Annotated in this window: 113 protein-coding genes and 2 tRNA genes (2 of these 115 only partly in view); 82 read left to right on the top strand and 33 right to left on the bottom strand. The window is 68.5% G+C overall.

Going from position 1 to position 113,655, the window contains the following annotated elements; translation table 11 throughout:
* Positions 1-696, top strand: partial view of a UPF0182 family protein gene (locus tag LKO27_RS06700; RefSeq protein WP_227736378.1) — the 3' portion only. Its footprint begins 2,187 nt before the window's first position; only the last 696 of its 2,883 coding nucleotides appear in the window; the start codon falls outside the window, past its left edge; the stop codon is at positions 694-696.
* Positions 697-699: 3 nt separating this feature from the next.
* Here the strand turns inward: LKO27_RS06700 and LKO27_RS06695 are convergent, their stop codons facing one another.
* The 4 genes from LKO27_RS06695 to LKO27_RS06680 form a co-directional block, all read right to left on the bottom strand.
* Positions 700-2,028 (bottom strand): pitrilysin family protein, encoded by a 1,329-nt coding sequence (locus tag LKO27_RS06695; RefSeq protein WP_227736376.1) that lies wholly within the window; start codon positions 2,026-2,028, stop codon positions 700-702.
* Positions 2,025-3,299 carry a pitrilysin family protein gene (locus LKO27_RS06690; protein ID WP_227736374.1) on the bottom strand — a complete coding sequence of 425 codons (1,275 nt, stop codon included), beginning with the start codon at positions 3,297-3,299 and terminating at the stop codon, positions 2,025-2,027. The genes LKO27_RS06695 and LKO27_RS06690 overlap by 4 nt, the downstream gene beginning before the upstream one ends.
* Before the next feature lie 66 nt (positions 3,300-3,365).
* Positions 3,366-4,046 carry a trimeric intracellular cation channel family protein gene (locus LKO27_RS06685; RefSeq protein ID WP_227736372.1) on the bottom strand — a complete coding sequence of 227 codons (681 nt, stop codon included), beginning with the start codon at positions 4,044-4,046 and terminating at the stop codon, positions 3,366-3,368.
* An 88-nt stretch (positions 4,047-4,134) separates the two neighbouring features.
* Positions 4,135-5,127: a CAP domain-containing protein gene (locus LKO27_RS06680; protein ID WP_227736370.1), complete on the bottom strand. Its 993-nt coding sequence runs from the start codon at positions 5,125-5,127 to the stop codon at positions 4,135-4,137.
* Positions 5,128-5,217: 90 nt separating this feature from the next.
* Between LKO27_RS06680 and LKO27_RS06675 the strand changes: the two genes are divergently transcribed.
* From LKO27_RS06675 to LKO27_RS06665, 3 genes are read left to right on the top strand one after another with little or no spacing between them, the layout of a single operon-like run.
* Positions 5,218-5,688 (top strand): DUF2975 domain-containing protein, encoded by a 471-nt coding sequence (locus LKO27_RS06675; RefSeq protein ID WP_227736368.1) that lies wholly within the window; start codon positions 5,218-5,220, stop codon positions 5,686-5,688.
* Positions 5,688-5,912 (top strand): helix-turn-helix transcriptional regulator, encoded by a 225-nt coding sequence (locus LKO27_RS06670; RefSeq protein ID WP_227736366.1) that lies wholly within the window; start codon positions 5,688-5,690, stop codon positions 5,910-5,912. The genes LKO27_RS06675 and LKO27_RS06670 overlap by 1 nt, the downstream gene beginning before the upstream one ends.
* Before the next feature lie 37 nt (positions 5,913-5,949).
* Positions 5,950-6,363: a CoA-binding protein gene (locus tag LKO27_RS06665; protein WP_227736364.1), complete on the top strand. Its 414-nt coding sequence runs from the start codon at positions 5,950-5,952 to the stop codon at positions 6,361-6,363.
* A 46-nt stretch (positions 6,364-6,409) separates the two neighbouring features.
* Here LKO27_RS06665 and LKO27_RS06660 read toward each other — a convergent pair.
* Both LKO27_RS06660 and LKO27_RS06655 read right to left on the bottom strand, forming a co-directional pair.
* Positions 6,410-6,486: transfer RNA gene (locus tag LKO27_RS06660), tRNA-Met, on the bottom strand.
* A gap of 49 nt (positions 6,487-6,535) precedes the next feature.
* Entirely contained in the window at positions 6,536-7,708 is a 1,173-nt protein-coding gene (locus LKO27_RS06655; RefSeq protein WP_227736363.1) for an FUSC family protein, read from the bottom strand.
* A 159-nt stretch (positions 7,709-7,867) separates the two neighbouring features.
* Between LKO27_RS06655 and LKO27_RS06650 the strand changes: the two genes are divergently transcribed.
* From LKO27_RS06650 to serA, 6 genes are read left to right on the top strand one after another with little or no spacing between them, the layout of a single operon-like run.
* A complete protein-coding gene (locus tag LKO27_RS06650; RefSeq protein WP_227736362.1) occupies positions 7,868-9,388 on the top strand; it encodes an ABC transporter substrate-binding protein in 1,521 nt (506 codons plus the stop codon).
* A 10-nt stretch (positions 9,389-9,398) separates the two neighbouring features.
* Complete coding sequence (locus tag LKO27_RS06645) at positions 9,399-10,361, top strand: ABC transporter permease (protein ID WP_227736360.1); 963 nt, start codon at positions 9,399-9,401, stop codon at positions 10,359-10,361.
* Entirely contained in the window at positions 10,358-11,167 is an 810-nt protein-coding gene (locus LKO27_RS06640) for an ABC transporter permease (protein WP_370629954.1), read from the top strand. The genes LKO27_RS06645 and LKO27_RS06640 overlap by 4 nt, the downstream gene beginning before the upstream one ends.
* On the top strand, positions 11,164-11,991 hold the full coding sequence (locus LKO27_RS06635) for an ABC transporter ATP-binding protein (RefSeq protein WP_227736358.1): 828 nt from the start codon (positions 11,164-11,166) through the stop codon (positions 11,989-11,991). Before LKO27_RS06640 ends, LKO27_RS06635 begins: the two co-directional genes overlap by 4 nt.
* Complete coding sequence (locus tag LKO27_RS06630) at positions 11,988-12,767, top strand: ABC transporter ATP-binding protein (protein WP_227736356.1); 780 nt, start codon at positions 11,988-11,990, stop codon at positions 12,765-12,767. The genes LKO27_RS06635 and LKO27_RS06630 overlap by 4 nt, the downstream gene beginning before the upstream one ends.
* Positions 12,768-12,826: 59 nt before the next feature.
* Positions 12,827-14,017: a phosphoglycerate dehydrogenase gene (gene serA, locus LKO27_RS06625; RefSeq protein WP_227736354.1), complete on the top strand. Its 1,191-nt coding sequence runs from the start codon at positions 12,827-12,829 to the stop codon at positions 14,015-14,017.
* 23 nt (positions 14,018-14,040) lie between these two features.
* Here the strand turns inward: serA and hisN are convergent, their stop codons facing one another.
* From hisN to LKO27_RS06605, 4 genes are read right to left on the bottom strand one after another with little or no spacing between them, the layout of a single operon-like run.
* Complete coding sequence (hisN, locus tag LKO27_RS06620) at positions 14,041-14,841, bottom strand: histidinol-phosphatase (protein WP_227736352.1); 801 nt, start codon at positions 14,839-14,841, stop codon at positions 14,041-14,043.
* A gap of 30 nt (positions 14,842-14,871) precedes the next feature.
* A complete protein-coding gene (rsgA, locus tag LKO27_RS06615) occupies positions 14,872-15,852 on the bottom strand; it encodes a ribosome small subunit-dependent GTPase A (RefSeq protein WP_227736350.1) in 981 nt (326 codons plus the stop codon).
* A complete protein-coding gene (aroA, locus tag LKO27_RS06610) occupies positions 15,852-17,114 on the bottom strand; it encodes a 3-phosphoshikimate 1-carboxyvinyltransferase (RefSeq protein WP_227736349.1) in 1,263 nt (420 codons plus the stop codon). Before aroA ends, rsgA begins: the two co-directional genes overlap by 1 nt.
* On the bottom strand, positions 17,114-17,728 hold the full coding sequence (locus LKO27_RS06605) for a DoxX family protein (RefSeq protein WP_227736346.1): 615 nt from the start codon (positions 17,726-17,728) through the stop codon (positions 17,114-17,116). The genes aroA and LKO27_RS06605 overlap by 1 nt, the downstream gene beginning before the upstream one ends.
* A gap of 58 nt (positions 17,729-17,786) precedes the next feature.
* Between LKO27_RS06605 and LKO27_RS06600 the strand changes: the two genes are divergently transcribed.
* From LKO27_RS06600 to LKO27_RS06590, 3 genes are all read left to right on the top strand, one after another.
* Entirely contained in the window at positions 17,787-18,476 is a 690-nt protein-coding gene (locus LKO27_RS06600; RefSeq protein WP_227736344.1) for an SOS response-associated peptidase, read from the top strand.
* A 117-nt stretch (positions 18,477-18,593) separates the two neighbouring features.
* Positions 18,594-19,223: a sigma-70 family RNA polymerase sigma factor gene (locus LKO27_RS06595; protein WP_227736342.1), complete on the top strand. Its 630-nt coding sequence runs from the start codon at positions 18,594-18,596 to the stop codon at positions 19,221-19,223.
* Positions 19,223-19,495 carry a zf-HC2 domain-containing protein gene (locus LKO27_RS06590; RefSeq protein ID WP_227736340.1) on the top strand — a complete coding sequence of 91 codons (273 nt, stop codon included), beginning with the start codon at positions 19,223-19,225 and terminating at the stop codon, positions 19,493-19,495. The genes LKO27_RS06595 and LKO27_RS06590 overlap by 1 nt, the downstream gene beginning before the upstream one ends.
* A gap of 54 nt (positions 19,496-19,549) precedes the next feature.
* Here the strand turns inward: LKO27_RS06590 and LKO27_RS15540 are convergent, their stop codons facing one another.
* On the bottom strand, positions 19,550-19,624 hold the full coding sequence (locus LKO27_RS15540) for a 50S ribosomal protein bL37 (RefSeq protein ID WP_370629986.1): 75 nt from the start codon (positions 19,622-19,624) through the stop codon (positions 19,550-19,552).
* A gap of 115 nt (positions 19,625-19,739) precedes the next feature.
* Here LKO27_RS15540 and LKO27_RS06585 point away from each other — a divergent pair, with 115 nt between their 5' ends.
* Entirely contained in the window at positions 19,740-21,170 is a 1,431-nt protein-coding gene (locus LKO27_RS06585) for a sensor histidine kinase (protein WP_227736338.1), read from the top strand.
* A 10-nt stretch (positions 21,171-21,180) separates the two neighbouring features.
* Here LKO27_RS06585 and LKO27_RS06580 read toward each other — a convergent pair whose 3' ends face one another.
* Positions 21,181-21,432, bottom strand: a complete 252-nt coding sequence (locus LKO27_RS06580; protein WP_227736337.1) for a WhiB family transcriptional regulator — start codon at positions 21,430-21,432, stop codon at positions 21,181-21,183.
* A 208-nt stretch (positions 21,433-21,640) separates the two neighbouring features.
* Here LKO27_RS06580 and LKO27_RS06575 point away from each other — a divergent pair, with 208 nt between their 5' ends.
* Positions 21,641-22,012, top strand: a complete 372-nt coding sequence (locus LKO27_RS06575; protein ID WP_227736335.1) for a hypothetical protein — start codon at positions 21,641-21,643, stop codon at positions 22,010-22,012.
* 9 nt (positions 22,013-22,021) lie between these two features.
* On the opposite strand, the gene galK is transcribed toward LKO27_RS06575, so the two are convergent.
* From galK to LKO27_RS06550, 5 genes are all read right to left on the bottom strand, one after another.
* A complete protein-coding gene (gene galK, locus LKO27_RS06570; RefSeq protein ID WP_227736333.1) occupies positions 22,022-23,179 on the bottom strand; it encodes a galactokinase in 1,158 nt (385 codons plus the stop codon).
* A gap of 32 nt (positions 23,180-23,211) precedes the next feature.
* Positions 23,212-23,388: a DUF6104 family protein gene (locus LKO27_RS06565; protein ID WP_227736331.1), complete on the bottom strand. Its 177-nt coding sequence runs from the start codon at positions 23,386-23,388 to the stop codon at positions 23,212-23,214.
* Positions 23,389-23,391: 3 nt separating this feature from the next.
* Positions 23,392-27,222 (bottom strand): multifunctional oxoglutarate decarboxylase/oxoglutarate dehydrogenase thiamine pyrophosphate-binding subunit/dihydrolipoyllysine-residue succinyltransferase subunit, encoded by a 3,831-nt coding sequence (locus tag LKO27_RS06560; protein ID WP_370629953.1) that lies wholly within the window; start codon positions 27,220-27,222, stop codon positions 23,392-23,394.
* Between the two features lie 64 nt (positions 27,223-27,286).
* Positions 27,287-28,597: a glycosyltransferase family 87 protein gene (locus LKO27_RS06555; protein WP_227736327.1), complete on the bottom strand. Its 1,311-nt coding sequence runs from the start codon at positions 28,595-28,597 to the stop codon at positions 27,287-27,289.
* A 39-nt stretch (positions 28,598-28,636) separates the two neighbouring features.
* A tRNA-Arg gene (locus LKO27_RS06550) sits at positions 28,637-28,708 on the bottom strand.
* 100 nt (positions 28,709-28,808) lie between these two features.
* On the opposite strand from LKO27_RS06550, the gene LKO27_RS06545 reads away from it, so the two are divergent.
* The 21 genes from LKO27_RS06545 to LKO27_RS06445 all read left to right on the top strand — a co-directional run bounded on the left by LKO27_RS06545 (position 28,809) and on the right by LKO27_RS06445 (position 47,399).
* Positions 28,809-29,312 carry a hypothetical protein gene (locus tag LKO27_RS06545; protein WP_227736324.1) on the top strand — a complete coding sequence of 168 codons (504 nt, stop codon included), beginning with the start codon at positions 28,809-28,811 and terminating at the stop codon, positions 29,310-29,312.
* A 46-nt stretch (positions 29,313-29,358) separates the two neighbouring features.
* A complete protein-coding gene (gene lysA, locus LKO27_RS06540; protein ID WP_227736323.1) occupies positions 29,359-30,762 on the top strand; it encodes a diaminopimelate decarboxylase in 1,404 nt (467 codons plus the stop codon).
* Positions 30,763-30,764: 2 nt separating this feature from the next.
* Positions 30,765-32,081 (top strand): homoserine dehydrogenase, encoded by a 1,317-nt coding sequence (locus LKO27_RS06535; protein WP_227736320.1) that lies wholly within the window; start codon positions 30,765-30,767, stop codon positions 32,079-32,081.
* Positions 32,082-32,978 carry a homoserine kinase gene (thrB, locus tag LKO27_RS06530; protein ID WP_227736319.1) on the top strand — a complete coding sequence of 299 codons (897 nt, stop codon included), beginning with the start codon at positions 32,082-32,084 and terminating at the stop codon, positions 32,976-32,978.
* A gap of 198 nt (positions 32,979-33,176) precedes the next feature.
* Positions 33,177-34,973, top strand: coding sequence for a transcription termination factor Rho (gene rho / locus LKO27_RS06525; protein ID WP_227736317.1), 1,797 nt, complete (start codon positions 33,177-33,179; stop codon positions 34,971-34,973).
* Between the two features lie 114 nt (positions 34,974-35,087).
* Positions 35,088-35,294, top strand: a complete 207-nt coding sequence (gene rpmE / locus LKO27_RS06520) for a 50S ribosomal protein L31 (protein ID WP_227736315.1) — start codon at positions 35,088-35,090, stop codon at positions 35,292-35,294.
* A gap of 72 nt (positions 35,295-35,366) precedes the next feature.
* Positions 35,367-36,434: a peptide chain release factor 1 gene (gene prfA / locus LKO27_RS06515; protein WP_227736313.1), complete on the top strand. Its 1,068-nt coding sequence runs from the start codon at positions 35,367-35,369 to the stop codon at positions 36,432-36,434.
* Complete coding sequence (prmC, locus tag LKO27_RS06510) at positions 36,431-37,309, top strand: peptide chain release factor N(5)-glutamine methyltransferase (protein ID WP_227736311.1); 879 nt, start codon at positions 36,431-36,433, stop codon at positions 37,307-37,309. The genes prfA and prmC overlap by 4 nt, the downstream gene beginning before the upstream one ends.
* Positions 37,306-38,067: an L-threonylcarbamoyladenylate synthase gene (locus tag LKO27_RS06505; protein ID WP_227736309.1), complete on the top strand. Its 762-nt coding sequence runs from the start codon at positions 37,306-37,308 to the stop codon at positions 38,065-38,067. The genes prmC and LKO27_RS06505 overlap by 4 nt, the downstream gene beginning before the upstream one ends.
* Before the next feature lies 1 nt (position 38,068).
* Positions 38,069-39,262: an MraY family glycosyltransferase gene (locus LKO27_RS06500; protein ID WP_227736308.1), complete on the top strand. Its 1,194-nt coding sequence runs from the start codon at positions 38,069-38,071 to the stop codon at positions 39,260-39,262.
* On the top strand, positions 39,252-39,719 hold the full coding sequence (locus LKO27_RS06495) for a hypothetical protein (protein ID WP_227736306.1): 468 nt from the start codon (positions 39,252-39,254) through the stop codon (positions 39,717-39,719). The genes LKO27_RS06500 and LKO27_RS06495 overlap by 11 nt, the downstream gene beginning before the upstream one ends.
* Positions 39,720-39,750: 31 nt before the next feature.
* On the top strand, positions 39,751-39,981 hold the full coding sequence (locus LKO27_RS06490) for a hypothetical protein (RefSeq protein ID WP_227736305.1): 231 nt from the start codon (positions 39,751-39,753) through the stop codon (positions 39,979-39,981).
* Entirely contained in the window at positions 39,978-40,772 is a 795-nt protein-coding gene (gene atpB / locus LKO27_RS06485; protein ID WP_227736303.1) for a F0F1 ATP synthase subunit A, read from the top strand. Before LKO27_RS06490 ends, atpB begins: the two co-directional genes overlap by 4 nt.
* 51 nt (positions 40,773-40,823) lie before the next feature.
* Entirely contained in the window at positions 40,824-41,048 is a 225-nt protein-coding gene (atpE, locus tag LKO27_RS06480) for an ATP synthase F0 subunit C (protein ID WP_227736301.1), read from the top strand.
* Positions 41,049-41,056: 8 nt separating this feature from the next.
* On the top strand, positions 41,057-41,602 hold the full coding sequence (locus LKO27_RS06475; protein ID WP_227736299.1) for a F0F1 ATP synthase subunit B: 546 nt from the start codon (positions 41,057-41,059) through the stop codon (positions 41,600-41,602).
* The gene (locus LKO27_RS06470; protein ID WP_227736297.1) at positions 41,599-42,396 is read left to right on the top strand and encodes a F0F1 ATP synthase subunit delta; all 798 of its coding nucleotides are present in this window, start codon (positions 41,599-41,601) and stop codon (positions 42,394-42,396) included. Before LKO27_RS06475 ends, LKO27_RS06470 begins: the two co-directional genes overlap by 4 nt.
* A gap of 19 nt (positions 42,397-42,415) precedes the next feature.
* Positions 42,416-44,053 carry a F0F1 ATP synthase subunit alpha gene (gene atpA / locus LKO27_RS06465; protein ID WP_227736296.1) on the top strand — a complete coding sequence of 546 codons (1,638 nt, stop codon included), beginning with the start codon at positions 42,416-42,418 and terminating at the stop codon, positions 44,051-44,053.
* Positions 44,054-44,059: 6 nt separating this feature from the next.
* A complete protein-coding gene (locus LKO27_RS06460; protein ID WP_227736294.1) occupies positions 44,060-44,971 on the top strand; it encodes a F0F1 ATP synthase subunit gamma in 912 nt (303 codons plus the stop codon).
* Positions 44,972-44,978: 7 nt separating this feature from the next.
* A complete protein-coding gene (gene atpD / locus LKO27_RS06455; protein WP_227736292.1) occupies positions 44,979-46,430 on the top strand; it encodes a F0F1 ATP synthase subunit beta in 1,452 nt (483 codons plus the stop codon).
* Positions 46,431-46,432: 2 nt separating this feature from the next.
* Complete coding sequence (locus LKO27_RS06450) at positions 46,433-46,843, top strand: F0F1 ATP synthase subunit epsilon (protein ID WP_227736289.1); 411 nt, start codon at positions 46,433-46,435, stop codon at positions 46,841-46,843.
* 94 nt (positions 46,844-46,937) lie between these two features.
* On the top strand, positions 46,938-47,399 hold the full coding sequence (locus LKO27_RS06445; protein WP_227736287.1) for a DUF2550 domain-containing protein: 462 nt from the start codon (positions 46,938-46,940) through the stop codon (positions 47,397-47,399).
* A 27-nt stretch (positions 47,400-47,426) separates the two neighbouring features.
* Here the strand turns inward: LKO27_RS06445 and LKO27_RS06440 are convergent, their stop codons facing one another.
* The gene (locus tag LKO27_RS06440; protein ID WP_227736285.1) at positions 47,427-48,056 is read right to left on the bottom strand and encodes a cob(I)yrinic acid a,c-diamide adenosyltransferase; all 630 of its coding nucleotides are present in this window, start codon (positions 48,054-48,056) and stop codon (positions 47,427-47,429) included.
* Positions 48,057-48,119: 63 nt separating this feature from the next.
* Between LKO27_RS06440 and LKO27_RS06435 the strand changes: the two genes are divergently transcribed.
* Positions 48,120-48,776: a peptidylprolyl isomerase gene (locus LKO27_RS06435; RefSeq protein ID WP_227736283.1), complete on the top strand. Its 657-nt coding sequence runs from the start codon at positions 48,120-48,122 to the stop codon at positions 48,774-48,776.
* 13 nt (positions 48,777-48,789) lie between these two features.
* Here LKO27_RS06435 and LKO27_RS06430 read toward each other — a convergent pair whose 3' ends face one another.
* From LKO27_RS06430 to mce, 6 genes are all read right to left on the bottom strand, one after another.
* A complete protein-coding gene (locus LKO27_RS06430; RefSeq protein ID WP_227736281.1) occupies positions 48,790-49,560 on the bottom strand; it encodes an alpha/beta fold hydrolase in 771 nt (256 codons plus the stop codon).
* Positions 49,557-49,838: a hypothetical protein gene (locus LKO27_RS06425; protein ID WP_227736279.1), complete on the bottom strand. Its 282-nt coding sequence runs from the start codon at positions 49,836-49,838 to the stop codon at positions 49,557-49,559. The genes LKO27_RS06430 and LKO27_RS06425 overlap by 4 nt, the downstream gene beginning before the upstream one ends.
* On the bottom strand, positions 49,838-50,533 hold the full coding sequence (gene nucS, locus LKO27_RS06420; RefSeq protein ID WP_227736277.1) for an endonuclease NucS: 696 nt from the start codon (positions 50,531-50,533) through the stop codon (positions 49,838-49,840). The genes LKO27_RS06425 and nucS overlap by 1 nt, the downstream gene beginning before the upstream one ends.
* A 40-nt stretch (positions 50,534-50,573) precedes the next feature.
* Positions 50,574-51,914 carry an AI-2E family transporter gene (locus LKO27_RS06415; protein ID WP_227736276.1) on the bottom strand — a complete coding sequence of 447 codons (1,341 nt, stop codon included), beginning with the start codon at positions 51,912-51,914 and terminating at the stop codon, positions 50,574-50,576.
* On the bottom strand, positions 51,915-52,985 hold the full coding sequence (locus LKO27_RS06410; RefSeq protein WP_227736274.1) for a DivIVA domain-containing protein: 1,071 nt from the start codon (positions 52,983-52,985) through the stop codon (positions 51,915-51,917).
* Between the two features lie 78 nt (positions 52,986-53,063).
* Positions 53,064-53,510 (bottom strand): methylmalonyl-CoA epimerase, encoded by a 447-nt coding sequence (mce, locus tag LKO27_RS06405; RefSeq protein WP_227736272.1) that lies wholly within the window; start codon positions 53,508-53,510, stop codon positions 53,064-53,066.
* A gap of 148 nt (positions 53,511-53,658) precedes the next feature.
* Between mce and LKO27_RS06400 the strand changes: the two genes are divergently transcribed.
* A complete protein-coding gene (locus tag LKO27_RS06400; protein ID WP_227736270.1) occupies positions 53,659-53,811 on the top strand; it encodes a hypothetical protein in 153 nt (50 codons plus the stop codon).
* Positions 53,812-53,821: 10 nt separating this feature from the next.
* Entirely contained in the window at positions 53,822-54,355 is a 534-nt protein-coding gene (locus LKO27_RS06395; RefSeq protein WP_370629952.1) for a PH domain-containing protein, read from the top strand.
* Positions 54,356-54,372: 17 nt separating this feature from the next.
* Here the strand turns inward: LKO27_RS06395 and pgm are convergent, their stop codons facing one another.
* The gene (pgm, locus tag LKO27_RS06390; RefSeq protein ID WP_227736268.1) at positions 54,373-56,004 is read right to left on the bottom strand and encodes a phosphoglucomutase (alpha-D-glucose-1,6-bisphosphate-dependent); all 1,632 of its coding nucleotides are present in this window, start codon (positions 56,002-56,004) and stop codon (positions 54,373-54,375) included.
* 103 nt (positions 56,005-56,107) lie between these two features.
* On the opposite strand from pgm, the gene LKO27_RS06385 reads away from it, so the two are divergent.
* The gene (locus LKO27_RS06385) at positions 56,108-57,013 is read left to right on the top strand and encodes a tetratricopeptide repeat protein (RefSeq protein WP_227736266.1); all 906 of its coding nucleotides are present in this window, start codon (positions 56,108-56,110) and stop codon (positions 57,011-57,013) included.
* Positions 57,014-57,017: 4 nt separating this feature from the next.
* Here the strand turns inward: LKO27_RS06385 and LKO27_RS06380 are convergent, their stop codons facing one another.
* From LKO27_RS06380 to glgX, 5 genes are read right to left on the bottom strand one after another with little or no spacing between them, the layout of a single operon-like run.
* Positions 57,018-57,794, bottom strand: a complete 777-nt coding sequence (locus LKO27_RS06380) for an NUDIX hydrolase (RefSeq protein WP_227736264.1) — start codon at positions 57,792-57,794, stop codon at positions 57,018-57,020.
* Positions 57,791-59,707 carry a 1,4-alpha-glucan branching protein GlgB gene (glgB, locus tag LKO27_RS06375; RefSeq protein WP_227736262.1) on the bottom strand — a complete coding sequence of 639 codons (1,917 nt, stop codon included), beginning with the start codon at positions 59,705-59,707 and terminating at the stop codon, positions 57,791-57,793. Before glgB ends, LKO27_RS06380 begins: the two co-directional genes overlap by 4 nt.
* Before the next feature lies 1 nt (position 59,708).
* The gene (locus LKO27_RS06370) at positions 59,709-60,956 is read right to left on the bottom strand and encodes a phosphotransferase (protein ID WP_227736260.1); all 1,248 of its coding nucleotides are present in this window, start codon (positions 60,954-60,956) and stop codon (positions 59,709-59,711) included.
* Positions 60,957-60,962: 6 nt separating this feature from the next.
* On the bottom strand, positions 60,963-62,966 hold the full coding sequence (locus LKO27_RS06365) for a maltotransferase domain-containing protein (protein ID WP_227736259.1): 2,004 nt from the start codon (positions 62,964-62,966) through the stop codon (positions 60,963-60,965).
* 38 nt (positions 62,967-63,004) lie between these two features.
* Complete coding sequence (gene glgX, locus LKO27_RS06360; RefSeq protein WP_227736257.1) at positions 63,005-65,161, bottom strand: glycogen debranching protein GlgX; 2,157 nt, start codon at positions 65,159-65,161, stop codon at positions 63,005-63,007.
* A gap of 118 nt (positions 65,162-65,279) precedes the next feature.
* Here glgX and LKO27_RS06355 point away from each other — a divergent pair, with 118 nt between their 5' ends.
* Genes LKO27_RS06355 through gatB form a run of 8 tightly spaced genes read left to right on the top strand, consistent with a single transcriptional unit; the run spans position 65,280 to position 73,197 of the window.
* A complete protein-coding gene (locus tag LKO27_RS06355; protein WP_227736255.1) occupies positions 65,280-66,407 on the top strand; it encodes a cysteine desulfurase family protein in 1,128 nt (375 codons plus the stop codon).
* 59 nt (positions 66,408-66,466) lie between these two features.
* Positions 66,467-67,537: a tRNA 2-thiouridine(34) synthase MnmA gene (gene mnmA / locus LKO27_RS06350; RefSeq protein ID WP_370629951.1), complete on the top strand. Its 1,071-nt coding sequence runs from the start codon at positions 66,467-66,469 to the stop codon at positions 67,535-67,537.
* Complete coding sequence (locus tag LKO27_RS06345; protein WP_227736252.1) at positions 67,537-68,508, top strand: hypothetical protein; 972 nt, start codon at positions 67,537-67,539, stop codon at positions 68,506-68,508. Before mnmA ends, LKO27_RS06345 begins: the two co-directional genes overlap by 1 nt.
* 42 nt (positions 68,509-68,550) lie before the next feature.
* On the top strand, positions 68,551-68,778 hold the full coding sequence (locus tag LKO27_RS06340; RefSeq protein WP_227736250.1) for a hypothetical protein: 228 nt from the start codon (positions 68,551-68,553) through the stop codon (positions 68,776-68,778).
* Positions 68,779-68,788: 10 nt separating this feature from the next.
* Positions 68,789-69,862, top strand: coding sequence for a hypothetical protein (locus LKO27_RS06335; RefSeq protein WP_227736247.1), 1,074 nt, complete (start codon positions 68,789-68,791; stop codon positions 69,860-69,862).
* A gap of 1 nt (position 69,863) precedes the next feature.
* Positions 69,864-70,193, top strand: a complete 330-nt coding sequence (gene gatC, locus LKO27_RS06330) for an Asp-tRNA(Asn)/Glu-tRNA(Gln) amidotransferase subunit GatC (RefSeq protein ID WP_227736245.1) — start codon at positions 69,864-69,866, stop codon at positions 70,191-70,193.
* A complete protein-coding gene (gene gatA, locus LKO27_RS06325) occupies positions 70,193-71,710 on the top strand; it encodes an Asp-tRNA(Asn)/Glu-tRNA(Gln) amidotransferase subunit GatA (RefSeq protein WP_227736243.1) in 1,518 nt (505 codons plus the stop codon). The genes gatC and gatA overlap by 1 nt, the downstream gene beginning before the upstream one ends.
* Positions 71,710-73,197, top strand: coding sequence for an Asp-tRNA(Asn)/Glu-tRNA(Gln) amidotransferase subunit GatB (gene gatB / locus LKO27_RS06320; RefSeq protein ID WP_227736242.1), 1,488 nt, complete (start codon positions 71,710-71,712; stop codon positions 73,195-73,197). The genes gatA and gatB overlap by 1 nt, the downstream gene beginning before the upstream one ends.
* A 3-nt stretch (positions 73,198-73,200) precedes the next feature.
* Here the strand turns inward: gatB and LKO27_RS06315 are convergent, their stop codons facing one another.
* Complete coding sequence (locus LKO27_RS06315) at positions 73,201-73,812, bottom strand: maleylpyruvate isomerase family mycothiol-dependent enzyme (protein ID WP_227736240.1); 612 nt, start codon at positions 73,810-73,812, stop codon at positions 73,201-73,203.
* Between the two features lie 32 nt (positions 73,813-73,844).
* On the opposite strand from LKO27_RS06315, the gene hisI reads away from it, so the two are divergent.
* The 12 genes from hisI to LKO27_RS06255 all read left to right on the top strand — a co-directional run bounded on the left by hisI (position 73,845) and on the right by LKO27_RS06255 (position 87,382).
* Positions 73,845-74,195, top strand: coding sequence for a phosphoribosyl-AMP cyclohydrolase (hisI, locus tag LKO27_RS06310; protein ID WP_227736238.1), 351 nt, complete (start codon positions 73,845-73,847; stop codon positions 74,193-74,195).
* Complete coding sequence (locus tag LKO27_RS06305; protein WP_227736235.1) at positions 74,192-75,679, top strand: anthranilate synthase component I; 1,488 nt, start codon at positions 74,192-74,194, stop codon at positions 75,677-75,679. The genes hisI and LKO27_RS06305 overlap by 4 nt, the downstream gene beginning before the upstream one ends.
* Positions 75,676-76,089, top strand: a complete 414-nt coding sequence (locus LKO27_RS06300) for a Trp biosynthesis-associated membrane protein (RefSeq protein ID WP_227736233.1) — start codon at positions 75,676-75,678, stop codon at positions 76,087-76,089. Before LKO27_RS06305 ends, LKO27_RS06300 begins: the two co-directional genes overlap by 4 nt.
* Before the next feature lie 39 nt (positions 76,090-76,128).
* Positions 76,129-76,335: an HGxxPAAW family protein gene (locus tag LKO27_RS06295; RefSeq protein WP_227736231.1), complete on the top strand. Its 207-nt coding sequence runs from the start codon at positions 76,129-76,131 to the stop codon at positions 76,333-76,335.
* Positions 76,335-77,114, top strand: a complete 780-nt coding sequence (trpC, locus tag LKO27_RS06290; protein WP_227736229.1) for an indole-3-glycerol phosphate synthase TrpC — start codon at positions 76,335-76,337, stop codon at positions 77,112-77,114. Before LKO27_RS06295 ends, trpC begins: the two co-directional genes overlap by 1 nt.
* A 3-nt stretch (positions 77,115-77,117) precedes the next feature.
* Positions 77,118-78,161 carry a DUF808 domain-containing protein gene (locus LKO27_RS06285; protein ID WP_227736227.1) on the top strand — a complete coding sequence of 348 codons (1,044 nt, stop codon included), beginning with the start codon at positions 77,118-77,120 and terminating at the stop codon, positions 78,159-78,161.
* A gap of 10 nt (positions 78,162-78,171) precedes the next feature.
* Positions 78,172-79,410: a tryptophan synthase subunit beta gene (gene trpB, locus LKO27_RS06280; protein WP_227736225.1), complete on the top strand. Its 1,239-nt coding sequence runs from the start codon at positions 78,172-78,174 to the stop codon at positions 79,408-79,410.
* Positions 79,407-80,249: a tryptophan synthase subunit alpha gene (gene trpA, locus LKO27_RS06275; RefSeq protein WP_370629950.1), complete on the top strand. Its 843-nt coding sequence runs from the start codon at positions 79,407-79,409 to the stop codon at positions 80,247-80,249. Before trpB ends, trpA begins: the two co-directional genes overlap by 4 nt.
* Positions 80,246-80,878 carry an SCO family protein gene (locus LKO27_RS06270; RefSeq protein WP_227736223.1) on the top strand — a complete coding sequence of 211 codons (633 nt, stop codon included), beginning with the start codon at positions 80,246-80,248 and terminating at the stop codon, positions 80,876-80,878. Before trpA ends, LKO27_RS06270 begins: the two co-directional genes overlap by 4 nt.
* A 135-nt stretch (positions 80,879-81,013) precedes the next feature.
* Positions 81,014-85,531 carry a glutamate synthase large subunit gene (gene gltB, locus LKO27_RS06265; RefSeq protein WP_227736221.1) on the top strand — a complete coding sequence of 1,506 codons (4,518 nt, stop codon included), beginning with the start codon at positions 81,014-81,016 and terminating at the stop codon, positions 85,529-85,531.
* On the top strand, positions 85,524-86,987 hold the full coding sequence (locus LKO27_RS06260) for a glutamate synthase subunit beta (protein ID WP_227736219.1): 1,464 nt from the start codon (positions 85,524-85,526) through the stop codon (positions 86,985-86,987). Before gltB ends, LKO27_RS06260 begins: the two co-directional genes overlap by 8 nt.
* 41 nt (positions 86,988-87,028) lie before the next feature.
* Complete coding sequence (locus tag LKO27_RS06255; protein WP_227736217.1) at positions 87,029-87,382, top strand: iron chaperone; 354 nt, start codon at positions 87,029-87,031, stop codon at positions 87,380-87,382.
* Between the two features lie 11 nt (positions 87,383-87,393).
* On the opposite strand, the gene LKO27_RS06250 is transcribed toward LKO27_RS06255, so the two are convergent.
* Positions 87,394-88,374, bottom strand: a complete 981-nt coding sequence (locus tag LKO27_RS06250; protein ID WP_227736215.1) for a pirin family protein — start codon at positions 88,372-88,374, stop codon at positions 87,394-87,396.
* A gap of 133 nt (positions 88,375-88,507) precedes the next feature.
* Here LKO27_RS06250 and dnaE point away from each other — a divergent pair, with 133 nt between their 5' ends.
* The 7 genes from dnaE to LKO27_RS06215 all read left to right on the top strand — a co-directional run bounded on the left by dnaE (position 88,508) and on the right by LKO27_RS06215 (position 97,264).
* Positions 88,508-92,047, top strand: coding sequence for a DNA polymerase III subunit alpha (gene dnaE, locus LKO27_RS06245; RefSeq protein WP_227736212.1), 3,540 nt, complete (start codon positions 88,508-88,510; stop codon positions 92,045-92,047).
* Entirely contained in the window at positions 92,040-92,627 is a 588-nt protein-coding gene (locus LKO27_RS06240) for a hypothetical protein (RefSeq protein ID WP_227736211.1), read from the top strand. Before dnaE ends, LKO27_RS06240 begins: the two co-directional genes overlap by 8 nt.
* Positions 92,628-92,637: 10 nt before the next feature.
* Positions 92,638-93,939: a histidinol dehydrogenase gene (gene hisD, locus LKO27_RS06235; protein ID WP_227736209.1), complete on the top strand. Its 1,302-nt coding sequence runs from the start codon at positions 92,638-92,640 to the stop codon at positions 93,937-93,939.
* On the top strand, positions 93,936-95,045 hold the full coding sequence (locus tag LKO27_RS06230; RefSeq protein WP_227736206.1) for a histidinol-phosphate transaminase: 1,110 nt from the start codon (positions 93,936-93,938) through the stop codon (positions 95,043-95,045). Before hisD ends, LKO27_RS06230 begins: the two co-directional genes overlap by 4 nt.
* Positions 95,042-95,650, top strand: a complete 609-nt coding sequence (gene hisB, locus LKO27_RS06225; RefSeq protein WP_227736204.1) for an imidazoleglycerol-phosphate dehydratase HisB — start codon at positions 95,042-95,044, stop codon at positions 95,648-95,650. The genes LKO27_RS06230 and hisB overlap by 4 nt, the downstream gene beginning before the upstream one ends.
* A complete protein-coding gene (hisH, locus tag LKO27_RS06220) occupies positions 95,647-96,264 on the top strand; it encodes an imidazole glycerol phosphate synthase subunit HisH (protein WP_227737232.1) in 618 nt (205 codons plus the stop codon). The genes hisB and hisH overlap by 4 nt, the downstream gene beginning before the upstream one ends.
* A 67-nt stretch (positions 96,265-96,331) precedes the next feature.
* Entirely contained in the window at positions 96,332-97,264 is a 933-nt protein-coding gene (locus tag LKO27_RS06215; protein WP_227736202.1) for a hypothetical protein, read from the top strand.
* Between the two features lie 21 nt (positions 97,265-97,285).
* Here LKO27_RS06215 and LKO27_RS06210 read toward each other — a convergent pair whose 3' ends face one another.
* Positions 97,286-97,531 carry a hypothetical protein gene (locus tag LKO27_RS06210; RefSeq protein ID WP_227736200.1) on the bottom strand — a complete coding sequence of 82 codons (246 nt, stop codon included), beginning with the start codon at positions 97,529-97,531 and terminating at the stop codon, positions 97,286-97,288.
* Between the two features lie 361 nt (positions 97,532-97,892).
* On the opposite strand from LKO27_RS06210, the gene priA reads away from it, so the two are divergent.
* The 15 genes from priA to LKO27_RS06135 all read left to right on the top strand — a co-directional run.
* Positions 97,893-98,663 (top strand): bifunctional 1-(5-phosphoribosyl)-5-((5-phosphoribosylamino)methylideneamino)imidazole-4-carboxamide isomerase/phosphoribosylanthranilate isomerase PriA, encoded by a 771-nt coding sequence (priA, locus tag LKO27_RS06205; RefSeq protein WP_227736199.1) that lies wholly within the window; start codon positions 97,893-97,895, stop codon positions 98,661-98,663.
* Positions 98,663-101,026, top strand: a complete 2,364-nt coding sequence (locus LKO27_RS06200; RefSeq protein WP_227736197.1) for an HAD-IB family hydrolase — start codon at positions 98,663-98,665, stop codon at positions 101,024-101,026. Before priA ends, LKO27_RS06200 begins: the two co-directional genes overlap by 1 nt.
* Positions 101,027-102,547, top strand: coding sequence for a lactate racemase domain-containing protein (locus LKO27_RS06195; RefSeq protein ID WP_227736195.1), 1,521 nt, complete (start codon positions 101,027-101,029; stop codon positions 102,545-102,547). It begins immediately after the preceding gene.
* Positions 102,544-103,359 (top strand): hypothetical protein, encoded by an 816-nt coding sequence (locus LKO27_RS06190; RefSeq protein WP_227736193.1) that lies wholly within the window; start codon positions 102,544-102,546, stop codon positions 103,357-103,359. Before LKO27_RS06195 ends, LKO27_RS06190 begins: the two co-directional genes overlap by 4 nt.
* 29 nt (positions 103,360-103,388) lie before the next feature.
* Complete coding sequence (locus LKO27_RS06185; RefSeq protein ID WP_227736191.1) at positions 103,389-104,354, top strand: GNAT family N-acetyltransferase; 966 nt, start codon at positions 103,389-103,391, stop codon at positions 104,352-104,354.
* A gap of 55 nt (positions 104,355-104,409) precedes the next feature.
* Complete coding sequence (locus LKO27_RS06180) at positions 104,410-105,183, top strand: YebC/PmpR family DNA-binding transcriptional regulator (RefSeq protein ID WP_227736189.1); 774 nt, start codon at positions 104,410-104,412, stop codon at positions 105,181-105,183.
* Positions 105,184-105,266: 83 nt separating this feature from the next.
* Complete coding sequence (ruvC, locus tag LKO27_RS06175) at positions 105,267-105,788, top strand: crossover junction endodeoxyribonuclease RuvC (protein WP_227736187.1); 522 nt, start codon at positions 105,267-105,269, stop codon at positions 105,786-105,788.
* A complete protein-coding gene (gene ruvA / locus LKO27_RS06170) occupies positions 105,785-106,402 on the top strand; it encodes a Holliday junction branch migration protein RuvA (RefSeq protein WP_227736185.1) in 618 nt (205 codons plus the stop codon). Before ruvC ends, ruvA begins: the two co-directional genes overlap by 4 nt.
* A gap of 8 nt (positions 106,403-106,410) precedes the next feature.
* The gene (ruvB, locus tag LKO27_RS06165; protein WP_227737231.1) at positions 106,411-107,442 is read left to right on the top strand and encodes a Holliday junction branch migration DNA helicase RuvB; all 1,032 of its coding nucleotides are present in this window, start codon (positions 106,411-106,413) and stop codon (positions 107,440-107,442) included.
* A 74-nt stretch (positions 107,443-107,516) separates the two neighbouring features.
* On the top strand, positions 107,517-107,966 hold the full coding sequence (yajC, locus tag LKO27_RS06160; RefSeq protein ID WP_227736183.1) for a preprotein translocase subunit YajC: 450 nt from the start codon (positions 107,517-107,519) through the stop codon (positions 107,964-107,966).
* A 115-nt stretch (positions 107,967-108,081) separates the two neighbouring features.
* Entirely contained in the window at positions 108,082-109,581 is a 1,500-nt protein-coding gene (gene secD / locus LKO27_RS06155; protein ID WP_227736181.1) for a protein translocase subunit SecD, read from the top strand.
* Positions 109,581-110,723 carry a protein translocase subunit SecF gene (secF, locus tag LKO27_RS06150; RefSeq protein ID WP_227736179.1) on the top strand — a complete coding sequence of 381 codons (1,143 nt, stop codon included), beginning with the start codon at positions 109,581-109,583 and terminating at the stop codon, positions 110,721-110,723. The genes secD and secF overlap by 1 nt, the downstream gene beginning before the upstream one ends.
* Entirely contained in the window at positions 110,720-111,268 is a 549-nt protein-coding gene (locus LKO27_RS06145) for an adenine phosphoribosyltransferase (RefSeq protein ID WP_227736177.1), read from the top strand. Before secF ends, LKO27_RS06145 begins: the two co-directional genes overlap by 4 nt.
* A gap of 4 nt (positions 111,269-111,272) precedes the next feature.
* Complete coding sequence (locus LKO27_RS06140) at positions 111,273-112,343, top strand: TrkA family potassium uptake protein (protein ID WP_370629949.1); 1,071 nt, start codon at positions 111,273-111,275, stop codon at positions 112,341-112,343.
* A 127-nt stretch (positions 112,344-112,470) separates the two neighbouring features.
* Positions 112,471-113,655 carry the 5' portion of a bifunctional (p)ppGpp synthetase/guanosine-3',5'-bis(diphosphate) 3'-pyrophosphohydrolase gene (locus LKO27_RS06135; protein ID WP_227737229.1) on the top strand. Its footprint extends 1,023 nt past the window's final position, so the window shows 1,185 of its 2,208 coding nt (coding positions 1-1,185); it begins with the start codon at positions 112,471-112,473; the stop codon falls past the right edge of the window.

Raw genomic sequence — 113,655 nt, 5'->3', positions numbered from 1 at the left:
ACCCAGGAGCCCCCGTACTTCCTGACCATCAGGTGGCCCGGGGACATCGAGCCGCACTACGCGAACACCACCGTGTTCGTGCCGCGCGGCCGTGAGAACCTGTCGGTCTACATGGCGGTGAACGCCGATGCCACCAGCGAGCAGTACGGGCAGAAGCGGGCGCTGAAGCTCTCCGACACCGAGCAGATCGCCGGTCCGGGCCAGACCTACAACGCGATCACCACCAACGAGGCGGTCGCTGACCGGTTGCTCCCGTTCAACCGGACCGGGAACGCCACCGCGATCTACGGGAACCTGCTGACCCTCCCGCTGGGTGGCGGCTTGATCTACGTCCAGCCCATCTACACGCAGACCAGTTCCACCTCGGGTGCCTACCCGGCCCTGCGATTCGTCGTGGTGCGCTTCGGCGAGCACGTGGGAATTGGCGAGACCCTGCAGTCGGCCCTCGACCAGGTGTTCCAGGGCGACGCTGGCGCGGACACGGGTGAGCAGGTCACGGAGGAGCCCGTGGATCCGAATGATCCGGGGTCGGTGCTGGTGGGGGCCGAGCGTGCCCGCGAACTGCTTGCCGAGGGCATGCAGCTGTTCATCGAGGCCGACGAGGCCCTGGCCGCTGGCGATCTCGGTACCTACCAGACCAAGAACGAGGAGGCCAAGACCGTGATGGAGGAGGCTCTCGCAGCGTTGGAGGAGTGAGTCTCAGCGGGGCGCAGGGACCACGACCGGTTCGAGGCCCACTGCCCGCAGCGCCGGCTCCAGTTCGCTGGCCCGCCCACTGATGGCGACGGTGAGTGCGTCGGAGGCGACGTGCTCCCGGAACGCTGCGGTCACGTCCTGCGCTGACGGCAGTTCGAGTTCGGCGAAGTGATCGTTTACGAACCCGGGGTCCTCATGGGCTCCGGCCAGGGCTGCTGCCTGCTTGGCGATGTCCCAGGCCGTCTCGTTCGCGAGGGGCGCAACACCGAGCAGGAACTCGCGGGCGTCGGCGATCTCCGCGTCGGTGAAGGGCGAGCCCAGCGACACGCCGTCCAGCATGCGGACGACGGCGTCGGCCGCCACCTCCGTCCGGAAGCTGCCGCCGACCGTGAACTGTCCGTCGCCGCGGCGGGCAGAGAACCCGCCCTGGATGCCGTAGGTGTAGCCCAGGCGTTCGCGCAGTTCCAGGTTCAGCCGGCTGGCGAAGGCGCCGGTGATGGCGTGTCCGGCGAGCTTCAGTGCCGCCCACTGGGGGTGGCGTCGACCTGGCGTCAGCAGGCCCATCTGCACCGTTGCCTGAACAGCCTCTGGCATGTCGGCCAGCACCACCTGCGGCGGCAGGGGGTCAGCCTCGGTCGGCTCCGGCTGCGACCCGTGGCCGGTCCACGCACCGAGCGGCGCCAGCGCCTCGTCGACGTCGAGACCGGTGAGGTCGCCGGCCAGCACGAATGTGGAGCCAGAGGGTAGCCACCGCTGTTGGTGCCACGCCACCACGTCTTCGGGGGTGATGGCTCCAAGGGTCGACGGTGTACCGGCGACGGGGCGACCCTCGCGGGCATCGTCGCCGTGCAGGGCCGCCCGGAAGGTGCGTCTGGCCACCGCATCGGGGGAGGCTGCCCGGGAGTCGTGGGAGGCGATCTGCAGGGCGACGTGGTGTGCGACGTCGTCGGGGGCGTACTCGGGCTCCGTGATCACCTCCGCCAGCAGGCGGGACACCTCGACCAGTCGGCGTGCGGGCGCATCCCCGCTCAGCCGCGTGGCGTTGTGGTTCGCCATGCCCGAAAGGGAGGCACCCTGCAGTTCCAGCAACTCCGCGATCCGGCCATCCGGATTGGAGACTGTGCCCTCGTCCACGGCGTTCAGTGCCACCGTGGCCACGCCCTCCACGGCTCGCGGCTCCAGCGCCAGCGAGGACGGCATCACCACCTCGAAGGCGGCGACGTGCTGCCCGGGGAGGTCATAGATCCACGCGCTGGCGCCGTTGGCGAGCGGGCGGATCTCCGGCGAGGGGAAAGTCCAGCGGTTGGCCAGCCTGACCTGAGGTCGCATCATCGGTCTCCCTTGTCGGCGAGGTAGTGGAGCTCGGCTGGTTGGCCCGAAAGCCTGGTGGCGACGACGCGCCGGACGTCGTCGGGGGTGATGGCGGTGAGTTCGGCCAGCCGTGAGTTCAGCCGCTCGGGCTCTCCGAAAGTGAGCCACGAGTCGTTGATCATGTCGGCCCGGCCCTCCACCGTCGCCAGGTCCTGCAGCCAGGACCTCTCGTACTGGGCCACCGCCCGCTCGAGCTCCTCCGGGGTGGGTCCGTCAGCGGCGAAGTCCTGCAGTGCTTCGTGCAGTGCGGCAGCTGTGCTGGCCGTGCTGACGCCGTCCGCGGGCCGGGCGAGGATGGTGCTCACCGATGAGTCGCGCAGGTGCAGGAGGGCTGAACCGTGGACCTCCTGCGCCAGTCCCAGCTGCCGTACGAGTCGCTTGTGCAACCGGGAGGTGTGCCCGTCGGTGAGGATCGCCAGTGCGACGTCGAGGACGAGGTTGTCATCGTGGTCGGCCGGCGGTGTGGGCCAGGAGGCGTAGAGCAGTGAGTGGGGGACCTTGCGGGTGACGGTGGTGGTTCCACCACCCGCGGCGCCTGCAAGGGGCGACTGGTGGGACGGCCTCGGCTGGGCGGGGACCTGGGCGAAGTAACGCTCGACCAGCTCGATGGCAGTTTCCGCGGCGACGTTGCCCGCGAGCACCAGTCGTGCGTTGGACGGCCGGTACCAGGAGTCGAAGAACTGCTGGACGTCAGCCAGGGAGGCGGCATCCAGATCTGTCATCGAGCCTATGGGAAGGTGACCGTACGGATGGGACGGTTCGTAGTGCTGTGCGATCAGCAACTCGTACAGGTCCCCGTAGGGCTGATTGTCGTAGCGCTGCCGCTTCTCCTCCTTGACCACCTCCACCTGCGCCTCGAAGTTCTCCTGGGTGATGGCCAGGGAGCTCATCCGGTTGGCCTCCAGCCACAGCGCGAGCTCGAGGGCTCCAGTGGGGACGGTTTCGAAGTAGTTGGTCCGGTCGGTGGAGGTGGTCGCGTTGACCGATCCGCCCACGGATTCGATCGTCGCCATGTGCTCTCCGCTGGCCACGTCCGCCGAGCCCTGGAACATCAGGTGCTCGAACAGGTGGGCGAAACCCGACTTACCGGGCAATTCGTCGTAGGAACCCACCTCGTACCACAGGTTGACTGCGACCGCCGGCGCCAGGGGGTCCGGCTGCACGCACACTCGCAGACCGTTCTCGAGAGTGTGGGTGGCCATTTCGTAGCGCAGTTCGACGCCTTGGTGCATGTGTTCGTGTCCTTCGTCCCGGGCCCATGGCCTCTGGGTCGGAGTCTAGCCATCGGCGAAAATGACTCAGTCGTCGTTCTTCCGGCCATGTCTGCCGCGTGCTGTCCCGCTGCCGCCGATGTTGACAGACGGCGCGTCCGGCAGCTTCCAGTTGCGCCAACGCGCGATTCCTCCCAGGACCGCAGCGCTGGCGATGGCCACGGCCATGCCGATCTCGTAGTGTCCGGCATCCTGCAGGACCACCATCTCGGCCGCCGCGAGGATCGCGAAGGTCGCGTAGAGGGGGTTGCCGCCGAAGATCTGGGGCACCCGGTTCACGAGCACGTCGCGCAGCATGCCGCCGCCGACCGCCGTGATCACACCCAGCAGGATCGCCGGGATCCAGCCGAGGCCGACGGACAGCGCCTTGGAAGCCCCGGTCGCGGCCCAGCAGCCGAGCGCAAGCAGGTCGATCAGTGAGAGCGTGCGCCTGGAGATGGGCCCGTCCAGGGTGACGACGTAGGCGACCAGGGCAGCGAGGATGGCGCCCCCGAGGTAGAACGGGTCGGTCAGGGCCACCGGGAACCGCGTCCCGAGGAGCAGGTCCCGGATGATTCCGCCACCGAGCCCCGAGGTGACGGCCAGGAAGAGGAATCCGATGAGGTCATAACGCTGCGACCTGGCAAGGGCGCCGCCCAGGAGCCCGTTGCCGACGACCCCGGCCACGTCCACGACCCGGAACAGCACGTCCGGCGTCCACGGCTCCATTGGCGGCGCCTTCCCTCCTGCGTTCCTGCGATGTTTCCCGCTGGGGGCAGCGTAGCAATCACAGCTGGGCGGGAGGGTGCCTGAACCCTCAGCTGAACTGGACGATGTTGTTGAACACCCTGGTGTTCGGGACGCTTCGGAACCGCCGGTTGCCGGCGGCGTCGAGGTAGGACTCGACGATGGTGGCGTGGACGAAGCTGCGGCAGCCTGCCGGTCCCGTCCAGGCGTCGCCGCACGACGTCTCCCACCTTCGGCCCGACTGGTACCAGGTCCCGGTGTTGGCGAGGGGATTGCTCCCCCAGTAGCTGCGGGGGGCGGGCAGGTAGGTCAGGTTGTTGAAGGCCCAGCCGTTGTGCTGGGTGTAGATCCCGTTGGCGTAGGTGACCTTTGTTGCCCAGATCTCGGCCCGGCAGCGGCGAACCACGCTGGAGTAGGCCTCGCAGGTCGTATGCCACCTGCGTCCGTTGACGGTGTGGTAGCCCTGGGTGGTGTACACGTTGACCGTCGCTGAGGTGCCTCCGGTCAGGGCGGTGCGCAGGGCGGCGCCGTCGGCGTAGGTGGATCCGAGGCCGGTGAGATGCCCGCTCCAGAAGTTGACGGTGGAGTAGGCCCGCCCGCTGGGGGACACGGACCAGCCGATGGCGATGTAGTCCCAGTTCGGCTTGAGGATGTTCTCGCGGTGGCCGGGGGAGGCCATCCAACCGTCCATGGCGGCCTGCGGCGTGCCGTAGCGACCGCTGCCGGAATAGAGGTTCTCACCAGCGCCAGTGGCGCCCGGCCAGGACGCGAGGGGTTGGAGGTCCTGGTGCCGCAAGGAGGCGTCGGCGTCGGCCAGGTGGTCGTTCCAGGGCTGGGTGAACCGGGTCGCCAGGGCTGGTGAGTACCGCAGCGGGCCGAGACCGTGATCTGCACGGATCGCGTTGTGCCGGTCGAACACCTCCGAGACCTGCGCGGCGTAGGTGCGCAGTTGTTGTTCCGGTGGGGGAGCGGCGGCGGCGCGGAGGGGCGACGATGACGTGCCCGCAAGCAGCAGTGCAGCGACGCCAGTGAGGGACAGCAGGAGGCGCACGGCGATTCTCATGGGAATCAGTATGCGCGACTCGGGGTCACCCCATTGAAAATGGCATCGTAAATCGATAGGTTTATCTCGTTGCTCGACAAGGAGAATGTGATGAACCGATGGTTGATAGGGGCGCTTCGCGTCATTCTGGCCTGTGGGCTCGCAGGTTCGGTCTTCGTCCAGGTGGTGATGGTGCCCCTTTTTGCCCAGGATCTGGCTGAGGCTGGGGCCCCAGAAATGCTGCGCGTCTGGATCCCCGTGATCCTCGTTCTCGGGATAGTCACCATCCAGGTAGCGATGGTCTGCGTCTGGCGGCTGCTGACCATGGTGTTCAAGGGCACCGTGTTCTCCCTCGCGGCGTTCCGGTGGGTCGACGTCATCGTCGTGTCAGCGCTGTGCGCCGCGCTGCTCTGCTTCGCGCTCGGCCTCGTCCTGGCTCCCACCGAGGTCCCACCCGGGGTGGTGCTGCTGATCGGGGGAGCCGGCGGACTGGCGGTCGGGGTCGCCCTCGTGGTCCTGGTGATGCGGGCGCTCCTGGCGCAGGCGACCGGCCTCCATGACGAACTGGAGGAGGTGATCTGATGCCGATCATCGTCGACATCGACGTCATGCTGGCCAAGCGGAAGATGGCGGTAGGGGTCCTCGCGGAGAGGATCGGGATCACGCCGGCGAACCTTGCGGTGCTGAAGAACGGTCGCGCCAAGGCAGTGCGGTTCACCACCTTGGCGGCCCTGTGCGAGGCCCTCGATTGCCAGCCCGGAGACCTGTTGCGCTGGGAGCCGGAGCCCCAGCAAACCCAGCTTTGACCCTCGGCGCCCCGAGGCTTGTGGTTTCGTTGCGTCCATGGTGCACAGGAATGATCCAGCCACGGTCCGTCGGCTCCTCACGACACCGGGGAGGTGGGCTGTCGTGGGGCTGTCGCAGAACCGCCGCCGCACGGCCTACTCGATAGCCAGCTTCGTCCAAGGACTGGGGATGGAGATAGTGGCCGTCCATCCCAAGGCCGAGGAGGTGCACGGCGCTCCCGGATACCGCAACCTGGCCGAGGTGCCCGGCCAGATCGACGTGGTGGACGTGTTCGTCCGGTCGGACCTCGCTGGCGCCGTGGTCGACGAGGCGATCGCCGTCGGAGCGAAGGCGGTCTGGCTACAGCTGGGGGTGGTCGACGAGGAGGCCGCTGCCCGCGCTGCTGAAGCGGGACTCGACGTCGTCATGGACACGTGTCCTGCCATCGAGGCGCCCAGGATGGGCCTCTGAAAAGGGAAATCCGGACCGGCCAGTTGGCCGATCCGGACTTCTCAATTGGTAGCGGGGACAGGATTTGAACCTGTGACCTCTGGGTTATGAGCCCAGCGAGCTACCGAGCTGCTCCACCCCGCGTCGCTCGCTCAACAATACCCGAAGCCTCGCCGGAGCCCAAATCGCGTGCTCAGTCCTTCATCTGGGGCACGAGTTCACGGGCGTCGGTGTAGTCGAGCCCGCACAGTTCCAGCAGGTCTACGAGCATCGAGCGCACCTGGGCCACGATCACGGTGGAGGAGAGCTTGGCCTCGAGCGGCACCAGCGAGCTTTCGACGCCCACGGCGGCGATGTCGTCGATCTTCGAGTCCGGCCGGCGACGCGCGAAGAGCTCCACTGCGCACGCGTCGGTCACCTCTGCCAGCCGACCCAGGAGCCTGAGGTGGGTGGCCGGGATCTTCTCGCCACGGTAGACGCCCATGGCTGAGCGGCGGGCGAGGACCCGGAGGTTGCGGGTGAAGCGGTCCAGTGGGACGGCGATGTCGGCGATTTCGAGGACCTTCTGTCGTCGGTGCCGGAGGAAGGGCGACGTCCGGACCACGGCCACGCCCTCGTTCAGGGCGGCGGTCAACTCCGACAGCTGGCTCTCGGTGGCCCGTGCCCGGGCAAGCACCTCCTCGGCGGCCTCCTCGTCGCCGTCGGTGAGCGCGGTGACCATGGACCTGATGGAGGAGGCGGTCTCGTGCAGCACCTTCGCGGCCTGCAGCCTCGGCCTCTCGACCGGTCCGACCGGGGCCACCGTCGCGAAGGCCAGGGCGACGGCGCAGCCGATGAGCGCGTCGGTCCAGCGGGAGAACCCTGCCCCGAGGCTGGGCGGGATGGTGAGGACGATGGAGGCCTGGACCGCAGCCTGCGTCACCATCAACGTGCGCGCGCCCAACCAGGTGGTGATGGACATGGCGACCGCGATCACCAGCATGATCTGCCAGACCCCGTGCCCGAACCAGTGCCAGAACAGGTCGCCGAGCGCGACGCCGACCGTGACCCCGATCGCGATCTCCGCGGCACGCCAGAGCCGCTGGCCGAACGAGAACCCCAGGCAGACGATGGAGGCCACGACGGCCAGGAAGGGCGTCTCGTGCCCGAGGAGGCGCTGCGCGATCCACCAGGACAGCCCGGCGGCGAGCGAGATCTGGATGATGATGAACAGCCTGGACCGCCAGCGGCTGACCCGTCGCTTCTGGGAGCGCCAGCCGCGGCGCGCCGCGCGTTCGCTCAGGTCGAACGCCCGCACGGAGGCATTCTGGATGCCCCGGCCCGTCGCGTGCCAGGAGAAGCCCCGGTGGTCCGGTTTGTCATTCACGCGCGCGCTCCCCGAGGTGGATGGGTTCGGCAGCCCAGCTGCGCCAGGAACCCCTTGCTGCGCCAGATCCTAGACCACCGGCCACCTTGCGAATCAGGGCTGGAGCGGCCCGCAGGATAGGATTGGCGGCGATCCGCACACCTGCTGCATAGGAACCACATGAACCCTCGTCGTCGCATCGCTGCACTGTCAGGCCTCCTGGTGGTCCTCGCCATGGTGCTCGCCGGTTGCACCAGGCCGGATCAGCTCCCGGGCGAGCCGGAGCCTGTGACGCTGAACATCGGCGCCACGCTGGAGCCCACCGGGTTGGATCCCTCGACGGTCAGCGGCGCCGGGACGTCGTACGTGCTGCTGTACAACGTGTATGAGACGCTGGTGCGCCTGGACTCCGACAACAAGCTGCGGCCGCTGCTGGCGCTCGGGTGGAGCGTGTCTGAGGACAACCTCGTCTACACCTTCCAGCTCGACCCGAACGCCAGATTCGCCAGCGGCACGCAGGTGACCGCCGACGCCGTGGTCCAGTCCTTCGAACGGGCCATGGAGGGCGATGACATCGTCAGCCTCGTGCGAAACGGATTCGAGCCCGTGGCATCGGTCGAGGCGGAGGACGACGACACCCTCGTGGTGACGCTGGACCGGGTGAGCCACGGCTGGCTCTACCAGATGAGCGGCCCCGCCGGCATCGTCTACGATCCGGCCGGGTTCGAGACCCTGAACACCGAGCCAGCCGGCTCCGGGCCCTATGTGTTCGAGTCCTGGGACACCGGCGCGAGCATCACTCTCGCGGCCAACCCGGAGTACTGGGGCACCGGTCCCAGAGTGGACGGGGTGGTCTTCAGGTACTACGCCGACGCCAACGCCATGAACACCGCGATGGTCTCGGGCCAGCTCGACGCCATCTCCAACCTCACCATTCCAGAGTCCCTCGACCTGTTCGAGGACGAGGAGCGCTTCACCGTCACGGAGGGCCTGACACACGGCGAGGTCGTGCTCGGCTTCAACCACACCAACGAGGCCCTCTCGGTGCTGGAGGTGCGGCAGGCGATCAACCACGCCATCGACCGGCGCGCGCTGCTCGACACGGTGTGGGGTGGCAAGGGGGCACTGATCGGCTCGATGGTTCCTCCGTTCGACCCGTGGTTCGAGGAGGACCTGGTTGACTACTACGACTATGACCCGGAGCAGGCCCGCGAACTTCTCGCCGAGGCGGGTTACGCCTCGGGCCTCACCCTTCGGCTCCGGGTGCCCACCGTTCCCTACGGGCCCAACTCGGCGCGCGTGATCGCGTCGCAACTGGGCGCCGTCGGCATCACGGTGCAGGTCGAGGAACTCGAGTTCGGAGCCTGGCTCCAGGAGGTCTTCACCAACAAGGACTACGACATGACGATCGTCGCGCACGTCGAGCCCCGCGACATCGGCCAGTTCGCCAATCCCGACTACTACTGGGCCTACGACAACCCGGCTTTCGCCGAGGCTCTCGAGGAAGCAGACTCGGCCCCGACGGAGGAGGCCTACGTCGACGGGATGCGGGAGGCCGCGCGCCTGCTGACCGAGGACGCCGCGGCCGACTGGCTGTTCCTGCTGCCCAACATCGTCGTGACCACGAAGGAGGTCTCGGGCATCCCCGTCAACGCCGCCAGTCTGTCGATCGACCTGACAGCGGTTGCCACGAGCCGGTAGAACAACGAGTGTGAACCTGCTGCGCTCCCTGGGGCTTCGAGTGGCCGGGCTGGTGGCCAGCCTCCTCGCGGCGTCGGTCCTGATCTTCCTCGCCACCAACGCGTTGCCCGGAGACATCGCCCAGGTCATCCTCGGTACCAACGCGGCCCCCGGCGACGTCGATGCGCTGCGGGAACGTCTGGGCCTGAACCGGCCGCTGGCCGTGCGGTACCTGGAGTGGATCAGCGGCGTGGTGCGGGGGGACCTGGGAACGTCGATGATCTCGGGCCGCGACGTGATGGGCCTGATCGCGCCCAGGCTGGAGGTCTCGGTCTCGCTGACCGTCTCTGGAATGCTGCTCGCGATCGCGCTGGCGGTGCCGATGGGGACGATCGCCGCCCTGCGACGTCGGCACGCCAGCGGCCTGGCCGTCTCCGCGCTGTCCCAGGTGGGGCTTGCGGTTCCGGCGTTCTGGGCAGGGATCTGGCTGGTCATCATCTTCGCGGTGCAGCTGCGGTGGTTCCCAGCCGGTGGTTACGTGAGCTTCTGGGATGATCCCGCGCTCTGGGCCTGGCACCTGGTCCTGCCGGTGACCTCCCTGGCAATAGTGCAGGCCAGCCTGCTGTCCCGCTACGTCCGCAGCGCCGTCGTCGAGGTGCTCGGGGAGGACTGGTTCCGCACCGCGAGATCGGTCGGCTGGTCCCGCACCGGCGCCCTGTGGCGGCACGGCACCCGCAACGTCGCCATGTCCCTGCTGACGGTGGTGGGTCTGCAGCTGGCCACGGTCCTCGTCGGTGCCATCATCATCGAGCAGGTCTTCGCCATGCAGGGGCTGGGCTCGCGCCTGTTGCTGGCGGTGTCGCAGCGTGACCTCGTCGTGGTGCAGGGAGTGGTTCTACTCCTGGTGGCCGCGGTGCTGACGATCAACTTCGTGGTGGACATGACCTACCAGGTGCTCGATCCCCGCATACGGCGAGCGGGGGACGTGGCGTGAAGCACTCCAACCTGCTGGTGGGCGGGACCCTCATCATCGCCCTGGTGGTGGTCTCCGTCGTCGGACTTTTCTGGACACCGTACGACCCGAACGCTCTGGTGGGTCCCCGGCTGGAGCCGCCCGGCTGGCCGTTCGTGATGGGAACCGACGGGTTCGGCGCCGACATCGCGTCGCGGATCATCGCGGGCGCCAAGCGCTGTCTCCTGGTGGGTGTGGTCTCCGTGCTGGGTGCCGCCGCCGTCGGGATCCCCGTGGGCATCGTGTCCGGAATGTCCCGGGGCTGGTTCGGTGAACTGCTAGCCAGGGCAACCGACGTCCTGTACGGCTTCCCGGCGCTGCTTCTGGCCATCCTCTTCGCCGCGGCCGTGGGTGGTTCGACCTGGACCGCGATGGCGGCGATCGCGATCGCGACGGTGCCCGCCTTCGTGCGGATCGCGCGTGCGGCCACCATGCAGGTGATGAGCCAGGGCTACGTCGAGGCCGCCAGGTTGTCCGGCACCCCCAGGTTCCAGGTGGCCCTGCGTCACGTGCTGCCCAACATCGCGCCGGTGCTGGGGGTGCAGGCCTCGGTCAGTGTCGGCCTCGCGATCCTCGCCGAGGCAGGCCTGTCCTACCTCGGCCTCGGGTCCGGTCCCGACGAGCCGACCTGGGGACGGATGCTGCGGGAGGCGCAGGACCAACTGTTCAACGCGCCGATCATCGCACTGTGGCCCGGCCTTGCCATCGCGCTGGCGACCGCCGGGTTCAACCTGCTCGGCGACGGTCTGCGCGACTTCCTGGACCCCCGGCTCCGGGAGCTCGCATGACGTACCTGGAGGTCGAGGACCTCACCGTCAGCTTCGGACGCCGACGCCGGGTGGCGGTGGACCACGTGTCGTTCCAGTTGGAGCCCGACGAGCGGCTCGGCATCATCGGCCAGTCGGGTTCGGGCAAGTCCGTCACGAGTCTGGCGGTGATCGGGCTGCTGCCCGAGACCGCCCAGGTCTCGGGATCGATCCGGCTCGAGGGCCGGGAACTGGTGGGCATGCCCGAGCGGAGGCTCCGGGAACTCCGGGGCGAGGAGATCTCAATGATCTTTCAAGAGCCGATGACGGCGCTGGACCCGACGATGAAGGTGGGTCGCCAGGTGGGAGAAGTCGTTGCACTCCACCATGGCGAGCGCCACGGCGGCATCCGTTCCGAGGTCCTGGCGTGGCTGGACCGCGTCGGCATCCTGGACCCAGAGCGCATCGCGGACTCCTACCCCCACGAGCTCTCAGGGGGGCAGAGACAGCGCGCCCTGGTGGCCATGGCACTCGCGAACCGTCCGGGGCTGGTCATCTGCGACGAACCCACCACGGCGCTCGACGTCCTCGTCCAGCGCCAGATCCTCGATCTCCTCGACGCCGAGCTCAAGGGCCGCGCCTGCCTGTTCGTCTCCCACGACCTGGGTGTGGTGCGCCGGGTGTGCCAGCGGGTGGCGGTGATGCTGGAGGGACGAATCGTCGAGACCGGGCCGATCGAGGAGGTCATCGCGAACCCCTCGCATCCGTACACGCGTGGGCTCATTGCCTCGGCCAGGATCGCCGATGTCCCGCCGGGCGAGCGGCTCCCCACCGTCGCCGACTACTACCGGGGGCTCGAGACATGACCGGGCCATTGCTCGAACTGCGTGGCGTCGAGGTCACCTACCGTCGTCGGGGGAGGCCGTTCAGCGCCATCCGCGACGTGGACCTCACCGTCAGCGCGGGGGAGCGCGTGGGGGTGGTCGGGGGCTCGGGGTCCGGAAAGACCACGATCGCCCGCGCTCTGCTCGGCCTGGTCCGGCCCAGCCGGGGTGAGGTGCTGTTCGCCGGGACCCGCATCGACGGCCTGCCCGAGCGTGAACTCGCGCCGCTGCGCAGCGCGGTGTCGATGGTGTTCCAGGACCCGAACTCGTCGCTCAACCCCAGGATGGACCTGCGCGGCATCGTCTCCGAACCGCTGCGGTCCCCGCTGCTCCGGGCCCGGGGCAGCCTGCCGCCGGACTCCGACGACACCGTCGCTGCGGCGCTGGAAGCAGTGGGTCTGGACGCGTCCCTGATGTCGCGGTACCCCCACCAGCTCTCCGGAGGGCAACGCCAGCGGGTGGCCATGGCGCGGGCCTTGGTGAGCGAACCGCAGGTCCTGATCGCCGACGAGCCGGTCTCGGCGCTGGACGTCTCCGTGCGGGCCCAGGTCCTCAACCTGCTCTCTGACGCTGTCAGCGAACGGGGACTCGGGCTGGTGCTGGTCTCCCACGACCTCGCGATCGTGAAGCACCTCTGCGACAGGGTGGTGGTGGTGGAACGCGGCACCGTGGTGGAAACGGGTTTCACTTCGGACCTCTTCCGTAATCCCACGCACCCGTACACGCGGGAGCTGCTCGCGGCCACCCTGCCGGTCTAGTGTCCGTCACCGCGTCCGTCCGGGAGGACGGCCACTGGCGCGGAGTAGACTCCGCGCCTGTGAAGATCCTGTTGCTTGAGAACATCCACTCCGAAGCCGTCCGCCTGCTGGGAAACCGCGGCTACGAGATCGAGACCGCGCACGGTGCGCTGAGCGAGGACGAGCTGATCGAGGCCCTCGACGGTGTCGACATGCTGGGCATCCGGTCCCGCACGAACGTGACCCGCCGGGTGCTGGAAGCCTCCCCGCAGCTGAGCGCCATCGGTGCCTTCTGCATCGGCACCAACCAGATCGACCTGGCGGCCGCGTCGGAGCAATCAGTGGCTGTCTTCAACGCCCCGTACTCCAACACCCGCTCCGTCGTGGAGCTGGTGATCGGTGAGATCATCGCGCTGGCGCGCCACCTCACCGACCGCAACCGCGACATGCACGCCGGCATCTGGGACAAGTCTGCAATCGGGTCCCACGAGGTGCGCGGCCGCACGCTGGGCATCGTCGGCTACGGCAACATCGGGGCGCAGCTCTCGATCGTGGCCGAGGCGCTCGGCATGCACGTCTACTTCTACGACGTCGCGGACAAGCTTGCGCTGGGCAACGCCAAGCGAGTCGGATCCCTGGAGGAACTCCTGGAGGTCTGCGAGACGATCTCGCTGCACGTGGACGGACGCTCCAGCAACAACGGCCTCTTCGGTGCCGAGCAGTTCGCCATGATGCGCCCGCGTTCGCTGTTCCTGAACCTCTGCCGCGGCAAGGTCGTCGACCTGGACGCGCTGCACGAGGCGCTGGAGAGCGGACACCTCGCGGGTGCGGCCCTCGACGTCTACCCCAACGAACCGAAGGCCAAGGGCGAGGAGTTCGTCTCCAAGCTCCGGGGGATGCCAAACGTGATCCTGACCCCGCACATCGGTGGGTCGACGCTCGAGGCGCAGGAGGACATCGGCCGGTTCGTGGCGAACAAGCTGGCCGACTACGACAACCTCGGTGTGACCTCGATGTCGGTGAACCTGCCCGAGGTGGCCGCTGGCGAGCCGACCGCACAACGGGTGGTCCACCTGCACCAGAACGTCCCCGGTGTGATGGCCCGCCTGAACTCCGCCCTGGCCAACCACAACATGAACATCGGATCGCAGACCCTGGCGACGCGCGGCGAACTGGGCTACGCGATCACCGACATCTCCGGGGAGCACTACGACGGCCTGCTGGCCGAACTGCAGGCACTGGGGGAGACCAAGCGGGTCCGCATCCTCTGAGCCGCGGGCGTCCGGCGGCCCTCCTAGTCCGTGGGGGCCGCCAGGATCTCCATGGCGACGTCGTGGAGCTGGCCGTTGGTGGCCAGTGCCCCGGGGCCGGCGGGGCCGGGGACGCCGTCGAGGTTGGTGAAGCGTCCACCCGCCTCCCGGACGATGATGTCGAGCGCCGCCATGTCGTAGAGCTCGAGGTCCGGCTCGCACGCGATGTCGACGGCGCCCTCGGCCACGAGCATGTAGCTCCAGAAGTCGCCGTAGGCCCGGGTGCGCCAGGTCTGCCGCATCAGGTCGACGAAGCCCTGCCCGCGGCCGGAGTCGACCCACTCCGACATCTCCGAGTAGGACATCGAGGCGTCCCCCAGTTGCGCCACGCGGCTGACGCGGATCTCCTTGGGCTTCATGATGGACTTCCCGGTGAACGCGCCTCCGCCGGCGCTGGCCCACCAGCGGCGTGCCAGGGCGGGGGCGGATACGATCCCGGCCACGATCTGGCCGTCCTCCTCGAGCGCGATCAGCGTCGCCCACACGGGAACCCCGCGCAGGTAGTTCTTCGTCCCGTCGATCGGGTCGATGATCCAGCGCCGGTTGGAGTCGCCTGTGTCGGCGAATTCCTCACCGTGCACAGCGTCCCTGGGGCGGGTCCGTGACAGGGTGCGACGGATGGCCTCCTCGACGGCGGTGTCGGCTTCGGTGACCGGGGTGTTGTCCGGTTTGCTGGAGAAGCGCAGGTCGAGCGCCTGGAACCTGCTCATCGAGAGGGAGTCGGCATCGTCGGCCATGACGTGCATCAACCTGACGTCGTCGGTGAGGGATCGCGTTTGGGCCATGGACCCAACCTAGCGAACCTGCACCCCGAGCTAGGAGAAGGCGCGCTCCATGCGGCGGAACGACGCGAGTCTGGTCGCGTCCAGCCTGCCCTCGGCCACGGCCTGGTCCAGGCCGCACTGCACCGAGTCGGTGGTGTGCTTGCAGCCACGCGGGCAGTCGGCCGTGAACTCCGCCAGGTCCGGGAACGCCCCCACGAAGGACTCGGGCCTGACATGGCTGATCCCGAAGGAGCGCACGCCGGGGGTGTCGATGATCCAGCCGCCCTGTGGCAGTTCGATGGCCATCGCTGAGGTCGACGTGTGCCGGCCCTTCCCGGTGAGATCGCTGACCTCCCCGGTTGCGCGGTGCGCCTCGGGAACCAGCGCGTTCACCAGAGTGGACTTCCCGACCCCGGAGTGGCCGACGAAGACCGTGGCGTGGTCGCTCAGGATGTCGTGAACGGGGTCGAGGTCCATCCCCGGTCGGGTGACGACGATTGGGACACCGAGCGGCTCGTAGGCAGCGATGAGTTCATCGGGGCTGGCCAGGTCGGCCTTCGTCAGGCAGAGGATGGGAGCCACCCCGGCATCGAAGGCGGCGACGAGGATCCTGTCGATCATGCCCATCCGCGGCGGCGGGTCCGCCAGGGCCGTGACGATCATGAGCTGGTCCGCGTTGGCGACGATGGGGCGCTCGAAGGTGTCTGCGTCGTCGGCGCTACGGCGCAGCATGGTCCTGCGCGGCGCCACCTCCACGATCCGGGCCAGCGTGCCCTCGTCGCCGGAGGTGTCGCCGTCGAGTGTCACGACGTCGCCGACGATGATCCCCTTGCGCGAGATGACCCGGGCCCTGGTGGCGCTCACCAGAGCACCGCCAGGGATGCGGCAGCGGTAGCGGCCGCGGTCCACGGTCACGACGTGGGCGGTGGGTGCGTCGTCGTAGCTCGGGCGCTCCTTGGTCCGGGGACGGCTGCGCTTGCGTGGACGCTCGAAGGCCGCGTGTTCGTCGTCGTGGATCCCGCCGTGTGCCATCACCGAGTGACCAGTGCTGCCCAGTCGGTTGCGAAGTCGGGCATGGTCTTGCCCACGCACTCCAGGTCAGTCACTGTGATCCCGGGGACCTTCAGCGCAAGCAGCGCCGCGGTGTGCACCAGTCGGTGGTCCGCATAGGTTTCGAAGGCGCCGCTGGCCTCACCCGCCCCACCGGTCACCAGCAGCCCGTCCTCGGTCTCTAAAGCTTCGATTCCCAGCCGGCCCAGCTCAGTCGAGAGCGCGCGAAGCCGGTCGGTCTCGTGGCCGCGGATGTGGGCCACCCCCGAGATCCGGGACTGGCCCTCGGCCAGGGCCGCCAAGGCGGCCACGACGGGGGTGAGCTCGGCGGCGGCGTGGAGGTCCACGTCGACGGCCCGGAGCCGGTCCGGGCCGGTGAGCGTGACCGAGTCCTCGTCGCGCTCCACGGTGGCCCCCATTCGTTCGGCCACTTCGAGGAACTGCGCGCCCGGCTGGAGGCTCTGGCCAGGCCAGCCCGGGATGGTGACGCTGCCGCCAGTTACAGCAGCCGCCGCGAGGAACACCGACGCGTTGGTCAGGTCGGGTTCGATGTGGGTGTCGCGGGCCGCGATCGGGCCTTGGGCGACGCGCCAGGTGGAGTCGTCGACTTCGGCAACCTCGACGCCCCGGTCGCGGAGCATCTGGACCGTCATCGCGATGTGGGGACGCGACGGCAGGCCCCGCCCGTCATGGCGGAGGGTGAGTCCGCCCTCGAGGTGGGCACCCACCAGGAGGAGGCCCGAGACGTACTGGCTGGTGGGCGACGCGTCAACGGTCACCTCGATGCCGCCCGCCGCAGGGCCGGTGACGGTGAAGGGCAGCCGGTCCGAGTCCACGCGGGCTCCGAGCTGACGCAGGCCCTCCAGCAGCCCCGCCATGGGTCGTTCGCTCGCATGGGGGTCTCCGACGAATCGGGAGGTTCCGTCAGCGAGGGCCGCGATGGGCGGGACGAAGCGCATGACGGTGCCCGCGAGCCCACAGTCGATCTCGCCTTCAGCCGCGTGGAAAGCAGCGGGTGGGATGACGTTGAGGGCCCCGGAGGTGTCGGGGGTGACGACCGTGCCCAGTTCCCGGAGCGCGGCCACCATGAGCTCGCTGTCGCGCGACTTCAGGGCGCCGACGATGCGGCTGGGGCCGTCGGCCAGTGCGGCGAGCACCAACGCCCGGTTGGTCTCGGACTTGGAGCCCGGCACGACGACCCGCCCCGTCACCGGCTGCTGGGCGTGGGGGAGCGGGTGCGCCATCAGGAGATCACGGACTCCAGCGACTTGCGGGCCTTCTTGGTCTCCTTGCGCGCCCGCTTCGCGATCTGGTCTGCTTCCTTGCGTGCCCGCTTGGCGGCCTTCCTGGCGCGTCCGGTGAGTTCTTCGGAGGCATGCGAGGCCTTCTTCTCCACCTTCTCGATGGTGTGGCCGGCCCGCCAGGACAGGCCCGGCTTTCCCTGGGTGTCCCGGGCAGCCAACAGCGCGCTGCCGAGCAGCGCGGCCTTGGTCAGCACTTCCGGGCGCGCGGCCTGGCGCTCCGCCTTGCTGGCGTCCTTCGACGGCAGGGCGATGGCGATGTCGAGAATGCTGGCCTTGGCCAGGAGCAGCGCTCCCAGTCTGCGACCGATCCCCGTGGCGAACATCACTCCTCCGGCCACCTGCAGGGCACCGGTGGCCTTGACCCAGCTCTCGGCGTTGTCAGGCACCCAGGACGAGTAGCCGGCGGGTGCGACGCGCTGGACGAGCGGGGTGAGGCGGTTGGTGAAGTCCTCGGCGTCGGCTGCGGACTCACCGGGGTTCCTCACCTTGTTGATGCCGTCGGCGATGAACGTGCTGGCGACCAGGCTGCGGGCAATGAAGCGCAAGAAACTCATGCGCCAAAGATACCCACACCGGGGGCCGTCGGCTCGGTGCCGACATAGATTGGTGGGCATGTGCGGACGATATGCGGCCACGGCCAACCCGGACGAGCTCATCGAGACCTACGACATCTCCTTGGTGACCGACGACGGCCTCGAGGCCTGCGCACCGCGCTACAACATCGCCCCCACGGACGTGGTGCCGGCGGTCGTGGAGCGTGTCGATGGCGGCGAACCCGTCCGGAAGCTCGTCGGGCTGCGTTGGGGCCTGGTCCCGAGCTGGTCCAAGGACGCCTCGGGCGCCGCCCGGATGATCAACGCCCGCTCCGAGACAGTGGCCAGCAAGCCGGCGTTCCGGAAGGCGTTCGCGGCCCGTCGCTGCATCCTGCCCGCCATCGGCTACTACGAATGGCGCGCCGAGGAGGAGGGCGGCCGGGCCGTGAAGCAGCCATACTTCCTCCACCCCGAGAAGTCCCCGACCCTGTCCATGGCGGGCATCTACGAGTTCTGGAAGGGCCCCGACGGCTGGCTCCCCACCGTGTCCATCATCACGACGTCGGCCACCGACGAGACCGGATGGGTGCACGACCGCATGCCGATGACCGTCGGTGACGTCGACGCCTGGCTGGACCCGACGCTTGAGGACGTCGAGCGGGTCCACGGCCTGCTCAGCCCGATCACGGACCTGGTACCGCGCAAGGTCTCCCGCGCCGTCAACACCGTCGGCAACGACGGACCGGGGCTGGTCGAGCCCGTCGGTTGAGTGCTTGGGGCGCGGGAATATGCAACCGCCCGCCCGCGTTGTGCTGGCATGGTCACGACAGCTCAAAGCCCGGGCCGGTTGGGAACGTTCGGTTGGTCGGAGGTATCCTCCTACCTGATGAACATCGAGGCAACCGGCAAGACAGTCTCGGTCGAGGATGCGCAGGCATCCGAGGCCGACGCTGTCGCCGCGTTCGAGACCGAGGCCCTGAGCCATCTTGACCGCCTGTACTCGGCCGCCCTCAGGATGACCAGGAACCCGGCCGACGCTGAGGACGTCGTCCAGGAGGCCTACGCCAAGGCATTCCAGGCCTATCGGACCTTCACGCCCGGAACGAACCTGAAGGCCTGGCTGTACCGGATCCTCACCAACACCTACATCAACCAGTACCGCAAGGCCAAGCGCTCACCACAGACCAGCGCCGACGCAGAGGTGGAGGACTGGCAGCTGGCGCGGGCGGCCTCGCACCACTCCACCGGGCTCCGCTCCGCCGAGATGGAGGCGCTCGACCAGACGCCGGACCAGGCAGTCACCGAGGCGATGGCCCAGCTGCCCGACAACTTCCGCCTGGCGGTGTACCTGTCGGACGTGGAGGGGTTCTCCTACAAGGAGATCGCCGAGATCATGGGCACCCCCATCGGCACCGTGATGAGCCGCCTGAACCGCGGGCGCTCACAACTGCGCCACCTGCTGGCCGACTACGCGGCGGAGCGTGGCATCGCTCGCAGTGCGGAAGGAGGGCGGTGATGGCAGACCCCGCCATGTCGAACCATGACCACGATGAGCTCGACGAATGTGTCCGAGCCCTGCAGTCGGTTCACGCCTTCCTCCACAACGAACTCGGCGAGGCCGACGCGGACCTCATCCGGCACCACCTGCACGCCTGTGAGCGATGTATGGAGAACTTCGAGATCGAGACGACGATCACGGAGATGATCCAGCGCAGCCAGAGGCCCTCCCAAGCCCCCGCCAACCTCTCGGCCCGGATCTCCAGCATCAGCCTGCGCCGCAGGAGCTGACCCAGCAGGACGAAAAAAAGCCCCCGCAGGACTGCGGGGGCTTCAGTGTTCTCGTCAGGCGTTGGGACGCTTGCCGTGGTTTGCCTTGCTTCTGCGACGGTCGCGACGCTTGCGGCCTCTCTTGCCCATGGCTGTCTCCTAGAGTTCTGTGGAAATTCGTCCCCATTCTGCCAGAACGACGTCCCGGGGCGAAACCGGAGACCCGGGCAGGCGGCACCCGGGCCTGTCGTGGCAGAGTTGCGCCATGGCCAATGAAGACGTTGCGAAGCTGTCCGACACCGAGTGGCTGGACGCTTTCGTGGCACAGTGGCACCTCTTGGCCGACCTCAGCTTCTCGGACCTGCTGCTGTGGCTGCCCGATGAGGAGTTCGACACCTTCACCTGCGTCGCGCAGATCCGGCCGGTGACCGGACCGACCGCCCTCGAGGACGACGTCACGGGGGAGGTGCTGGAGTTCGAGCCGGACCACCCCGTCATCGTCGCTTACCTCACCCGGGAGATCGCCGAGACCAGCGACAACGAGTTGAGCGTCGGCATCCCCGTCGACGTCTGTGCCGTCCCCGTGGTCCGGGGCGATCGCTGCATCGCGATCCTCGAGAAACACACCAACCAGATGGGCATGCGCGCCACCGGTGCGCTGGAGGAGAACTACCTGGAGGCCGCCGATGTGCTGATCAGCATGATCATGGTCGGCGAGTTCCCGCTCTCCCCACCGAGCGACAAGGCACTGGCGCCCAAGGTCGGCGATGGTGTCGTGCGGGTCCAGCCGAACGGCGCCATCACCTACGCCTCCCCGAATGCCGTCACCGCGTTCCGGCGCATGGGGATGGACCACGACATCGAGGGTGAGAACTTCGGGGACCTCATCAAGACGATGTGGGAGGGCGTCGAGACGGTCGGACAGACCGTCATGTCGGATCTACGGGCGCAGCGCAGCGTGGTCTTCGACATCGAACGGGCCCGCTCGGCCATGAGGTTCGTGCTACTTCCGCTGCACGTGCATGGCGAATCGCTGGGGATGCTCGTGCTGTGCCGGGACACCACGGACCTGCGCCGTCGCGACCGCATGCTGGTCACCAAGGACGCGACGATCCGCGAGATCCACCATCGCGTGAAGAACAATCTGCAGACGGTGGCGGCGCTGCTGCGCATGCAGTCGCGGCGGCTCACCTCGCCCGAGGGCAAGGAGGCCCTGCGCGACGCAAACCGGAGGGTGTCGTCCATCGCCCTCGTGCACGACACCCTGAGCCACAGCTTCGACGACGACGTCGCCTTCGACCAGATCTGCGACAAGATCCTGCGCATGGTCGGTGACCTAGCTGCCTCGTCGGGGGTGGTGGACGCACGCCGGGTCGCCAGCTTCGGGGTGGTGCCGTCGGAGGCCGCGACGTCGCTGGCCATGGTGTTGACCGAACTGTGCCAGAACGCCATCGAGCACGGGCTGGGGAGCGGGTCCGGGAGGGTCGAGGTCCGGCCGCAGCGCGTCGGTCCGAACCTGACGGTCGACGTGCTCGACGACGGCGCCGGGCTCCCGGAGGGCTTTGAGCTGGGGCAGCAGACCAGCCTGGGGCTGGCGATCATCTCCACCCTGATCAACGATCTGGGCGGCACGCTCGAACTGGGCCCAAGGGAGGACGGACCGGGGACGAGGGCCCGTCTGAAGCTGACCTTCTGAGGCTACGGGGTCAGTTGTTGCGGAGCCGGGACCGTGCGGCCCGGCGCTTGATGGCGCGACGCTCGTCCTCGCTCATGCCACCCCAGACGCCGTGGTCCTGGCCGGCCTCGAGAGCCCAGGCGAGGCACTGCTCCCGGACTTCACACCTCTGGCAGATCTTCTTCGCGTCCTCGATCTGCTGGAGTGCTGGGCCGGTGTTGCCTACGGGGAAGAACAGTTCAGGGTCTTCCGTCAGGCAGGCAGCCTTGTGGCGCCAATCCATCGTGTGTGGCACTCCTTCAGCATCGTGGGGTCCGGAGCGGCTGCTCGGACGCAAGCGAACAGAACTTACCCCCGGTAACCAAGATAAACAAGTGCGTGCCCGGCACGGGAGAAGTTGTGAACATTGGGTGGCGCGAGTCCCGTTTGCCTCGGGATAGCACTTGGGGCACATTACCAGCATGCGAACCGAAGCGGGCCCGTCTCACCCCATGTCGTTGTGGACCGCAGTGGTCGGTGCTGCCCTGGCGGGGCTGGTGATCGTAGGATTCGGGGTGGCTTCGCTCGCCTCGGACCACGCGGTTTTCAGCGCGGGGATCGGAGGGTTCCTCATCGCATACGGACTGTTCGTTTGTTTCGGGGCCTGGCTGGGATGGCGCAGGCATCCGCTGGCGCGCGGACTGATCGTCGCGCCGGGTCTGCTCCACATCGCGATCGCCGTGAACCTCATCCAGGGGGGTGACCTGCCCCAGAAGGTGGGCGCGGGGGTGGGCGTCGCCGTGTTTGCGATCACGGTGGTCGCCGCGGTCCTGCCCGCCACCCGGGCCGCCCTCCAGCCCGGTGGGCAGGGGAGCGCCCGGTAGTCTCCGGAGCTAGGCCAGACGCCCCGCCCCGGGCGACGGTGTGGCGATGAACCACTCCGGGGCACCGTGACCGGCCGTGGCGAACGCCTTGGCGATCTCCTGGCCAATCCCGTCACCGGCCCCGAGGTGGCACAGCGCGATGATGCACCCGCCGAACCCGCCGCCGGTCATGCGCGCGCCGAGGGCGCCCGCGGAGCGGGCCGTCTCGACCGCCAGGTCAACGGTGGGGACGGTGATCTCGTAGTCGAGGCGCATGGACTCGTGTGAGGCGTCCAGCAGGCCGGCCAGGTCGGCCAGCCGCCCCCCGGTGGCCACCCGGAACGCCTCCTCGGTCCTCGCGTTCTCCGTGACGACGTGGCGCACCCGCTTGCGCATCACCTCGTCGTCGAGTTCGGCGAGTGCGGCATCGAGGTCCGTGATGTCGCGCAGCGCCGGGAGCCCGAGCTTCGCCGCGGCAGCCTCGCAGGTGGCGCGCCGTGCCCCGTACTCGCCGTCGACGTGACTGTGTGGGGTCTTCGTGTCCAGCACCAGTACCTCCAGTCCCTGCTCCGTCATCGGCAGCGGCACCAGAGAGCCCTCCAGTGAACGGCAGTCGAGGAACAGCCCGGCGTCGGCACGGCACAGCGTGCTGGCTGCCTGGTCGAGCAGCCCCGTCGGCGCTCCGACGTAGGCGTTCTCGGCCAGCCGGGCCAGTTTCGCCCGGTCGATCGGTTCGATCTCCAGCCCGAACAGGTCCACCATCGCGGCCACGACGGCGCACTCGATGGCGGCCGAACTGGATAGTCCGGCGCCGAGCGGGACGTCGGAGGTGAGGGCCAGGGTGACGCCGCCCACCTCGTGTCCCGACTCCCGCAGTGCCCACACGACGCCGGCCAGGTAGGCCGACCAGCCGTCGGCGCCGGGGGAGAGGTCATCGATCCCGACGGTGACGGTGTCGTCGAGCTCGACCGAGTGCATCACCACGAGGCCGTCGTCCCGGCGTCCTGCGGCGACGACCGCCCGCTGTGCCAGGGCGAAGGGCAGCACGAAGCCGTCGTTGTAGTCGGTGTGTTCCCCGATCAGGTTGACCCGGCCAGGGGCGAACCACAGGCCTTCCGGATCCGCCCCGGCAAGCGTGCGGTAGTGCGCCGTGAGCGCATCGAAGCTCCCCTCAGGGTCGGTGCCCATCGGGCTTCCTGAGGTTGTCAACGGCTGGTCCATCAGTCCTCCGGGTCATCCAACCGGGCGAGCCAGGAGCCCAGCCGGTCGATTGCGGTTTCGAATTCGGGGTTGAGGTCGACGAAGGTGCGCAGCTGCTCCGACAGCCAGCCCAGCGTCACGGTCTCGTCGCCCCGACGGTCCTCGAGCTCCTCGAGTCCGCGGTCGGTGAAGTACATCGGCTACTCCCCGAACGCGCGGCTGTAGAGCTCCTCGGACTGCTGCAGGTGCACCTTGTGGGAACCGACCGACGGTGCCGAGGCCCAGCCACGCGCGATCCGCGTCATCTGCAGGTCGAAGTCGATGTGCTTGCGCACGGCGTTCGGAAGATGGGACGAAAGGAACGGCCAAGGTCCCTGGTTCGCGGGCTCGTCCTGGACGAAGCGGATGTCGCTGACGTGCGAGTAGCGCTGCAGGATCTCGGCCAGTTCCTCTCCCGGGAGCGGGTACAACCGCTCCAGTGGGATGATGGCGACCTTCCCCTCGAAGCCGTGCTTCTCGCGGTAGTTGACCAGCTCCCAGCGGATCTTGCCCGAACACAGCAGGATCTTGTCCACCTGCGACGGGTCGTTGATCGTCGGGTCGTCCAGGGCCGGGCGCCAGCTGCCCGAGGTGAACTCCTCGGGCATCGAGGCGGCCTGCTTGCTGCGCAGCATGGACTTGGGCGTCGCGATCACCACGGGGCGGTGGAAGTTGACGTAAGCATGCTGGCGCAGGAGGTGGAAGTAGCTCGCCGCCGTCGACGGCTGGCACACGGCCAGGGCGTTCTCGGCGCACAGCTGCAGGAAACGCTCGATGCGGGCGGAGCTGTGGTCCGGGCCCTGCCCCTCGTAGCCGTGCGGCAGGAGGAGGACGACGCCGGACTTCTGGGTCCATTTCGCCTGACCGGAGGCGACGAACTCGTCGATGATGATCTGGGCGCCGTTGACGAAGTCGCCGAACTGGGCCTCCCACAGGACCAGCGCATCCGGCCGGGCCACCGAGTAGCCGTACTCGAAGCCCAGCGCGGCGTACTCGCTGAGGAGCGAGTCGTAGACGTCGAAGGTGGCCTGGTTCTCGGACAGGTGCTTCAGGGGCACCCAGGCTTCGTTGGTCACGCGGTCGACGATTGCGGCGAAGCGCTGCGAGAACGTGCCGCGCCTGGAGTCCTGACCAGCCAGGCGCACGGGACGCTCCTCCAGGAGGAGGGAGCCGATGGCCAGGATCTCCGCAGTGGCCCAGTCGATGGGACCGTTGAGGATCTGGTCCGCGCGTCGCTCCAGCTGCGGCATCACCTTCGGGTGCGGGGTGAAGCCCTCCGGCAGGTCCGTGTGCACCTGGGAGATGAGCCTCATCGCCTCCGGGGTGATCTCCGTGAGGCGCTGCTCCGGCTTCTTCGGGTAGTAGGGAACCCGCGAGTAGTCGTCGTCCGGGACGTCCTTGTTGCGGGCGTCACGCACCTCCTTGAACACGTTCTCGAGCCGGCTGCGGAACCGGTTCATGACGTCCTCGGCGTCGGCCATGGAGATGTCACCGCGCCCGATCAGCGACTCGGTGTAGAGGCGGCGCACGGAGCGCTTCTGCTCGATCAGGTCATACATCTTGGGCTGGGTGAAGCTCGGGTCGTCGCCCTCGTTGTGGCCACGGCGCCGGTAGCAGACCAGGTCGATCACGACGTCCCTGTGGAACTTCTGACGGTAGTCGAAGGCGATTCGGGCGGCGCGGATGCACGAGTCGGGATCGTCACCGTTGATGTGCAGGATCGGCGCGGAGATGGACTTCGCGACGTCGGTTGCGTAGGTGGAACTCCGGCTCTCGGATGGCGCCGTGGTGAAACCGACCTGGTTGTTGACCACCACGTGGATGGTGCCGCCGGTCTTGTAGCCGCGCAGCTGGCTCATCTGGAGCGTCTCGAACACCACCCCCTGACCGGCGAACGAGGCGTCGCCGTGGAGCAGCAGCGGCAGCACCGGGTAGTCATCGGCACCCAGGACGTCCTGCTTGGCGCGCGCGATGCCCATCACGACGGGATTCACGGCCTCCAGGTGGGAGGGGTTGGCAGCCACCGACGTCTTGATCGTGCGCCCGTTGGTGGCCACGAACGAGCCCTCGGACCCGAGGTGGTACTTGACGTCTCCGGTGCCGCTGCGCGGGTCCAGAGAGCCGTCGAACTCCCGGAAGATCTGGGCGTACTTCTTCCCGACGATGTTGGCCAGCACGTTGAGGCGGCCGCGGTGGGGCATGCCGATGCAGACCTCGTCGACCGAGTCGTTGGCCGCCTGCTGGCAGATCTCGTCCAGCAGGACGATGAGGGACTCGCCGCCCTCGAGTGAGAACCGCTTCTGGCCGACGAACTTGGTCTGCAGGAACGTCTCGAACACCTCCGCCTCGTTCAGCTTGTCGAGGGCGTGCATGTGCTCTTCATGCGTGAGCGCCTTGCGGGGCACCTCCATGCGCTCCTGGAACCAGTGGCGCTGTTCGGGGTCGGTGATGTGCATGTACTCGACGGCGACGGTGCGGGTGTAGGAGTCCTGGAGGATGCTCAGGATCTCGCGGAGCGTGAGGTAGGCGCGCTCCTGGTTGCCGAACGTGCCGACGGCGAACTCGCGGTCCAGGTCCCAGATGGACAACCCGTGGGTCTCCAGGCGCAGGTCCTCGTGGGAGCGCTGCCGGTACTCCAGCGGATCAGTGTCGGCCGCGAGGTGTCCCAGCGAGCGGTAGGCCGCGATGAGTTCCAGGACCCGGCCGTGCTTGGTGACCTGGCTGGCGCGGTGCGCCGAGACGTCGCTGGACCACCGGAACGGCTCGTAGGGGATCCGCAGGGCCTCGAAGACCTCGTCGTAGAAGTTGTCCTTGCCGAGGAGCAGCTCGTGCAGTTCCTTGAGGAACTCGCCGGACTGGGCTCCCTGGATGACCCGGTGGTCGTAGGTGGACGTCAGGGTCGTGATCTTGGAGACACCCAGTTCGGTGATGCGCGACAGGGAGGTGCCCTGGAACTCGGCGGGGTAGTCGATGGCCCCGACGCCGAGGATCATGCCCTGCCCGGTCATCAGGCGGGGAACCGAGTGGTTGGTGCCGATCCCGCCGGGGTTCGTGATGGAGGCGGTGGTGCCGGCGAAGTCGTCGACGGTCAGCTCACCGTCCCTGGTGCGCTTCACCAGGGCCTCGTAGGCGGCCCAGAACTGCGCGAAGTTCAGGGATTCGCATCCCTTCACGTTGGGAACCAGGAGCTGGCGGGTGCCGTCCTTCTTCTTCACGTCGATCGCGATGCCGAGGTTGATGCTCGGGTTCTGGACGTGGGTGGGTTTGCCGTCGACGAGGTCGTAGGCGTCATTCATGCTGGGCACTGCCCGGATCGCCTTGACCATCGCGTAGGCGATCAGGTGCGTGAAGGAGACCTTGCCGCCCTTGGAGGTGCGCAGGAAGTTGTTGATGATGGTGCGCTGGTCGATGACGAGCTTCATCGGAACGCTGCGCACGGAGGTCGCCGTCGGGACCGAGAGGGAGGCGTCCATGTTCTTGGCCGTACGCATGGGCGCGCCACGCATGGTGGTGAACTTCGGCGCGGCGGCGCTCGGCTCCGGTCTGAGACTCGGGTTCGGGGCGTTGGCCGACAGGCCGGGGCCGGAGCTGGGAGTGTCCTGCGCCTCCACGGTGGGCTTGGCAGTCTCGACGCGGTTGGCGGAGGCCTGCGGCTTCGGCTGGGCGGCGGGCTTCGCGGCCTCCACCGGCTGTTGGGGTGCCGCTGGCTCAGGCTTCGCAGCGGCAGGGTCTGACTTCTTCTGGGGTGCGGGGCGCTCGGGGGCAGGGGCGGCGACCTCGGCGGTCCTCGCGGCGGATTTCGGTGCGGTGGTGGTGGTCGACGCGGTGGTCGTCGGCGCGGTGGTGTCCGTGGCGAAGAACTCCCGCCACTGCTCGTCGACCGACTGCGGATCCTCCTCGTACGCCTCCCGCATCTCGTCGATCAACCAGGAGTTGGCTCCGAATGCGTCGTTTGAATCCGTTGATGACATGTGTGCCAGTGGCTGGGCCACGATTCCCCTCTGTGAGTTGTCACTGCGAGCTGCTTTGCCCCCGATAGGGAAGCTTACCCAATCGTCAACCCCGTTGTGCCGCCGCAAGCGGCGCGGCGGCAGTCGCGTCGTCGACGCACGCGGTGGCCCGCCAGGCGAGCCGGATCGCGTGGACGAGCAACGCCACGAGCACGAGGTTCCGCAGGATCAGCATCGACGTCTCCAGGCCCCCGCCGGGCTGGGACATGATGCCGTAGGTGCCCCACGGGTAGGTGTACTGCGTCAGACCGGCCACCACCAGCATGCCCGCCGAAACCACCACCAGCGGTCTCCCCAGCCAATGCGATCGTCGGGCCAGCAGCAGGGCCGCAACCGGTCCGCCCAGCCAGGTCACGTACTGGGGGGAAAGGGTCTTGTTGGCGACGATCATGGCGAGCACGATCGCCAGGATGACCAGGAGCATTGCCTCGTGCAGGTGCCGCGAGTCCTCCCGGAAGCGTCTCAGGAGCCGCCAGGACAGCAGCGCGGTGAGCACCAGCGCTCCAGCAGTCAGGGCGGTTGAGAAGGCCAGCAACGGTTCCACCCCGGGCCCGAAGAGCTCTATCGCGTTGTACTCCGAGAGCTTCACCGGCCATTGCTGGCTTTGGGTGAAGGTCCTGAGGAACATCAGTGGGGTCGCCGGGACGGACTCCATCTGGAGCCCGCGCTCGCTCTGCCATCTGATGGGGGACGCGGACCGCTCCCAGCCAACGGCCACCAGCGACGAGATGCCCAGGGCCGCGCCGACCACGAGGAAGGACGCGACGCGGTCCCGGCCCTTGGTGGCGCGCAGCGGGTTGGGAGCGGCCATCGGCAGCGCCAGCAGCGCCGGCCACAGTTTCACGGCGGCCCCCATCGCGACCAGGGCCCCGGCCACCCGGGGGCGTGAGGTGATCCAGAGGCATGCCCAAGCAACGAGTGCGGCTGGAATCAGGTCGAACCGGAACCAGACAATGGGTCCACACGCTCCCAGGAACAGCACCCAGAAAACGGCACCCCAGGGGTTGTGGCGGCGGAACAAGGTGGCGGTCACGAGCACGCTCAGCAGGAGCATGAGGCCGGAGAACCAAGGGGCCCAGGTCCGCCAGCCCCCACCGATGTTGTAGACGAGGTCCAGGATCCACACGGCGGGGAGGGGGTACTCGGCCATGATCGAGACGTCGCCCGTGGTGTCGAGTTCGTTCAGCCAGAACGAGTAGTAGCTGACGTCGTTCTCGACGAACCGGATGCTCTCCAGCTGCCAGAACTGGATGTTGACCCACGTGACGGCGATGAACAGCAGGCAGATCGCAAGGACAGTGAGGAGGTCGGATCTGGACCACGGCCGTCGCTGCCGTTGGGTGGCGTCGCCGGTCACGGGTTCCCCTTCACTGGTCCAACCGATGCACTGGTGCAGCGCCCCCGCGAGGATTCGAACCTCGGCTCCCGCCTCCGGAGGGCGGTGCTCTATCCCCTGAGCTACGGGGGCCCTCGGGCCTCGTCGCCACGGCGACCAGCACAGGTTAGCAAACAATCACCCCGCCTCCCGACCACCCTTGCTCCCGCGTGCATCCACTACCGTGAGGAGCGTGCGAAGGTTCAGGTCTGTGGTGTTGCTCCTGACGGTGCTCCTGACCGGTTGCGTGGCGAGGCCGGAGCCGGCGCCGGCGGTGCTCAGCACCGGTGCCGTGCCGTCGGAAGCGCCCCGGGACGCCGTGTCCCACATCCGTGCGGCAGGCCTGGCTGAACAGCCGCTCGACACCGACAGCGACCCCTTCATCGTCGCGCTGCGGGTGGTGGTCGACGGCGAAGAGGTTGCGGTTCCGGCCCACATCGGGGTGGACCGCCTGCGGGCGGTGCAGGCTCCCGTGCACACCCACGACGACTCCGGGGACGTCTGGCTGGAGGGCGACGGCAACCGTATCGTCACCCTTGGGCAGTTCTTCACCCTCTGGGGCGTCGCCTTCGACGACGACTGCCTGGCCTCCCACTGCACCGGGCTGAGCGTGCTGGCCGACGGGGAACCGGTCAGTTCGCCTGCGGACCTCGTCCTGCGGGGCCACGAGGCGATCGTCGTGACGGCGCGTTCATGAGAGCGGCTTCGCGGGCGGGCCGCGTGATCTGGCAGGCTTGGAGACCATGACCCACACCCACATCGCCGGATCCATCCATGCGGACGTCGCCCAGGCGGGTCCGCAGTGGCTGGACGTGCCCGCGGACCTGAACGCGCTGGACCCGAAGCTCTGGCCGACAGGTGCCAGCCGGGACGGCTCCGGCGCCGTGGTGGTCGGTGGCGTCTCGCTCGTCGACGTGGCCCGCGACCACTCGACGCCCACCTACCTCATCGACGAGGCGGACTTCCGGGCGCGAGCCGCGGCCTTCAGGGAGAGCTTCCCGGGATGGGACGTGTTCTACGCGGGCAAGGCGCTCCTGACCCGCACCGTCGCCCGCTGGGTCTTCGAGGAGGGCCTGGGGCTGGACGTGACGACGATGGGCGAGATGCGCATCGCCCTGGCCGGCGGAATGCCCGCTGCGCGGCTGGGCTTCCACGGCAACAACAAGTCGGTCCCCGAACTGCGATTCGCCCTCGAACAGGGGGTGGGGCGCATCATCGTCGACTCCTTCGACGAGATCGACCGGATCGAGTCGCTCTGCAGTGAGCTGGACGTCCGTGCCAGGGTCATGGTGCGGGTGACCACCGGTGTCGAGGCGCACACCCACGAGTACATCGCCACCGCGCACGAAGACCAGAAGTTCGGCCTGTCCATCACGAGTGGACAGGCGCTCACCGGTCTGGTCCGGTGCCACACGTCCGCCGTCATCGACCTTCTCGGCATCCACAGCCACATCGGTTCCCAGATCTTCGAGACCGCCGGATTCGAGGTCGCCATCCGGCGCACCCTCAAACTGGCCCACCAGTTCCGCACCGCGACGGGCGCCGAACTGCCTGAACTCGACCTCGGAGGCGGCTTCGGGATCGCCTACACGCCGGCCGACACTCCCATGGCCACCCCGGAACTGGGCGCTGCCTTCGATGAACTGGTCGACCACGAGTGCCGCGCTCTGGGGATGGGGCGCCCGAGGTTGTCGATCGAGCCGGGCCGAGCCATCTGCGGCCCCGCCGGCGTGGCCCTCTACGAGGTGGGGACCGTGAAGGTCGTCGACATCGAGAGCAACAAGGCAAGGGTCTACGTCTCCGTCGACGGCGGCATGAGCGACAACATCCGCCCGGCGCTCTACGCCGCCGAGTACTCCTGCGTGCTGGCCAACCGGACCTCGGAGGCGGACCCGGTCCTCTGCCGCGTGGTGGGCAAGCACTGCGAGGGAGGCGACATCCTGATCCGCTACGTGTTCCTGCCCCGCGACATCGCGCCCGGAGACCTGATCGCGGTGCCCGCCTCCGGGGCCTACGCGCGCTCGATGGCCAGCAACTACAACCAGGTGCCGAAGCCGCCACTGCTTGGTGTGCGCGACGGCGAGGTCGCGACCATGCTGCGCCGGGAGACCCTGGACGACCTGATGCGACTCGACGTAGGGGAGTGAACATGGCCAAGAACCGACCACTGAAGGTGGCGCTGCTGGGGGCGGGCGTCGTCGGATCCCAGGTGGCGAGGGTCCTGCTGGCGGAGGGGGACACGCTCGAGTCCAGGATCGGCCGACGGCTGGAGCTCGTGGGCATCGGGGTGCGGCGAGAGGGGCTGGAACGCCCCGGTATCCGTCCCGAACTGTTCACCACCGACTCGATGGCGCTGGTGACCCGCGGGGACATCGACCTCGTGATCGAGGTCATCGGCGGGATCGAGCCCGCCCGCAGTCTGGTGCTGGCGGCCATGGAGCACGGCGCCTCGGTGATCACGGCCAACAAGGCCCTGCTGGCTGTCGACATGGCCAGGCTCTCCCGCGCCGCGAACGACAACGAGGTGGACCTCTACTACGAGGCCGCCGTCGCCGGCGCGATCCCGATCATCCGCCCCCTGCGGGAGTCGCTCGTCGGGGACGAGATCCGCGCCGTGATGGGCATCGTCAACGGAACGACGAACTACATCCTGGACAAGATGACCACTGCGGGGCTCTCGTTCGACGAGGCGCTCCGGCAGGCCCAGGAACTCGGCTTCGCGGAGGCTGACCCGACCGCCGACGTGGAGGGCCATGACGCGGCTGCCAAGGCCGCCATCCTTGCCGGGCTGGCCTTCCACACCGACGTGCGCATGAGTGACGTTTTCTGCGAGGGAATCACCTCGGTCACACCGGAGGACATCGCCGCCGCCGACGCGATGGGGTGCGTGGTCAAACTCCTCGCGATCACCAAGCTGACCAGCGACGAGCATCCGCGCGTGATCGTGAAGGTGCACCCGACGATGGTCCCCAAGACCCATCCGCTCGCCTCCGTCTCAGGCGCGTTCAACGCGATCTTCGTGGACTCCCGCGACGCCGGCCAGCTGATGTTCCTCGGCCAGGGGGCAGGTGGCGCCCCCACCGCGAGTGCCGTGATGGGCGACGTCGTGACCGCGGCCCGGAACCGGCTGCGCGGCAGTGCGGCACATGTCCAGACCGGCTACATGAAGCGCGACATCGCGCCCATCGGGGACGCCACCGCCCGCTACTACATCGCCTTCGACGTCGAGGACCGCCCAGGGGTGCTGGCGGCGTGCGCCACGGTCTTCGCGCGCCACGCCGTGTCGCTGCAGACGGTGCAGCAGTCCTACCTTGAGGGCCTAGCCCGGCAGGACGGTTTCGCCGCCCGACTCGGGGTGATGACGCACGAGGCCAGCGAGACCAACCTGGCAGCGGTCCTCGCGGAGCTGGCCCAGGCGTCCTTCGTCGGGGCCGGTGTGGACTACATGCGCGTCGAGGGCAGCTGAGTGGCCCGACTGCGCGTCCGGGTCCCGGCCACCACGGCGAACCTGGGTTCCGGCTTCGACTGCGTCGGAATCGCACTGGACCTCCACGACGAACTGGAACTCGAATTGCTGGACGAATCCGATTCGCTGCGGGTCGAGGTCGAGGGTGAGGGCGCCGGGGGAGTCCCCCTGGACGAGTCCCACCTGGTGGTCCGCTCCTTGCTGGCGGGCCTGGCCGAGTGGGGTGGCACGCGCCGGGGCATGGTGCTGCGCTGCCGCAACCGGATCCCGCACTCCCGCGGCCTCGGGTCGTCGGCCTCCGCCATCGTCGCCGGGCTGGCGCTGGCCTGGGGCCTCGCCCACCCCGACGAGGAACTGGACAGGGAGGAGCTGACCCGCCTGTCCGGCCGCGCCGAGGGCCACCCCGACAATGCCGGTGCCGCCGTCTGGGGCGGTGCCATCCTCGGTTGGTTCACCGATTCCGACGACGTGGAACTGATCCGCCTGCGGGTTCCGCCGAGCATCGGGACCCGGATCTGGATTCCCAGCTTCGAGGTACCGACGGCGGGTGCCCGCTCCGTCCTGCCGGAACTGGTGCCGCGCTCGGATGCCGTCGCCCAGGCCATCGCGGCTGCGGCCCTGCCGCTGGCCCTCGAGCGTCGGCCGGACCTGCTGCTCGCAGCCACCTCCGACAGGCTGCACCAGTACTACCGCTCGGAGCTGATGCGACCGTCCTACGACCTGGTGCTGGAACTGAGGGCGCTGGGCGTGCCGGCCGCGATCTCGGGTGCGGGCCCGACGGTGTTCGCGATCGGGACCCAGGAGCAGCTCAGCCGAGGCGACCAGCTGGAGGCGACGGGCTTCGAACGCAGCGCCCCGGCACTTGGTTCGGGCGTCGAACTCACGGCGCTCGCCTGACGCGGAGCCCCCTCGCCCCGTCACGCTTGGATATGCCGACGCCTCGGTGCTAGCCTTGTGAAGTCAATCCACACAGTTGGCGCCCAGTGGCTTTCAATGCTGCCTGCGTAGCGCCGAGTGGAAACTGATTCTGACTTTCCGGTTGACCCCCCTTTCTTCTTCTGGGCCTGTCTCCGGTGAATCCTTGGAAGGAAATCCGTGACCGAATCCGGCACCACGTTGGCTGGCAAGAAGCTGGCCGAACTCAAGTCCATCGCCGCAGGCATGGGACTGCGCGGCACCTCCGGCATGCGGAAGGGTGACCTCGTGGCCGCCATCACCGCTGCCGGCTCCACTCCGGCCGCCGCTGCGGCAGATCCCGCTCCTCGCACTCGGAACACGCGCCGCGGTGCCCAGCGGCAGGCGACCGATCCGGCCGTGGCCGAGGCGCAGCCCGCGCTCGCCGTCGCCGCGCCGCAGCAGTCCGAACCGAGCGTCCAGAGGGCGCAACGCGAACCGGCCGAGCAGCCCGCCACCAAGGTGGAGACCGACGGTGCAGCCGCCGGCGCCGGCGAGAGCCGCGGCAGCCGTCGTCGCCGTGGCCGTGACCGGGATCCGGTAGTCCAGGAACGCGTCAACGACGAGGTGGGGGAGCGGCTCGCCGCCGCCCTCGGCCAGGCCCCGCAACCCAAGGTGGCAATGCCCGAGCCGCAGCCCAACGGCGGCGGCGGGGGCAACCAGAACCGCTACGACGACGACGACAACCAGGGCGGCCGCAGAGGCCGTCGGCGTCGCACGCGTGACCGCCAGAACCGGCGCCCCGCCGGACGCGGCAACCAGGGCATGGACCGCTACGAGAGCGAGCCCACGGTCAGCGAGGACGACGTCCTCGCCAACACCTCGGGCATCGTCGACATTCTCGACAACTACGCCTTCGTCCGCACCACCGGCTACCTCCCCGGCCCGAACGACGCCTACCTGCCCATGTCCACCGTCCGCAGGTACGGCCTGCGCCGCGGCGACGTCATCGCGGGCGCCATCAAGACCACAAAGGAGGGCGAGCGCAAGGAGAAGTACAACCCGCTCGTCCGGATCGACTCCATCAACGGCGACGATCCCGAGAAGGCCAGGAACCGGCCCGAGTTCTCCAAGCTCACGCCCCTGTACCCGCAGACCCGGCTGAAGCTGGAGACCGCCAGCACGAACCTGACCGGTCGGGTGATCGACCTGGTCTCACCCATCGGCAAGGGCCAGCGCGGCCTGATCGTGTCCCCGCCGAAGGCCGGCAAGACGATGGTCATGCAGGCCATCGCCAACGCGATCGCTGCCAACAACCCCGAGGTCCACCTGATGGTGGTCCTGGTCGACGAGCGGCCCGAGGAGGTCACCGACTTCCAGCGCAGCGTCTCCGGCGAGGTCATCGCCTCCACCTTCGACCGTCCCGCCGAGGACCACACGGTGGTGGCGGAACTGGCCATCGAGCGCGCCAAGCGACTGGTCGAGCTCGGGCACGACGTCGTCGTCCTCCTCGACGGCATCACCCGTCTGGGCCGTGCCTACAACCTCGCCGCCCCGGCCTCCGGCCGCATCCTCTCCGGCGGTGTCGATTCCGCGGCCCTCTACCCGCCGAAGAAGTTCTTCGGAGCCGCCCGCAACATCGAGGACGGTGGCTCGCTCACCATCCTCGCCACCGCTCTGATCGAGACCGGCTCGAAGATGGACGAGGTCATCTTCGAGGAGTTCAAGGGCACCGGCAACATGGAACTGCGCCTGCGTCGCGAACTCGCGAACAAGCGCATCTTCCCGGCGATCGACGTCGACGGCTCCGGCACGCGCCGCGAGGAACTGCTCATGGGCCGCGACGAGCTCAACATCATCTGGAAGCTGCGTCGCGCCCTCTCCGGACTCGACGACCAGGCTGCCCTGGAGATGCTGCTCACGCGGATGCGCAAGACCACCGACAACCACGAGTTCCTCGTGAGCGTCCTGAAGACGACGCCCGCACAGGACGGCTGAGCCGGCGGTTTTGAGGATTCGGCACGGGGTGGCAGAATAGGTCCCTGTGCCGGTTCACGCAATCCTGCGCAATCCAAGCGCTGCGACCCGGGGAAACACATCCAAGGAGAAGCCATGAAGCAGGGAATCCACCCCGATTACATCGAAACCCAGGTGACATGCACCTGCGGGAACACCTTCACCACCCGCAGCACGTCCCCGAAGGGCAAGCTGAGCGCCGACGTCTGCGCCGAGTGCCACCCCTTCTACACGGGCAAGCAGAAGATCCTCGACACCGGTGGCCGCGTGGCCCGGTTCGAGAAGCGCTACGCCAAGAAGTAACCAACCAGAACCGGACGCAGGACGGGCCGCCAGGCTCGCCCCGCGTCCGGTTTTCTCATCCCCGGGAGGGTCATGTTCGAATCAGCACAGCCGTTGGTCGCGGAGTACCACCGGCTCGAGCAGGACCTCGCGGACCCGGAACTGCACTCGGACCCGGCACGCTCCCGCCGGGTGGGGCGGCGCTATGCCGCCCTGCGGCCCGTCGTTGAGGCGCTCGACGAGTACCGTCGCCTGTCGGGGGATCGTGCAGCAGCGGCCGAACTCGCCGAGATCGATTCGGCCTTCGCCGCAGAGGTGACCGAACTCGACGCCGCCCTTGAGAACACCACCGCCCGCCTCACGAAGCTGCTGGCGCCCAGGGATCCGAACGACGACGCCGACGCCCTGCTGGAGATCAAGTCCGGCGAGGGTGGGGACGAGTCGGCCCTGTTCGCGGGGGACCTGTTGAAGATGTACTCGCGCTACGCGGAGCAGGTCGGCTGGAAGGTGGAACTGCTCGACGAACAGACGACTGACCTGGGTGGCTACAAGTCGGTGACCGTGGCGGTGAAGGGCCCGGCAACCGACGGCGTCGGCCCCTACGGCATGCTCAAGTTCGAGGGTGGTGTCCACCGGGTGCAGCGGGTGCCGGTCACCGAGAGCCAGGGCCGCATCCACACGTCCGCGGCGGGGGTGCTGGTGATGCCGGACGTCGAAGCCGACGAAGTCGAGCTCAACGAGGACGACCTGCGCATCGACGTCTACCGTGCCTCCGGGCCCGGAGGCCAGGGCGTCAACACCACCGATTCCGCCGTCCGCATCACGCACCTGCCCACGGGAACCGTCGTCAGCTGCCAGAACGAACGCTCACAGTTGCAGAACAAGGACTCCGCGATGCGAATGCTGCGGGCCCGGCTCACGGCGCTCGCGGAGGAGAAGGCCGCCGCGGAGGCGTCCCAGGCCCGCAAGTCGCAGGTGCGCACCGTCGACCGCTCGGAGCGGATCCGCACCTACAACTTCCCCGAGAACCGGATCGCCGACCATCGGATCGGGTTCAAGGCGCACAACCTCGACGCTGTCCTGTCGGGTGCGCTCGGCCCCTTGCTGGACGCGCTGCAGGAGCGTGACCTCGCCGAACGACTGGAGGCCACGCCGCAGTGACCGCATCGGAACCCGCCTACGACGTCGCACTCGCGGCCGCGGCCAAGCTCGCGCAGGCAGGCCTGCCCTCCCCGGGCGCGGATGCCCGGATCCTGCTGGCCCACGTCATGGGGCTGGGTGTCTCGGCGATGCTGCTGGCCCCCGGGGTGTCGCCGGTGCAGCGGGCGACCCTGGACGCGCTTCTGGCCAGGCGCATCGGGGGCGAGCCGGTGCAGCACCTGACCGGTGAGGCGCACTTCCGCTACGAGACCCTCGTTGTTGGTCCCGGGGTGTTCATCCCGAGACCCGAGACGGAACTGCTGGTTGACCTGGCACTGAAGGCACTCTCGCAGCGGAGGCCCGGTTGCCGCCGGGTGGTGGAGTTCGGTGCCGGCTCGGGCGCCATCTCGTTGTCGCTGGCCAAGGAGCTCGGCGGGCTGGACCTCCACGCAGTGGAACTCTCCGATGAGGCGTGGCCGTACCTGGAGCGCAACCTGGCCGGCGTCGACATTGAACTCGTTCACGGTGACATGGGGAGTGCACTGGCGGAACTTGCCGGCGAGGTGGACCTGGTGATCTCGAACCCGCCCTACGTGCCCGAGGCGCACCGCCGGATGCTGCCGGCCGACGTCGTGGGTCGTGACCCGGACCTCGCGCTGTTCAGCGGTGCCGACGGGCTCGACGCGATTCGGGTGGTCCGGGACCGGGCAGCCGAACTCCTTCGCCCCGGCGGCTGGGTGATGGTGGAGCACGACGAGTCCCACGCCGACGACGTCATCGCGCTGTTTCGTGGACCGGAGTTCCGCGACGCCACCGGTCACCACGACCTGACGGGACGGCCACGGCACGCGACCGCCCGGCGCCAAGGCCCCGACATGGCAGGATTGGACGCGTGAACCAGACCCCCGACGCCCCAGAGGTCCATCGACTCGCCGACGACGCCGAAGCTGGCATCGTCGCCGCGATGGACGCCGTCGCTGCGGGCAAGTGCGTCGTCGTCCCCACTGACACCGTCTACGGCATTGCCGCCGACGCGTTCTCCGCGGAGGCGGTCGCCGGCCTCCTGGCGGCCAAGCAGCGGGGCAAGGACATGCCCCCACCGGTGCTGATCGCCGAGCGCTCAATGCTGCGGGCGCTGGCCTCCGATGTTCCCCGGGACGCGATGGCACTGGCCAAGAACCACTGGCCTGGCGCGCTCACCCTCATCCTGAAGGCCCAACGCACGCTCAACCTGGAACTCGGGGAGACCAACGGCTCCGTCGCGGTCCGCGTCCCGGACCACGACGAACTGCGCCAGTTGCTGCGTCGCACCGGCCCCCTCGCGGTCAGCTCCGCGAACATCTCAGGGCAGCCGGCCGCCAACACCGTCGAGGAGGCGGTTGCGATGCTGGGGGACGCCGTGGCGGTCTACCTCGACGGTGGCGAGGCGGCCGGCCAGGTGGCCTCCACCATCGTGGACTTCACCAGATCGATCCGTGGCCAGGTCGTCCGCGACGGCGCGATCCCGTTCGAGGAGTTGAAGCTGACGGCCCCCCGGCTCAAGCCGGTCGCCGCGCCCGAGCCCGAGCCCGAGCCCGAGCCGGAGCCCCAGCCCGAGTCCGCCGAGGAGTCCGCTGGGACCGCCCCCGACGAGACCGCCCCGGCCGAGCAGTAACTTGCGCGAGTACCTGTTGGTGCTGCTGGTCGCGGCAGCCTCCACCTATCTGCTGGCGGGCGTGTGCCGCACGATCGCCGTGCGCACAGGAACCCTGGCACGCGTCCGGACCCGGGACGTGCACACCCAGCCCATCCCTTACCTGGGTGGGGTCGCGATGCTTGGTGGACTCGCCGTCGCGTTCCTGCTCGCCCGGCAACTTCCGTTCCTGGGCAAGCACGCCATCGTGGGCCACGACGCGCAAGCCGTGCTGTGGGCCGCCCTGATCATCACCATCGTCGGGGTTCTCGACGACAAGTTCGACATGCCCGCGCTGGTCAAGCTGGGTGGCCAGGTGCTCGCCGCAGGCGTTGCGGTGCTTCAGGGCGTGCGGATCTACTGGATCCCGCTTCCCAATTCCATCTTCGCCCTGGACGACGCCACCAGCATCCTGGTCACGGTGTTCTTCATCGCCCTGTGCGTCAACGCCGTCAACTTCGTCGACGGCCTCGATGGCCTGGCGGCGGGCATCGTCGCCATCGGGTCGGGTGCCTTCTTCAGCTACTCCTACCTGCTGGCCTACGAGCAGGAACTCGTCCGGGCCACCACGGCCAGCCTCATCACGGTGGCGACGTGCGGCATCTGCATCGGTTTCCTCGCTCACAACTTCCACCCCGCCAAGATGTTCATGGGGGACTCCGGAGCCATGCTGCTCGGCCTGCTCATGGCCCTGAGCGCCATCTCCTTCACCGGCCAGAACGATGCCAGCGCCCTCACCGCCAGCGGCGACATCCTGCCGGCGCTGCTGCCGATCCTCCTGCCGTTCGCCGCCCTCGCGCTGCCCTTCCTCGACCTGGTGCTGGCCTACGTCCGCCGGACGCGCCGGGGCCAGTTCTGGTTCGTGGCCGACAAGCAGCACATCCACCACATGCTGGTCGCCCGCGGTCACTCCCACCGCGGAGCCGTCCTCCTGATGTACGGCTGGACCGCCGTGTTCGCGGGAGGGCTGGTCTTCATCACCGTGACCAATCGGTCCACGGCGTTGTGGGGTGTGGGGATCGCGCTCGTGCTGGTGCTGCTGCTGACCGTCTACCCCTTGAAGGCCAACCAGGGCGCGCTCGTCGCCCCGGTCGCCGCCGGGGAACTGCCCGAGGTGATGGCCGACGACACACCGAGCGAGCCGACGTCTGCCAAGGAGTCCGGCGATGGCCGTTGAGAGCAAGGTCAGCGGGGCCACCCGGAGGGCCCGGCAGATGATGATGGGCGGACTGGTGCTCGGGCACGTCGTCGGAGTCACCATCATCGGTCTGGCCCTGGCGACGGGGGGCCCCGACGCCGCCATCACGGCAGCCCTCGGATTCGCCTCCGTGGTGATCTTCTTCTCCATCGGTCAGGCCATCGAGGTCATCGCGTGCGAACTGGAGCCTGTCCAGGGAATGGGGCTAGCGCTGGCCTCCTATCTCGTGCGCGTGGTCGGGATCGGTGCGGGTCTCTGGTTCATCCTGGGGCACCCCGCCGTCGCACCCCACGTGGTGCGGGGCTGGTTGTTGCTCGCGGTGGTGGGCACTGTGATCGCCTGGATCACCGGTGTGGTGGTGGTGGCCAGCAGGCAGCGCGTCCCCATCTACGACGCCGAGTACGAGGCGCCGGTGGTCAGGGGCGAAAGTGATTAAGGGAGACTTTTCCGCTAGGCTCCATGACGACATGGGCACGAAGAGTTCTTCGGACGAGTCGCCGGAGCCCCGCCGGGGTGGCAGCACTGACGACGGAATGGTAGTGCTCAGCTACATCCTGGCCGGTCTCATCCTCTACGGGGGTCTGGGCTGGCTGGGGGACTACTTCTTGCAAACCTCGTGGTTGCTGCCGCTTGGCCTGATAGTGGGCCTGGTCACCAGCATCTACCTGATCATCAAGAGATACGGGAGACTTGAGTGAGGCCTGGACTTCTTCCGCTCGAGGAGGGTGGTGAATACACCCCTCCCGGTGTTGACGACTTCAAGTGGGGCGCCCTCTTCGAAGGGGCCCCGGACTGGGTCAACAAGCCCTTCCTGCAGGCCGTCATCGGTGCCGTGCTCGTCATCGGGCTGTGGCTGTGGGCCTCCCGCAACCTGAAGGTCCGCCCCACCAAGTGTCAGTTCTTCGCCGAGTACCTCTACGAGTTCGTGCGCAACGGCATCGCCCGCGACATCCTCCACCATGACTTCCGCAAGTTCCTGCCCTACCTGCTCGGGCTGTTCTCCTTCATCCTGGTGAACAACTGGTTCGGGGAGTTCTTCTACTTCATGTACCCGACGTTCTCCAACGTCGGCTACGCCTACGGTCTGGCCTTCCTGTCCTGGTGCGTGTATGTCGGCGCGGGCTTCAAGAAGTTCGGGATCTCCTTCCTCAAGCGTTCGCTGATTCCCGAGGGCGTGCCCTGGTACCTCCTGCCGCTGATCATCCCGCTGGAGTTCCTCGCCACCTTCATCACCCGGCCCATCACGCTGGCCCTGCGTCTGTTCGCCAACCTGTTCGCCGGCCACCTCGTCGTGCTGGTGTTCGTGGTCGGCGGCGGCTTCCTGATCACGATGGAGAACAACCTGTTCTACAACTTCGCAGGCGGCGTCTCCATCCTGTTCAGCTTCGCCATCTTGTTCCTGGAGTTGTTCATCGGCGCCCTGCAGGCCTACATCTTCACGGTCCTCACGGCCCAGTACGTCTCCACCTCAATCTCCGAGGCCCACTAACCAAGACCGACTTCCGGACACCCGGCCGGAAGCCACCCCGAAAGGAAAACCATGCTGTCCCTCCTTGAGATCAACGGCTCCATCAACATGATCGGCTACGCCATCGCGACCATCGCTCCGGCTCTGGGCGTGGCTTGGATCTTCGCCTCCGTGATCAACGGAACGGCCCGTCAGCCCGAGGCACGTGGCGCCATGATGAGCACCGCGTTCATCGGCTTCGCCGTGGTCGAGGCACTGGCCATCATCGCCATCGCCCTCGCCTTCGTCCTCAACTGAGCCGCAGCATGGTCCCCGCATTCGGGGTGTTGCAAGAGATCAACCTAGGGCCTCTTGCGCCCCATCATCTGTCCGAGGTCATCGTCGGCATCATCCTGATGCTGCTCATCTTCCTCGTCATGTGGAAGGCGATCGTGCCTGCCTTCGAGAAGATGTACGCGGAGCGGTCGAACCAGATCGAGGGTGGCATCCAGCGCGCTGCCGCTGCGGAGGCGAAGGCCGCCGCGGCGCTGGCGGAGTACAACGACCAGCTGGCCTCCGCTCGGGAGGAGGCTGCCCGCATCCGCGAGGACGCCAAGAACTCCAGCGCCCAGATCCTGGCCGAGGCCCGCGACAAGGCACTCAAGGAGTCCAGCCGGATCATCGAGTCCGGCCGCACCCAGCTCGAGGCCGAGCGCGCGCAGCTCATCCGTGAACTCCGCGACGACGTCGGCGGACTCGCCACGACCCTGGCCGGCAAGATCGTCGGCGAGGCCCTCACCGACGACGAACGCGCCAACCGCACCGTCGACGCCTTCCTGGCCGAGCTCGAGTCAGCGGGATCGACGCGATGAGCAAGCGCGACGCAGCCATCAGTTCCCTCGACGCCAAGGCTGATGCGATCGCACTCGACGCCGCGGCCGCCAGCGAGCTGTTCGGAGTCGTCGACCTCCTCGACGGCCAACCGCCACTGCGTCGCTCATTGTCGGACCCGTCGGCCGCGCCGGAGGCTCGCGTCCAACTGGCCGAGAAGCTGTTCGCCGGCAGGCTCAGCGCCCCGGCGCTGAGTGTCCTGTCGGCGGTGGTGGGCAGCAGCGGCCTCAGCGCGCGTCGGCTGGTCGGCGCGGTGGAGCGTCAGGGTGTGCGCGGCCTGCTGCGGGAGGCGCTTCGCTCCGGCGAACTCGCCCGCGTCCAGGCCGAGCTGCACTCCTTCGCCACCACGGTGCGTGAGGACGCGGCACTGGCCGACGCCCTGCGCAACCGTTCGATCCCGATCGCGGCCCGCCGTGAACTGATCGACCGGCTGGCCGCGGCCAAGGTCCACCCGATCACCGCCGAACTGCTGTCGCGGGCTGCCGCGGCGAGGGTGCGCAACCTGCCGGTGACCGTGTCCACCTACCTGGACATGGCTGCCGTGCTGGGCAACCAGCAGATCGCCAAGGTCACCGTCGCGCGACCGATGGATGAACAGCGGCTGGAGCGTCTCCGCAAGGCACTGGTCAACCAGGAGGGCGGGGAAATCGTCCTCCAGGTCGAGGTCGACCCCGAAGTGCTGGGCGGCATGCGCGTCCAGGTCGGCGACCACATCATCGAATCCACTGTGGCCGGGCGGCTTGAAGATGCCCGCCGGCTGCTGAACACCCAATAAATGCGAAAGTAGGACGGCAATGGCTGAACTCACCATCAGTCCGGACGAGATCCGTAGCGCACTGGACGACTTCGTCCAGTCGTACCAGCCGCAGGCTGCCAACCGGACCGAGGTTGGCATCGTCGTGACCTCGGGCGACGGCATCGCCCGCGTCGAGGGTCTGCCCTCCGCGATGGCCAACGAGCTGTTGCGCTTCGAGAACGGCACGATGGGCATCGCGCTGAACCTCGACGAGCGGGAGATCGGCGTCGTCGTGCTCGGCGACTCGGAGGGCATCGACGAGGGCTCAGTGGTCCACGGCACCGGCGAGGTCCTCTCCGTGCCGGTGGGCGACGGCTACCTGGGTCGCGTCGTCGACGCCATGGGCAACCCCATCGACGGACTGGGTGAGATCACCCCGCTCGAAGGCCGTCGCGCCCTCGAGCTCCAGGCCGCCGGCGTGATGGACCGCCAGGAGGTCCGCGAACCGCTGCAGACCGGCATCAAGGCCATCGACGCCATGACGCCGATCGGCCGTGGCCAGCGCCAGTTGATCATCGGTGACCGCAAGACCGGCAAGACCGCAATCGCGGTGGACACGATCATCAACCAGAAGGCCAACTGGGAGTCCGGCGACCCGAAGCAGCAGGTCCGCTGCATCTACGTCGCCATCGGCCAGAAGGGCTCCACGATCGCCGAGGTCCGCGGGATCCTGGAGGCCGCCGGTGCGCTCGACTACACCACGATCGTCCACTCGCCGGCCTCCGACCCGGCCGGCTTCAAGTACATCGCCCCCTACGCCGGATCCGCGATCGGGCAGCACTGGATGTACCAGGGCAAGCACGTCCTGATCGTCTTCGACGACCTCACCAAGCAGGCCGAGGCGTACCGTGCGATGTCGTTGCTGCTGCGCCGCCCCCCGGGCCGCGAGGCCTACCCGGGCGACGTGTTCTACCTCCACTCCCGTCTGCTGGAGCGTTGCGCCAAGCTCTCCGACAGGCTTGGCGGTGGCTCGATGACCGGCCTGCCGATCATCGAGACGAAGGCCAACGACGTCTCGGCCTACATCCCCACCAACGTCATCTCCATCACCGACGGACAGATCTTCCTGCAGTCCGACCTGTTCAACGCCAACCAGCGTCCCGCCGTGGACGTCGGCATCTCGGTGTCCCGCGTCGGTGGTGCGGCCCAGATCAAGGCGATGAAGGGGGTCTCCGGTTCGCTGAAGATCAACCTCGCCCAGTACCGCGACATGCAGGCGTTCGCAATGTTCGCCTCGGACCTCGACGCGACGTCGCGGCGCCAGCTGGAGCGCGGCTCCCGCCTGGTGGAACTGCTGCGCCAGGGTCAGTACGCCCCGTACCCGGTCGAGGACCAGGTCATCAGCGTGTGGAGCGGTGTCGAGGGTCACTTCGACGACGTCCCGGTTGATGACGTGCTGCGCTTCGAGCAGGAGTTCCTGGAGCACCTGCGCCACGAGACCGACGTGCTCCCCGGTATCGCCGAGAGCAAGGTCTTCTCCGACGAGGCCAAGGAGGCCACGCTCAAGGCGCTGGCCGACTTCAAGCAGATCTTCCGCACCTCCGAGGGCAAGCTGCTGGTGGGTCGCGAGGAGCACGAACCGATGGACGAAAGCGAGATCGGCCAGGAAACGATCGTCCGCAAGAAGCGGAGCTGATCGACGATGGCGAGTAGCCTGCGAGAACTGAGGCAGCGACGCAAGTCGGTGACCGCGACCAAGAAGATCACCCGCGCGATGGAACTGATCGCCGCGTCGCGGATCATCAAGGCGCAGAACATCGCACGCAGCGCGATGCCCTACACCAAGGCACTGACCGAAGCCGTCTCCACCCTCGCCGCCTACGCGGAGGTGGCCCACCCGTTGCTGGAGGACCGCCAGCCGCCCCGTCGTTCCGCGATGCTGTTGATCACGGGGGACCAGGGACTGGCCGGTGCCTACTCCTCGAACGTCATCAAGGCCGCGGAACAGCTCCACGCCAAGCTCCTGGCCGAGGGCCAGGAGAACGTGCAGTACATCACCGGGCGCAAGGGGCTGGCGTACTTCGACTTCCGCAAGCGCGAGGTGCAGAAGAGCTGGACGGGATTCTCGGCGGCTCCGCAGTACTCCCATGCCCGGGAGATCGCCGAGGAACTCGTCGACCGGTTCCTGCTCCCCTACGAGGAGGGCGGAGTCGACCAGATCCACATCGTCGGAACCCGGTTCGTCTCCATGCTCACCCAGCAGGCCACCGCGACGCGGCTGCTTCCACTGGTGGTGGCAGACGCCGAGACCACTGGTGAGCCCGAGGGCACGAGCATCCCCTACTACACCTTCGAGCCGAGCCCCGAAGCGGTTCTGGACCAGCTCCTTCCGCTCTACGTCTCCAACCGCGTCTACACGGCGCTGCTGCAGTCGAGTGCGTCGGAGCTTGCGAGTCGTCAGCGGGCGATGAAGGCGGCAACCGACAACGCGCAGCAACTGATCGAGGCACTCACGCGCGAGGCCAACCAGGCGCGTCAGGCCGAGATCACCCAGGAAATCTCTGAAATCACCGGCGGTGCCGCGGCGCTCGCCGATTCAGCCGGAAACGAGTGAGGAAACAATGACTACCACTGCAGATTCGCCGGACGTCACCGCCACCGGCGGCATCGGCCGGGTCTCCCGGGTCATCGGTGCGGTCGTGGACGTTGAGTTCGCGGCTGACGAGATGCCCGAGATCGGCAACGCGCTGCGCGTCGAGACCGAGGTCATGGGCGAGAAGCGCTCGATGATCATGGAGACGGCGCTGCACATCGGCGACAACCAGGTCCGTGCTATCGCGCTGAAGCCTACCGACGGCATGCGGCGCGGCGCCGAGGTGGTCGACACCGGCGCGCCGATCACCGTCCCCGTCGGTGACGTCACCAAGGGACACGTCTGGAACGTCACCGGTGAGGTACTCAACGTCGATCCCTCGACCATCGAGATCACCGAGCGCTGGCCCATCCACCGGGATGCGCCGAAGTTCGACGAGCTCGAGTCGCGGACCGAGATGCTGGAGACCGGCATCAAGGTCCTCGACCTGCTGACGCCATACGTGAAGGGCGGCAAGATCGGCCTCTTCGGTGGCGCGGGCGTGGGCAAGACGGTCCTCATCCAGGAGATGATCTACCGCATCGCCCACAACTTCGGCGGCACGTCGGTCTTCGCCGGGGTGGGGGAGCGGACCCGTGAGGGCAACGACCTCATCTTCGAGATGGAGGAGGCCGGCGTCCTCAAGGACACCGCCCTCGTGTTCGGCCAGATGGACGAGCCACCGGGCACCCGTCTGCGCGTCGCCCTGAGCGCACTGACGATGGCCGAGTACTTCCGCGACGTCCAGAACCAGGACGTGCTGTTGTTCATTGACAACATCTTCCGTTTCACGCAGGCGGGTTCCGAGGTCTCTACGCTGCTGGGCCGCATGCCTTCCGCCGTGGGCTACCAGCCGAACCTGGCCGACGAGATGGGCCAGCTGCAGGAGCGGATCACCTCCGTCAAGGGGCACTCGATCACCTCGATGCAGGCCATCTACGTGCCGGCTGATGACTACACCGACCCTGCCCCTGCCACGACGTTCGCCCACCTGGACGCCACCACGGAGCTGTCCCGCGAGATCGCGTCCCGCGGCCTCTACCCGGCCGTGGACCCGCTGACCTCCTCGAGCCGCATCCTGGACCCGCAGTACGTCGGCAAGGACCACTACGACACCGCGGTGCGCGTGAAGCAGATCCTCCAGCGCAACAAGGAACTCCAGGACATCATCGCCATCCTCGGCATCGACGAACTGTCGGAGGAGGACAAGATCATGGTGAACCGCGCCCGGCGCATCCAGCAGTTCCTGTCGCAGAACACCTACACCGCGGAGAAGTTCACCAACGTTCCGGGCTCGACGGTCTCGCTGGCCGACACCATCGAGGGCTTCAGCATGATCACCCGCGGCGACGTGGACCACATCGCGGAGCAGGCGTTCTTCAACGTCGGCAGCATGGAGGACGTCATGCGCAACTGGGACAAGATGAGCAAGGAATCCTGATCGTGGACCATGAACCACTGAAGGTTGAGGTCGTCGCGGCGGACCGGCAGGTGTGGAGCGGCGAGGCCGTCAACATCATCGCCCGGACCACCGAGGGCGACATCGGCATCCTGCCGGGTCACGAGGCGCTGATGGCTGCCCTCATCCCGTGCGTGGTGGAGATCGTCACCTCCGACGGGCGTGGTGAGACCCTCGCCGTCGATGGTGGGTTCATCTCGGTGGCCCAGGGTCACGTGTGGATCCTGAGCCAGCAGGCCGTGATGGGGGAGGAAGTCACCTTGGATCGGGCCCAGCGTGAGGCAGCCGAACTGCGCGCGCTGCAGGACAAGGGCGAGGCTAGCGAGGAGCAGGTGCACCACCTGCACATCCTCAATGCCCAGATCCGGGCGGGCGAGAAGGTCCGCTCCGCCTGAGCAATTGCAACGATTCCGCATCAATCTCCTGAGGCGGTCCCCGACGGGGGCCGCCTCGGATGCTGTCTGAGACAATCTCAGGTATCTTTCCATCATGGACCTTGGCGCTGCGCTCATTGTGGTGGGCGTGGCCGTGCTCCTGTGTGTTCCGTTCGTCGCCCTCTACGTCCGCCGTCGCTGGCTCACCGGCCACGGCGGACTTTTTGATTGTGCCTACCGTGCCTCCGAAGGCGTCCCGGGCAGCGGCTGGGTCCTGGGCCTGGCGCGGTACCGGGGAGACCAGCTCGAGTGGTACCGGGCCTTCTCGCTGGCGCTGCGGCCCGCCCTCGAGTTCCAGCGCGGCGTGACAACCTTCGCGCACCAGCGGCCCTCGAGCGGGCTGGAGGCCGTCGTACTGTTCGACGAGTCCCGGATCGTGACGCTGCGGGACCGGGTCACCAGCCGCGAGCACTCGCTGGCCATGGATCCGGACGCGGCCATGGCCCTGATGTCCTGGCTGGAGTCCGCACCGCCGGGCAGCCACTACCTGCCGCACAGCGCCGACTCGCCAATCTGACCCGTTCCCCCGCCGGAGCGGGTTTCGTCAGTTAGCGGGCCGGTATCGTTCCGGCCTGGGCCGGTCGGTCCCGGGGACCCAGAGCACATCGCCCTCGGTCCCGTTGGTGGCACGGCTCATGATGAACAGCAGATCGCTGAGCCGGTTGAGGTAGGTGATCGCCAGCAGGTTCACGCCCCCTTCTCCGCGCTCGTCGGAGACCTCGCTCCCATGGGCCTCGACGCAGCGCCACGCGGCGCGCTCGGCCCGGCGACACACCGTCCGGGCCACATGCAATTGCGCGGCTGAGGCGGAACCCCCCGGGAGGATGAACGAGCGCAAGTCCGGAAGCTCTTCGGAAAGCTCGTCGCACCAGCCCTCCAGCCGCTCGATGGAGGGCTGCTCGATCCGCAGCGGCGGCCACTGCGGGCTCGAGTGCAGCGGCGTCGAAAGGTCGGCTCCGACGTCGAACAACTCGTTGCGGATGAGGTCCAGCATCTCGACGACCCGGGACGGCAGTCCACCCAGGGCAACCGCGAGGGCTACTGCGGCATTGGTCTCGTCGACTGTCCCGTAGGCCTCCACCCGCAGGTCGGTCTTGCTCGTGAGGGAGTTGTCCGCGAGCCGCGTGGAGCCGGCGTCGCCGGTGCGTGTGTAGATCCGGGTCAGGTTCACCATGCCCGCCAACCTAGCCGACGAGCCGGAATCGCGGCCGGGCAGGTTCATCAATAGAGTTGGGCCGTGCCCAAGAAACTCAGCTGTCTCGCCGCCCTGTTCGCCGTCGCCGCCCTGAGCGGGTGCGCAGACGCCAACCAGTCCACTGACCCCGGTGGGGTGCGGCAGGCCACCACCTGCGAGTACCCCGGCGACGGTGAACCCGCCCGTCCCGTCGATCCGCCGGCCACCACGGACGTCCCCAACAGCGGGGAGGTGTCGGTCACCCTCCACCTGACTGCGGGCGACGTGATGATCAGCATGGACCGGGCGAAGGCGCCCTGCACGATCAACTCGTTCCTGTCCTTGGCCGAACAGGGGTTCTTCGACGACACCGACTGTCACCGGTTGGTGGACACCGGGATCTTCATCCTGCAGTGCGGGGACCCCACCGGCACCGGCACCGGCGGACCCGGCTATGTGATGGACGAGGAACTCGAACAGACCACCGAGTACCCGGCGGGGAGCGTCGCAATGGCCAAGCGGCAGCAGCCGGGCACCTCCGGCTCGCAGTTCTTCCTGGTGTGGGCTGACACGCCCCTGCCGCCTGAGTACACCGTCTTCGGGACCATGGACCAGGCCGGGCTCGACGTCGTCGGCGGCATCGCGGCCCAGGGGGTCGCGGCCGAGGACGGTATGAGCCCCATCGCCGAGGCCCACATCGATTCGGTGACCCTGGGCTGAGTCCCGCCGGATCCTAGGCCGCCAGGAAGTGGCGGACCGTGGCCGTGAACGCCTCCGGCTGGTCGGCATGGACCCAGTGGCCGGCGTTCTTGAGCGTGGCCGAGATCACCTTGGGGAACAGCGCCCGCATGGCCTCCAGGTGCTCCGGGAGGACGTACTTGGACCGGCCACCGGCGATCCAGTAGACGGTGCGCTCGAACGTGCCCTCGATGGGCGGCCAGCCCCCGATGAGGTGCAGCGAGTCGCCGAGGAGGTCGAGGTTGCACGTCCACATCCACTCGCCATGGCGACGACGCAGGTTCTGCAGCAGGAAGCCGCGAACCGCCGGGTCCGGGATCAGGACTGACAGTTGCGCATCCGCCTCGGTGCGGCTTCCCAGGTTCTCCAGCTCAAGGTTCCGCATGGCCGACACCAGCGACGAGAAGTCCTCGGTGGCGCTGTTGCGGGCCGGTGAGATGTCGGAGACGAGCAGCCGCTCCACCAGTTCTGGGTGGCGCAGCGCCAGCCGCATGGCGATCTTCCCGCCCAGGGAGTGGCCGACGACGGCGACGGGCTCGGTGAAGGTCTTGCGCAGCCAGGCCGCTACTTCGTCTGTCTGGTTGTCCAGCGTGAACTCCACGGTCCAGGTGGACTGTCCGTGGTTTGGGAGGTCCAGCAGGTGCGAGGTGGCCACCTCCGAGAGCCCGCGCGCGATGGTGGTCCAGTTCTTGCCCTGGCCGAAGAGGCCGTGGAGGAACACGACGTCGGTGGAACCGTCGCCCACCGTGGTGCTGTGCAGGGTCATCGGGGCAGCCTCCAGCAGTGCTTGTGCCAGTGCCGGCGTTGGTCGAGGCCGGAGTCGAAGCCCAGGTCCGGAGTCTCGGGCCAGGCGACGACGTGGGCCATGCCCACCGCGATGCTGTTGGAGCACCCCGGGCAGGTGTAGGGCTTCAGGGCCCTGTCGGCCGGGATCTCCCGGACCAGGAACGGGCCTGCCGCCGTCTGTCGCCTGCTGGCGTGCCGCTGGGAGTTGAGGGGCCTTGGGGGCCTGAGGTGCTTGCTCGGGCGTCTCTTGTTGGGCATCAGAAGAGCCGGTCCTCCGCGTTGTCCATGCCGCGGAGTGCGTCATAGTCGAGCAGCTGGCAGGTGATGCCACGGTCGCTGGCCAGGACGGCAGCCTGCGGCTTGATCTGCTGGGCAGCGAACACCCCGCGCACGGGTGCGAGGTGCGGGTCCCGATTCATCAGGTCGAGGTAGCGGGTCAGCTGCTCCACACCGTCGATGTCTCCGCGGCGCTTGACCTCGACCGCGACGTGGGCGCCGTTGGCGTCGCGGAGCAGCAGGTCCACGGGACCGATGGGCGTGTAGTACTCACGCTTCACCAACTGCCAGCCCTCGCCGAACGTGGAGGGGTGTTCGGCGAGCAGGGCCTGCAGGTGCGCCTCCACGCCGTCCTTCTGGAGGCCTGGGTCCTGGCCGAACTGGTGGTCTGTGTCCAGGAAGACCTCACCGATGCTCACCACGAGCGTGTCGCCGTCGCCCGAACGCACCTGCCAGACCTCGGAGATGCCCAGTTCCTCGGCGGCCGCTGCCTCCGGCTCCACGACAGTCAGGTGGCACGGTGGACTCATCCAGTTCAGCGGCTTGTAGGCGCGGTCGTCGGCATGGATCGAGACCGATCCGTCCGCCTTCACCATGATCAGCCGTTTGGCCAAGGGCAGATGGGCGGTGAGGCGACCGGAGTAGTCCACCTGACACTGGGCAATAACCAAACGCACCCCGCCAATCTACCAAGCCCGCTGCGGAAGGGCCCACCACTCAGGTGGCGTCCAGATGGGGCAGGACCACCTCGCGGTGCAGGAGGAGCACCGCGGCCGCCGTCGGGATGGCGATCAGTGCGCCGATGACGCCCAGCAGGGTGCCGCCGATGATCGCCGAGAGCACGACCAGGGCACCCGGGACCTTGACGGCACGCTTCATCACGTTGGGGTAGAGGACGTAGGCGTCGAACTGCTGGTAGATGAGGAAGTAGATGATCGTGATGATGCCGATGGTGGGATTGACGGCGAAGCCGACCAGCGCGATCACGATCATCGCCATCGAGGACCCCACCAGCGGTATGAAGCAGAACAGGGCCGTCACGAAGGCCAGGGCAAGGGAGAACTGCCCCAATCCCACGATGTTCATGAAGATGAAGGCGCAGCCGGAGGCGACGCTCACGATCAGGAACATCCCCGTGATGTAGCCGGAGATGCCGCGGAAGATCTCGTCGGCGAGGTAGCGGACCCGGGGACGCCGGCTCGCGGGGGCGAAACGGTAGATGGTCTCCTTGATCGCCGGCAACGACGCGAGGAAGTAGATGGTCAGGACCAGGGTCATGATGAGCGAGAACACGACGTTGGCCAGGAGTCGGCCCGCCCCCCAGATCCCGCCGAAGAGGTTCTGGATCAGCTCACCGGAGACGAGGAACTGCTCCACCCGGGTGAGGATCTGGTACTGCTCGTCCCAGGCGGCGATCTGGGGGTTGGTGTTCAGGTTGTCGATCAGGCTGGGGACGCTCCTGGCGAGGTCCTGGGCCTGGGTGGAGAAGATCGGCACCACAGCGGTGATGCCCAGCACGATCACGCCGAGCAGGGTCACCGCGACGACCATGACCGCCACGCCCCGGGGAACCCGGCGCCGGGTGAAGAACTCCACGGCAGGAGAGAGCCCCAGGGCCAGGAACAGCGACATCACCACCAGGATCAGGATGTTGGACACCTGGCTCACCGCCGCGAACAGCGCGACTGCCACCAGGACGCCGATGGCACCGAAGAAACCCAGGGAGAAGGGCGAGGACTTCAACAGCTTCGACTCGCCCGTGGTCACCACCGGTGGCACCGGCTCCGGGCGCGCCTCGGGCACTGGGGTGAGCAGTTGCTTCGCGCCGCGTTGGGCGTCGCCGAAGAACCGGCCGACGAACTTCGCCACCCGGGGGCGCCCGCCGCCCCCGTCCGGATTGGGTCGGTGCTTGGCGAATCGTGCCCGTCTGCCCTTCACCCTGGGGACCGCCACCTCGTCGGGAGAGGGGGGAGGATCGGCAGACGGGGAGGAGACCGGCTCCGGTTCCTGTGGGACGAGGACGTCGTCGGACTCGTCCGGCTTGGGGGGCAGCGTCACCTACTGCTCGCTCTCGGGTCTGAGGAGGACGGTCTGCTCGTCGTCGGCCTGTGCCGCCTCGGTGGCGAGTTGCCTGAGGTCTCCGAGCGTGCTCAGGGCGGCCGCACGCTTGGCGCTGAGCGCTGCGATCTCCCTCTCCAGTTGCTCCTTGCGCCAGGCCACCTGCTCCTCGACGGCGCCTTCCAGTTCCTTGGCCCGGTTGCGCATGGTCGCCAGCGTCTCCTCGGCCTCGCGCGTGGCGTTCAGCCGGATCTCCTCGGCGTCCGCGACCGCCTGGGCACGGATGCGCGCGGCCTCCTCGCGTGCCGCCGTCACGGTCTCGGAGGCGGACTTCGACGCCTGCTCCGTCCTGGCCAGTTGCTCCGCCAGCGCCTCCTCGGCGGACTTCGCCTGGCCGCTGGCCGCTGCCAGCGTCTGCTCCGCGGATTCCTGCGCCGCGAGGCTTGCGGTGGAGGCGTCGCGCTCGGCCGCCTGCAACAGGTGGGCTGCTTCGGCCCTGGCGGTCGCCACGGTCGCCTCGGCGCGTGCCCGGGCATCATCGAGGATCGCCTTGGCCCTCGACTCGGCGTCGGTGGTCACGAGTGCGGCGTCCTTCTTTGCGGCTTCGAGCGCCTGCTTGCCGGCGTCGGCCTGCTCCGAGCGGAGCTTGCGGAGCCCGGCCAGGCCGCTGAGGCGGACGTCGTCGGCCTCCTTCTGCGCCGACTCCCGCAGAGCGGCCGCCGTGCGCCGCGCCTCGGTCTTGATCCGTTCCGCTTCGTGTTCGCCGAGGCGCACGAGTTCCGCAGCTTGTGCCTCGGCGGCGTGCAGCAGGGTCTTGGCGTGGGCGCCGAGACGAGTGAAGTCGCTGGCGCCGGTCTCCGCCCGTACGAACTCCATCTCCCGACGCAACTCGCGGACCTGCACCCGGAGCTCGGTTACCTTCTGCTCCATCTCGCGGACGTAGCCGTCGACGGCCTGCCGGTCGTAGCCGAGCATGGAGTGCGGGAAGTTGCCCGCGGCTGAGGCCCGGTCCTCGAAGAGATTGAGGCCCGTCTCCTCGGTGTCCTCATAGTCCCTGTGTGAATCGGTCACCAGTATCCTCCTCGACTTCCCCCCACCAACTGACCACGAGCCTAGCGGGTGGGGGGGTGGAAACGAGGGGAGTGCCGGTCAGTGTCCCGCGTCGGCCGCGGGCTCGACGAGTTCGAGCAGCACGCCACGCGCGTCCTTCGGGTGCACGAAGTTGATGCGGCTGTTCGCGGTCCCGCGCTTGGGCTCGGGGTAGAGCAGGCGCATGCCACGCGCACGCAGCACCTCGCTGACCTTGTCGAGGTCCTTGACCCGGTAGGCCAGTTGCTGGATGCCGGGACCGTTCTTGCCGATGAACTTGCCGATCGCGGAATCCTCCCGCAGGGGCGCCAGGAGCTGGATCTTGGCGTTCTCCTCGCCCTGCTCCCCGGTGCCCAGCATCGCCTCGGCGACTCCCTGTTCCTCGTTCACCTCACGATGCAGCTCTCGCCAGCCGAAGGTCTCAGTGTGGAACTTGACGGCCTCATCGAGGTCCGGGACCGCGAGTCCCACGTGGTCGATGCAGATGAAAAGGTCTTCGTTTGCCATGCCTCCAACTCTGGCACACGGCGTCGCGCGCGGACGGGGCGGGGTGATGATCTTCCGATGCACTCACCGGCGCGTCGCCGTGGATTCCTTGGGTCGTCGGGCAGACTGTGTGGTGAACCGTTGCGTCGAACCCCGGGAGGTAGGAGTGGTGGGCTGGATCAAGAAGATCCTCGTCTTGCTGGTTGCTGCCTTCGTGGTGTTCTACCTGTTCACGCGCCCAGAGGCGGCTGCAGAAGCGGTGAAGACGTTCTTCGGGGCCTTCGAGGCGCTGGGCACGTTCTTCACCAGCCTTGCCAGCTAGGGGTTCCGGCGTGGCCTTCCTGCGGCGGTTCCTCGAACCGGACGTGAGTCGCCACCTCCTCGAAGTGGAGGGTGAGGTCGTGGTGGACGAGGTCCGCAAGCACTGGGCGGCAACCCTGTGGTGGTACGTCCTGATCGCCCTGAGTGGCGTCCTGTTCGTCCTGATGATTCCCGCCGGCAACTACTTCTGGTTTCCGCTCTCCCTGGGGCTGGTGGCGTTCTGCCTGGGGATGTGGAAGTGCCACGTCGCCTACATGGACAGGTTCGTGATCACCAACATGCGGGTCTTCCGCATCCATGGAGTGTTCAACCAGCACCTCGCCACCATGCCCATGACGCGCATCCTGGACATCTCCCTGACCCAGACGCTTGAGGGGCAATTGCTCGGCTACGGCCACTTCGTGTTCGAGTCCGCGGCCCAGGACCAGGGTCTCAAGGAGATCCGGTTCGTCGGGCGGCCCGAGGAGCGCGACCTGACCATTCAGCGCGTGATCCAGCGGGCCGGCCTGCGCAAGACGATGCAGGCCGACCAGGCCGGCTTCTAGCCCCGGGCCCGAGCCACTCAGCCAGCCAGGGTGGCGTTGACCAGCGCCTTCGCCTCCGCCTGTACCGCGGCGAGGTGGTCTGCATCCTTCAACGACTCGGCGTAGATCTTGTACTTGTCCTCGGTGCCCGAGGGCCGGGCCGCGAACCACGCGTTTGCGGTGGTCACCTTGATGCCCCCGATCGCGGCGTTGTTGCCCGGCGCCTGCGTGAGGACACCCGTGATCGGCTCCCCGGCCAGTTCGGTGGCAGACACGTCCGACGGGCTGAGGCGCCCCAGGCGGGCCTTCTGGTCACGATCCGCGTCAGCGTCGATCCGTGCGTAGTAGGACTTGCCGAACTCGGCCTCCAGGTCCGCGTAGTGCTCGCTGGGGGACCTCCCTGTTACCGCCTTGATCTCACTGGCCAGCAGCGCGAGCAGGATTCCGTCCTTGTCGGTGGTCCACGTGCTGCCGTCCTTGGCCAGGAAGGACGCGCCCGCGGACTCCTCGCCCCCGAAGCCGATTGATCCGTCGGTGAGGCCGGGCACGAACCACTTGAACCCCACCGGCACCTCCACCAGGCGACGTCCCAGTTTGGCCGCCACCTTGTCGATCAACGACGAGGAGACCAGCGTCTTGCCGATCCCGGCGTCGGGGCTCCAGCCCGGGCGGTTGGCGAACAGGTAGCCGATGGCGACGGCGAGGTACGCGTTGGGATTCATCAACCCCGCGTCCGGGGTGACGATGCCGTGGCGGTCGGAGTCGGCGTCGTTGCCCGTGGCGATGTCATAGGAGTTCCGGCTGGCGATCAGGGAAGCCATGGCGTCGGCCGACGAGCAGTCCATGCGGATCTTGCCGTCGGTGTCGAGGGTCATGAAGCGCCAGGTCGGGTCCACCGTGGGGTTGACGACCTTGAGGTTGAGCCGGGTGGTCTCGGCAAGGTATTGCCAGTACTGCACCGAGGCGCCGCCCATCGGGTCCGCGCCGATGTGCACCCCGGCGGCGATGATGGCGTCGAGGTCGATGGCGTCGGCCAGTTCCGAGCAGTAGGTGGACCGGTAGTCGTAGCGCACGACGTCGGCGGCCGCTCGCTCGTAGGGAGTCCGCGCGATCGCCGAGGGGTTTGCCAGCAGTTCGTTGGCGCGCGCCGCGATGACGCTCGTCGCGTCGGAGTCGGCCGGACCACCGTTGGGCGGGTTGTACTTGAAGCCGCCGTCGCGTGGCGGGTTGTGGGAAGGCGTGACGACGATGCCGTCGGCCAGCGCGTCGCGGTGCTCGCGGTTGTGGCGGATGATCGCACGGGAGACCGCCGGGGTGGGGGTGTACTCGTCGTCGCGTTCAGCGTGGATGGTGACTCCCGCGGCGTGCAGCACCTCGATGGCGGTGCGCCAGGCGGGACCGGACAGGGCGTGGGTGTCCTTGCCGATGTAGAGAGGGCCGGTGGTGCCCTGCTCGCGCCGGTACTCGACGATGGCCTGCGTGGTGGCGGCGATGTGCGCCTCGTTGAACGCCGTGTCCAGGCTTGATCCGCGGTGCCCGGAGGTGCCGAAGACGACCTGCTGGTCCGGGTTGGCCGGGTCGGGCGAGAGGTCGTAGTAGGCCGCGAGAACGGCGTCGACGTCGATGAGGTCGGATTCCTGCGCCGGCTGCCCGGCTCGCTCATGTGCCATGGGTCCATACTGGCACCTGGTCCGGGCGCCCGCATGCGGTGCCGTGGGATGCGTCTCGGGGTGCCCGTTTGAACCCTTCGCCGACGGCGGCAAAGATGGGACCATGACCGACCCCAACTTTTCGCGTCCCGGAGCCGTTGACCTTTCCGGGCTCTCCACGCCCACGCCTCAGGCCGGCGGGGGAGCCAGCTACGTCGTCGAGGCCGGTGAGGCCGACTTCCAGGGCCTTGCCAACCTCTCCATGCAGCACCCGGTCATCGTGGAGTTCCACTCGCCGCGGGACAACCGCGGGGCGGACCTTTCCCGGACGCTGGCGGAACTGGTCAACGCCGCGCAGGGCAGGTTCCTGCTGGCGCGGGTCGACGTCGACGCCGCGCCGCGGCTGGCCCAGCAGTTGGGGGTGCAGGCGGTCCCGATGGTGGTGGCCATCATCGGTGGCCAGCTCGCCCCGCTCTTCCAGGGCACGCGGGGCAAGGAGGAGATCCAGCCGTTGCTGGACCAGGTTGCCCAGCTGGCCGTCGCCAACGGCATGACGGGCCGTGCCCAGCCGGTGCCCGCGTCGGGCGGCGCTGAGGAGGCCGACGCGCAGCCAGCCGCCGATCCGCGCTTCGCCGCTGCCGACGATGCGCTCCAGGCGGGCGACTACGCCCGCGCGGTCGAGGAGTTCGACAAGCTCCTGGCCGCCACCCCCGGCGACGCGGAGGTCATCGCGGGCCGGGCGCAGGCAGCGTTGCTGCAGCGCAGCGTCGGCTTCGACGCCAAGGCGATCGTCACGAAGGCGGCAGCAAAGCCGAACGACGTTGCGACGCAGTTGGATGCTGCCGATCTCGAGGTGATCCAGGGGGAGTACGCGGCGGCCTTCGACCGACTTCTGGGGCTCGCGGGCGAGTTGCCCGCCGAGGAGCGCGATCCCATCCGGGTCCGGCTGCTCGAACTGTTCGAGGTTGCCGGACGGACCGATCCGGCGGTGCTCAAGGCGCGCCGCCGACTCTCGAGCCTGTTGTTCTAGGTCCTCAGGGGACTGGGTTGCCGTCCTCGGTCATCCCGCGGTAGCCGTCCAGGACCAGTTCGATGCGGCGGGCCGACAGTTCCGTTACGTGGTCGCGGAGTCCTTCGCGCGGCACCCAGTGCAGCGCCCGGATCTCGGCGTCGGAGACCAGCAGCTCGGCGGCCACATCGTCGGCCAGGGTGCCGCCGTCGAAGATGAACTCCACGGCGTCTGACCAGCCGAGGTAGGGCGGCATCCAGTCGACAATGGCAGGCTGCCCGAAGCTGACTGCCAGCCCGATCTCCTCGAGCACCTCCCGCTCGGCGCCGACGCGCGGGGTCTCGCCGGGCTCCACCACGCCGCCAGGCAGTTCCCAGTCCTCCTTGTAGACGGTCTCGGTCAGCAGGACCCGATCGGAGGTGTCCCGGAACACGGCGTGCCCGATGATGCGTTTGGTGGGCAGGACCGAGTCCATGACACCAGAGAACCCCATCGGGCCATAGACGGGGTCGATCGCCAGCCGGGCGTAGACCAGCACGTCGACGAACTCACCGGAGCTGGTCTGCTGGGCAGCGCGCAACCTGCCCTCCAGCCTGAAACCGCAGTGGTGAACCGCGATGCGTGCCGCCCGGTCCGTGGCCAGCAGGTCCACCTGCAGGCGGCGCAGGTCATGGGCGATGATCGCGTCGTCGGCGGCGAGGCTCACGGCACGCCGGAGGGTTTCCCCGTCAACCACCTGCTCGTCCCAGCGCAGGCGCCCCACCCCCGCCGCGATGTCGACGTGAACCTTGAAGTCCGTCACGACTCCTCTTGCGCGTCCGCCCCGACGGTGTGGCGCAGCCAGATGGAGCCCAGCGGCGGCACTGTCACGCGACCCTGCGCGCTGAAGTGTCCCCAGGGCTCACCGGTGGCTTCGATCGCACCAAGGTTGCCATGCTCACCGGAGCCGTCGTAGGCCGTCGAGTCGGTGTTGAGGATCTCCTCCCACGTGCCCTCTGCGGGCAGGCCGATCGAGTAGTCACGCAGGGGCTCCGCCGAGAAGTTGGTGATGCAGGCCACGTGGTTGCCTTCGGAGTCGTGGCGCACCCAGCTGATGGTGTTGTGCCCGGCGTCGTCGGCGTTGATCCAGGTGAAGCCCTCCGGTGAGGCGTCCAGTTCATAGAGGGCGGGGTTGTCCCGGTAGATGTGGTTGAGGTCGCGGAACAGGCGCTGCAGTCCACCGTGTCCCCACAGGTCCGTGACCCACCACTCCAGGCTCACGGCCTCGTTGAACTCCGGACGCTGCCCGAACTCGGATCCCATGAAGACCAGTTGCTTGCCCGGGAAGGACCACATGAACGAGTAGTAGGCCCGCAGCGTGGCGAACTGGCGCCAGTCGTCCTGCGGCACCTTGTTGATCATCGATCCCTTGCCGTGGACCACCTCGTCATGGCTGATCGGGAGGATGAAGTTCTCCGAGTAGGCGTAGACCATGGCGAAGGTCAGCAGGTTGTGGTCGTACTGGCGGTAGACGGGATCCAGCTGCAGGTAGCGCAGCGTGTCGTTCATCCAGCCCATGTTCCACTTGAAGCCGAACCCCAGTCCGCCCTCGTGTACCGGCTTGGTGACCCCGGGGAAGCTGGTGGACTCCTCGGCGATCATCAACACGCCGGGCTGGCGCTCGTAGAGGTGGCGGTTGACGTAGCGGAGGAAGTCGATGGCCTCGAGGTTCTCCCGGCCGCCGTACTGGTTGGGCACCCACTGGCCCTCGTCGCGGGAGTAGTCCAGATAGAGCATCGAGGCGACGGCGTCCACCCGCAGGCCGTCGATGTGGAACTCCTGGACCCAGTACAGGGCGTTGGACACCAGGAAGCTCTTCACCTCGTTGCGGCCGTAGTTGAAGATGTAGGTGCCCCAGTCGGTGTGCTCTCCCTGACGGGGGTCGGCGTGCTCGTAGAGCGCGGTTCCGTCGAAACGGCCCAGCGCCCACTCGTCCTTGGGGAAGTGGCCCGGAACCCAGTCCAGGATGACGCCGATACCGGCCTGGTGCAGCCGGTCGATCAGGTGGCGCAGGTCGTCGGGCTTGCCGAAACGGCTGGTGGGGGAGAAGTAGCCGGAGACCTGGTAACCCCAGGACGGCTCGAACGGGTGCTCGGCCAGGGGCATCAGCTCGACGTGCGTGTAGCCCTGCCAGGTGACGTACTCGACCAGTTCGTCGGCCAGTTCCAGGTAGGACTTGCCCTTGCGCCAGCCCCCCAGGTGCAACTCGTAGATGCTCATGGGCTCCTGGTGGGCCTTCGCGGTGGTGCGGCGCGCCATCCACTCGTCGTCGGACCAGACGTACTTCGACTCGTACACGATGCTGGCGTTGGCCGGTGCCTGCTCGCTGAAGACCGCGACGGGGTCGACCTTCTCCCGCCAGACGCCGTCGGGACCCTGGATCCGGAACTTGTACAGCGTCCCCTCTCCAAGGCCCTCGATGAACCGGCCCCAGACCCCCGAGCCGGGGATGAGCCGCATCTCGTCACCGGTCCACCAGTTGAACGGGCCGACGACCTGCACCGCCTGGGCATTGGGGGCCCAGACCGTGAACCGGACCCCGGTGACGTGCCCGGTCTCGTCGTCGTCGAGCGTCACGACGTGTGCGCCGAACCGCTTCCAGATCTCGGTGTCCCCGCCGTTGTGGAAGCCCTCGAAGTCCCAGCCGGCCAGTCCTGCGAATTGGTCGTGCGCCATTTCAGTTCTCCCTCGCGAGTGATTCCAGAAAATCTAGCGGTACGCGCAGCCACGCGGGCCGATTGCGGGCCTCGTAGAGGACCTCGTAGACCGCCTTGTCCAGTTCCAGGGCGCGCAGCAGCCTCTCCTCGATTCCCCCCGAGGCCCCGTAGCCGGCCAGGAACGCGGTGCGTGCCTCGCGCAGCCAGTCGCCGCCATCGGCGCCGGTGCTGGCGGCGGCGTAGTCGAACGAGCGCAGCATGCCGGCGACGTCTCGCCATGCGATGTCGGGCTGCTGGCGTTCCTCGATGGTCTTGAGCGGTTCGCCCTCGAAGTCGACGTAGCGCCACTCGCCCCGGGTGAGGAGGACCTGCCCGAGGTGGCAGTCGCCGTGGATGCGTTGGGTTGGAAACGCGCCGTCGCCGAGTTCAGCCAGGGTGGACTCGACCAGGCCCCGGAACCGCGACAGGTCGGGAACCTCCCGCGCCGCGAGTTCGAAGCGCTGTGTGGCGGCTCGGGCGAAGTCGGCCACCTGGGCGGTCCCGGTGGGCAGGACCGCGGCGAGCTTGTCGTGGATCTCGGCCAAGGCGTGGCCCAGGGCGCGGGCGTGGGCGGCGAAGCTCTCGCCGTCGGCCGCGCGCCGGCAGGCCAGGACGTAGCCGTCGACCGGGTCCGGCAGCGTCTCCAGGAAGATCGCCAGGTCCGTTTCCCCCTCCCGCCAGGTCCCGTAGAGCTCGGCCACCGCGCCGGTGCCCGCGAGCGCCTCGTGGAGTTCGGCATCTGGGTTGCGACCGTCCTCCAGCCGTCGGAACACCTTGCACAGCACCTCGTTGCCGAAGAACAGCGTCGTGTTGGACTGCTCGCCGCCGTACCGGCGAGCGGTGAGACCGGTGGGAATCTCGCGAACTGGGTGGAAACCGGGCGCCGACGAGGCGAGCCAGTCCAGCAGCAGCGCGGACGCCTCGGGGTCATCGAGCAGTTCGCCGACGGCGTGCGTGACGCCCCCCAGATCCACCTCCGCCAGGATCGGTGCCACCTGCTGGCCGAGCCGACGGTAGACCAGCGGGACGAGGTAGCGTTCCGCGGTGGCGCCGGGGTACTGGACCTCGATCACCGCCGTTCGCACCCCCGGTCCGGGATCCGGCTGCTGGAGCCAGTCTCCCAGCTGGACCGATCCCAGTTGTCCATTGCGGGACCTGCCGGAGTACCAGCGGGCGTCGGAGGTCAGCTTCCAGAGGGCTGCGTGGAGTTGCTCGTTCTCGGAAGGCACGCCGCATCAGTCCTTGGTGGTCACGTGGAGGACGTGGGCCACCCGGCCCGGGTGCAGTCGGACGAATGGCCGGCCGTCCCAGAAGTACTCCTCGCCGCTCAACTCGTCCAGGACGCGGAACTCCGCCGAGCCTGCGACCCCGAGCGCCTCCAGGTCGAGGTCGAGCACGCTCTCCACCCCGTTGTCCGGGTCCAGCGAGACCACCACCAGAACCACGTCGTTGCCGTCGTGCTTGGAGTAGGCGATGAGCTGGTCATGACCGGTCTCGTGGAACGCGACGTCCCGGAGCTGCTGCAGGGCGGGATGACGCTCGCGGATCTCGTTGAGCGTGCCCAGCAGCAGGTTGAGATTGGGTTCGGCGTCGAAGTCGCGGGGCCGGTACTCGTACTTCTCCGAATCCAGGTACTCCTCGCGGCCGCGGGCGTTCGGCTCGTGCTCGAAGAGCTCGTAGCCGGAGTAGACCCCCCAGGACGGCGACATGGTGGCGGCCAGAATCGCGCGGATCGCGAAGATCGAAGGGTTCCCGGACTGGAGGTGGAAGGGGTTGATGTCGGGGGTGTTGACGAAGAAGTTGGGGCGGTAGTAGGCCGCCATGTCCTTCGACAGCTCGGTCAGGTACTCCGTCAGCTCGGCCTTGGTCTCGCGCCAGGTGAAGTAGGTGTAGGACTGCTGGAAGCCCACCTTCCCCAGCGCTGCCATCATCTGCGGTCGGGTGAAGGCCTCGGCCAGGAAGATGACCTCGGGATTGGTGCCGTGGATCTCCTCCAGCAGCCAGTCCCAGAACTCGACCGGCTTGGTGTGGGGGTTGTCCACGCGAAAGACGGTGACTCCGCGACCGATCCAGAACTTCACCAGTCGCAGCACCTCGTGGTAGATGCCATGGGGGTCGTTGTCGAAGTTGATGGGGTAGATGTCCTGGTACTTCTTGGGAGGGTTCTCCGCGTAGGCGATCGTCCCGTCCAGTCTGGTGGTGAACCACTCCGGGTGGTCCCGGACCCAGGGGTGGTCCGGGGAGGCCTGCAGCGCCAGGTCCAGCGCCACCTCAAGACCCACGGAACGGGCCTTGTCCACGAAGCGGTCGAAGGCCTCGAAGTCACCCAGGTCCGGATGGATGGCGTCATGGCCGCCGGACTCCGACCCGATCGCCCAAGGTGAGCCCGGGTCGTGCTCACCGGGGGTGAGGGTGTTGTTGCGGCCTTTGCGGAAGGCCTTGCCGATTGGGTGGATGGGGGGCACGTAGACGATGTGGAAGCCCATGGCGGCGGCAGCGTCGAGCCGCGCGTGCGAGGAGTCGAACGTGCCCGACTCCCAGGAACCGTCCGCATGCTGGCGCGCGTACTGCGAACGGGGGAAGAACTCGTACCAGGACGAGTAGAGGGCCCGCCTGCGTTCGACGCGGATGGGGTATTCCTTGGTGGGCGTCACGTGCTCGCGGGGTCCGAAGCGCGCCATGGCCCGCGCCACCGGCCGGGACTGCAGGAGTTCCACCAGTTCCTCCGCCGGTGTTTCGGGGTGCAGCACCTCGATGACGGCCTGGAGGATGGCGGCGGCGCTGTTCACGCCCAGCGCACGCGCGTTCTCGGCGGCACGCCCGACGACCTCCCGGCCCTCCATGCACACCAGTTCGAGATCCATGGCGAGGGGAAGCTTGGCCTCGGCATGGTGGAGCCAGGTGGCCCAGGGGTCCGACCACCCCTCCACGCGGAAGGTCCAGTCGCCCTCGGAAGCCATCCGAACATGGGCCTGCCAGATGTCGAGGCCCTTCGGTTCAACCTGGTGCAGGTCAACGCGGCGCTGGGTACCGTGCGGTGCCGTCAGGATGACCGAGGCGTTCACGGCGTCGTGGCCCTCCCGGAACACGTGCGCCTGGATCAGGACGCGTTCATGGACGACCGCCTTGGCCGGGTAGGCGCCGTCGGCGATGACCGGTTGGACGTCGCACACGGGGATCCGGCCGAAGCCGCCCTCGGTGCGACGGAGGTGCTTTCCTGCGGGGCTTGTATCGCTCACGCCCCCAGCCTAGCTGCGGGTTCGACCCGCCGTCGGGCTCACTCGAGGCCTTGGGTGGTTCCCCCGAACGCCGGCGACTCGTCCTTCATCAGCTCGAGCAGCTCCGCGGCGGTGGTGGGGACCTGTGCCCGCATCACGACGACGCTGCGGGCAGGCAGCGGGAAGGGGGCCCCCGCCTGGAAACTCCCGGAGGGGATCTCGTCGTCCACCAGCGAGTGCCAGATGACGGTGTAGCTGCTGGCCCAGGGGAGCCCGGGGAGCGTGATCTCCCGGTGGCCGGCGCCGGAGTGGAACCAGATGAGGAAGGCGTCCTGGGAGTCCGACAGGTACTTGCCGAGCAGGCGGCGCTCCCCGTCGTGCCAGTCGGCCTCGCCCATCTGCCCGTGGGAACCGTTCATCCACGTGAGGTCGACGCGCTGCAGGTTCTCACCGTGGACGTTAATGACCTCCTGGTGGTAGAGGAACTCGCTGGTGCGCAGCAGTTTGTGCTCGGCACGGAGGGCCAGCAGGGAAGCGGTCCGCTCCCGCACCTTGCGCCAGCGGTCGTCGACGTCCCAGTCCACCCAGGAGATGGGGTTGTCCTGGCAGTAGGCGTTGTTGTTTCCGCGCTGGGTGCGGCCGAACTCGTCGCCGGCCAGCAGCATCGGGGTGCCGGCAGCGAGGATCTGGGTGGCCTGGAGGTTCAGCACCTGCCTGGCCCGCAGCGAGTTGATGGCGTCGTCCTCGGTCTCGCCCTCCCACCCGTGGTTCCAGGAGCGGTTGTTGTCGGTGCCGTCGCGGTTTGCCTCGCCGTTGGCGAGGTTGTGCTTGACGTCGTAGCTGACCAGGTCCCGCATCGTGAAGCCGTCGTGGGCGGTGATGAAGTTGATGCTCGACTGCGGCCGCTGGCCGGGCCTGTCGTAGAGGTCCGGGGACCCAGACAGGCGGGTGGCCAGTTCCTGGACTCCCGGCACGGCGCCGCGCCAGAAGTCCCGGGCGTGGTCGCGGAAGCGGTCGTTCCACTCCGACCAGCCGGGGCCGAACTGGCCCACCTGGTAGCCGTAGGGGCCGACGTCCCAGGGCTCGGCGATCAGCTTGATGCCGTCGAAGGCGGGGTCGGTCTCGATGGCGCGCTTCAGGGGGTGGTTCTGGTCCACATGGTGGGCTCCGTCACGCAGCAGGGTGGTTGCGAGGTCGAACCGGAAACCGTCGACGCCCATCTCCTTGACCCAGTACTTCAGCGAGTCCACCACCAGCTGCGCCACCATCGGGTTGGCGGTGTTCACCGAGTTGCCGCAGCCGGTGACGTCATAGTCGTCGCGCCGGTCGTTGGTGAGGCGGTAGTACTGGTGGTGGTCGATCCCGCGCATGGACACCGTGGGGCCCTCGTGGCCGCCTTCGGCGGTGTGGTTGTAGACCACGTCCAGGATCACCTCGATGCCAGCCTCGTGCAGCGCGCTGACCATGGTCTTGAATTCCTGGACCTGTCCGCCGGTGGTCCCATAGGTGGCGTAGAAGGCGTGCGGTGCGAAGAATCCCAGGGTGTTGTAGCCCCAGTAGTTGCCCATGCCCCGGGCGGCCACGAACGGTTCGGAGACGAAGTGGTGCACCGGCAGCAGTTCGACGGCGGTGACGCCGAGTGCCAGGAGATAGTCGATCACCCCGGGGTAGGCCAGCCCCAGGTAATTGCCGCGCAGGTGTTCGGGGACCACGGGGTGGGTCTTGGTGAAGCCGCGCAGGTGCAGTTCGTAGATGACCGACTCGTCCAGACTCCGGCGGCGCTCCAGGGGAGTGGGTGGCGGGGTGTCGGCGACGACGACCGACAACGGTACCGAACCGAAGGAGTCGGTCCCGTCCAGTTCGAAGTGGTTCCCGAGTGCGTGGTCATGGATCGGCCCCAGGTAGTCGATGCCTCCAGTGATCGCCCGGGCATAGGGGTCTACGAGCAGGCGGGCGGGGTTGAACCGGCTCCCGGCACCCGGGTCCCAAGGGCCGTGCACGCGGTACCCGTAGAGCTGCTGCGCGCCGATCCCGGGGACGAGAGTCGTCCAGATCCCACCCGGTGACGGGCTCATAGCGACGCCTGTCTGCCGGCCGTCCGCGCTGACCAGCACCAGGTCCACTCGGTCGGCGCGCGGGGCCCAGAGACCGAAGCGGACACCGCCGCGGGTCACGTGCGCTCCCAGCACGCTCGTGTCGGGAACCCCTGCTGTCATAAAAATGCTTTTCTCGCTTCGTGCTCTCAAAGGCCCATCGTTCATGAGTCCCGTACATTGTGCCGCATCCGGCCCCAGTCGCCGTCCCCGAGCGGCGCGTCGCGCTAGGTTTGCCGGCGTGAGTGCGACCAGCAGTTACCTCGACCACGCCGCCAGTTCTCCGATGCGTCCGGTCGCCATCGAGACGCTCAACCGACATCTGCGGTTGGTCGGCAATCCCTCCGCTCTCCACGTGGCGGGCCAACGGGCCAGGAGGGCGTTGGAGGAGGCACGGGAGCTCCTTGCCCAGGCGCTCGGGGCGCACCCCACGGAAGTCGTGTTCACCTCCGGGGGGTCGGAGGCCGACAGCATCGCGGTGGTGGGAGGGATGGCGTCGCGGCGGGACGAGGGGCGCACCCGCTGCCTCGTGTCAGCCATCGAACATCCCGCAGTGCTGGGAATGACCGAGCGCGGTGCCCAGACCCTTCCGGTCACCCGTTCGGGCACCGTCGATGTCGACGCGGCCACGGCGCTCATCGACGAGGCCACCGGCGTCGTGTCCGTCATGGCGGTGAACAACGAGACCGGCATCCTCCAACCGCTCGAGCCGATCCGCCGCGCCGCCCGTGCCGCAGGCGCCTGGTTCCACACCGACGCGGTGCAGGCGCTCGGCCACGTCCCGCTGGACTTCCGCGATGGCGGCTACGACCTGATGTCGGTCTCGGCGCACAAGGTCGGGGGCCCCGTCGGGGTGGGGGCCCTGGTGGTTCGGCGGGCGCTCAAGCCGGCGCCCATCGGCCTGGGCGGGGGACAGGAACGCGAGATCCGTTCCGGCACGGGGATGGTGGCCCTGGCCGCCTCGTTCGCGGCGGCTGCAGTGGAGGCTGTCGCGCAACTGGAGACCGAGGGTGCACGCCTGCGGGGCCTGGCTGCCGAGATCGTGGCACTGGCGCAGCGGTGCGAGGGCAACGTCAACACCTTGGCTGCCGAGCATGCCCCGCACATCGTCAACGTCACCTTCCCGGGCCTGCGCGCCAACGACCTGTTGTTCCTGCTGGACCAGCGGGGCATCTACGCGTCGGTCGGGTCGGCCTGCCGGGCGGGTGTGCACCAGCCCAGCGAGGTGCTGCTGGCAATGGGACGCAACGCCGACGAGGCGGCCGCGACGCTGCGGTTCTCGATAGGTCACAGCACCACGAAGCAGGACCTGGAGCGGCTGGTCGACGTCCTGCCAGGCGCCGTCGCCCGCGCCCGGGAGGCCTTCTGACTCCTCGGGTTACGATGGTGGGCCGAACCACCAACAATCCAGAGAACCGGGGATCCATCGTGAGAGTGCTGGCAGCCATGTCAGGGGGAGTGGACTCAGCCGTCGCTGCCGCCCGGATGGTCGCAGCCGGCCACGAGGTCACCGGAGTGCACCTGGCGTTGTCGAAGAACCCCCAGAGTTACCGCACGGGAGCGCGGGGCTGCTGCTCGCTGGAGGACTCTCATGACGCGCGGCGCGCCGCCGACGTGCTCGACATCCCCTTCTACGTGTGGGACTTCGCCGAGGAGTTCCAGGAGCAGGTGGTCGACGACTTCGTCGCGGAGTACCAGGCCGGCCGGACCCCGAACCCCTGCCTGCGCTGCAACGAGAAGATCAAGTTCGCAGCGGTGCTGGACCGTGGCATCGCGCTCGGCTTCGACGCCGTAGCCACCGGCCACTACGCCCGCATCGTCGACAACGGGGCGGAGGTGGAGCTGCACCGCGCCGTCGATCCCGAGAAGGACCAGTCCTACGTGCTCGGAGTCCTGAACCAGACCCAGCTGAGGCATTCGTTGTTCCCGCTCGCCGACACCCCCAAGACCCAGGTCCGCGAGGAAGCGGCGAGCCTGGGGCTCTCGGTGGCGAAGAAGCCGGACTCGCACGACATCTGTTTCATTCCCGACGGTGACACCCAGGGCTTCCTGTCGCGCTACCTGGGCCAGAGCGAGGGCGAGATCGTCGACGCCGACGGCGTCAAGCTCGGCATCCACCACGGGAGCCACAACTTCACCGTCGGCCAGCGCAAGGGCCTGGACCTCAAGATTCCCGCCCCCGATGGCAGCCCCCGCTACGTCCTGCGGATCGAACCGGTCAACAACACCGTGGTGGTGGGCTCGCGGGAGCAGCTCGCGGTATCCACGCTGCGGGGCATCCGGCCCACCTGGACGCAGCACCCCGTCGAGGGGCCTTGGCGCGGCCAGGCGCAGTACCGGGCGCACGGCGCGCCGGCCGACGCGACCATCTCCCGGCGTGCCGGGGAGCTCGTGGTCGAACTCGACGAACCCGCCACGGGAATCGCGCCCGGGCAGAGCGTCGTGGTGTTCGACGGTGACCGCGTCGTCGGCTCCGCGACGCTGGCCGACGCCCGCTGATGCGCATCACCGCTGCCGGCTCGTTGCCGGGTGACGACTTCCGCGGCGCCCTCACGGCCATGGCGGAGGCGTTGCCGGAGCTCCTCGCGTTTCCGGAGCTTCCGGCGCGCGGGCCGGGGTCGGACATGGTGGGCCGGGCGCTGGGGCTGGTCGACGGGCTCGGCTTCGACCTGCAGCCGGCGGGCTGGCGCCTGACCAGCGCCTCAAGCCCCGAACACCGCCGCGCTGCGGGGCAGTGGCGCTCCGACCTCGACGACGCCGAAGAGCTGCTCCAGGGTTTCGACGGTGTGCTGAAGGTGGCCGTCGCTGGTCCTTGGACCCTCGCTGGCAGCGTGGAGCGGCCACGGGGAGACCGGCTGCTGTCGGATCCGGGTGCGCGCCGCGAACTCGCGCAGGCGCTCACCGAGGCCGTCGGGGAACTGCGGGCGTCCCTGCAGCGCAGGCTCCCCGCCGCCACCGTGTGGCTCCAGGTGGATGAACCCCTGCTGCTCGCGGTCGCGGACGGCTCCCTGCCCACCGCCAGTGGCTTCTCGCGCCATGCGGCAGTCGACGGCCCCGAACTCGCAGGTGCGCTCCAACCGCTCGCCGACGGCGCCCTGCTGCACTGTTGCGCCGCCGGTGACTGGCTGCCGACCGCACGCCACGCGGGGTTCATGGGCGCCTCGATCGACACCCGGCTGTTCACCTCGGCAACCGCACTGGACCGCGTCGGCGAGTGGCTCGCGGACGGCCTCACGCTCGTGGCCGGTGTCGTGGACACCGCTGGCGCGCAGCGGCAGGGAACCGACGCCCTCGTGGCCGAGGCGCTGCGGCTCCTTCGACCCCTGGAGCTCGATCCCGGACTGGTCGGCCAGCGGGTGGTGCTGGGCACGGCTTGCGGCCTGGCGGGCTGGGAGCTGCGCGACGTCGGAGGACAGCTGGAGGCGCTGCGGAGCGCCGCCGCCCTGCTCGAGGAGCAGCTGGCGCGCTGAAACGACCACTGACTCGTTGACCGCGGCCGGTAGCATTGCAGCGTGCGCGTCTTCTCCGACCTGAACCTGAACGGTCCGGCCCCAATGCGGGCCCAGCCCAAGGTCGGCGAATGGGGCCCGGACCAGGTCCCCAGCACCCGGTGGAAGAAGTGGCAGCGCGTGCTCGTCCCGGTCATCGCCATCGCCCTGGCCGTCGGCGTGTTCTTCCTGGCACGCATGTTCTACCTGATGCTCACCCAACCGCAGGCGATGCTCGCCCTCGGCGGCTGATCGAAGCGTCATGAGCGAGGCAGTGGTCCGCGACTCCCGCGGTGAGAACCTCAGCCTGTTGCTCGGAGCGATCGGACTCCTCGTGGGTGCCGGCGTCGGCCGCGCCGTCCTGGACCCGCCCTCGCCCCTGTTCGGCCAGGGCTCGGTGGGGGAACTGGCTGCCTGGACCGCCTTCTTCACCGCAGGGGGGTCGTTCGTCGTCGCGATGGTGCGGATCCTGCCGCTGGTCCGGCCGTGGTTGCGCAGGCTGCCCCTCTGGCGCAAGCTCCTCGACGTCGCCGGTCTGGCACTGGTGCACGGCGCCTTCAGCTTCTTGGGCACGGCGGCCCTGTTCTCCGTGTTCGCGGAGGCCTTCAGCGGCCTTGAGACGGATAGGTGGGCCGGCGCGTTCCTGGTCTCGCTGGCCTGCGGGGTCTGCGCGTACGCCTCCGCCGGCAACGCGACCTCCATGACCACAGAGTCCCTCTCGGTACTGGTGGCCGTGTTCCTCGTGGTCGGGGCCACGGCCTCGGCCCTCTACGCCTCCGACGAGTCCTGGTGGCAGCACCACTTCTCCGCACTGGGGGCCGCGGCCGACGCGTCGGGTGTGGTGTTCAACTTCACCCTCATCCTCACCGGCGTGGTACTGACCACGGTGGCGGACTTCCTGACCCACGACCTGTCGGTCTGGGCGGAGCGGGAGGGTGAGCGTCGCTGGAAGGTCACCTTCGTCCGGCTCAGCCTGATCGCCCTGGGAGCGCTCCTGGCAGGCGTGGGCCTGGTACCCGTGAGCCTGTCGCTGTTTTGGCACAACCTGGTCACCTACGCCCTGATCGGGGTCTTCGTGCTGGCGCTGCTGGGCGCGCCGCTGCTGTTCCGACGCCTGCCCGGTGGCTTCTGGGTGGTGACCGTCGTCGTGGTCGTCCTGATCGCGGCGGCGGTCTTCCTGCACCTGGGGATCGGCTACCTGAACATCACCGCATTCGAACTGGCCGCCGTCGGGGTGGTGTTCGGATGGCTGCTGCTGTTCATCCGGACGGTCGCCGCCGCCGCGGCCACCCAGCCCGTGGAGCCGGCTTTCCTGCCGGGTGGCGGCTCGCCCTAGGATGGGGCGGAATCCCGAACACGCAAGGAGATCGACCGTGGCGTTGACCCCAGAAGAGGTCGCCCGGCTCGCGGGTCTCGCGCGCATCCAGCTCACCGAGCAGGAGTGCGCCGAACTCGCGCCAGAGCTGGACGTGATCCTGACCTCCGTACACCAGGTGGCTGAGGTGGCCGGCCCTGACGTGCCGCTGATGACCCACGCCCTGCCCCTGGTGAACGTCACCCGCCCCGACGTCGTCCAGCCCTCCCTGACCACCGCCGAGGCCCTCTCCGGTGCCCCGGCCGCCGAGGACGGCCGCTTCCGCGTTCCCCAGATCCTGAGCGAGGACTGATGACCGACACCACCCTCCTGACCCGCCCGGCCCATGAACTGGCCGGCCTGATCGCCGACGGCGAGGTCACCTCTGCCGAGTTGACGAGGCTGCACCTGGAGCAGATCGAGGCCCTCAACCCCACCCTGAACGCCTTCCTGCACGTGGACGCCGACGGTGCGCTCGCGGCCGCCCGCGCCGTCGACGACGCCCGCGCCTCGGGCGCCGACCTCGCACCCCTGGCCGGCGTCCCGATCGCGGTCAAGGACAACTTCTGCACAATCGGGCAGCCCACCACCTGCGGCTCCCGGATGCTCGAGGGCTGGATCCCGCCCTACGACGCCACCGTGGTCACCAGGCTCCGCGAGGCGGGGCTGGTGATCCTCGGCAAGACGAACATGGACGAGTTCGCGATGGGCTCCTCGACGGAGACCTCGGCCTTCGGGCCGACCCGCAATCCCTGGGACCTCGAGCGGATCCCCGGTGGCTCCGGCGGTGGCTCGTCGGCCGCTGTCGCTGGCTTCCTGGCCCCGCTGGCGGTGGGATCGGACACGGGCGGCTCGATCCGGCAGCCCGGTGCGGTGACCGGCACCGTCGGCATCAAGCCCACCTACGGCGGCGTGTCCCGCTACGGCGTGGTCGCGATGGCCTCCAGCCTGGACCAGCCGGGCCCTGTCGCCCGCACCGTCCTGGACGCCGCCCTGCTGCACCAGACCATCGGCGGGCACGACCCCCGTGACTCCACCTCCATCGCGTCCCCGCTCCCGGGGCTGGCCGAGGCCGCCCGCAGGGGTGAGGTCAAGGGGCTGCGCGTCGGAGTGGTCAAGGAGTTCGGCGGGGAAGGCTACGAGGCCGGCGTCGAGGACCGCTTCCACGAGGCGGTCGAGCTGCTGCGCGAGGGGGGTGCCGAGGTGGTCGAGGTGTCCTGCCCCAACTTCGAGTACGCGCTCAGCGCCTACTACCTGATCATGCCCTCGGAGCTCTCCAGCAACCTCGCCCGGTTCGACGCGATGCGCTACGGACTGCGGCTGGGCGACGACGGCACCCGCGGCGTCGAGGAGGTCATGTCCATCACGCGGGGCGAGGGGTTCGGGCGGGAGGCCAAGCGCCGCCTGATCATCGGCACCTACGCCCTGTCCAGCGGTTACCAGGACCAGTACTACGGCTCGGCCCAGAAGGTCCGCACCCTCGTGGCACGGGACTTCGAGGCCGCCTTCGCCAGCTGCGACGTGCTGGTCTCGCCCACGACGCCCACCGTCGCATTCCGGCTGGGGGAGCGGATGAGCGACCCGTTGGCCATGTACAAGGCGGATCTGTGCACCATCCCGTCCAACCTGGCCGGCAACGCGTCGGCGTCGTTCCCGGTGGGCACCTCCGAGGAGGGGTTGCCCGTCGGCCTCCAGGTCATCGCGCCGCCCATGGCCGATGACCGCCTCTACCGCGTCGGTGGCTTCCTCGAGGCGACGCTCGAACAACGATGGGGAGCGCCGATGCTGCACCGCATGAACCCGCTGGCCGACACGTTGGCGGTGCTGTGATGACCGAGATCCTGGACTACGACGAAGTCCTCGAGGCCTATGACCCGGCGCTGGGGCTCGAGGTGCATGTGGAACTGAACACGTTGTCCAAGATGTTCTGCGGCTGCTCGACCGCGTTCGGCGACGAGCCCAACTCCAACACCTGCCCGGTGTGCCTCGGCCTGCCGGGCGCGCTGCCGGTGGTCAACGCCAAGGCCGTCGAGAGCGCCATCCGCATCGGTCTTGCCCTGAACTGCCGGATCGCCCCCTGGGGCCGGTTCGCCCGGAAGAACTACTTCTACCCGGACATGACCAAGAACTTCCAGACCTCCCAGTACGACGAACCGATCGCCCATGACGGCTGGGTGGAGATCGAGGTCGACGGCGAGGTGGTGCGAATCGAGATCGAGCGCGCCCACATGGAGGAGGACGCGGGCAAGCTGACCCACGTCGGGGGCGCGGGCCGCATCCACGGTGCGGAGTACTCGCTCATCGACTACAACCGCGCCGGCACCCCGCTCATCGAGATCGTCACCCGCCCGGTGCTCGGGACCGGGGCGAAGGCGCCCGCCGTCGCCAAGGCCTATGTGGCGCACCTGCGCGAACTGATGCGTTCCCTGGGCGTGTCCGACGTGCGCATGGAGCAGGGTTCGCTGCGCTGCGACGCGAACCTCTCGCTCGCGCCGAGGGGAGCGGCGGGACTGGGGACCCGCACGGAGACCAAGAATGTCAACTCCCTGCGTTCGGTGGAGCGGGCGGTGCGCTACGAGATGCAGCGGCAGGCGGCGGTCCTGGCCGCGGGCGGCACGGTGGTCCAGGAGACGCGCCACTTCGACGAGGCCACCGGCACCACCAGCCCCGGCCGCCCCAAGTCCGACGCCGACGACTACCGCTACTTCGCGGAGCCGGACCTGGTGCCAGTGGCACCGTCGGCGGAATGGGTGGAGGAACTCCGGGCCACGCTGCCCGAGCCGCCCGCGGAGCGTCGCAGGCGCCTGGCGGCGGAGTGGGGCTTCGACGAGATCGCCATGAACACCCTGGTCAACCTCGGTGCTCTGGTGCTGGTGGAGGACACCGTCGCGGCAGGGGCCTCGCCCCAGGCGGCACGGAAATGGTGGGGGACCGAGCTGGCCCGGCGGGCCAACGAGGCCGGCGTCGGCGTGGACGAGCTCACGATCACTCCGGAGCAGGTGGCGCAGGTGCAGCGGATGGTCGACGACGGCAAGCTCACCGACAAGCTGGCCCGCTCGGTGTTCGACGGCGTGCTCGCCGGCGAGGGCAGCCCGGACCAGGTGGTGCAGCAGCGGGGCCTCCAGGTGGTCTCCGACGACGGCGCGCTGTCTGCTGCGGTGGACGACGTCATCGCGGCCAACCCCGACGTTGCGGCCAAGGTGCGCGACGGCAAGCACCAGGCCGCCGGCGCCCTCATCGGCCAGGTGATGAAGGCCATGCGCGGTTCTGCCGACGCCGCTCGCGTCCGCGAGCTGATCATGGAGAAACTCGGCTGAGCCTCACAATCCCCGGATCGAGGACCGGAGCGCCTCCACCGTCTCCGTCTCGCCCGTGAGTTCGACGTCGGCGTGGTCGACCCGGCCCGAGCAGAAGTAGAGGATCTCCGACGGTGCACCGCTCAGGTGCACCGGCCTGGTCCCGCTGCCTTGGGCGAAGCTCGTGCCGACGCTCGGCGTGACCACGAGCCGGCCACCGAACTCCGCGGCGGCCTTTCGGCTGAACATCCGCACGGAGGGCAGCAGTGCGCGCTCATCGGCCTCGCTGAGTTCCACTTCGATCCCGTTCGGGCGCGCCACGTCGAAGAGGTGGATGGCGTACTCGGAGCCGTTGCCGAGGTCCCCGAGCAGTCTCACGGGCAGAGGTGGGTTGCGGACGTCGTCGACCAGCCTCTTGAAGCCCAGTTCGTGCAGCTTGTCGCGCTGGATCCGCTCGGTGTGCCCCGCGAAGGCCTTCAACCCGATGCCGGGCAGCGTGTCGGGGCGGCGGTCGCGCACCCACAGGTGGGCGGCCAGGTCCTGGGCCTGCCAGCCCTCGCAATTGGTGGGCGCCAGGGCACCCACCTTCTCGAACGTGTCGCAGATGGATTGGCGCATGCGGTGGGCGAGACTCATGGCACCAATCCTATTGGGGCACAATTGCCCGCATGGAACCCACTTTCGACCTCGAACTCACGCTCGGCCCCGACGGCCTGGCGCCGGCCATCGCGCAGGATGCCCTTACCGGAGAGGTGCTCATGCTGGCTTGGATGGATGCCGAGGCGCTCCAGCGCACGCTGGTCACGCGGAAGGCGACCTACTGGTCGCGCAGCCGGCAGGAGTACTGGGTCAAGGGCGAGACGTCGGGCAACATCCAGCAGGTGGTCTCCGTCGCGCTCGACTGCGACGGCGACACGGTGCTGCTCAAGGTGAACCAGACCGGGGTGGCGTGCCACACCGGCAACCGGACCTGCTTCTTCACCGAGGTGCTCGGGCCCGTGGACGGTGCCGAGGCATGATCACCCCCTCCCTGGAGGAGTTCCGCGAACTCGCGGCTGACCGGCGGGTGATCTCGGTGCACGCCCGCCTGGTGGCCGACGACATCACCCCCGTCGGGCTCTACCACGCCCTGTGCGGGAACCGGCAGGGCACCTTTCTGTTCGAGTCGGCGGACGCAGGGGTGTGGTCTCGCTACTCGTTCGTCGGGGTGCGCACCGCGGCCACGCTCACCGAGGTGGACGGGCGGGCAAAGTGGGTGGGCCGGGAACTGGTGGGAATCGGCGACGGTGACCCGCTGGCCGTCCTGAAGGAGACGCTGAGCGAACTGGCCACCCCTGGCACGCCCGGACTGCCGCCCTTCCATGCCGGACTGGTCGGATACCTCGGCTACGACGTCGTGCGCCGCCTGGAGGCGATCCCGGACGAGAACCCGGACGACCTCCGGTTGCCCGAACTGGTCATGATGCTCACCTCAGAGCTCGCCGTCTACGACCACCACACCAGCGAGGTCTGGCTGATCGCCAACGCCATCAACTTCGACGGCGGTCCCGACGGCCTCGAGCGGGCCCATGCCGACGCCGTCGCGGCGGTGGAGGCGATGGCGGAGACGTTGCGCCAGCCCCGCACCCCCCTGGTGCCGCTGGCCCGCGAGCCCATGCCGCTGGAGGTCCGCCGCCAGCGCAGCAGCGAGGAGTACCGCGCGGCGGTGGAGGCCGCCAAGGAGGAGATCCGGGCCGGCGAGGCGTTCCAGATCGTCGTCTCGCAGCGGTTCGACGTGTCCAGCTCGGCCGACGCCCTGGACGTCTACCGGAGCCTGCGGCTGACCAACCCCAGCCCGTATCTGTACCTGCTGCGGCTGGACGGGTTCGACATCGTCGGCTCCAGCCCGGAGGCCCTCGTAACCGTCAGCGACGGCGTGGCCACCACCCGCCCCATCGCCGGCTCCAGGCCCCGCGGCCGGACCGACGCCGAGGACCAGGCCCTGGCCGCCGAGCTGCTCGCGGACCCGAAGGAGAAGGCCGAGCACCTGATGCTGGTGGACCTCGGCCGCAATGATCTGGGCCGGATCAGCAAGCCCGGCACGGTCACAGTGCACGAGTTCATGAACATCCACCGCTACAGCCACATCATGCACCTGGAGGCAGCCGTGAGCGGCGAGCTCGCGGAAGGGCGGACAGCCCTGGAGGCGACGCTGGCCTGCTTCCCGGCCGGAACCCTCTCGGGGGCCCCGAAGGTCCGGGCGATGGAGATCATCGACAAGCTGGAGACCTCCCGTCGCGGGCTCTACGGCGGCGTCGTCGGCTACTTCGACCTGGCGGGCAACTCCGACGTCGCCATCGCCATCCGGACCGCCGTGCTGGCCGACGGCGTGGCCCACGTCCAGGCCGGCGCCGGGATCGTCGCGGACTCGGTGCCGGAGACCGAGGACGCGGAGTGCAGCCACAAGGCGGCTGCGGTCATTGCCGCGCTGGGGCGCGCGGCAGCGTCTGGTCAGCGGCAGTGAAGCGGCCACTGGCTCTGGCCGTCCTGGCGGTCGGGGCGCTCGGCCTGGTCATCGTGGCGAACGTGCTGTCAGCCGGCGGGGGAGTCGCGATCGGTTGGGCGGCGGCCGCCGGCGCCTTCCTCATGCTGATGCTGCGCGGGCAGGGCCTGCGGACAATGGGGATCCTGCTGGTGCTGCTGGGGGTCGGCGCCGGCTTGCTCGGTGCCGTCCAGGGCGGTTCGGGATGGTTCCTCGTCCTGCCGGCAGCGCTGCTGGTGGTCGGCGGGGTGGCTGCCGCGCGCTGGGGTCCTGACTGGCCGGTCCGGGCGGGATCCGGGCCCCGGGATGCACCCCGGGACCAGTGGAAGCAGTTCGACGCCGGGGAGGACCCGACGGCGCCGGACGTGGTTCCCGGAGACGATCCGCGCTAATCTCTGCCGCAGGACTGACTTGGACAGAAAGGCCCACCCATGGCACGGACCCCGAAGTACTACCACCACGGACGCAGCCCCGCCGCCTGGACGGGATCGGTGCTCGGTGCCGTGGGCTTCACCATCGCTGCCGTCGGCTCGGTGCTGGGCCCGAACTGGACCGTGGTGGTGATCGGCGCTGCAATCCTGCTGATCGCTGCGGTCGTCACGATGGTCATGAAGGCCATGGGCCTCGGCCAGCCCTGATGAGCACCGTCCTCGACTCCATCATCGAAGGCGTCCGCGCGGACCTGGCCGAGCGCAAGGCTGCGACGCCGATGTTCTTCGTGGAGCGCGCGGCCGTGGAGGCGCCAGCGGCCCTGTCGCCCATGGCGCGGTTCCGGGCGCCGGAGCTGGCCGTGATCGCGGAGGTGAAGCGGCGCTCCCCGTCGAAGGGCGATCTGGCCGAGATCGTGAACCCGGCCGCGCTCGCGGCCGCCTACGCCGACGGCGGTGCGGCGGCCATCTCGGTGCTCACCGAGCGGCACCGCTTCAACGGAACCCTGGCCGACCTCGACGCCGTCCGGGCCCGCGTGGAGATCCCGGTGCTGCGCAAGGACTTCATGGTGGACGAGTACCAGTTCTTCGAGGCCCGGGCACACGGGGCGGACCTGGTCCTGCTCATCGTCGCCGCGCTGGACGACAGCGAACTGGCCCGCTTCCTCCACCTGGCAGACGAGCTGGGCCTGACCGCGCTGGTCGAGACCCACACCGAGGCCGAGGTGGACCGGGCGCTGGAGGCGGGTGCCGAGCTGATCGGCGTGAACAACCGCAACCTCAAGACCCTCGATGTGGACCTGGCCACCTTCGGTCGGCTGGCGGGCCGGATCGGCGGCAACGCCGTGAAGGTTGCGGAGTCTGGCATTCTTTCTGCTGCAGACGCTGCCCGCGTCGCTTCCGAGGGAGCCGACGTGGTGCTGGTGGGTGAAGCACTCGTGAAACACGGGTCGCCCTCCGAAGCCGTTGCGGAGATGATGAAGGGGTAACTCATGGCCGGCGGACTGGCAGCACTGCTCGACGACATCGCGGCGCTCGCACGCCTGGCGGCCGCCAGCGTCGACGACGTGGCCGCTGCGGCGGTCAAGGCGAGTTCAAAGGCGGCCGGCGTGGTGATCGACGACGCGGCGGTCACACCGCGCTTCGTGTCCGGGGTTGACCCCAGCCGGGAACTACCCATCATCCGCAAGATCGCCGTCGGCTCCGTCCGCAACAAGCTGGTCTTCATCCTCCCCGCCATCCTGCTGCTGAGCCAGTTCCTGCCCTGGCTGCTGACGCCGTTGCTGATGCTGGGCGGCACCTACCTGTGCTACGAGGGCGCCGAGAAGATCTGGGAGTTCATCACCGGGCACGAGCCGGACAAGGCTGCGCCTGCCCTGGTCAAGGGTGCCGACGCGGAGAAGAAGGTGGTCTCCGGGGCAATCACCACAGACTTCATCCTCAGCGCCGAGATCATGGTGATCTCGCTGAACGAGGTGGCCGACGAGCCCCTGCTCTCGCGGGCCATCATCCTGGTCCTGGTCGCACTGGGAATCACCGTGCTGGTCTACGGTGCGGTCGCGCTCATCGTGAAGATGGACGACATGGGGCTGGCGATGACCAAGCGCGAGTCCGAGCGCTCCCAGGCCATCGGCCGCGGGCTTGTGGCCGCCATGCCCGTGGTGCTTAAGGTGATCTCCATCGTCGGCGTATTCGCGATGCTGTGGGTGGGTGGCCACATCATCCTGGCCGGTCTGGACACGCTCGGCTGGCACGCCCCCTATGAACTCGTGCATTCGCTGGAGGGCCTCGTCTCCGGAGTCCCTGCGGTGGGCGGGGCGCTCGCGTGGCTGATCAACACGCTCTGCTCGATGGTCCTGGGTCTGGTCTGGGGAGGCGTTGTCGTCGCCATCATGCACTTCCTGCCCATCGGGAAGTCGCACGGAACCCACAAGGAATCCGACTCCGTCGTCGTCGGCGCCAGGAACACCGAGGAAGGCGTGGTGGCGGAGGTCGTGGACCGGGCGCAGCGTCCGGGTACTGCGAAGGCCGACTAGGCTGTAGCGCATGACCCAACTTCCCGATGCCTCCGGCCACTTCGGGGACTTCGGCGGAAAGTTCGTGCCCGAGGCGCTCCAGGCTGCCTTGACGGAGCTTGCCCGCGAGTTCACCGCAGCCAGTTCCGATCCCGCTTTCACGGCCGAACTCCACCGCCTGCTGCGCGACTACTCCGGGCGGCCCACGCCGATCACCGTCGCCGAGAACTTCTCCCGCGAGTGCGGCAACGCGAAGATCTTCCTCAAGCGCGAGGACCTCAACCACACCGGCGCCCACAAGATCAACAACGTGCTCGGCCAGGCGCTGCTGACCAAGCGGATGGGCAAGACCCGGGTCATCGCGGAGACCGGCGCGGGCCAGCACGGCGTAGCCACGGCGACGGCAGCGGCCCTGATGGGGCTGGAGTGCCGGGTCTACATGGGCGAGGTCGACACCTTGCGCCAAGCGCTCAACGTCGCGAGGATGCAGTTGCTCGGTGCCGAGGTGGTTGCGGTGGCCGCCGGTTCCCGCACCCTCAAGGACGCCATGAACGAGGCCATGCGCGAGTGGGTTTCCACCGTCGACAACACCCACTACCTGATCGGGACAGTCGGCGGCCCGCACCCGTTCCCGTGGATCGTTCGGGAACTGCAGCGCATCATCTCCACGGAGGCGCGCGCACAGATGATCGACGAGCACGGCGGCCTGCCAGACTACGTGGCCGCCTGCGTCGGTGGCGGCTCCAACGCGATCGGCATGTTCTACGACTTCATCGACGACCCCTCGGTGGCGCTCTACGGGTTCGAGGCGGCAGGTGAGGGGATCGAGACCACCCGCCACGCCGCCACGATCACCGCCGGGCGGCCCGGGGTGCTCCACGGCGCACGCACCTACGTGCTGCAGAACGAGGACGGCCAGACCCTCGAGTCCCACTCCATTTCCGCCGGTCTGGACTACCCGGGCGTCGGGCCCGAGCACGCTTGGCTGGCCAAGAGCGGGCGGGCCAGCTACGAGCCCGTCACCGACGCGGAGGCGATGGCGGCGTTCCGGCTGTTGACGCGCACCGAGGGGATCATTCCGGCCATCGAGTCGGCGCACGCGATCGCCGGCGTGCAGCGCCTGGCGAAGCGGCTGGCCGAGGAGCAGCCGGACCTGGAGCCCAAGATCCTCATCTGCCTCTCCGGCAGGGGGGACAAGGACGTCCACACCGCCTTCGAGTGGTTCAACATGTCGGGTGAGCCGGACGCGGTGGTCGGGGGGATGGAGTGAGCAAGTTCTCCGACGTCGCCAGGCTCGGGATCTCGGGGAGGGTGCTCGCCGCTGCTGCGGACGAGGGGCGCGCCGCCCTGATCGCCTACCTCCCGCTGGGCTACCCCTCCGTCGACGACAGCGTCACGGCCTTCCGCGCCCTCACCGAGGGTGGCGAAGGTGCCGACGTCGTCGAGATCGGCATGCCCTACAGCGACCCGGTCCTCGACGGTGAGGTCATCCAGCACGCCACCACCAAGGCGCTTCGCCGCGGTGTCCGGACCCGGGATGCGTTCAGGGCCGCCGAGGCGGTCGCCGACGCCGGACGGACCGCCGTCGTCATGACGTACTGGAACATCGTCGAGCAGTACGGACCGGACAGGTTCGCACGCGACCTCGCCGCGGCCGGGGGTGCCGGGGTGGTCACCCCGGACCTGACGCCGGACCAGGCAGAGGCCTGGATGGCGGCCAGCGACGCCCACGGCCTGGACCGCATCTTCCTGATCGCACCCTCCTCAAGCGACGAGCGGATCGCCATGACCATGGCCGCCTGTCGCGGCTGGGTGTACGCCACCAGCGTGATGGGGGTCACCGGGACGCGCACCCAGACCTCCGATGCCGCCCCGGTCATCGCCGCCCGGGCCCGGGCGGCGGACTCCGGGCTGCCGGTGGGCATCGGGCTGGGCGTGTCCAACGCCGAGCAGGCCGCCGAGGTTGCCGGGTACGCCGACGCCGTGATCGTCGGCTCCGCGCTGCTGAAGTGCCTGGCCTCCGACGGCGCCGACATGCCAGGGGACCTGGACCGGCTGCGGGGGCTGGTCTCCCAGCTGGCCGAAGGTGTGCGGAAGGGGCGCGAGTGAGGCTCGGGCGGCGCGGGTTCCTGGGCGGGGCGGCTGTCCTCCCGCTGGCCGCCTGCGTGCCCGGGGAGGCGCCCGTCGCGGAGGTGGGCGGCCAGGACGACGACGGCTACAACGGCACCGGGCTGACCGGGGGATTCCCCATGCCCGACATCGAACTCACTGACCAATTCGGTGAGTCGTACAGCCTCGCGACCACGCCCACCACGAAGGCCCTGGCGCTGTTCTTCGGGTACACGAACTGCCCCGACGTCTGCCCCGGGATCCTCGCCGACATGGCCACAGCGAGGCGGCGCCTGGAGGGCGAACTCGGCGACGAGATCACCCTCGTCATGGTGACCACCGACCCGGCCCGGGACGACCCCGAGACGTTGCGGACCTACCTGGAGCGCATCGACGAGGACTTCGTCGGGCTGACTGGCGACCTGGACGTCATCGTCGGGATCGCCGGCGACATGGGCATCCCCGTCGCGGAGGGCAAGCAGCTGCCGTCGGGCGGCTACGAGGTGGATCACGGCTCGCAGGTGCTCGGAGTGGGCGCCGACCGGCTCGTGCAGGTGGTCTGGACGGGTGGTCAAAGCATCGGCGAACTCCGGGAGGACTACGCCACCCTGATCTCGCGGCAGCCCTGAGTTACAGCCGCTTTCCCGCCGGGGAACAGTTCTGCGACGCCGAAGTTACAATCGTGAAACAGGGCTGAATCTGTTGTTTTGAGCAGCCAGCGGGTGCATATTCTCCAAGCCGGTAACGAACTTGGAGGTGCCCGCATGAACAACCCAGTCTTCCCTCGACACGAGAAGGTCGGTCTCTACGACCCGGAGTTCGAGCACGATGCCTGCGGTGTCGCCTTCGTCGCCAAGCTGGACGGAATCGCCCGTCACGAGATCGTCGAACAGGGTCTTGAAGCGCTGCGCAACCTCGATCACCGCGGCGCAACGGGCGCCGACGAGGCCGCCGGTGACGGCGCCGGCATCCTGATCCAGGTTCCGGATGCGTTCCTGCGCGCGGTGATCGACTCGAAGCTGCCCGAGAAGGGTGCCTACGCCGTCGGAATGGCCTTCCTGCCCACAGACGAGTCCGCCAGGCTCCTGGCCAAGTCCGGCATCGAGCGGATCGCCGACGAGGAGGAGCTCGACGTCATCGCGTGGCGCGAGGTCCCCGTTGAGACCGGCACGCTCTCACCCATCTCGCTGGGCGCGATGCCGCATTTCGAGCACCTGGTGATCGCAGGGCGCGACGACCAGGCCGGGATCGACCTCGACCGACTCGCGTTCGTGCTGCGACGGCGCGTCCAGCACGAGGTCGGCGTGTACTTCCCGTCCCTGTCCGCGCGGACGCTGGTCTACAAGGGCATGCTCACCACGTCCCAGTTGGAGGAGGTCTTCCCCGAACTGCACGACGAGCGGGTCGCCTCCGCCCTGGCGCTGGTGCACTCGCGCTTCTCCACCAACACCTTCCCGGCCTGGGAGCTGGCGCACCCGTACCGGATGATCGCCCACAACGGCGAGATCAACACGGTGCGCGGCAACCGGAACTGGATGCGGGCCCGCGAGGCGCTGCTCGTCTCTGACGTCATCCCCGGCTCGCTGGAGCGGCTGTTCCCCATCTGTACCCCGGACGGCTCGGACTCGGCCTCCTTCGACGAGGTGCTCGAACTGCTGCACCTCGGCGGGCGTTCCCTGCCGCACGCCGTGCTCATGATGATCCCGGAGGCGTGGGAGGGTCACGACGAGATGGACCCGGACCGCCGGGCCTTCTACGAGTACCACTCGGCCATCATGGAGCCGTGGGACGGTCCCGCCTGCATGACCTTCACCGACGGTTCCCTCATCGGCGCCTGCCTCGACCGCAATGGTCTGCGCCCGGGCCGGTTCTGGGAGACCGACGACGGCCTGGTCGTGTTCGCCTCCGAGGCCGGAGTGCTCCCGATCGCCTCGGCGTCGGTGGTGCGCAAGGGCCGCCTCCAGCCCGGTCGCATGCTGCTTGTGGACCTGGACCGGGGACAGATCCTCTCCGACGACGAGGTCAAGGGCCAGCTCGCGGCCGAGAAGCCCTACGCCGAGTGGGTGGCCGCCAACTCCATGAAGCTCGACCAGCTGCCCGGCCGCGCCCACATCGTGCACAGCCACGCCTCGGTGACGCGCCGACAGCAGGTCTTCGGGTACACCCATGAGGAACTGCGCCACATCATCGCGCCGATGGCCAACAGCGGCGGTGAGCCGCTCGGTTCCATGGGCACAGACACCCCCTTGCCGGTCCTGTCCGACCGGCCCCGGCTGGTGTTCGACTACTTCAGCCAGCTCTTCGCGCAGGTCACCAACCCGCCGCTGGACGCCATCCGTGAGGAACTGGTCACCTCGTTGACCACCAAGATCGGGCCGGAGCGCAACCTCCTGGAGCCGACCGCGGCGTCGGCGCGCCAGATCACCATGGACCGGCCCATCCTGGACTCCGAGCAGCTGGCCAAGATCGTGCGGCTGGGGGAGGTCCCCGGCTACGCGACCCACGTCGTGCGCGGCCTCTACAAGGTGGCCGGCGGGGGCCGGGCGCTCGGCGCACGCCTGGACGAGCTCTGCGAGGAGGTCTCCGCCGCAGTGCGTGGCGGGGCGCGGGCCATCGTGCTGTCGGACCGGCACTCGACGGCGGACCAGGCGCCCATCCCGTCGCTGCTGCTGACCGCCGCCATCCACCACCACCTGGTCCGGGAGAAGACCCGGACCCAGGTTGGCCTCGTGGTCGAGGCCGGCGACGTGCGCGAGGTCCACCACGTCGCGCTCCTCATCGGCTACGGCGCCGCGGCCGTGAACCCCTACCTCGCGTTCGAGACCGCGGAAGACCTCGCCCGGCGCGAGACCTTCGTCGGGGTGCTGCCCGAGGTGGCCATCAAGAACGTCGCCAAGGCACTCAGCAAGGGCGTGCTCAAGGTGATGAGCAAGATGGGCGTCTCCACCGTCGCCTCCTACTCCGGCGCCCAGATCTTCGAGGCCATCGGACTGTCGCAGGAACTCATCGACAAGTACTTCACCGGCACCACCAGCCGGATCGGCGGGCTCGGGCTCGCCGAGATCGCCGAAGAGGTCCGGCAGCGGCACCTGATGGCCTACCCGGCCGACGGCATCCCCCTGGCCCACCGCGACCTCCAGGTGGGCGGGGAGTACCAGTGGCGTCGTGAGGGCGAACCGCACCTGTTCGACCCCGAGACGGTCTTCCGCCTCCAGCACGCCACCCGCACCGGCCGCTACGACGTGTTCAAGCGCTACACCGCCCTGGTCAACGACAACTCGTCGCGGCTGATGACGCTGCGCTCGATGCTGGAGTTCCGGGAGCGCGAGCCCGTGCCCATCGAGGAGGTGGAGCCGGTCAGCGAGATCGTGAAGCGGTTCTCGACCGGCGCCATGAGCTACGGCTCCATCTCGATGGAGGCGCACGAGACGCTGGCCATCGCCATGAACAAGCTCGGCGGCAAGTCCAACACCGGCGAGGGCGGCGAGGACGCGGAGCGGTTGCACGATCCCTCGCGCCGCTCGGCCATCAAGCAGGTGGCGTCGGGGCGGTTCGGGGTGACCTCGGAGTACCTGACCTACGCAGACGACATCCAGATCAAGATGGCCCAGGGCGCCAAGCCCGGCGAGGGCGGTCAGCTGCCCGGCCCGAAGGTGTACCCGTGGGTCGCCAAGACCCGCCACTCCACGCCCGGCGTCGGCCTGATCTCCCCGCCGCCGCACCACGACATCTACTCCATCGAGGACCTCAAGCAGCTGATCCACGACCTCAAGTGCGCCAACCCGTCGGCCCGAGTCCACGTGAAGCTGGTCAGCGAGGTCGGGGTCGGCACCGTCGCGGCCGGGGTCAGCAAGGCCAAGGCCGACGTGGTGCTCATCTCCGGGCACGACGGCGGCACCGGCGCGGCGCCGCTGACGTCGCTCAAGCATGCCGGCGCGCCCTGGGAACTGGGACTGGCCGAGACGCAGCAGACGCTCCTGGTCAATGGGTTGCGCGACCGAATCGTCGTCCAGTGCGACGGGCAGCTAAAGACCGGGCGCGACGTCGTCATCGCGGCCCTGCTGGGGGCCGAGGAGTTCGGGTTCGCCACCGCCCCTCTCGTGGTGACGGGCTGCATCATGATGCGGGTTTGCCACAAGGACACCTGCCCGGTGGGGGTCGCCACCCAGAACCCGGAGCTGCGGGCCAAGTTCACCGGCGACCCGCAGCACGTGATCAACTTCTTCGAGTTCATGGCGCAGGAGGTGCGCGAGATCCTGGCCTCGCTCGGGTTCCGCACACTGGAGGAGGCCGTGGGCCGCGTGGAAGCGCTCGACGTCGCCCGCGCGGTCGGGCACTGGAAGTCCGCCGGCCTCGACCTGTCGCCGATCCTCACCGACGTCGCGGCACCGGGCGCGACCCGGCACCGGACGGTGGCACAGGACCACGGGCTGGCCGACAAGCTGGACGTCCGGCTGATCGAGCTTGCGGCCCCGGCCCTGGAGCGGGGCGAACCGGTGGCGGCGACGCTGCCGGTGCGCAACGTCGACCGCACCGTCGGCACGCTCCTCGGCCACCACGTCACGCGGGCGACCGACGGCGCGGGGCTCGAGCCCGGGACGATCCAGTTCACCCTCAACGGCACAGGCGGCCAGAGCTTCGGGGCGTTCCTGCCCAGGGGGGTGACGCTCAAGCTCGTCGGGGATGCCAACGACTACGTAGCCAAGGGGCTCTCCGGCGGTCGCGTGGTGGTCACCCCGCCGCAGGACGTGCCGTTCGACCCGCGCGAGCAGATCGTCGCGGGCAATGTCATCGCCTACGGCGCGACGTCGGGGCAGCTGTTCCTGCGCGGTCTGGTGGGGGAGCGGTTCTGCGTGCGCAACTCCGGCGCCTCCGCCGTCGTGGAGGGCGTGGGCGACCACGGCTGCGAGTACATGACCGGCGGCGAGGTGCTGGTGCTCGGGCCAACGGGCCGCAACTTCGCAGCCGGCATGTCGGGCGGCACCGCCTGGGTGCTGGACCTCGACCTGATCCGCCTCAACACAGAGTTCGTCGACCCCGTCGAACTCACCCCCCGCGACGTCGCCCGGGTCCGGGAGCTGCTGGGCGAGCACGCCGCCGAGACCGGTTCAACGGTCGCCGACGAGCTCCTCCCGCTGACGGACGCGGACCTGGTGACCAGGTTCACCAAGATCCAGCCGCGCGACTACGCGAGGATCATGGAGGTGCGGGACCGCGCCACCATCGACGGCCTCGACGAGGAACTGACCACGAAGATGATGATGGAGGCCGCTCATGGCTGATCCGAAGGGCTTCATGACCACCCCCCGGCAGGTCGCACCTCGCCGCCCGGTGGAGGAGCGGGTGCACGACTGGAAGGAGGTGTACCCGGGCAGCCCCGGGCGCGCCCTCCTGCCGATCATCTCCGAGCAGGCGGGCCGCTGCATGGACTGCGGGATCCCGTTCTGCCACAACGGCTGCCCGCTGGGCAACCTGATCCCGGAGTGGAACGACCTGGTCTGGCGCGACGACTGGCAGCCGGCGCTCGAACGGCTGCACGCCACGAACAACTTCCCCGAGTTCACCGGACGTCTGTGCCCCGCCCCGTGCGAGACCGCCTGCGTCGTCGGCATCAACCGAGACCCGGTGACCATCAAGAACGTCGAGGTCGCCATCATCGACAAGGCCTGGGACGACTCGCGGGTGTTCCCGCAGCAGCCCGAGTGGCACACCAACAAGACGGTGGCCGTGGTCGGTTCCGGCCCCGCGGGTCTAGCCGTGGCGCAGCAGCTGACCCGGGCGGGGCACACCGTCGTCGTGCACGAGCGGGCCGACGCCATCGGCGGGCTCCTGCGCTATGGCATCCCCGAGTTCAAGATGGAGAAGTCCGTCCTGAACCGCAGGCTCAAGCAGATGGTGCTGGAGGGGACGCAGTTCAAGACGAACGTCACCGTGGGCACCGACATCACCGGCCCGGAGTTGCTGGAGCGCTACGAGGCGGTCGTGCTCGCGATCGGCTCCACCGTCGGGCGCGACCTGCCGGTGCCGGGACGCGAACTCGCGGGGATCCACCAGGCCATGGAGTTCCTGCCGCAGGCCAACCGTGCGGCGCTCGGCGAGCATGTCCCGGACCAGATCACGGCCGAGGGCAAGGACGTCGTGATCATCGGCGGCGGCGACACCGGGGCGGACTGCCTCGGGACCTCCATCCGGCAGGGTGCGCGGTCCATCACGCAGCTGGAGATCATGCCGCAACCACCCGAGGCCCGGCCTGGGAGCCAGCCCTGGCCCACCTACCCCATGACGTTCCGTGTCTCGTCGGCGCACGAGGAGGGCGGCGAGCGCATGTACGCCGTGTCCACCTCGGAGTTCGTCGGCGACAGGGACGGCCACGTGGCCGGGCTGGACCTGACGGAGGTGCAGTTCTCCGAGGGCCAGTTCGTGCCGGTGGAGGGGACCCAGCGGCACATCCCGGCGCAGCTGGTGCTGCTCGCCATGGGCTTCGTCGGACCGGAGCGCACCATCGCCGAACAGCTCGGCCTTGAGTTCGACCCCAGGGGCAACCTCGCCCGCGACGACGACTACGCCACCAATGTGCCGGGCGTGTTCGTCTGCGGCGACGCGGGGCGCGGGCAGTCGCTGATCGTCTGGGCGATCGCCGAGGGCCGCTCCTGCGCGAAGGGCGTCGACGAGTTCCTTTCCGGTTCCTCCAAGCTGCCGCGAGCGATCGGGCCGGAGGTGCGCCAACTGATGGCCTGAGGCTCGCGTGCGTTGCGTGTGGCTGGTGCATCATGGCCTGCATGGGAACCGTTGATGACTACCTGTCCGAGCTGGCGGAGGTAGACCGCGAGGTGGTGGCCCGGGTCTATGCCCTCGCCCGGGAGGTGGTGCCTGATGCCGAACAGGGATTGGGCTATGGCATGCCCTGCCTGCTCCACCACGGCAAGCCACTGTTGGCGGTGATGAGGGCGAAGGGTCACGTGGGTGTGTACCCCTTCAGCCCGGAGGCAGTCGAGAGCGTCGCCGACGATCTTGCGAGCCACCCCGGGATCGGGCTGGCCAAGGGGACCATCCGGTTCCAACCGGCGAGCCCTCTGCCCGAGGAGATCGTCAAGGCGCTGGTCCGGGCCCGTGCGGAGCAGATAGCGCGCTAAGGGTGTGGCCGTCAGCGCTTGCCCCGGCGGAAACGCGTCTTCAGGCGTACGTTCGTAGGCAGCTCCGGCGCTTTCAGCCTGGGAGTGGAGCCCACGTAGCCCTTCACCCGGCCGAACCTGTCGTCCGGTGCCTCGTTCCACTCCTGCCGGAGCCGGACGATGTCGTCGTGGCTGCGGCCGATGAAGTTCCACCACATCACGATGCCCTCGTCGAACGGTTCCCCGCCGAGCAGCATGATGCGGGCGGGTTCGTCGGTGGGGTTGGTGATCCGCAGATGGTCCAGGCCCGCGTCGCGCACGCCCATGGTGCTGCGGTCCAGACGCACACCGTCGAAGTCCACGAAACCGGAGTCCACCAGCACGCCGTGCTCGAATCCGGGCGTGACCGCGAGTTCCCAGGTGACCCCTGCGTCCATGACCACTTCGGCACCCAGGAGCGGGGTCTCGGTGCGAACGGGTGACGCGACGCCGTCGAGACCGCCGACCAGGATCTTGGCGCGAACGCCGTCGCTCTCATAGAGGTCGGGGACGTGGTGCTGGAAGTCGCGGACCAGGTCCTTGTCGTGTTCGGGCAGCACCACCCACAACTGGACGCCGTGCAGCAGGTCCCGCCTCGGCGTGGACACCTCGGAGTGGGCGATGCCGTAACCAGAAGTCATCAGGTTCACCTCGCCAGGGCGCACCATCTCGTGCACCCCTCCGGAGTCCCGGTGCTCGATCTCGCCCTCGAAGAGCCAGCTCACCGTCTGCAGGCCGGTGTGTGGATGTGGCGGTACGTCCATGCACATGCCCTGCTCGGGGCCGTAGTGGTCTACGAAGCACCATGCGCCCACGAACGAGCGGGTCAGCGACGGCAGGGTGCGACGCACCTTCATCGCGTCCTCACCGCCGAGGGCCACTTCCTTGGGCTCGATGACCTGCACCTCGTCGGCGTGCGGCTGCCCGACCGCGTGGCAGTCGAGCAGGTCGGGGTGGGTGTCGATGTTGCTCATCGGGGGCCTCCTCGCAGGACCAGCCAGTGGCCCCAGCCTATGCCAGCAAGCCGAGTCGTGGACCGGAACCGTCGGCGGCCGGGGGTAGGGTGGTGGCTCGTCGGTTGAGGCGTCGGGACTTTGAGGAGATTGGGTGTCGGACCAGTTCGTCCATCTGCACTGCCACACGGAATTCTCGATGCTGGACGGTGCGGCACGCGTCCACGACCTGTTCCGGGGCGCGGAGCAGATGGGGATGCCCGCCCTCGCGATGACGGACCACGGCAACCTGTTCGGGGCCTACGAGTTCTACAAGGCGTCCAAGAGCTACGACGTCAAGCCCATCATCGGCCTTGAGGCCTACCTGACACCGCGCACGCATCGCTCCGAGCGCAAGCGGGTGCAGTTCGGCGACGGCACCGGCGACGACGTCGCCTCCAAGGGCGCCTACACCCACATGACGATGTGGGCGGCTGACAAGGCCGGCATGCACAACCTGTTCAAGCTGAGCTCCCGCAGCTCCCTGGAGGGCTTCTTCTACAAGCCGCGAGCGGACCGGGAACTGCTGCACGAGTACGGCAAGGGCCTGATCGCGACGACGGGGTGCCCCTCGGGTGAGGTCCAGACCTTCCTGCGCCTGGGGCAGTACGACAACGCCCGCGCCGCCGCGGCGGAGTTCCGCGACATCTTCGGGGCCGGCAACTTCTACGTGGAGCTGATGGACCACGGCCTGTCCATCGAGAACCGGGTCCGCCAGGATCTCCTCAAGCTCGCCCGGGACCTCCAGCTCCCGCTGGTGGCCACCAACGACCTCCACTACGTGCACGCCGACGACGCCGACGCCCACGACACGCTGCTGTGCGTCTCCGCCGGCTCCCGCAAGGCCCAGGTGGACAGGTTCAAGTTCGACGGTTCCGGCTACTACCTGAAGTCGGCGGCGGAGATGCGGGCCCTCTTCTCGGAGTTGCCCGAGGCCTGCGACAACACCCTGGCCATTGCCGAGCGCATCGAGACGGAGTTCGACGAGGGCATGGGCACCTACATGCCCCGCTACGACGTCCCCGCCGGCGAGACCGAGGACACCTGGTTCCACAAGGAGGTGGAGCGCGGTCTCCACGCCCGCTATCCCGACGGCATCAGCCGGGAGGTGCGGGACCGGGCCGAGTTCGAGACCACGATCATCGCCAAGATGGGTTTCACCGGCTACTTCCTAGTGGTGGCCGACTTCATCAACTGGGCCAAGGAGAACGGCATCCGCGTCGGTCCCGGGCGCGGGTCGGGCGCTGGCTCCATGTGCGCCTACGCGCTGCGGATCACGGACCTGGACCCCATCGCCCACGGCCTGCTGTTCGAGCGGTTCCTGAACCCCGAGCGCGTCTCCATGCCGGACTTCGACATCGACTTCGATGATCGCCGCCGCGGCGAGGTGATCAACTACGTCACCCAGAAGTACGGCTCCGACAAGGTCGCACAGATCGTCACCTACGGCTCCATCAAGGCCAAGGCAGCGGTCAAGGACTCCTCGCGGGTGCTGGACATGCCCTTCTCCGTGGGGGAGAAGATCACCAAGGCGATGCCGCCCGACATCATGGGCAAGGGCATCCCGCTGAGCCAGCTGTTCAACCCGGAGCACAAGCGCTACTCCGAGGGCAACGAGTTCCGGGAGCTCTACAACAGCGACCCGGACGTCCGCACCGTCGTGGACACGGCCAAGGGGATCGAGGACCTCAAGCGGCAATGGGGCGTCCACGCCGCCGGCGTCATCATGTCCAACACGCCGCTGCAGGAAGTCATCCCCGTCATGAAGCGCGAGGCCGACGGGGCCATCATCACCCAGTTCGACTACCCGGGCTGCGAGTCCCTGGGCCTGATCAAGATGGACTTCCTGGGTCTGCGTAACCTCACGGTCATCGACGACGCGGTGCGCAGCATCAAGGCCAACCGGGACGTCGAGCTCGTCCTCGAGGACCTTCCGCTCGACGACCCGGCCACCTACGACCTCCTCGCTGCGGGCGACACGTTGGGCGTCTTCCAGCTCGACGGTGGTCCCATGCGGGCGCTGCTGCGTTCGATGCGGCCGGACAAGTTCGAGGACATCTCCGCCGTCGGCGCGCTCTACCGCCCCGGACCCATGGGCGCCGACTCCCACAACAAGTACGCCCGCCGCAAGACCGGGCGGGAGCCCGTCGAGCCGCTCCACCCCGAGCTCGGTGAGGCCCTGGAGCCCATCCTCGGTGAGACCTACGGCCTGATCGTCTACCAGGAACAGGTCATGGCGATCGCCCAGCAGCTGGCCGGCTACACGCTCGGCAGCGCCGACATGCTGCGGCGCGCCATGGGCAAGAAGAAGAAGTCCGAGTTGGACGCCCAGTACGAGATCTTCTCCGGCGGGATGAAGGAGCGCGGCTTCTCCGCGGGCGCCATCAAGGCACTCTGGGACACCCTGCTGCCGTTCTCCGACTACGCGTTCAACAAGGCGCACTCGGCCGCCTACGGCGTCATCTCCTACTGGACCGCCTACCTCAAGGCGCACTACCCGACCGAGTACATGGCGGCGCTGCTGCAGTCGGTGCGCGACGACAAGGACAAGTCCGCGGGCTACCTCGCCGAGTGCCGGCGCATGGGGATCAGGGTGCTGCCGCCCGACGTCAACTCCTCGGAGTCCGCCTTCACCCCCGTCGGCACCGACATCCGCTACGGCCTCGGCGCAATCCGCAACGTCGGCGACAAGGTGGTGGCCGCCTGGACCGCAGAGCGCGACGTGAAGGGGCCGGCGAAGGACTTCAACGACTTCCTGGACAAGGCGCCGCTGCTGATGTGCAACAAGCGCGTCATCGAGTCCCTCATCAAGGCCGGCGCCTTCGACGAACTGGGCCACACCCGACGCAGTCTCATGAGCGTCTACGAGCACGCCGTCGACGGCATCATCGACGTCAAGAAGAACGCCGAGAACGGCCAGGACGACCTGTTCGGCGCCTTCGGGGTGGACGCCGGAGACGACTCCTACGAGCACAGTCCGATCCCAGACCTCGACGAGTGGGACCGCCGCACCAAACTGTCGTTCGAGCGCGAGATGCTGGGCCTCTACGTGTCCGACCATCCCCTCAACGGGCTTGAGCACGTGCTGGAGGCCAACGGTCAGCACTCCATCGCCTCCGTCGCGTCCCCGGACGGGTTCCGTGGCGAGACCACCGTCTGCGGACTCATCACCTCCGTGACCAGGCGCGTCAACAAGAAGGGTGCCTTCTGGGCGACGGTCACGGTGGAGGACCTGACCTCGTCGGTCGAGGTAATGGTCTTCCCCCGCGTCTACGACCAGGTGGCCATGCACCTGGCTCCCGACACCATCATCGCCGTGCGTGGCGTGGTGGACGCGGAGGAGGATCGGGTGCGGATGCGGGCGCAGGACATCGTCGCGCCGCAGGTCAACCCCGACGGGGGTTCCGGTCCGGTCCTGCTGACGCTCCCCGCGGTGCGTTGCACGCCCTCCATCGTGGGCCGCCTGAAGAAGATCCTCTCGGAGTACCCGGGATCGGCGGAGGTGCACCTCCAACTGCGCAGTGACCAGAAGATCACCACGTTCAAGCTTGGCGACGGTTACCGCGTCGCTCCCGGCTCGCCACTGTTCGCCGACCTCAAGGCCGTCCTGGGTCCCAGCGCGGTGGGCGTGGCTAGAGTTGGCTCAAATGAGTGAGATCCCCTTTTCGGCCGCGGCGCGTGGCGTCCCGGCGTGGCGGCGCGCCCTGACAGACGCCCGCTGGAGCGTGCCCGTGTACCTCCTCGGTTGCGCGGTCGCCGGGCTGATCCAGGCCGTGGTGTGGGCGTTGACCGCCGAGCGCCCCGGCTACACGGTGGGCGAGGACATGTACGCGCGGATCGGTGAGCGCGGTCTGGCCAACCTGTTCGCCCCCGACGCGCTGTTCACGCTGCTCGTCGGAATCCTGGGCCTGGCTGCGGGGATCGCGAGTTGGCTGCTGTTTCGCCACGTCGGTTGGTGGGTGTGCGTGCTGGCGGTGGTGGGCGCCACGATCGGGGCCCTGGTGACCTGGCAGGTGGGTCTGCTGGTGAGCGGCAACGGATTCGCGCAGCGGCTCGCCGCAGCCCAGCCGGGGGACGTCGTCCCGGTGGATCTGGTGTTGAACGCACATGCCGCGCTCCTGGTGGCTCCCTTCCTGGCGATCACGCCTGTGATGCTGTTCTCCGCGTTCTGGCCCGGGGAGAACTCGCGGGTGCCCGCGGACACCCTGGCGGGCGACGTCGTCCGGGCCGACTAGAATTCCCTGCGTGCTGAGAACCGTTGACCTGACCGGAGTGGCCGCCGACTACCGGGCCCACCTGCCGCGCGCCGACTTCAACGTCGAGGCCGCGCTGGAGGTGGTCCGTCCCATCTGCGACGACGTCCACGCCAGGGGCGAGGCCGCGCTGGCGGAGTACTCGGCCAGGTTCGACCACGTGGTGCCGGACTCGTTCCGCGTCCCGGCGGCCGTTCTCGAGAAGTGCGCCGAAGAGCTTGATACCGAGTTGGCGGCCGCGTTCGCGGAGTCCGTGCGGCGCCGTCGGCAGGTGGCCGAGGAACTCGAGCGCGACACCAACCCGACGCCGGCCCACCTCGGCGACGGCGCCAGCGTCGGCCTGCGCAACATCCCGGTGGACCGCGTCGGCCTCTACGTGCCCGGCGGTCTCGCGCCGCTGGCCTCGAGCGTCATCATGAACGTGGTACCGGCCCAGGTGGCCGGGGTCGGCAGCATCGCCGTGGCCTCACCGCCCCAGTCGGAGTTCGGTGGGTGGCCGCATCCCAACATCCTGGCGCTGTGCCACATGCTCGGCGTGGATGAGGTCTACGCCGTCGGTGGCGCCCAGGCGGTGGCCATGTTCGCGCACGGCGTCCCGGGGCTGTGTGAACCGGTCTCGCTCGTCACGGGTCCCGGCAACATCTACGTGGTGGCGGCCAAGCGGCTGCTCCGCGGCGTGGTGGGAATCGACTCCGAGGCGGGGCCCACGGAGATCGCGATCATCGCCGACTCCACCGCTCGGCCAGACTTCGTGGCTGCGGACCTCATCTCCCAGGCCGAGCACGACCCGATGGCGGCGGCCGTACTGATCACCGACTCTCCGGACCTGGCGCGTGCCGTTCACGGTGAACTGGAGGCGCAGGTGGCCGCGACCAAGCACGCGGAGCGCATCCGGACCTCGCTGGGCGGCAAGCAGAGCGCCGTCGTCCTCGTGCGCGACGAAGGCCAGGCCATCGCCGTCGCCGACGCGTACGGGGCCGAGCACCTTGAGATCCAGACGGCAGCTGCGGAGTCGGTCGCACGCCGGATTCGTAACGCCGGCGCCATTTTCGTCGGCGACTACTCGCCGGTGAGTCTCGGGGACTACTCCGCCGGGTCCACCCACGTGCTTCCCACCGCCGGTTGCGCCTGCCACAGCTCGGGCCTCACCGTCCGCAGCTTCATGCGGACCGTCCACGTGATCAACTACACCGAGCACGGACTGCTGCAGGTGGCAGACGGCGTCGAACGCTTCGCCGCAGCCGAGGACCTGCCCGGTCACGCGGCCGCCATCACGGTCAGGCGCCCGAGGTGAGCCCGGGCAGTCGGATCCGGGGTCTGTCCGATCTCCCGCTGCGCGCCGATCTCGTCGGTGCCGAACCCTACGGTGCGCCGCAACTGGTGGTGCCCGTCGTGCTCAACGTGAACGAGAACCCCTACCCGCCCTCCGAGGCGGTGCGGCGGGAGATGGCCGACGCCGTCGTCGAGGCCGCCGGGACGCTGAACCGGTACCCGGAGCGCGAGGCCCTCGAACTCCGTCGGGACCTGGCCGGCTATCTGGGCCATGGACTGGGCGCAGAGAACATCTGGGCGGCGAACGGCTCGAACGAGGTGATGACCCACCTGCTCACCGCTTTCGGTGGGCCTGGCCGGAGCGTGCTCACGTTCACGCCGACGTACTCCATGTACCCCGAGTACGCCCGCAACACCTGCACGGGCTACGTCACGGTGCCCCGCAGGCCGGACCACACCCTCGACGCGCCCCTGATCCTGGAAGCCATCGCCGAGCACGAGCCCACCGTCGTGCTGATCACCACCCCCAACAACCCCACCGGCACCAGCTGTTCGCTGGAGGTGATCGAGGAGGTGTGCCGCAGCACCGACGCGATCATCGTCGTGGACGAGGCCTACCAGGAGTTCTCCAGCCAGCCTTCGGCGCTCTCCCTGCTGGCACGGTTCGACAGGTTGGTGGTTTCCCGCACCATGAGCAAGGCCTTCGCGCTGGCCGGCGGCCGCGTCGGTTACCTGGCCGCCCACCCGGCGGTGGTCGACGCCTGCCGGATCGTCCGGTTGCCCTACCACCTGAGCGCCCAGACCCAGGCGGTGGCCCGGGTCGCGCTCGCCCATAGCGAGGAGCTGCTGTCCCGCGTGCACGAGCTCGCCGCCGAATGCCGGGCCCTGCAAGGCTGGCTGCGCGAGCAGGGCTACGACGTCGTCGAATCGGATGCCAATTTCGTGCTGTTCGGCCGGTTCGCCGACCGCCACGCCGTCTGGCAGGCCCTGTTGGACCGGGGCGTGCTGATCCGCGAGACTGGACCCGACGGCTACCTGCGGGCGTCGGCCGGCACTCCCGAGGAGATGGCCGCCCTGCGCGAGGCCCTCGTAGCTGTCGCACCGAAGCTGGAAGGAAGCCCGCAATGAACCGCACCGCCTCGAAGGAACGCTCCACGAAGGAGTCCTCCATCAGGGTCAGCATCGACCTTGACGGCACCGGCCGCTCAAGCATCTCCACGGGCGTCGGCTTCTACGACCACATGCTCACCGCGCTGAGCAAGCACTCGCTGATCGACATCGAGGTGGAGGCCTCTGGCGACCTCCACATCGACGGACACCACACCGTCGAGGACACCGCCATCGTCCTTGGCCAGGCCATCGGTGAGGCACTCGGGGACAAGTCGGGCATCCGCCGTTACGGGGACGCCATGGTCCCGCTCGATGAGGCCCTGGCCTCCTGCGTCGTGGACGTCGCCGGGCGCCCGTACGTCGTCTGCGAGGGGGAGCCCGAGGGTCAGGTCTACGCATTGATCGGCGGCTCCGGCGTCCCGTACGCGGGATCCATGACCTATCACGTCGTCGAGTCCCTGGCCCTGAATGCCGGACTCTGCGTCCACCTCAGGCTCCTGGCTGGCCGGGACCCACACCACATCGTCGAGGCCCAGTTCAAGGCGCTCGCCCGGGCGCTGCGCACCGCGGTTGAGATCGACCCCCGTCAGCAGGGCGTCCCGAGCACCAAGGGCGCGCTCTGAGCGGGCCGAGGCGCGTGGGCCTGCTCGACTACGGGTCGGGCAACCTCCACTCCGCCGCCCAGGCGCTCCGCGCGGCAGGTGCCGACGTGGTGGTCACGCCTGACCTCGATGAGTTGCGCCGGCAGGATGCCCTGGTGGTGCCGGGGGTCGGAGCGTTCGCAGCCTGCATGGCCGGGCTCGAGGCGGCCGGTGGCCGGGAACTCGTGGGGGAGTGGCTCGCCGCCGAGCGGCCCCTTCTCGGGATCTGCGTAGGTCACCAGGTGTTCTTCGAGAGCGGCACGGAGCACGGTGTCGCCTCGACGGGCCTGGGCATCTATCCCGGAAGCGTGGACCAGGTGCCCGCCGCCCGGCTGCCGCACATGGGCTGGAACACCGTCGACGTGCCCGAGGGTTCGAGCCTGTTTCGCGGTCTGGAGTCGGAACGCTTCTACTTCGTCCACTCCTACGCCGCCCTGACGCCGCCCCCCGAGGCGGTTGTCACCACCGCCCAGCACGAGGAGTCCGTCTTCGTGGCCGCCGTCGAGCGTGGCCTGGTCTCCAGCACCCAGTTCCACCCCGAGAAGTCCGGTGCGGCCGGCGCGGCGTTGCTGCGCAACTGGCTAAGCCTGGGCTGAGCGTGCGCAACAAGCACTGGTAGCGCTATTTTGTGTGGCACATTGGTCTTTGGGGGAAGGGGCACCAATGCGCAACGAGGCGCGAACGATTGACGACAACGACACCGACACCAGGGGCAGGAGTCGACCTGTCACGGGCTTGGCCTGCATGCTGGTGGGCATCGCAGCAGCCGTCCTCGGACTGCTGCCCTGGCTGGTGACCGGGGCACGCCTCCCAATCCAGGACCTGTGGCGCGGTGAGCCGGCTGCCGAGGCGATGCCAGTCGCCCTGCTGCCGTTCAGCCAGTACGAGCTGACCACGATCATCGGCCTGCTGGTCACCGGCTCCGCCGTCGCCGGACTCGTCGGCCGCAACCTGCGCCGTCGCATGCCCGCACAGGGACTGCCCCTCCTGCTGGCGGGGGTCCTGGTCGTGCAGCTCACCGCGCTCGTCCAGACCACCCTCGTCGTCCAGGCGGGACTGCAGGACAGACAGGAGTCCGCCCTCTACCTGCTGGCACTGGACTCCGTGGCCGTGCTGTCGGTACTGGTCGGCCTGTTGGCCTTCCTGTTGACGGCCATGGCTCCCAGGGCGGGCGCCCTGGTGGGCCTGGCCATGGGTGCGCTGGCGCTGGGTCCTTGGCTGACTGCGTGGGTGCAGTTGCCAGACGGTGTTCCGCCGACCACGCTGGTTCTCCTCGTGGGCGTCGCCGCGCGCTGGGTACCTCCGATCCTCGTGGGACTCGCCATCGCCTGGGCCGGACTCGAGACCTGGCGGCAGGCAGCGGCTGCGCTCGCGGTGGTGCTGCTGACTTGGGTCGTACCGCCGCTGATCACGGCCATCCAGTCCGCTGCCGGCAGCCGGGTACTGGCGGGGGACAGGGGGGAGATGCTGGACCAGGGGGTCCGGGTCTTCATCTCCGCCCTGACCCTGCCAGCCGTGGCGTTCCTCGTCCCGCTCACCGCGGCCGTGGTCGCGGCAATCGCCATGGTGGCCCAGCACTTCGTCTCTCGCAGCTGAGCAAAGGGTCGGCCCAAGGATTCAGAATTGGCGGATCAGGGACGCGTTGCGGAGGTAGGAGCGCTCCCGCAGTTCCCGCTCGCGGTCGAGCTCGAAGTCCGAGCGTTCCCGATCCTGGTCCGGCAGCGGCCGGGTGCTCCAGATGAGCAGCCACATCCCCACCCGCATCGCCAGCCGTTCCAGTCTGGTCGCGCGGGGATGGAGGTGCTCGATCCGCAATGGCTCCGCGCTTGGGGCGGGGCGCTGCGGCGCAATCATGGTGTTCACGATCTGTCTCGTTCCTGGTGAGAGGCTGGCCCGCCTCTGAATGGAGGCAGGTTTGAAAGCCGTGCCGCAGCGCGGCTGGAAGGGGAGAGCAAGCAGACGAAAGGCTCAGCTCACGTGAGCACTAGCAGGAGATGGGGCCGGGACCGTGTCCTCAGGGCCGCTTCTGGGCGATGGCCGCAGATGTCAGGCAGCGTTGAGGAGGCCGACGCGTCGTCGCAGATAAATCATCGTCAGGGGCCTCCTCTCGAATATCACTTGCCGCAGTAAAGGCTAGGAGGTCAGGGGTTCAGACGTCAACACCTTCGGGGCATTTTCACAATGAAGTGTGGGCGCGCCCGCTTTGAACTCCGCAGGCCGACAGATGGGCCGGACTTTGCTGCAGAGTCGGATAGGGTTGGCGGTCGTGGAAGCCTTGCAGTTGTTGCCCGCCGTCGACGTCCAGAACGGCCAAGCCGTCCAGTTGGTCCAGGGGGTGGCCGGCACCCAGAAGGAGTTCGGCGATCCCCTCGCCGCCGCGATGCGCTGGCAGTCGCAGGGCGCCGAGTGGATCCACCTGGTGGACCTCGACGCCGCGTTCGGGCGCGGCTCGAACGCCGACCTCCTGCGTGGGATCATCTCGGACCTGGACGTGCAGGTGGAGCTCTCCGGCGGCATCCGTGACGACGCCTCCCTCACCCGGGCGCTGGAGACGGGGTGCCGAAGGGTCAACATCGGCACAGCCGCGCTCGAGCAGCCCGAGTGGTGCGAGCGCATCATCGCCGAGCACGGCGACCGGATCGCCATCGGTCTCGACGTGCGTGGGGAGAACCTCGCCGCCCGGGGCTGGACGCGCGAGGGTGGCCCCTGGCAGGAGACGCTGGACAGGCTCTCGGCGGCGGGTTGTGAGCGGTTCGTGGTCACCGACGTCAACTCCGACGGCATGCTGACGGGGCCGAACCTCGACCTGCTGCGTGCGGTGTGCGCCCGAACGTCCGCGGCGGTGATCGCCTCCGGCGGAATCTCTTCCCTGGAGGACCTGCGGCGACTCCGGGAACTGGTGCCCGTCGGGGTGGAGGGCGCGATCATCGGAACCGCCCTCTACCTGGGCAACTTCTCCCTGCCCGAGGCCCTCGACGTCGCCGGGAGACCCTGATGGCACGGGCCCCGATGAACACCTTCGGCGTCCCAGCCACGACCGTCCACACCCCGCCACTGCTCCAGGGCCGGATCGCGGAGTTGCTGGCCGGCAAGAAGATCGTGATGACGGGTGTCACTGGCTTCATCGGCGAGCAGATGCTGTGGAAGTTCCTGGTCGAATGTCCTGACGTGCGCACCGGTGTGCTCGTTCGCAGGAAGGGCTCGGTCACCGCCGAGGAGCGGGTTGCGAGCCTGCTGAAGAAGAAGATCTTCAAGCCGGTGGTGGAAGCCGCCGGATCCGTCGAGGCCCTCATGTCCGCCCGGGTGGAGGTGATCGAGGGAGATCTTCCGAACGTGCCGGAGCTGCCCCGCGACATCGACATCCTCGTCCACTGTGCGGGTGACGTCTCCTTCGACCCGCCAATCGACCAGGCCTTCATGACCAACGTCATCGGCACCAAGGCGCTGCTGGAGCGGTTCCGCGAGTCCTGCAGCGACGCCGATGGGAACCTGGAGCGGGTGCCGTACTACGTGCACATCTCGACGGCGTACACGGCGGGTCGCCGGCGTGGCGCCATCCCCGAGGCTCCCCATGTCCACGACGTGGACTACGAGGAGGAGACCCGGGCGGCGATGGCCATGAAGGAGCACCTCGAGACCCGCTCGCGGACATCGGAGCAGCTGGCCGAGCTCCGCAAGGAGGCCGAACGGCTGCACCGCCGCGCCGGCTACCTGACCACGTCGGAGGACACCGAGCGTCGCCGCCAGGAATGGGTCACGCGGGAGCTGGTGGCCGCGGGTACCGAGCGCGCCAGGTCCCTGGGGTGGACCGACGTCTACACCTTCGCCAAGGCGATGGGGGAGCGCGTCGTGACCGACCTGGGCGGGGACATGCAGGTCTCCATAGTGCGCCCCGCCATCGTCGAATCCTCACTGGTCCATCCGTACCCCGGCTGGATCGAGGGCTTCAAGATGGCCGATCCGCTGATCCTGGCCTACGGCCGTGGCCAGCTGCCCGACGTCCCCGCGTCCCCTGACGCGGTGATCGACATCATCCCGTGTGACTACGTGGTCAACGCCATCGTCGCGGTCTGCGCCACCCAGCCGGAGGTAGGTAGGCCGGAGTTCTACCACTGCAGCTCCGGCGCTAGGAATCCCCTCACCTTCAGGGGCATCTACGAGCACGTCCACAGCTACTTCGAGAAGCATCCCTACACCGAAGGTCAGGGGTCGGTACCGCTTGCCGAGTGGAAGTTCCCCGGCGCGGAACCGATCGAGCGGCTGCTCTGGTTCGCCGAGAAGGGCGTGGCCGCCGGCAACAAGCTGCTGAGTTTCGCACCCCGTGGCAAGCGGGTGCGGGCTGCGGCGACGGCGCTGGACCGGACCTCCAAGCAACTGGACTTCTTCAACAAGTACCTGAGCCTCTACGGCGAGTACCTGCAGTCGGAGGTGCACTTCGTCGACGACTGCACGCTGGCGCTCCACAACTCGCTCCACCCCGACGACGTGGCCTCTTTCGGATTCGACTCCGGGACGGTGGACTGGACGCACTACATGGAAGAAGTCCACATCCCCGCCATCACGGATCCGGTACGACGGCTCGAGGCGGCCCGGAAGCGTCGCAGCCAGCGTTCGGCCACCTACAAGGTCCTCAAGCCGTCGCAGAAGGACACGGTGCTCGCCGCCTTCGACCTCGACGGCACGGTGGTGGCCACCAACGTCGTGGAGTCCTACCTGTGGCTCAAGCTGCCCGAGCTGTCCCTCGGGGAGCGCGTCGGGGAGGTCGCCAAGGTCCTGTGGCAGTTGCCCAACTACATCGGCGCGGAACGCAAGGACAGGGGCGTGTTCCTGCGCCAGATCTATCGTCGCTACGCCGGCGCCGACCTCGCGGAGCTGGAGCGCTTCGTCGAGGAGCACCTTTCACCCTTCATCCTCGACCGCACGTCCCCGGAGGCGATCCGCCGGATCCGGGAGCACCGGGAGGCCGGCCACACCACGATCCTCATGACCGGCGTCATCCGCCCGTTGACCCGACCCTTCGAGGGACTCTTCGACATGATCGTCGCGGCAGACCTGGCCACCGACGCCAACGGGATCTGCACGGGATACCTGACGTCGCCCCCCATGGTGGGCGAGTCCCGGGCCGCGTGGCTGAACCACTACGCGGCGCTGCACCAGCTCGACCTCACGAACTCCTTCGCCTACGCCGACAGCCACGTCGACCTGCCGATGCTGAGGGCGGTGGGCAACCCCGTGGCGGTGAATCCCGACGTCGGGCTCATGCGGGCTGCGCGGTCCAGCAGCTGGTCGATCATCGACTGGTCGTCGAACTCCCCCCAGCCCCGCTGGAAGCTTCCCCACCTGAGAGAGGAACGGTAGATGTCTCGTCCCGGTTTTGTTCTAGAGGTCGACGAGCGAACCCCGCCGCTGCTCATGCTCGCGGGTGCGGACCTGCGGTTGGAGCGGCTCGGTCTCGGCACCCAGGTCGCCTACCCGGCGGACCCGGTTGCCTCGGTCGACCCGGTCGGCCTGATCGACGCCGCCCTCGAGTCCCCGGTGGGAGCGGAGTCGCTCCCCAGCCTGCTCGGACCCGCCACCCGTCTGACGATCGTCGTCCGCGACCACCACCGGCCGGAGCCTCGGATGCGCTTCGACGTGCGCCGCAGCATCGTCGAGCGGGTCCTGGAGCATGCGGCGCGCGCCGGCGTCGACGACGTGCAGATCGTGATCGCCACAGGGCTCAACAGACGCTGGAGCGCTCCCGAGATCAGCGCGATCCTCGGGGACAGGGTTGCCACCTCCTTCATCCCCGACGGCCTCATCGGGAGCCACGACGTTTCCTCGGCAGACCTCGTCGAGGTCGGCCAGGTGGGTGGGCTGCCGGTGAAGCTCAACAAGCGGGTGGCAGAGTCCGACGTCGTGGTGAGCGTGGGCGTCGTCCACGACCATTCGCAGGGCTGCGACTTCGCACTCGGCCTCACCGACGTCGAGACGATCAACAGGTTGGACGGCCTCGGACGTGACGAGGCGACCAGCCGGGAGATAGTGGACCTGGTCGGCTCGGCCGTGCCCGCGTTCGCCGTGACCGCGGTGCTCGGACAGCCGCTGCTGGGCACTTCACTGTCGTTCCTCAACAAGCGCGAGTGGGAGTGGCGACTTCCGGAGCAGCTCGCGTTCGCGGGAGCCAGACAGCTCGGCTCGTTGCTGCCCAAGCAGAGCGCGCAGCGGTTGTTCGGGACGCCCGTGGCGGACTACGCCATCGGTGACATGATCGGCGGGGACCCCACGGCCGTCCGCGAACAGGCGCGCCAGGCCTGGACCGCCGCCAACAGCGTCGCGCTGCCGGGACAGGCGGACGTCCTGGCCATGTCCGTGTGGGGCGGGTCCTTCGACCGTGGCAACCCGGTGGGCTCGCCGCTCAACGCGGCCCGGAACGCGCTTGTCACGCAGGCGGGCAGCCATCTGGGTACCCCGTTGGTCCGCGACGGCGGGGTGGTCGTGGCGCGCCACCCGTTGGCGCGCAACTTCTCGAACCGGACCCAGTCCGCGGCTGCGGACCTGTTCGCCACGGTGCTGCCCGAGACGCTCGACCCTGAAGAGATCGCACAGCGCTTCGAAGAGGGCGCCATGCACGACCCTTGGTACCTGAACCTCTACCGGGAGCACTACGCAGACCATCCGCTGAAGGTCTTCCACACCTGGTACCGGATCAGGGAGGCCACCGCAGGGCTCGGTGACGTCATCTGGGTGGGCGCGGATCGTCACAGCGCCGCACTGATGGGGCACCGTGCGGCCACCACCTTCGCCGACGCACTCGAGATCGCCTCCAACACGGTCGGATCCCATCCCAGCGTCACCCACCTGCACGGTCCCGGCCGGTTGCTGGGGGTGATCACGTGAGCCGACAGCTGGAGTCCTGGGCCCAGAAGTCGAAGCGCAGGTGGAGTCCCAGGGTGACCTGGTTCTCGGACATGCTCGGGTTCGCGGGATCGTTGTTCGGGCTGCGCCACAGGCGACCCGTCGGCGCGCCCCCGCGGAGCCATCAGGAACGGGTGCGCCTGGGCATAGGCGAACTGCGCAAGACCCCCGACCTGCTCGAACTGGTGACCTGGCGGATCGACTACCAGGTGGTCGGTCTTGACGCGCTGGCCGGACTCCAGGCGCCGGTGATCTTCGCGGTCAACGAGGCTGGTGCCCTCGACTGGCAGGTGCTTCGGGCCGTGTTGCCGGCCGGGCTGCGGGCCAGGATCCGCAACCCCAGCAGGGAACTCGCCCGGGGCAACAGCGTGGTCCTGTTCACCGGAAACCCGGTCGTCGAGGGCGAGGTGGGCGAGTTCAGCCCGCTCGCGGCGCAGCTCGGCAGCCAGTACAACGTTCCCATCGTCCCGGTGGCAGTGGTCGGCACCTTCAAGCTCAACGAGGTCCTGGGGCTGGCGCTCAAACACAAGCCGCACGTGTCGGTCCGCTTCGGTTCACCCATCTATGTGCGCGGACGCTCCCTCGAGGAGGCGACGGGGGAGGTGCAGTCGGCCGTCGGGCAGCTGTTCCGGACCGGTGACCTCTCCTGGTGGACGGTGCAGCACGGGCGCGGCTCGAACGCGCCCATCCCGCAGCCCATGCCGCGGTGGCGCAGGCTGTGGGAGCAGACGGCACCTCGGCGGACGCGATCGCGAAGGCGGATCTGGCGCCCGACGACCGTGCGCCGTGGGTAGAGTGGGCACTGCCCGGATGAGAGGCCGCGATGGACCCTTACGTCGACAAGCACCTCAACTGGCGAGCCCTCACAGAGGCTGACCTCGACGAGGTGGCCTCCCTGCGGGACCAGATCGAGGTCCTGGATGATCCTGTCCTGTCCGCGGTGGAGCGGCTGGTCGAGATGGACGTCGCGGACCTGGCTGAGAACGCCGTCGGGGGCTGGGACGACTACGGCAGCCTGCTCGCCTACGGCTGGGACATCCCCGAGGACCGCGACGTACCACAGGTGTACCTGGTGGGCGGTGTCCATCCGACGCATCGCTACATGGGCATCGGACGTTCCCTCCTGCGCTGGCAGGAGGCGCGGGCCATCGAGTGGCGAGACGCTCACCGCCCCGATGATCCGGTCTGGCTCGGATGTTACGTGGACCACGCGCAGACGGGCCTCGGGAAGTTGCTGGAGCGCATGGGGTTCGAGCAGGAGCGCTACTTCTACGACATGCACCGCGCCCTGAAGAACCTGCCTGGTGACCTGTTCGTGGAGGGTGTCGAGATCCGTCCCTTCGACGAGAGCCAGGCGGCTGCGCTGCTGGACCTGCACAACCTCTGCTTCGGTGACCCGCTCGGCACCAGGCGGGTGGCGGCCGAGGGTTGGCACGAGTCCCTCCACCGGGAGAGCTTCCGGCCGAACTGGTCCTGGGTCGCGTTCTGCGACGGCGTCCCGGTCGGCTACGCGCTGTCGGGTCTCGACGAGGAGGCGGCGATCGACGGGCTCACCATGGGCTGGACGGACAGGGTGGGGGTGCACCCGGACTACCGCGGCCGGGGCATCGCGGTGGCGCTCCTGCAACGCACCTTGGTGGCGATGGCCTCCGATGGCTGCGACGGCGCCGGGATCGGGGTGGACACCACTGACCCGGCGAGCCCGGGCATGCTCACGCAGTCGCTCGGGTACGAGGCGCGTGACGGTCTGGTCCTGATGAGCAAGGTGGTGCCGCCGCAGGCTGCCTGAGTTGGGTAGGGTGGGGGCCGCAATCCACACGTTTCAACTGATCTAGGCAGGTCGCATGAGCGGGCACTCCAAATGGGCCACGACGAAGCACAAGAAGGCGGTCATCGACGCCAAGCGCGGCAAGCTGTTCGCCAAGCTGATCAAGAACGTCGAGGTCGCCGCGCGGCTCGGCGGTGGTGACCCCGGTGGGAACCCCACCCTCTACGACGCGATCCAGAAGGCTAAGAAGTCCTCGGTCCCCAACGACAACATCGACCGCGCCGTCAAGCGGGGCTCGGGTGCAGAGTCAGGGGGTTCCGACTACGAGACCATCATGTACGAGGCCTACGGACCCGCGGGGGTGGCCATCCTCATCGAGTGCCTGACCGACAACCGCAACCGTTCCGCCTCCGACGTCCGCGTCGCGGTGACGCGCAACGGCGGGACCATGGCCGACGTCGGCTCGGTCCAGCGCCTCTTCTCCCGCAAGGGGGTCGTCGTCGTCCCGAAGAAGCAGGACAAGGCGGAGGTGACCGAGGACGCACTGCTGGAGGCCGCGCTGGATGCCGGGCTGGAAGAGGTCAGCGACGCCGACGACTCCTGGGAGGCCATCTCGGATCCGAACGACGTCGTCGAGGTGCGCCGGGCCATCGAGGCTGCGGGGCTGGACTACGACTCCTCCGAGGTGCAGTTCGTGCCCTCCTTCGGCCAGGTGGTCGACTCGGTCGACGTCGCAGAGAAGGTGATGCGGATCGTGGACGCACTCGAGGACTCCGACGACGTGCAGAACGTCTACGACAACGTTGAACTGAGCCCCGAGGTGCAGGCCCAGCTCGCCAGCGATGACTGACCCCGGCTGGGGTGCCAGCGTGTCGCCGGTGGATCCGGCGGGGATCCGTTAGGATCCGAACTGGTGTTCGAAGGGGTGTTGGCATGCGAGTGCTCGGTATCGATCCTGGCCTGACCAGGTGCGGGGTGGGCATCATCGACGGTCAGGTGGGCCGGCAGCCCACCCTCGTTGCCGTGGGCGTGGTCCGCACCGACGCCGGCAAGGACGTGGCCAGCCGGCTCATGGAGATCGAGGCAGGCCTCGAAGCCTGGCTGGAGGAGTACCGTCCTGACGTCGTCGCCGTCGAACGCGTGTTCGCGCAGCACAACCTGGGCACCGTCATCGGCACCGCCCAGGCTTCGGGCGTCGCCGCCCTGGTGGGGGCCCGCCGGGGGCTGCCGGTGGCCTTTCACACCCCCAGCGAGGTCAAGGCCGCGGTCACCGGTTCCGGGCGGGCCGACAAGCAGCAGGTGGGTGCCATGGTTCTGAGGATCCTCCGGCTGGACCAGGTGCCCAGGCCGGCCGACGCCGCCGACGCACTCGCGCTCGCGGTGTGCCATCTCTGGCGCGGGGGCAACAGCAACAGGTACGCCGCTGCGGTGGCGCAGGCGAAGGGGATGCGATGATCGCTCAGCTCACGGGGACCGTCCTGCAGGCCGGAGCGACGTCGACGGTCCTGGACGTCGGGGGCATCGGCTACCTCGTCCAGACCACGCCCTCCACGGCTGCGGCGATGCGTCCGGGCGAGCGCGCAGTAGTCCACACCTCCTTGGTGGTCCGGGAGGACTCCCTCACGCTCTACGGGTTCCAGGACTCGGGGGAGCGTGACGCCTTTGAGCTCGTGCAGTCCGCCTCCGGTGTCGGTCCCCGGCTCGCCGCCGCCATCGTCTCGGTGCTGAGCCCCGCCGACATCCGGCGGGCCGTCCTCTCCGAGGACCTGGCGCGGCTCTGCACGGTGCCGGGGATCGGGCGCAAGGGCGCGCAGAAGCTCGTGATCGAACTGAAGGACAAGGTCCTCCTGCTCTCCGACGGCGCCGGCGTCGGCTCGGACGCCCCGCCAGTGCAGGCTGGCGGGCAACTGTGGCGCGAGCAGGTGAGCGACGGGCTGCAGAGCCTCGGCTGGTCCGCCCGGGACGCCGCCGCGGCGTGCGACAACGTGGCCCACCTCGTGGACGAGGACCCGGATCTCGCCATCGGGACGCTGATGCGGGCAGCCCTGAACTCGCTGGCGCGCCGGTGAGCGGCCAGATGGAGCACTCGGAAGTGGACCCGCTGGCCCACCCGGAGGACTCGGAGTTCGAGTCGGCCCTGCGCCCGAAGCGACTCGCAGACTTCCACGGCCAGCCCAGGGTGCGGGACCAGCTGGGGCTGGTGCTGGAGGCCGCGCGGCACCGGGGCACCAGCCCGGACCACGTCCTCCTGTCGGGCCCACCCGGCCTGGGCAAGACCACGCTGGCGATGATCATGGCGGCGGAGCTGGACTCCAACCTGCGGATCTCGTCGGGCCCGGCGATCACGCACGCGGGGGACCTGGCCGCGATCCTGACCGGCCTTGAGGCCGGCGACGTGCTCTTCCTCGATGAGATCCACCGGCTGGCCCGTCCTGCCGAGGAACTGCTCTACCTTGCCATGGAGGACTTCCGGGTGGACGTGGTGGTGGGCAAGGGCCCCGGAGCCACCGCCATCCCAATCGAGTTGCCCCCGTTCACCCTCGTGGGAGCCACGACGCGCGCCGGTCTGCTTCCCGGCCCGTTGCGGGACCGGTTCGGTTTCACCGCACAGCTGGACTTCTACGCCGCGAAGGACCTGGGCGGGATCGTGCGGACGTCGGCGCGCAAGCTGGGCGTCCAGATCCTGCCCGCGGCTGCCGACGAGATCGCCGGTCGCTCGCGTGGGACGCCCCGAATCGCCAACCGGCTCCTGCGCCGGGTTCGCGACTACGCCCAGGTCGGGGGCCACGACGTCGTCGCGCTGACCGAGGCCAGACAGGCTCTGGAACTGTACGAGGTGGACGCGCTGGGACTGGACCGGCTGGACCGCGCGGTCCTGAAGTCCCTGTGCGGTCTGTTCGCCGGCGGCCCCGTGGGCCTCTCCACGCTGGCGCTGAGCGTCGGGGAAGAGGTTGAGACGGTCTCGGAGGTGGCCGAGCCGTTCCTGATCCGCGAGGGGCTCATGATGAGGACCTCCCGCGGCCGCGTCGCCACTGCTGCAGGCTGGCGGCACGTCGGGATGGCACCCCCCGCGGGTTCGGCACCCTCGCTCTTCGACGACGGGCAGTGAAACCAGATATGGGTTTCAAGTTGCTTGGGCTATTGTGAACGACGGCAACCTGCACGTCCCAGTGAAGGAACACAATGGAACTCGTCCTTATGATCGTCGCGTTCGGCGCGATCATGTACTTCATGATGATCCGCCCGCAGCAGAAGCGGATGAAGGAACACCAGGAGCTCATCAACTCCCTTCAGCCGGGGGCCCGCGTACTGCTCACCTCGGGGATGTTCGCCACCATCCGCTACATCGGCGAGCGGCAGGCCATCGTCGAGCTCGCACCGGGGACGGAGGTGACGGTCCTGAAGGGCAACGTCGCACGTGTCCTGACCACCGACGAGGAGGAGTTCGAGTTCAGCGACGAGGTCGAGTCCGACTCCGACGAGCTCGAGGACTACAGCGCAGAGGGCCTGGAGCCACACCATTTCTCCGGTGAGGAGACTCCTGACGTCTTCGACCCCCGTCCGGAGGCCGCCGACGGCGCCATCGCCCCCGAGACGCCCGGTCCTGACGAAACCCGCAAGAACGACAACTGATCACTTGCACCATTTGTTGGTGCCCTGAGGAGATCGACGCAAAACTGTGGCCACAAGTTCCCGCAAGCCCCGCCCTGGCGTAACGCTAACGGCGTTCCTGGTCGTCATAGGCCTCATGTACACCCTGATGGCCGCAACCAGCACCTGGGCCCCCAAGCTCGGTCTGGACCTGCAGGGTGGCATGACCATCACGCTCACCGCGACCAACCAGTCGGTGCCGGCCCAGTCCCTGGAGACGGCCAAGAACATCATGCAGCAGCGCGTCGACGGCCTCGGCGTCGGCGAGGCCTCGGTCGCGACGTCGGGTGATCGCAACATCATCGTGTCGGCGCCCAACGTCCAGCGCGACGACCTCGTCGAGCTCGTGGGCGCCACCGCGCAACTCGCCTTCCGGCCGGTGCTGGCGGTGGCTCAGGCCACTGGCGCGGCTCCGCCGGCGGAGGAGGAAGGGCCGGGACTGCCCACCGCACCTCCTGACCCCGCAACCGAGGGGGAGGGGGAGCGACTGGAAATGTCCGAGGTGCTCTCCTACACCCCCAGCGGGGAGGACACGGCGGCGTTCAACGCTTACGAGTGCGGGGCTGAGACGCCCGACAAGCTGGACCAGCCGCTCTTCGCCTGCGACAGCAGCATGACCCAGAAGTACCTGCTCGGCCCGGTGGCCATCGCTGGCGAACAGGTGACCGATGCCTCCTCCGGCATCCCGCCGCAGGACGTGCAGTACGTCGTCACGCTCGACTTCAATGATGAGGGCGCCCGGCAGATGTCGGAACTGACCGGGGCGCTGCTGCCCAAGAGCGAACCACTCAACATGTTCGCCATCGTCCTCGACGGCGTCGTGGAGTCGGCGGCCACCACGAACGCCCACATCACCAACGGCGAGGCGATGATCAGCGGCAACTTCACGGCTGACTCCGCCGCGGCCCTGGCCAACGTGCTCAAGTTCGGCTCGCTGCCGCTGTCCTTCGAGCCCTCACAGGTGGAGAACGTCTCGCCCACGCTGGGTGGTGAACAGCTCCAGGTGGGACTGCTCGCTGGCCTGGTGGGCCTGATCATCGTGCTGCTGTACTGCTTCGTGTACTACCGGGGGCTCGGCATCGTGGTCCTGGGTTCCCTCGCGGTCGCCGCGATCGCCACCTACGCCTCAATGGTGCTGCTGGGGCAGGCCGTGGGCTTCTCCCTGAGCCTGCCAGCCATCGCCGGCGCCATCGTGGCGATCGGCGTGACGGCGGACTCGTTCGTGATCTACTTCGAGAGAATCCGCGACGAGATCCGCGAGGGCCGCAGCCTGCGGTCAGCCATCCAGACCGGCTGGGTGAAGGCGCGCTCCACCATCATCGTCTCCGACCTCGTCCAGCTGCTCTCCGCGACGGTGCTGTTCCTGCTCGCGGTCGGAGGCGTCCAGGGCTTCGCGTTCGCGCTCGGACTCACCACGCTCATAGACCTCGCGGTCTGCTTCTTCTTCACCAAGCCGCTGGTCAGCCTGCTGGGTCGCACGAAGTTCTTCGGCGAGGGCCACCCGCTGTCCGGACTGGACGCCGCCCACATGGGCGTCACGCGTGACTCCCTCCTCGGGCGCCGCATCCGTCGCACCAATGTCTTGAAGGAGGCGTGATGTCGGGCCCGAAGCAAGGACTGGCGCACCGGCTCTACACCGGCCAGGTATCCATCGACTTCATCAAGAAGCAGCGCGTCTGGTACATCATCTCCGGCGTCATGCTGGCGATCGCCATCCTGGCGCTGATCTTCCGCGGCCTGTCGCTGGGAATCGAGTTCCGCGGCGGAACTGACTTCCAGGCGCCGATGCAGGTGACCTCGGAGACCATCGACGACGTCCGCCAGTCAGTGGAGGAGTTCGAGGTGCAGGACCTGCAGGCCCAGGTCTTCGCGCTGGGTGACTCCGCCGTCCGGATCCAGACCCGCTCGCTGAACCCGGAGGAGACCACGTCGGTCCGGGGTGCCATCGCGGACCTGGCCGGGGTCAGCCCGGAGGACGTCACCTACAACGCCATCGGCGCCTCGTGGGGCCAGCAGGTCTCCCAGCAGGCGGGGATCGCGCTGGTGGTCTTCATCGTGCTCGTCATGGCGCTGATCTGGGCTTGGTTCCGGGACCTGAAGATGTCGATCGCCGCTGTGATCGCCCTCGCCCACGACGTGATCATCACGCTGGGCGTCTATGCCCTGGTCGGATTCACGGTCACCCCCGCGACGCTCATCGGCGTGCTCACAATCCTGGGATACTCCCTCTACGACACGGTGGTCGTCTTCGACAAGATCAAGGAGAACATCACCGGGCTGAAGGAATCCCGCGACACCTATTCGGACCGTGCGAACCTGGCCATCAACCAGGTCGTGATCCGGTCGATCAACACGAGCATCATCGGCGTGCTGCCAGTCGCGGCGCTCCTCGTCGGCGGCCTGAGCCTCGCCAGCGGCCCGCTCCAGGACCTCGGACTTGCGCTGTTCGTCGGCATGATCATCGGTGCCTACTCGTCGCTGTTCATCGCGGCACCCCTGCTGGCGCTGCTCAAGGAGCGCGAGCCCGAGCAGATCGCCCACCGTGAGACGGTCAGGCGGCGGATCGAGCGCGTACAGGCGAAGGAACAGCGTCGGCTGGAGCAGCAGGCCGCCCAAGGAGTCCCCGTCGCTGCTGGGGTTGCCAGTTCCGTGACCCCGGCGTCGGTGGCGTCGGCCTCCACCGCACCGCGCAAACCTCGCCGGAGCCACACCACGCGCGCCGAGCGGAAGAAGAGTTGACCGACTCGGGTCGGAGCGCCAGGCAGGCGGTGGTTGCCAGCCTGATCCGTGACGTTCCCGACTTCCCGAAGCCCGGGGTGGTGTTCAAGGACATCACCCCCCTTCTGGCTTCGCCCGAGGGCTTCCGGGACGCGGTGACGGAGATCATCGACTCGGCTCCCGGGGACATCGACGTCGTCGTCGGCATGGAGGCCCGAGGGTTCATTTTCGCGGCACCCGTCGCGCTCGCGCTCGGCGCCGGGTTCGTGCCGGTGCGCAAGCCCGGAAAGCTTCCGGGGGAGGTGCTGACCGAGTCCTTCGAACTGGAGTACGGCACGGAGGCACTCAGCGTCCACGCCGACGCCATCCTTCCGCACGCTCGTGTTCTCGTCGTCGACGACGTGCTCGCGACTGGCGGCACCGTCGGCGCCACCGCCGCCCTGCTCAAGAGGCTGGGTGCCGAACTCGTCCATGTCAGTGTCGTGGTCGAGCTCGCCTCGCTCGGAGGCAGGCAACGCCTGCTTGAGCGTGGCATCGACAGCTGCAGCGCGATCCTGACAGTCTGAGACCATGGCGAAGCTCAGGCAGGCAGGGTCGCGTGGCATCCACGCCACTGTAAGCATGCCCCGTCCCACCGTTCCGCCCTTCGTGGAACTGGCCCGGCGGGCCGTCATGGCGTTCTCGCTGTTGTTGTTCAGCACGCTCCTGGTCTGGGTCGACCGCGACGCCTACGCCGACAACGTGAACGGCGACGGGGTCAGCTTCATCGACGCGTTGTACTACTCGACGGTCACCATGACCACCACGGGGTATGGCGACATCACGCCCGTCGAGGCCCATGCCCGGCTCCTCAACGCCATCATCGTCACGCCCATGCGTATCGGATTCCTGGTGTTGCTGGTCGGCACCACGATCGAGGTGCTCGCCAACCAGGGCAGCCGGATCATCAGGGACCAGCAGTGGAGGAAGAGAATGCGCAACCACGTCGTCGTAATCGGCTACGGCACCAAGGGCCGCAGCGCTGTCAACACGATGCGCCGCCACGGCGTCCCGGTGGAGAAGATCGTCGTCATCGACGGCAGTTCCATCGCCGTGGAGGACGCCAACCTCGACGGCCTGGCCGCGTTCCAGGGCGACGGCACGCGACGCCAGCTCCTTCGGCGGGCTGAGATCTCCAAGGCCAAGGAGGTCATCATCTGCCTGGACCGGGACGACGCGGCCATCCTCACCACCCTCACTGTGAGGCAGCTCAACCCGTCGGCGGGCATCGTGGTGTCGGTGCGGGAGCACGAGAACGTACCTCTGGTCCGGCAGTCCGGTGCCACATCCGTCGTGACGTCCGCGGACACCGTCGGACGGCTGATGGGCCTGTCCGCAGTGGGGCCGGACCTCGGCTCGATAATCCAGGACCTGCTGACCAGCGGCACGGGACTCGAGGTCAACCAGCGCCAGGCCACGCCTGACGAGGTCGGCAAGAATCCCGCATCCTTCACGACGGAGCGCGTGATCGGGCTGGTCCGCAACGACACGCTGCGCCGGTTCTACGACCCTACGGCCGCCCGCATCGAGGCCGGGGACGAGTTGATCGTGGTCCGCAAGGGGGCCGGCCGCCTCGATGGCAAGCGCGAGCGCGAGGAGTAGTTCGACGGAGGTGCGTACAATTCCCTCCATCGAGGAAGATCGGAGGTGAACCATGGCCGAACCCAGGACTGAGCCGGGAACAGAGCAGGGTGTGCTGCGGCGGTTGACCTCGCCGGAACAGCCGCGCATGCGGATGCGCCACCGACTGGCCAGGCTCGGCGCGGTCCGCTCAAAGTCCGCGGTCCTCGATCCCTTGTTCAAGATCATCCGCACGAGTCATCCCAAGGCCGACCTCGACGTCATCGAGCGCGCCTACCGGGTGGCCGAGCACCATCATTCCGGTCAGAAGCGCAAGTCCGGCGATCCCTACATCACCCACCCGCTGGCCGTGGCCACGATCCTGGCTGAACTCGGCATGACCGAGCCCGTCATCGTGGCGGCCCTGCTCCATGACACCGTGGAGGACACCGAGTACTCGCTGGACCAGTTGCGGGAGGACTTCTCCGACGAAGTCGCGCGCATGGTCGACGGAGTCACCAAGCTGGACAAGGTCACCTACGGGGAGACGGCGAAGGCCGAGACCATCCGCAAGATGATCATGGCGACCAGCGAAGAGGTCCGGGTCCTGGTCATCAAGCTGGCAGACCGGCTCCACAACATGCGCACACTCGGCTTCCTGCCGCAGGACAAGCAGGTCCGAATCGCCACCGAGACGCTGAACATCTTCGCTCCGCTGGCCCACCGGCTGGGCATGAACACCATCAAGTGGGAACTGGAGGACCTGTCCTTCGCCGCCATCGAGCCGAAGGTGTTCAACGAGATCGCCGCCATGGTGACCGCGCAGGCGCCCGGCAGGGAGAAGTACCTGCGGGAACTCATCGCGCAGTTCCAGCAACTGATGGCGGAGAACAAGATCAAGGCCACCGTCTACGGCCGGCCGAAGCACTACTACTCGATCTACCAGAAGATGATGGTCCGTGGCCGTGACTTCAAGGACATCTACGACCTGATCGGCCTGCGCATCCTGGTCGAGGACGTGCGGGACTGCTACGCGGTGCTCGGCGTCGCGCACTCGGCGTGGAAACCCATTCCGGGCCGGTTCAAGGACTACATCGCCAACCCCAAGTTCAACATGTACCAGTCGCTGCACACGACGGTGCTGGGCGCCCGCAACGAGCCCGTCGAACTGCAGATCCGGACCCATGAGATGCACCGTCGTGCCGAATACGGTGTGGCGGCGCACTGGAAGTACAAGGCCGACCTGCGCGACGGCGTCACCCCGGAGGCTGCGGGCCTGCGGGCCATGCACCAGCTCGGTGTGATGAGCAAGGAGACCGAGGACCCGGGGGAGTTCCTGGACTCGGTCCTGTTC

The organism is Tessaracoccus sp. OS52 (genome assembly GCF_020687685.1).
In the GTDB taxonomy this organism is placed as follows: domain Bacteria; phylum Actinomycetota; class Actinomycetes; order Propionibacteriales; family Propionibacteriaceae; genus Arachnia.
Note: the sequence above shows the minus strand (reverse complement) of the source record. Positions and strands in the feature narration are given on the sequence as shown.

Excerpts from the sequence above, each read along its gene's own strand:
- LKO27_RS06490 (WP_227736305.1), top strand. The coding sequence starts at position 39,751 with ATGGGCACGAAGAGTTCTTCGGACGAGTCGCCGGAGCCCCGCCGGGGT.
- LKO27_RS06565 (WP_227736331.1), bottom strand. The coding sequence starts at position 23,388 with ATGTACTTCACCGACCGCGGACTCGAGGAGCTCGAGGACCGTCGGGGC.
- atpD (WP_227736292.1), top strand. The coding sequence starts at position 44,979 with ATGACTACCACTGCAGATTCGCCGGACGTCACCGCCACCGGCGGCATC.
- secD (WP_227736181.1), top strand. The coding sequence starts at position 108,082 with ATGTACACCCTGATGGCCGCAACCAGCACCTGGGCCCCCAAGCTCGGT.
- LKO27_RS06200 (WP_227736197.1), top strand. The coding sequence starts at position 98,663 with ATGGCACGGGCCCCGATGAACACCTTCGGCGTCCCAGCCACGACCGTC.
- LKO27_RS06295 (WP_227736231.1), top strand. The coding sequence starts at position 76,129 with ATGGCACGGACCCCGAAGTACTACCACCACGGACGCAGCCCCGCCGCC.
- LKO27_RS06590 (WP_227736340.1), top strand. The coding sequence starts at position 19,223 with ATGGCAGACCCCGCCATGTCGAACCATGACCACGATGAGCTCGACGAA.
- trpB (WP_227736225.1), top strand. The coding sequence starts at position 78,172 with ATGACCCAACTTCCCGATGCCTCCGGCCACTTCGGGGACTTCGGCGGA.
- ruvA (WP_227736185.1), top strand. The coding sequence starts at position 105,785 with ATGATCGCTCAGCTCACGGGGACCGTCCTGCAGGCCGGAGCGACGTCG.
- LKO27_RS06580 (WP_227736337.1), bottom strand. The coding sequence starts at position 21,432 with ATGGATTGGCGCCACAAGGCTGCCTGCCTGACGGAAGACCCTGAACTG.
- LKO27_RS06460 (WP_227736294.1), top strand. The coding sequence starts at position 44,060 with ATGGCGAGTAGCCTGCGAGAACTGAGGCAGCGACGCAAGTCGGTGACC.
- LKO27_RS06255 (WP_227736217.1), top strand. The coding sequence starts at position 87,029 with ATGGGAACCGTTGATGACTACCTGTCCGAGCTGGCGGAGGTAGACCGC.
- LKO27_RS06240 (WP_227736211.1), top strand. The coding sequence starts at position 92,040 with ATGAGTGAGATCCCCTTTTCGGCCGCGGCGCGTGGCGTCCCGGCGTGG.
- LKO27_RS06305 (WP_227736235.1), top strand. The coding sequence starts at position 74,192 with ATGATCACCCCCTCCCTGGAGGAGTTCCGCGAACTCGCGGCTGACCGG.
- ruvC (WP_227736187.1), top strand. The coding sequence starts at position 105,267 with ATGCGAGTGCTCGGTATCGATCCTGGCCTGACCAGGTGCGGGGTGGGC.
- LKO27_RS06475 (WP_227736299.1), top strand. The coding sequence starts at position 41,057 with ATGGTCCCCGCATTCGGGGTGTTGCAAGAGATCAACCTAGGGCCTCTT.
- LKO27_RS06600 (WP_227736344.1), top strand. The coding sequence starts at position 17,787 with ATGTGCGGACGATATGCGGCCACGGCCAACCCGGACGAGCTCATCGAG.
- LKO27_RS06670 (WP_227736366.1), top strand. The coding sequence starts at position 5,688 with ATGCCGATCATCGTCGACATCGACGTCATGCTGGCCAAGCGGAAGATG.
- LKO27_RS06250 (WP_227736215.1), bottom strand. The coding sequence starts at position 88,374 with ATGAGCAACATCGACACCCACCCCGACCTGCTCGACTGCCACGCGGTC.
- LKO27_RS06440 (WP_227736285.1), bottom strand. The coding sequence starts at position 48,056 with ATGGTGAACCTGACCCGGATCTACACACGCACCGGCGACGCCGGCTCC.
- gatC (WP_227736245.1), top strand. The coding sequence starts at position 69,864 with ATGGGGCGGAATCCCGAACACGCAAGGAGATCGACCGTGGCGTTGACC.
- LKO27_RS06185 (WP_227736191.1), top strand. The coding sequence starts at position 103,389 with ATGGACCCTTACGTCGACAAGCACCTCAACTGGCGAGCCCTCACAGAG.
- aroA (WP_227736349.1), bottom strand. The coding sequence starts at position 17,114 with ATGGCGCACCCGCTCCCCCACGCCCAGCAGCCGGTGACGGGGCGGGTC.
- LKO27_RS06575 (WP_227736335.1), top strand. The coding sequence starts at position 21,641 with ATGTCGTTGTGGACCGCAGTGGTCGGTGCTGCCCTGGCGGGGCTGGTG.
- gatB (WP_227736242.1), top strand. The coding sequence starts at position 71,710 with ATGACCGAGATCCTGGACTACGACGAAGTCCTCGAGGCCTATGACCCG.
- ruvB (WP_227737231.1), top strand. The coding sequence starts at position 106,411 with ATGGAGCACTCGGAAGTGGACCCGCTGGCCCACCCGGAGGACTCGGAG.
- LKO27_RS06675 (WP_227736368.1), top strand. The coding sequence starts at position 5,218 with ATGAACCGATGGTTGATAGGGGCGCTTCGCGTCATTCTGGCCTGTGGG.
- priA (WP_227736199.1), top strand. The coding sequence starts at position 97,893 with ATGGGCCGGACTTTGCTGCAGAGTCGGATAGGGTTGGCGGTCGTGGAA.
- mce (WP_227736272.1), bottom strand. The coding sequence starts at position 53,510 with ATGGCAAACGAAGACCTTTTCATCTGCATCGACCACGTGGGACTCGCG.
- prfA (WP_227736313.1), top strand. The coding sequence starts at position 35,367 with ATGTTCGAATCAGCACAGCCGTTGGTCGCGGAGTACCACCGGCTCGAG.
- atpE (WP_227736301.1), top strand. The coding sequence starts at position 40,824 with ATGCTGTCCCTCCTTGAGATCAACGGCTCCATCAACATGATCGGCTAC.
- galK (WP_227736333.1), bottom strand. The coding sequence starts at position 23,179 with ATGGGCACCGACCCTGAGGGGAGCTTCGATGCGCTCACGGCGCACTAC.
- glgX (WP_227736257.1), bottom strand. The coding sequence starts at position 65,161 with ATGACAGCAGGGGTTCCCGACACGAGCGTGCTGGGAGCGCACGTGACC.
- LKO27_RS06585 (WP_227736338.1), top strand. The coding sequence starts at position 19,740 with ATGGCCAATGAAGACGTTGCGAAGCTGTCCGACACCGAGTGGCTGGAC.
- hisN (WP_227736352.1), bottom strand. The coding sequence starts at position 14,841 with ATGGCCCAAACGCGATCCCTCACCGACGACGTCAGGTTGATGCACGTC.
- LKO27_RS06140 (WP_370629949.1), top strand. The coding sequence starts at position 111,273 with ATGGCGAAGCTCAGGCAGGCAGGGTCGCGTGGCATCCACGCCACTGTA.
- glgB (WP_227736262.1), bottom strand. The coding sequence starts at position 59,707 with ATGGCGCACGACCAATTCGCAGGACTGGCCGGCTGGGACTTCGAGGGC.
- trpC (WP_227736229.1), top strand. The coding sequence starts at position 76,335 with ATGAGCACCGTCCTCGACTCCATCATCGAAGGCGTCCGCGCGGACCTG.
- LKO27_RS06425 (WP_227736279.1), bottom strand. The coding sequence starts at position 49,838 with ATGCCCAACAAGAGACGCCCGAGCAAGCACCTCAGGCCCCCAAGGCCC.
- LKO27_RS06680 (WP_227736370.1), bottom strand. The coding sequence starts at position 5,127 with ATGAGAATCGCCGTGCGCCTCCTGCTGTCCCTCACTGGCGTCGCTGCA.
- LKO27_RS06315 (WP_227736240.1), bottom strand. The coding sequence starts at position 73,812 with ATGAGTCTCGCCCACCGCATGCGCCAATCCATCTGCGACACGTTCGAG.
- rpmE (WP_227736315.1), top strand. The coding sequence starts at position 35,088 with ATGAAGCAGGGAATCCACCCCGATTACATCGAAACCCAGGTGACATGC.
- gltB (WP_227736221.1), top strand. The coding sequence starts at position 81,014 with ATGAACAACCCAGTCTTCCCTCGACACGAGAAGGTCGGTCTCTACGAC.
- yajC (WP_227736183.1), top strand. The coding sequence starts at position 107,517 with ATGGAACTCGTCCTTATGATCGTCGCGTTCGGCGCGATCATGTACTTC.
- LKO27_RS06385 (WP_227736266.1), top strand. The coding sequence starts at position 56,108 with ATGACCGACCCCAACTTTTCGCGTCCCGGAGCCGTTGACCTTTCCGGG.
- LKO27_RS06495 (WP_227736306.1), top strand. The coding sequence starts at position 39,252 with ATGGCCGTTGAGAGCAAGGTCAGCGGGGCCACCCGGAGGGCCCGGCAG.
- LKO27_RS06180 (WP_227736189.1), top strand. The coding sequence starts at position 104,410 with ATGAGCGGGCACTCCAAATGGGCCACGACGAAGCACAAGAAGGCGGTC.
- LKO27_RS06260 (WP_227736219.1), top strand. The coding sequence starts at position 85,524 with ATGGCTGATCCGAAGGGCTTCATGACCACCCCCCGGCAGGTCGCACCT.
- LKO27_RS06690 (WP_227736374.1), bottom strand. The coding sequence starts at position 3,299 with ATGCACCAAGGCGTCGAACTGCGCTACGAAATGGCCACCCACACTCTC.
- atpA (WP_227736296.1), top strand. The coding sequence starts at position 42,416 with ATGGCTGAACTCACCATCAGTCCGGACGAGATCCGTAGCGCACTGGAC.
- LKO27_RS06335 (WP_227736247.1), top strand. The coding sequence starts at position 68,789 with ATGAGCGAGGCAGTGGTCCGCGACTCCCGCGGTGAGAACCTCAGCCTG.
- gatA (WP_227736243.1), top strand. The coding sequence starts at position 70,193 with ATGACCGACACCACCCTCCTGACCCGCCCGGCCCATGAACTGGCCGGC.
- LKO27_RS06595 (WP_227736342.1), top strand. The coding sequence starts at position 18,594 with ATGAACATCGAGGCAACCGGCAAGACAGTCTCGGTCGAGGATGCGCAG.
- LKO27_RS06215 (WP_227736202.1), top strand. The coding sequence starts at position 96,332 with ATGCGCAACGAGGCGCGAACGATTGACGACAACGACACCGACACCAGG.
- LKO27_RS06195 (WP_227736195.1), top strand. The coding sequence starts at position 101,027 with ATGTCTCGTCCCGGTTTTGTTCTAGAGGTCGACGAGCGAACCCCGCCG.
- LKO27_RS06535 (WP_227736320.1), top strand. The coding sequence starts at position 30,765 with ATGGCCAAGAACCGACCACTGAAGGTGGCGCTGCTGGGGGCGGGCGTC.
- LKO27_RS06345 (WP_227736252.1), top strand. The coding sequence starts at position 67,537 with ATGCGCATCACCGCTGCCGGCTCGTTGCCGGGTGACGACTTCCGCGGC.
- LKO27_RS06285 (WP_227736227.1), top strand. The coding sequence starts at position 77,118 with ATGGCCGGCGGACTGGCAGCACTGCTCGACGACATCGCGGCGCTCGCA.
- pgm (WP_227736268.1), bottom strand. The coding sequence starts at position 56,004 with ATGGCACATGAGCGAGCCGGGCAGCCGGCGCAGGAATCCGACCTCATC.
- hisI (WP_227736238.1), top strand. The coding sequence starts at position 73,845 with ATGGAACCCACTTTCGACCTCGAACTCACGCTCGGCCCCGACGGCCTG.
- LKO27_RS06650 (WP_227736362.1), top strand. The coding sequence starts at position 7,868 with ATGAACCCTCGTCGTCGCATCGCTGCACTGTCAGGCCTCCTGGTGGTC.
- LKO27_RS06635 (WP_227736358.1), top strand. The coding sequence starts at position 11,164 with ATGACGTACCTGGAGGTCGAGGACCTCACCGTCAGCTTCGGACGCCGA.
- LKO27_RS06430 (WP_227736281.1), bottom strand. The coding sequence starts at position 49,560 with ATGACCCTGCACAGCACCACGGTGGGCGACGGTTCCACCGACGTCGTG.
- rsgA (WP_227736350.1), bottom strand. The coding sequence starts at position 15,852 with ATGGCACACGGCGGGATCCACGACGACGAACACGCGGCCTTCGAGCGT.
- secF (WP_227736179.1), top strand. The coding sequence starts at position 109,581 with ATGTCGGGCCCGAAGCAAGGACTGGCGCACCGGCTCTACACCGGCCAG.
- lysA (WP_227736323.1), top strand. The coding sequence starts at position 29,359 with ATGACCCACACCCACATCGCCGGATCCATCCATGCGGACGTCGCCCAG.
- LKO27_RS06605 (WP_227736346.1), bottom strand. The coding sequence starts at position 17,728 with ATGAGTTTCTTGCGCTTCATTGCCCGCAGCCTGGTCGCCAGCACGTTC.
- LKO27_RS06665 (WP_227736364.1), top strand. The coding sequence starts at position 5,950 with ATGGTGCACAGGAATGATCCAGCCACGGTCCGTCGGCTCCTCACGACA.
- LKO27_RS06630 (WP_227736356.1), top strand. The coding sequence starts at position 11,988 with ATGACCGGGCCATTGCTCGAACTGCGTGGCGTCGAGGTCACCTACCGT.
- hisB (WP_227736204.1), top strand. The coding sequence starts at position 95,042 with ATGAACCGCACCGCCTCGAAGGAACGCTCCACGAAGGAGTCCTCCATC.
- LKO27_RS06695 (WP_227736376.1), bottom strand. The coding sequence starts at position 2,028 with ATGATGCGACCTCAGGTCAGGCTGGCCAACCGCTGGACTTTCCCCTCG.
- LKO27_RS06685 (WP_227736372.1), bottom strand. The coding sequence starts at position 4,046 with ATGGAGCCGTGGACGCCGGACGTGCTGTTCCGGGTCGTGGACGTGGCC.
- LKO27_RS06445 (WP_227736287.1), top strand. The coding sequence starts at position 46,938 with ATGGACCTTGGCGCTGCGCTCATTGTGGTGGGCGTGGCCGTGCTCCTG.
- LKO27_RS06470 (WP_227736297.1), top strand. The coding sequence starts at position 41,599 with ATGAGCAAGCGCGACGCAGCCATCAGTTCCCTCGACGCCAAGGCTGAT.